A 115,343-nucleotide genomic window follows, 5' to 3' on the forward strand; every position below is an offset into this window, starting at 1 on the left:
GCTCTCGTCGGTGCTCTCGTCCGGGGCGTCGTGGGTGACGACCAGCCGCCCGTCGGCCAGCCGTCGTACGTCGAACTCGACGTAGTCCACGCCCAGCTCCAGCGAGTGCTCCAGGGCGTGCAGGCCGTTCTCGCCGGATGGATCATCGCCCGCGCCGCAACGGTGCGCGCTGATCAGGACCACAGCACGACGGTAGTGGCTGGGCGGTCGACGTCGTGCGCGACCGTTCTGCCGTGCCTCGGTCGCCGTACTACTCGCTCAAGTGGAATAGCCTGGACCACGGCTTGGTTCAGGGTGATAGTTCACGTTTAAACTAAATGTGAAACCTGAGAAACGGAGACAGCGATGGGCATGCAGTTCGGCATCTTCACCGTCGGGGACGTCACCACCGATCCGACCACCGGCGCGACGCCGACGGAGCACGAGCGGATCAAGGCGACCGTCGAGATCGCGAAGAAGGCCGAGGAGGTCGGCCTGGACGTCTTCGCGACCGGAGAGCACCACAACCCGCCCTTCATCGCCTCGAACCCCACCGCGACGCTCGCCTACATCGGTGCCCAGACCGAGAACATCATCCTGAGCACCTCGACCACCTTGATCACCACCACCGACCCGGTGCTGATCGCGGAGGACTACGCCAAGCTGCAGCACCTCACCGACGGCCGCGTCGACCTCATGATGGGCCGCGGCAACACCGGCCCGGTCTACCCGTGGTTCGGCAAGGACATCCGTCAGGGCATCAATCTCGCGATCGAGAACTACGCGCTGCTGCGCCAGCTGTGGACCGAGACCAACGTGGACTGGAAGGGACGCTTCCGCACGCCGCTGCAGGGCTACACCTCGACCCCCCGTCCGCTGGACGGTGTCGCACCGTTCGTCTGGCACGGCTCGATCCGCAGCCCCGAGATCGCCGAGCAGGCGGCCTTCTACGGCGACGGCTTCTTCCACAACCACATCTTCTGGCCCGCTTCACACAGCGAGCAGATGGTGCGGCTCTACCGTCAGCGCTTCGCCCACTACGGGCACGGCACCGAGGAGCAGGCGATCGTCGGGCTCGGCGGCCAATTCTTCATGCGCAAGAACAGCCAGGACGCGGTCAACGAGTTCCGCCCCTACTTCGACAACGCGCCGGTCTACGGGCACGGACCGTCGCTTGAGGACTTCACCGAGGCCACACCGCTGACCGTCGGCTCTCCCCAGCAGGTCATCGAGCGGACGCTCTCCTTCCGGGAGTACGTCGGCGACTACCAGCGCCAGCTGTTCCTCCTCGACCACGCCGGCCTGCCGCTGAAGACCGTCCTGGAGCAGCTCGACCTGTACGGCGAGATCCTGCCGACGCTGCGGTCCGAGTTCGAGAAGCTGCGGGCGCCGGGGGTCCCGGACGCGCCGACGCACGCCTCCCTGATGCAGAAGGCGGGCGGTCCGAAGGACACCGCCGTCTACGGCGCCGACGACGCCACCGGCACGACGGATCGCCGACTGGACGACCCGGACGTCACCAAGGCGCTGGAGGGCGAGCTGTGATGGGTCTCAACACGCTCGACCACGCCAAGCGCATCGTGGTGGTCTCGGCGGGACTCAGCGTCCCGTCGAGCACCCGGCTGCTGGCCGACATGCTGGCCGAAGCCAGCGAGCGGGCCGTCGAGGCGCGCGGCGTCGAGGTCGAGGTGCAGCACGTCGAGCTGCGCGGCCTGGCACACGCGCTGACCGACAACCTGCTCACCGGCTTCCCGTCCCAGGAGCTGGCGGCGGCGATCGACGCCGTACGGCACGCAGACGGTGTGATCGCGGTGACGCCGGTGTTCTCGGCGTCGTACTCCGGGCTCTTCAAGACGTTCTTCGACGTCCTGGAGCTCGGCGTCCTCGACGCCAAGCCGGTGCTGCTGGGTGCCACCGCCGGCACCGCCCGGCACAGCCTGGTCATCGACCACGCCCTGCGGCCGCTGTTCGCCTACCTGCACGCGATCGTCGTCCCGACCGGCGTCTTCGCCGCCACCGAGGACTTCGCGGCGACCGGCGCGGGCGCCGGGGGAGACCTGCACAAGCGGGTCGAGCGCGCGGCCGGCGAGTTCGCCGGTCTGGTCGCGGGGGCCACGAGTGTGGCCACCGCGGCCGCCCCGCGGCGGCTCGTCGAGGACGAGTTCGAGCACCCGACCGACTTCGCCGACCTGCTCAAGCGCGCCAGCGACGGCCCGCCGGAGTACTGATCACACGGAGGCCCGACTCAACGCGTACGGAGGCCCGACTCAACGCGTACGGAGGCCCGACTCAACGCGTACGGAGGCCCGACTCAACGCGTCTAGTGACCCTCGCCGGTGGTCGAGTCATAGTCGCCGGTCAGCCCGTGCGGCGTCTTCTCCCAGGTGAACGGGTCGAAGATCAGCTGGTACGCCGCGCGCCAGGCCGCGACCGAGTGCATCAGCCAGTAGATCGGGTTGAACACCGCGTAGAGCGCGATCCGCCAGCCGTAGCGCCGCCACGCGGCGATGCCGGCGAAGACGATCATCGCGCCGTTGCCGAAGACCATCATCAGGATGCCGGCGCTGAGGATCCATTGCGGGAAGTCGAGCCCGGTGCGGATGCCGATGTAGGTGACGACGGTGAACAGCAGCGCGAGCGGGTAGGCGAGGAAGGCCAGCGGGGTGCCGAGCACCAGTCCGCCCATGCTGACCGCGCCGCCGACCCCGTTCAACCGCCACCAGCGGACCGGGTGCCGGGTGTTGACCGCCGCCGTGATCATGTAGCCCTTGATCCACCGGGTGCGCTGCCGGATCCAGGCGAACGACTCCGAGGTCGCCTCCTCCTCGGTGGCCGAGTCGATGATGCCGATCTTGTAGCCCTGGCTGGCGATCCGCAGCCCCAGGTCGGCGTCCTCGGTGACGTTGTAGGGGTCCCAGGCGCCCAGGTTGCGCAGCACCTCGGTCTCGAAGTGGTTGCTGGTGCCGCCCAGCGGCAGTGGCAGCCCGGCCTGGTCCATGCCCGGCAGCATCATGTCGAACCAGTGCGAGTACTCGATCGAGAACAGTCGGGTGAGCAGGTTGTAGTCGTAGTTGAAGTACGCCAGCGCGCCCTGCACGCAGACCAGCTTCGGCTCGTAGGGGTCGACGTGCTCGCGTAGCAGGCGGTTGAGCCGGAAGGCCGCCACCGCCTTGCGGAGCTGGTCGGGGTTGGGCCGGTCCTCCGCGTCGAAGATGACGACATACTCTCCGAGCGCGAACTCCAGACCGTAGTTGCAGGCCCGCGGCTTGGTCTGCGGATGCCCCTCCGGCACCACGACGATGCGGACGTACTCCGGTGGCCTGGAGGACTTGGCCGCCTCGATCGTCTTCTGGTCCTTCTCCTCCAGCAGGATCATCACGTCGAGCTTCGACTTGGGATAGTCCATCCGCTCCATGTTGTCGATGACCTTCTGCACCACCTCGACCTCGTCGTAGACGGGCACCAGCACGGTGTACATCGGCAGGTCCTCGTCGCGCATCCGCCCGGGCCACTCGGGCTCGTAGCCCCGGGTCGCCCGCTCCTGTCCGATGGCGGTGTCGAGCCGCGCCACCTGGCGGCGCCGCAGCGGCGAGCGCAGCCCGTAGAGCACCTTGAACGCGACATTGTTGACGAAGAGCAGGTTCGCGACGCAGTACGCCGCCAGGATCGCCCAGTGCGGCGCGAAGACCAGGCCGACCACCAGGGTCACCAGCAGCACGATCGGCACGACCTTCTGCCAGGTCACCACGCTGCCGCGCGCAGAGGCGTCCGGCATGTTGTCGGCCATGTAGTCGGTGATCCGGTACAGCAGCTGGGCGCGGCCGATGTCCTGACAGGTCCGGAAGATGTCGAAGTCGGTCGTCGTCCGGGCGAGCACGTGCTGGTGCCCGGTCGTCTCCCGCACCTCGGCCAGCAGCCGTTCGTTGGGGGCCACCGAGGTGGCGAAGACCAGCGCTTCCTCGCCGTCGTGGGTCAGCATCCGCCACGGCAGCCAGTGGTGGTGGGCGAACCAGCGCACGCCGTCGTGGTGGCGGTGCACCATCGTCACCGCGGTCGCGTCGGGCGGCTCCGCCAGCATGTCGAGGTACGGCGCCTGCCACTCCTCGGCGAGGTGGCGATAGATGGTGCGGCGCGGCACCCAGGCGTCGATCATGAGGTGGCGACTCAGCGCGCCGCCGAGTCGCCGCTGCGCCGACAGCGCCTCGTCGAGCTGCTGCCGGGTGATGATGCCGTCGCGCACCAGCACGAGCGCGACGTCGAGCTCCGCCTGGTGCTCGAGGTCCAGGGGAGCGCCAGGTCTGGTCAGGTCGGCGGTCACGTCACCACGCCCTCTCGTAGACCGCGTGATCGCCGTCGACGAAGACGCGGGTGTAGGCGGTGAACAGCTCCGGGTGCTCGATCATGTCGGCGTAGACCGCATCCATCCCGTCGAGGTTCATGCCCCCGGTGCTGGAGGTGTTCACGAACAGCCAGCGCGCGTGGCTCGCGGGGGAGGCCAGTGCGGTGGCGAAGAGGTCGCCGGTGGAACGGTTCCAGTACTCGCTGATCCGCACCCCGACGAGCGGGATGATGCCGTTGCTGGCGCCCGACTCGTCCATCAGGATGCCTCCGCCGCGGTAGTGCTGGCGAAGGTACTCGGCGGCTGCGTCGGGCCGGGTCGCGTTGTTGTAGGCACCTTCGCCGATGAGGGAGTTGTGGGCCACCGGGTCCTCCAGCCACCACCCTGCCTGCGCGGCGAGGGCGAAGACCGCGACGTACGGGATGATGATCGCAGGCAGGAAGCGGCGGGTCCAGCGCCGCAGCAGCTCGACCGCGAAGCCGGTCCCCAGGGCGCAGAACAGGATCGGTTGGATGCCGTACCTGACGTTGAACAGGCCCTTGGGCAGGGAATGCGAGTTGTTCATGACCGACATCCCCAGGTAGAGCGCGGCCACCTCGAAGACGTAGGTGGCGAAGAGCACGCCCAGGACCAGGGTGGCGGTGTCCAGGCCTCGGGTGGCGACCACCAGCAGGAACCCGAGGGTGCCGATGACGATGGCGACCACGCCGAGCGTCTGCACCATCGACCAGTTGTAGACGAACAGGCTGACGCCGAGGTTGCCCTTGGTGGTGAGCGTGCCGTAGGTGCTGATCGACTTCTGCTGGGCGTAGGCGGAGTACTGCCCGAACATGAACTCCAGCGGGTCGCGGTAGATCGCGTAGTTGTAGGCCAGCCACCACCCGATCGCGATGATCGGAGGCAGCACGGCCGGCAGCAACCGGCGCAGCACGATGAAGCGCAGCAGCCGATAGGTGCTGGGGTACTGGCTCCGGCTGCGTCGCCACTCCACGATCACGATGAAGAGCGACATGCTCATCACCAGCACCCAGCCCTCGTAGCGGGAGAGCACCGCACCGGCCCCGGGTACGCCGGCGTACACGGCGAGCTCGCCGCCGCTGAGGGGCCGCCGTGCCGTGGCCCAGTGAGTCATTCCGGCCACGCAGCCCGACATGGTCAAGAAGAGCACCGGCTCGGTCAGTGCGGTGGTGTGCGCGTAGAGGAACGAGACGTTGGTCCACAGCACCAGCAGCGTCAGCAGACGCCCCGTACGCCGCAGGCCGAGGCGCGCCGCGGTGCGGTACATCGCAGCGCTGGTCCCGGCCAGGCAGAAGATGCCCAGCAGGGCCGCGGACCATCCCGTCCGCCACATCGTCAGGTCGGCGACGAACGGCACCAGCATCAGGTGCGGCACCGGCAGCCACACGGTGCCGAGCTGTTGGAAGCCGGGCGCCTTGTTGTCGAAGATGCGTCGCGCGATCGTCAGGTGCGAGAGGGCGTCGGAATACCACATCGCCGCGCCGTGCTGCACGGTGTAGATCGAGACGCCGGTCATCAGCAGCGCTGAGACCACGATGACGAATCCCGTCCCGGGCACCCGCCGCCCCAGCACGGGGGTGTCCAGGCTCGCCCAGATCTTCAGCGCCCGGCCGAGCATCCCTCGAGGGGTCTCGGCCGGGGCGCTGATCAGCCCGCGGTCAGTCGTCGCTGCCGTCACCGGGCTTGTCCTGCTCGGGTGCACGGTGCGGGTGCCGCGGGTCGCTGACGTGGCCGGGGTCGGTGGTGTGGCCCGGCACAGCCCGGTCCGCCTCGGCCTGTGCCTCGGCGGCCGCCTGCACCTCGGCCTGCGCGTCCGCCTCCTGCTGGGCATCGACCAGCAGCCGGGCGCGCTTGCGCAGCCGGCGTCCGGAGATCCACTGCGCGAGCAACAGCAGCAGGAGGAGACCGACGAAGGCGATGATCCACCACACATAGGTGGCCAGGTGGTGGACCTTGGCGGCCTGCGGGACGACCGAGTTGCTGTCCAGCGAGACGTTCTCACCGTCGGTGCTCTGCCGCACGATCAGGTCTCCGGAGAGGCCGTACCAGTTGCCCTTGGCGGTGACCAGGTCGTCGACCAGGGCCGACTGAAGCTGGCGACCGGAGGCCTGATCGGCCTCGCTGGGGCTCCACGAGGAGAGCATCAGCAGGTCGCGGCCGTTCTGGTGGAAGGCCTGGAACGCCGCGAACGGATCGGTCACGCCGACGCCGAAGTGGACGTCCTGCTGGTCGATCGAGCGGAACTCGTCCATCCGCAGCGGTGCCTGCAGGTCATCGACCTGCTTGCTGGTCGCGCCGACGAGCAGGCCCGAGGCCGAGGTGTCGATCAGCTGGGAGGCGCTGACCAGGTTGATGCTGAGCTGGTCGGAGTTGAGCTGCTGCAGCGCCTGCAGTACGCCGCCGGCGTTGGTCAGGTCGTCCGGTGTGGCCTGCGCGCCGAAGGCGGTGGTGAGGACGTTGCCGAGCGTCTGCGGGAATCGGGCGAACCCCGGGTCGGTGCTCTGCCCGCGCTCCGCGCTGACGGTGGAGGCCTTGCCGTCGAACGTCACCTTGATCGGCAGGTAGTCCAGCGGTCCGCCACAGCCGAAGGCCGAGCCTCCGGTGCCGCCGCTGGGAACGGCGTTGAGCTGGACCTGGAGGTTGTTGGAGAAGGCCAGCTGAGTGGCCGGCACGGTGAATGTCTTGTCGATCGCGGTGCTGTCGTTGGTCAGCACCTGCGAACCGATCAGCTGTCCGTTCCAGCTGTAGCTGAGCACCGCCTGCAGCGAGCTGGGCAGCTCGGCATACCGGCCGACCAGGTGCACCTTCATCTCCCGCACCGAGGCGCCGAAGTCGGACTGCTTGACGGTGACGGCGAAGTCGGACTCGCCGAGCCCCTGCAGCGCAGGAGCGGGCTGGCCGAGGTCGGAGAGGGTCTCGGACGTCCGCCCGCTCGGGACGCCGCTCTGAGCGAGCTGGGTGGCGGTGGCGGTGTCGCCCAGGACCAGGCTGTCGGATCCCAGCGCCGCCCCTGCGTCGGCCAGCCGGTCCGGATCGCCGGTCAGCGTCAGGGTCGGTACGCCGCCGGTCTCCTCGATGCTGGTCCGCACCTGGCCGCTGCCGCTCACCAGCTTCACGATCCGGCCCTCGGCGGGCGTCACGGCGGCCGCGCGGCTGGCGTCGTCCGGCGTGGTCACGGTGACGTCGGCACTGTTGTAGCGGTGCACCATCGCCGCCTCGGTCGAGAGCCCCGCGGCCTGGAGGGCGGCCGAGTCCGCCGAGGGCACCACGATGGAGACGGCCGTGATGCCGGCTCCGAAGAACGAGGCCAGCGTGGTGGGCGCCTGCGCCGTACCGCTGGCGTTGACCTTCACGTCGGTCAGCTGCACGTTGCCGTTGTTGGACTGCACGCAGGAGAGCTTCGGATCGGTCAGCGACCCGGCGAGGTAGCGGATCTGGATGGCGATGGCACCGTCGCTGACATCACGCTCGCTCACCGGGATGGTGACCGGCGCAGATGTCACCGAGGCGTCCTTCTTCACCGTCGCCACCACCTCGTGGTGGGCGAGGATCTGCACGCTGCCGCTCGCGTCGTTGTCGAAGACCAGCGTGCCGGTGACCTGGTGCGGCGTGAGGCCCTCGGGGATCGGGATGGTGATCGACTGAGCCTGGGTGTCGGTGCTCGTCGAGTAGGTGGTGCCGGGAGTGAGCACCACCGCGGTTGGAGGCGGTGCCGCGGCGGCGAGGCCGGGCGTGAGGAGGACACCGAGGGTGGCGGCCAGGGAGAGGCTCAGTGCGAGCGCGATTCCGGGGCGGGGGGCCAGGGTGCGACGCATTCAGGAAGCTCCACTCAGGTAGCGGGCGGGCGGATGGGAGTGGTCGGTGGGGCCTGCTGAGCTGCACGTGGCCGAGCATCGCTGTCGGCGGCACCGCGGATGCTGGCGTGACGGCCGGTGCTGTGCCTCTTCGGCCTCGAGTCGCTCATCGTGGCTCGACTCTAGTGCGACGCGACGTCGCGGGGAGCCGGGTCGGGAGAGGTCCGCGGCCAGACGTAGCGGTCGTAGACCAGGAAGTTGATCGTCAGGCTCACCACCGTGGCGCCGAGCTTGGCGGCCAGCGCGTCGAGGTAGTCGTGGTCGTAGACCTGGTGCGCGACGTGGTTGAGCGCCACGATCACCACTGGCTGGATCACCCACATGTTGATCGCCGTCGGCACGAAGAAGGTCAGCGCGGCGCGCCAGGTCAGGCTGGTGGCGCCGAAGGCGAACAGCGCATTCGCGACGAAGCTGAACACCATCGCCACACCGGTCGAGACGATCGTGGCGGGGACCAGGCCCAGGTGCGGCTCCAGCACGGCGAACAGCGCGAGGTCGAGCAGGGTGTTGAGGACGCCGATCCCGACGAAGCGGCCGATCCGGCGTACGAGGACGGCGGTGGCGCCCTCCGACGCGGTCGGGTAGCCCGAGGATGGCAGCCGCGGTGGCAGCGGCGGCAGCGTCATCGCGCCTGCCGCCGCTCCTGGGGCCGGCTGCGGACGCCGATGTTCGCCGCTTCGCCGCCGGCGTGGAACAGCGAGACGAAGTAGAGCGGGCGCTGCTTGGACTCCAGGAACGTGCGCCCGACGTACTCGCCGACCACGCCGAGGGAGAGCAGCTGGACGCCGCCGAGAAAGAGGATCACCGCCATCAGCGACGGATAGCCGCTGAGGTGGGAGACGCCGAAGACGGTGCGCACCAAGATGATCAGCAGGTAGATGAAGGCGAGCATCGAGACGACGATCCCGCAGTACGTCGAGATCCGCAGCGGAGCCGTGGTGAAGGAGGTGATGCCCTCGATCGCGAGGTCCAGCAGGTTGCTGACCCGCCACTTGGTGGTGCCGGCCGTCCGCGGGTCACGGTCGAAGAGGATCTCCTTCTTGCGGAACCCCACCAGGCTGAACATGCCCTTGGTGTAGCGCTCGGACTCGCGGAAGCGACGCATCGCCTCCAGCGCCCGGCGGGAGAGCAGCCGGAAGTCGCCGGTGTCGCGCTGGATCGGCACCCGGGTGGTGCGCTGGAGCATCCGGTAGAAGATCCGGGACGTGCTCTTCTTGAACCAGGTCTCTCCGCGTCGAGCGGCGCGCCGGGCGTAGACGTCGTCGTACCCCTCGTGCCAGGCCTCGAGCATCTGGCCGATCAGCTCGGGCGGGTCCTGGAGGTCCGCATCGATGATCACCATCGCGTCCGCGTCGACATGGTCGATGCCGGCCGCCATCGCGATCTCCTTGCCGAAGTTGCGCGACAGGCTCAGGTAGGCGGCCCGAGGCTCGTTGTCGGCGAAGCTCGCGATCTCCTCGAGGGTGTTGTCGCTGCTGCCGTCGTCGACGAAGAAGAACGTGAAGTCGTACTCGGTCAGCGAATCGGCCAATGAGGTCAACCGCGGCATCAGGACCGGCAACGACTCTTCCTCGTTGTAGGCAGGGATCATGATGCACACGGTCGGACGCGCGCCGAGCTCGGTCATGCTAGGTGTCCTCCTCGAGATGCCCGCGTGATGACAACGGGTGTGTCGGGTCGAGGTCATGCCGCGGGGCTTCACCGGATCCGCGTGCCGCGAGCGCCACCGAGTAGAGGGGGCGGTCGAGCACCTCGACGTAGGTGCGGCCGACGTAGCTGCCGATCACCCCCAGCACGATCAGCTGGACGCCGCCGAGGAAGAACATCGCCACAGCGAGGAAGGCCCACCCGGGGACGGAGTCGTCCGGGTCCAGCAGCCGTACGCCGAGGACGTAGAAGATGCCCACCAGCGAGAGGCCCGAGATCAGCAGGCCGAGATGGGAGATGAGTCGCAGCGGCTGGGTCGAGAAGCCCATGATGCCGTCCGCGGCGAGTCGCAGCATCTTGCTGAGGGGGTACTTGGACTCGCCGGCAAGTCGCTCGTCGCGGTCGAAGAGCAGCGCCTCCTGGCGGAAGCCGACCTGGGCGACGATGCCACGCATGAAGCGGTTGTGCTCGCGATACTTCGCGACCTCGTTGACCACCCGGCGGTCCATCAGCCGGAAGTCGCCGACGTTGCGAGGGATCGGGGTATCGGCGATGCGGTCGAGCACCCAGTAGAAGGCCGTCGCCGTACCGCGCTTGAAGGGAGTGTCCTGTCGTGAGCGGCGCTGCGCATAGACGACGTCGGCGCCGGCCTCCCAGCGTTGGAGGAGTTCCATGCTCACCGCGGGTGGGTCCTGCAGGTCGGTATCCATCACGATCACCGCGTCGGCCTCGGCCGCGTGGGCGGCGTCGATGCCGGCGGTGACGGCGAGCTGATGGCCGAAGTTGCGGGCCAGGCTGAGCACCGTGACCCGCTCGTCCTTCTCCCGGAGTGCGAGCAGCCGATCCAGCGAGCCGTCCTGCGAGCCGTCGTCGACGTAGACGAACTCGTAGGCGAGGTCGGGTCGGGTCCCGGTGGCAGCCACCAGCGCGTCGTGGAACACGGCGATGATGTCCGCCTCGTTGAAGACAGGCAGCACGTAGGCGACGCGACGGGGGCGATCGGTCATGGTGTCGGTGACTCTATCGGCGAGGCGCAACCGGACGGTGAGCGACAGGCCTGCTCGACCGTGTCGGTACCGGCCGTGGGTCAGTGCCGGTAGGTGCCGTGCAGGATGGCGCGGCCCGCGGTCTTGAACGCGAGGTTGAAGCTGACGACCGCAGGGGTGGCGTCGCTGTCGACCCCGAGCGTCTCCTCGGTCACCGCGTGCACCACGAAGAAGTAGCGGTGCACCTGGTCCCCGGCGGGCGGGGCCGCACCGACGAAGGCCTTCTCGCCCATGTCGTTGCGGCACATGAACGCATCGCCGGGCAGGTCGGCATCGGCGGCACCGATGCCGGTCGGCAGGCTGGTCACGTCGGCCGGAACGTCGACCAGGACCCAGTGCCAGAAGCCGCTCGGCGTAGGCGCGTCGGGGTCGAAGCAGGTCACGGTGTAGCTCTTGGTGCCCTCGGGCGCGTCGCTCCACGTCAACTGCGGCGAGGTGTTGCCGAACTCGGCCACCTGGTCGTCCTTGAGCGGCTCACCGGCGGCGACGTCGCTGCTGGTGAGGTTGAAGCTCGGGGCTGCCGGCAGCAACGGGTAGGGGTCCGGGGTCACCGGGCGGTCGAGCGACATGCGTCCTCCTGCTGGTCTGGATGCTGATCTGTGCGTGTGTGCGCCGGTCTGGATCGGGACGGCTCCTACCGGCTCGCCGTGTCGATCACGAACGTAGTCCGTTCTACGGGCCCGCGTCAGGCCGGGTACGTCGCGGCACGCGAGAATGTACCCGTGGATGAGAACACCCCGGCGCCGGCTCCCTCATATCCGGCCCATCCGGCAGGTTCGGCTGACGCCGACCTGCTCACGCCGTACCCGGTCGGGCTGCTGCTACGCGGACGGCGCGTCGTCGTCGTGGGCGGCGGACACGTCGCCCAGCGGCGGGTCCCGACGCTGATCGCCGCTGGCGCCGAGGTTGTGGTCGTCTCCCCGGAGGTGACGCCGGCGATCGAGGGGCTCGGCGAGGAGATCACCTGGCTCCGGCGACCGTTCGAGGAGCCCGATCTCGACGGCGCCTGGTACGCCATCGCGGCCACGGACTCGGCCGTGGTGAACGAGGCCGTCACCCGGGCGGCCGAGGAGCGCCGGATCTTCTGCGTCCGCTCGGACGATGCCAGCCACGGCACCGCGTGGACACCGGCCGTAGGCCGGCACGACGGCGTCACCGTCGCGGTGCTGAGCAACCGAGAACCGCGCCGGTCGGCGGCGCTGCGCGACGCGGTGGTCGAAGGGATGCGCGAGGGGCGTATCGCCGCCCGTACCTCTGCCACCCACACGCCGGGCGTCACGCTGGTGGGCGGCGGCCCCGGTGACCCGGAGCTGATCACGGTCGCGGGTCGCAAGGCGCTGATGGAGGCCGATGTCGTCGTTGCCGACCGGCTCGCCCCGCGCGAGCTGCTCGCCGAGCTGCCGGCCGACGTGGAGCTCATCGACGTGGCCAAGCTCCCGCGTGGCCGCTCGGCGGCCCAGGAGGAGATCAACCGGGTGATCGTCGAGCAGGCGCTCGCCGGCAAGCGGGTGGCCCGGTTCAAGGGCGGCGACAACTTCGTCTTCGGCCGCGGCTACGAGGAGATCATCGCCTGCCGCGAGGCGGGGGTTCCGGTGACGGTGATCCCCGGGCTCACCTCGCCGGTCTCGGTCCCGGGGCTGGCCGGCGTGCCGGTGACCCACCGTGGTGTCACCCACGAGTTCACCGTCATCTCCGGGCACCTGCCGCCGGGGCATCCCGAGTCGCTGACCAACTGGACCGCCGTCGCGCAGTTGCGCGGGACACTCGTGCTGATGATGGCGGTGGAGAACGCCCCCGCCATCGCCAGTGCGCTGCTCGTCGCCGGGCGGGACCCCGGCGTGCCGGTGGCAGTGATCTGCGACGGCTCGATGCCGACGGAGCGCACCGTGCTGGCCACGCTCGGGACGCTCGCCGATGTGCTGGACCGGGAGGCGGTGCGCCCGCCGGCGATCATCGTGGTCGGCGAGGTCGTCCGGGTGGCGCATCCCGACGCGTTCTAACGCTGCTGACTGTGCGGGCTGGGTAGGGCGGGGGCGTCGGGTTCGGCCCCGGGGCCCCTCGGGACAAGCCTCGCTCCGCACCTCGCTCGTCCCTCACGACGCGCTCCGGCTGCGGCAGCGTCCCTTCGCAGCCCCGTGTCCGGACCCGACGCCCCGACCCGACGGTCCGCACGGCACTCGTCAGCGGCGAGCTGTGACGTAGCAGGCCACAGCCGTGGCGGCGGCGACGTTGAGCGAGTCGACGCCCGCATGCATCGGGATGATGGCGCGCCGCGCTGCGGTGTGCTCCCACCGCTCGGTCAGGCCGTGGCCCTCCGAGCCGAGCACCAGCGCCACCTTGTCGACCCCGGCCACCGCATCCTCGATCGCGACCGAGTCCTCGGCCAAGGTCAGGGCGACGGTGGTGAAACCGGCTCGCTCGAGCATCGGCAGGGCGTCGTACCAGTGGTCCAGTCGCGTCCACGGCACCGAGAAGACGGTGCCCATGGCGACCTTGATCGAGCGCCGGTAGAGCGGGTCGGCGCACCGCGGCGCAAGCAGGACGGCGTCGAAGCCGAGCGCTGCGCCGCAACGGAAGATCGCCCCCACGTTGGTGTGGTCGACGATGTCCTCGAGCACGAGCACCGAGCGTGCACCGGCCAGCACCGAATCCACCGACGGCAGCGGGCGTCGCTGCATCGAGGCGAGCGCGCCCCGGTGGACGTGGAAGCCGGTGACCTCTTCGGCCAGCTTCTCCGAGACCACGTAGCAGGGCGCCTCGGAGGAGTCGAGCACCTCGGCCAGTCCGTCGAGCCACCGCGGCGCCATCAGGAAGGAGCGCGCGTCGAAGCCGGCAGCAGCCGCCCGGCGTACGACCTTCTCGCCCTCGGCCAGGAAGAGGCCCTGGTCGGCCTCGATCGACTTGCGCAGCTCGACATCGCGCAGGTCGCGGTAGTCGGCTAGCCGGGGGTCGTCGGCGGAGGTGATGTCGATCAGCTGTGCCATGCGGCCGAGCCGATCAGGCGGGCCAGCCGGGCGGGAAGTCCTTGGCTGCCTTGTCGTGCTGCTTCTGCAGCCTCTTGCGCGCCTTGGTCGCGATCCGGTCGCCGAAGACGGTGCCGGCGGTGTGGTCGGTCTCGTGCTGCAGGCAGCGCGCGAGCAGACCGTCACCCTCGAAGTGCACCGGCTCGCCGTCGAGCCCGACGCCGTCCACGGCCGCGAAGTCGGGCCGAGCGCAGTCGACGAAGGCGCCGGGGAAGGACAGGCAGCCCTCCTGGTCCTCGTCGAGGACGCGGTCGCGGCCCTCGGGCAGCGTCAGGACGGGGTTGCACACGACGCCCACGGTGCGCTCGCCGGAGGCATCGGGGCAGTCGAAGACGAAGATCGCCAGGTCCTCGCCGACCTGGCAGCCGGCCAGGCCGACGCCGTCGGCGGCATACATCGTGGCGACCATGTCGGCGGCGACGGCACGCAGGGCGTCGTCGAAGACCGTGACCTGCTGCTGGGCTCGGTGCATGACCGGCGTGCCCCAGCGGGTCATCGGGCGGACAGTCCCACCGTCGGGGAGCGGACCGTGCGGAGCGTTCACCCGCTCGTCAGCGGCTGCGGTGGAGTCGTTCACGGGGGAAGCCTAACCGTCGCACCGGTGTGAGCCGACCCACGGGTGAGGTCATGGACCAAGGTGTAACTGCGAGTTACAGTGCCACCATGTCCCTCCTCCAGATCCTCAAGGGCGGCGGTCGTCACGGTGTGCCGTCCACCGAGAACCGTGACCCGATCGGCTTCGCCGTCGCCGGCCTGAACCGGCTGGCGCAGAGCGACCTCCTCGACAAGTGGGGTGTTCGTCGCCAGACCGAGAAAGGCGTCTTCACCGTTACCCGCAGCGGCTTCAAGATGGCCACCAACGCGGGGCGGAGCTTCAAGCGGGCCGGCAACCGCAGCAAGGCGGGCGTGCGGGTGCCGAGCGCCACGCCGAAGGGCATCTTCGACCTGACGCCGAGCGAGGACGAGCAGATGCTCGTGGACGTCGTGAGTGAGTACGCCGCCGAGGTGCTGCGTCCGGCCGCCCACGACGCGGACGAGGCCTGCACGGCTCCCGAGGAGGTGCTCAAGGCCAGCCTCGAGATCGGTCTGCCCATCCTCGGTGTGCCGGAGGCGCTCGGCGGGATCTCAGAGACCCGGTCCGCTACGGCCGGCACGCTGGTCGCCGAGGCGCTGGCGAAGGGCGACCTGGGCCTGGCGGTCTCGGTGCTCGCTCCTGGTGCCGTCGCGACCGCGCTCGGCCTGTGGGGCACCGACGAGCAGCAGCAGACCTACCTGCCGCCCTTCGTCGACGGCACGGCCACCGGGCCCGGTGGTGAGCGCAGCGTCCCGGCGGCCAGCCTGGCGCTGAACGAGCCGACAGTGCTCTTCGACGTACTCGCCCCGGCGACGACCGCCACCCGCGCCGGTGACGGCTTCGTGCTCAACGGCGTCAAGTCGCTGGTCGCTCGCGGCAGCGAGGCCGAGCTGTTCGTGGTCGGCGCGTCCCTGGATGGCAGCCCGACGCTCTTCCTGGTCGAGTCCTCCGCGGCGGGTCTCTCGCTCGAGGGTGACCCGGGCATGGGCGTGCGCGCGGCCGGGATGACTCGCCTCGTGCTCGCCGACGTGAGGGTCTCGGCGGATGCGGTGCTCGGCGCCACCGATGGCACCACCTACACCGAGTGCGTCCGACTTGCCAGGCTCGGCTGGTGCGCGCTGGCCCTGGGCACCGCGCAGGCGGTGCTCGACTACGTCACGCCGTACGTCAAGGAGCGACAGGCGTTCGGCGAGCCGATCGCGCACCGCCAGGCGGTCGCGTTCGCGGTCGCCAACATGGCGATCGAGCTGCAGGCGATGCGGCTGGTGACCTACAAGGCCGCGTCGCGGGTCGCGCAGGGCATCGACGCCTCTCGTGAGATCGGGCTGGCCCGCAAGCTCTGCGCCGACAAGGCGATGCAGATCGGCCTGGACGGTGTGCAGCTGCTGGGTGGCCACGGCTTCACCAAGGAACACCCCGTCGAGCGGTGGTACCGCGACCTGCGCGCCATCGGGATCATGGAAGGGACGGTGCTCGTCTGATGGCGATCAACCTCGAGGACCCGAAGAAGTTCCGACCGCTGCGTGACCAGGTGCACCAGGTCGCGATGAACATGCTGCGGCCGATCAGCCGCAAGTACGACAAGGCCGAGCACGCCTATCCCAAGGAGCTCGACATGCTGGCGGCGATGGCCGACGGCCTGGCTGAGTCCGGTGCCGGCGAGGGCGCGGGTGCCGCCGGCGTACGTCGCGAGGAGTCGGCCGACGACGGCAACGTCAAGAACGGCTCGAACCTGGCGTCGGTGATGACCATCGCGGAGATGTGCTGGGGTGATGTCGGGCTGCTGCTCTCGATGCCGCGACAGGGCCTGGGCAACTCCGCCATCGCCTCGGTGGCCAACGAGGAGCAGGCCGAGCGGTTCAAGGGCGTGTGGGCGTCGATGGCGATCACGGAGCCGTCCTTCGGCTCGGACTCCGCCCAGGTCGGGACGACAGCGGTCAAGGACGGCGACCACTACGTCCTCAACGGCGAGAAGATCTTCGTCACCTCCGGTGAGCGCTCGGACGCCGTGGTGGTGTGGGCGACGTTGGACAAGTCGCTGGGGCGGGCCGCGATCAAGTCGTTCGTGGTCCCGAAGGGCACGCCGGGCATGAAGGTCGAGCGGCTCGAGCACAAGCTCGGCATCAAGGCCTCGGACACCGCCACCATCACCTTCACCGATTGTCGGGTGCCGGCCGAGAACCTGCTGGGCAACCCTGAGGTGAACACCAACGAGGGCTTCGCCGGCGCGATGGCGACCTTCGACAACACTCGTCCGCTGGTCGCGGCGATGGCGGTCGGCTGTGCCCGAGCCTCGTTGGACCTCACCCGGGAGCTGCTGGCCAAGGCCGGCGTCGAGGTCGACTACGACCGGCCGGCGCAGCTTCAGAGCGCGGCGGCGGCGAAGTTCCTGCAGATGGAGGCCGACTGGGAGGGCGCCTACCTGCTCACCCTGCAGGCGGCGTGGATGGCCGACAACCGCAAGCCCAACTCGCTGGAGGCTTCGATGGCCAAGGCGAAGGCCGGCAGGGTCGGCTCGGACATCACGCTCTCGTGCGTCGAGCTGTGCTCGTCGGTGGGATACGTCGAGACCGAGCTGCTGGAGAAGTGGTCGCGCGACTCCAAGATCCTCGACATCTTCGAGGGCACCCAGCAGATCCAGCAGCTGATCGTGGCGCGGCGCGTGCTCGGCCTGAGCAGCGCCGAGCTGAAGTGAGCGCCTCCCGCCGCCGCGCGGCTCACGTACGCCGAGCCCGTCGAGGTGTCTGCTGAGCGTGGCATCCGTACCGTGTGCGCCATGAAGACGCTCGTGGTCTCCGCGACCCAGGCCGAGGCGGCCTACGTCCCATCCCACCTCCCGGTCGTCGTCACCGGAGTCGGGAAGGTGGCAGCCGCCTCGGCTGTCGCGTCTGCGCTGGCACGTGCCGAGGCGGCAGGTACGCCGTACGAGCTGGTGGTCAACATCGGCTCGGCGGGCGCGTTGCACGATCACCTGGAGGGCCTGCACGAGATCGGCTCGGTGCTCAACCACGACCTGTCCGCCGACGTGCTGCGCGGGTTCGGCTACGACCCGAAGGAGTGGCTCGTGGTCGGAGCTGTCGACGGCCTGCGGCTGGCGACCGGCGACGTCTTCGTCAGCGACCCGGCGGTGCGGGTCGCGCTGGCCGCGCGGGCCGACCTGGTCGACATGGAGGGCTATGCCGTCGCGTGGGCCTGCCGTCAGGCGGGCGTGCCGGTGCGGCTGGTCAAGCACATCTCCGACAAGGCCGACGAGGGCGCCATGGACTGGCTCACCCTCGTCGACCTCAGCGCGCGTGCGCTGGGGGAGTGGCTGACGATCAGCCTTCCTCGCCCGTGACCTCGTCGGCGGACTCGTCTCCGAGCCCGTCCGTGATGCCGTCCGTGATGCCGGGCAGGTCCTCGCCGTAGTCACGCTCGACCTCGCCGGCGATGCGCGGCGGGATGTGCGGCGCGGGGCCCCGCGCCTCCACCGGCCGCTCGTCGGTGCGCTCGGTGGTCGGCTCCTCGGCCGGCGGTGGCACGGGCTTCGCCACCGTGTCCGGCCCTGGCGGGGTCTTGGGCGTGGCGCCCGCTGAGGACGGTCGGGCGGCGGGCGGTGCGCTCGGGGCCGGATCGGCGGATGCCGCGGGCTCGGCGGCATCGGTCGGCGCGCCCGGAATCGGGTCTGCGGGCGGGTTCACCAGGCCGCGGACCACTGTCGCACCCTCGCGCACGGTTCGGAACGGGTGGAAGCTCGCTCCGATGACGACGGCAGCGGCGTTCGCGCCGCGTCGGGCGAGCACTCGCGCGTGGGCGGTGGCCTCGGCGATGACAGGCATGGAAGCTCCCTTCGTTCGGTGACCTCCGTCCCGTACCCAGGTGCGTGGCTGCCACGCCCCGGCGGCGGGCTACGAACGCGAGCTGCGCTCGCTGCGACCCCGCACGATCCCGATGAACGTCTGCACCCGCGGGTCCTCGTCGTCGACTCGCCAGGCGAGCCCGACCTTGGTCGGCTCCAGGTCTGCGACCGGTCGCGCCACCGTGTCCTTGCGATGGAGCAGCCGGGCCACCGAAGCGGGCACGATCACGACCCCGCCGCCGGAGGCAGCGACCTCGATCGCTTCCTTCTCGGACATGGGCGGCCAGTTCAGCTGGGCGGCGGTCGGGGTCCAGCCCGAGCGGTGCGGCATCACGAGCTGCTCCTCGGCGAGCTCGGCCAGCGTCACCTCCTCGGCGAGGGAGAGGTAGTGCTCCTTGCCGACCACCACGACCTGCTGCTCCTCGTAGAGCGGGATGCAGTGCAGCCCATCGCGATCGATCGGCAGGCGCACCAGCGCCATCGACGCCTCACCCGACCGGATGGTGTCGAGCTGCTCGGTCTCGGCCACCGGGACGAGCTCGATGCGCTCCTGGGACCGGTCCCGCCACACGCGGGCCCACTTGTCCGGCGTCGCACCGGTGACGAAGGCGATGGTGAAGGTCACCGCACCAGTATCCCGGCTCCCGGGACGTGTGCCGACTAGACCGGCCGGACCAGCCGTAGCCCCGGGCAGGTAGTGACGTTAGTCGGGCAGCTCCGCTCGACCGGCGCGACTGCACGACCCGACCCGGCGGCCTGCTGAGGTCTCCGCAACGGACGGATCGACGAGACCGCGTGGCCCGTTCGGGCCATCTCGACGATCGTTGGGGGAGAATCACCTGACGATCAGGCTCTTCTTGGGGTTCGTGGGGCATAGTCGTTCAAACGGTCCCCGACCCCCGGAGCACGTCATGGCCACTTCCCAGCCGCACGAGCACACGATCGAGATCGGACATCTTGGTGGCGTGGTCGCCCGCGCCCTGCTGATGCTCGCCGAGAGTGTCCTGGTCCCGACGGCCATCCTCTACGGCTGCATGCGCACCGTCGGCACCCCCGCGGGGCTGGTCGGGGTGCTGGCCTGGTGCGGGCTGACGATGCTGGTCCGGCTCGTGGTCGGCGGCCGCGTGCCGTCCACAATGTTGCTGGTCGTCGGCATCCTGGTCGTGCGTACGACGATCGCCCTGGCCTGCTCCAGCGTCTGGCTCTACCTGCTTCAGCCCGTGGCCGCCTCGATCCTGATGAGCCTGGTGTTCGTCGGGTCCGCGCTGATCGGCAGGCCGGTCACCCAGCGGCTGGCGCAGGACTTCGTCCGACTCCCGGAGCGACTCCTCGCCGACCACCGGATGCGGCGGGTCTTCGTCGAGGTGGCGCTGATCTGGGGCCTGTCCCGGGCCCTCGACGCCGCGATCGGCTTCAACTCGCTGCACTGGGGCGCCGGCGCCGGCGTACTGGCTCGCGGGGCACTCTCCAGCGGCCTGACAGCGGTCTCGATCGGCGCCTGCGTCTACTGGGGCTGGCGGCGTGTCCACGCCATCCCGGGCGTCCAATTCCGCTTCGGTACGCCGCTGGCGGCCTGAGCCGACACTCCGGCATCCGGATGTCGCCCTGGATTCGTTTACCGGGCGCCCCACTGCTAACGTTCTTCTCGCAACGCGCGGGTGGCGGAATAGGCAGACGCGCTAGCTTGAGGTGCTAGTCCTCGTATAGAGGGTGGGGGTTCAAGTCCCCCCTCGCGCACGCGTTGTGAAGAGGCCCTGACCAGGGGAAACCCGGTCAGGGCCTCTTCTCGTTCCTGGCCAGATGTGCACCGGGCCGCGGCGTCCTCGTCGAGCACGGGAGGCCCCGTTCGGCTGAAGGCGCCCACCCTTCGGCTCTCGCTGCGACCGCAGGCGCAGAGCCGGGCGCCGACGGCTACAGCGGTCGGCTCACAGCAGCACACGGCCCTGCTGCGGTGCTGCGGTTCGCCTTTCCCGGGGCGGCCGGCTGCGCGGTACGGGCGGGAAGGTGCCGTGCGAGAACGGGCGTGAGCGCCAACGCGGCGAGGCAGCAGATCACCTGGAAGGCGATGAAGGCAGCCGGCACATGCAGAGCGAGCAGCGCGCCGGAGACGGCCGGGCCCGCCAGGGTGCCGACCGTCTGGGCGGTGGTCACCGATGCCACCGTCATCGCGGTGCCGCCCTCGGGTGCCAGCGAGGCCGCGAGCGGCGTCAGCACCGGGGCCATCACCGTCTCGCCCAGTGCCATCACCACCAGCCCGACCAGGAGGCAGGTGCTGGCTCCTCCGATCCCCGCCAGCGGCAAGCCGAGGATCAGCCAGACGGCGACCCAGGTCGTGGCGCACGCCGCGAGAAGTGCCGCGGGGTTGATGCGCCGAACCAGAAGCGTGATGGGTGTGGTGAGGAGGGCCACGGCGGTGGCGTTGATGGCCAGGCTGGTGCCAAGGTCCCGGGTGGACACGTCCAGTGCGGTGAGGGCGTAGGTCGGAAGCCCCGACTCGTACTGTGCGTAGCAGCCGAGCGTGAGTAGCGCGGTGACGGCGAGCAGCAGCGCGACGGGACGCTCCCGCAACAGATCGCGCATCCGCACCGAGGAGGGCTTGGGACGGCTCGTGAGGCCGGTCGCGGATGCGTGCCGGTCACGGGTCGCGACCCAGGTGATCGCCGCGGCTGCTGCCTCCGCCGACACGGCCAGCGCGAAGAGCGGCAGCATCCCGCGGCTGGAGGACAGGTCGGCGAGCTGTCCGCCGAGGAACCCGCCGGCGGCGATGCCGAGGTTGACCGCGGTGAAGCGCCAGGCGAACACCTCGTGGCGACGCTTCGATGTCCAGCCGAGCAGCACCACCGCGCTGGTCGGCTGGGCGATCGCGTCGGCACCACCGCACAGCAGCGCCGCGGCCCAGATCCAGCCGGCGTGGCCGGCGAGGCCAAGGCCGGCGATCGCGGCCGCGGCCGCGATCCGTGCCGCCGCCGAGACGGTTCCGGGGTGGTAGCGATCCGCCAGGCGGGCGCCCATCGGGGCGGCGATCAGAGCACCCAGGGAGAACAGGACGTACACCACCGCTGCCACGCCCGAGCCGAAGTGCCGGGTGTGCGCGATGTCGGCGAACAGGTACGGGACGACGGCGCCGTACCCCACCATGCCGACGAACGTGGCGAGGAGCAGAGCTGCGAGACGCATCCGACCCACCAGCATCGCCGCGACCTACCCTTTGTTCGATTTCGAAATTCGATTTCGAACAAAGGGTAGGCTTGCGGCCGTGACCTCGTCCAATGCCCGCGGTACGGCGCCGACCGCAGACCCTGGTGGAAGCCAGCAGTCAGCGGCCTCGCTGCGCGAATACGAGCGCGCGGTGGCGCTCTACATCTCCGCCGGCGGCGAGGAGACCGTGCAGCGGGTCGTGACAGCGATCAGCCGGATCACGCGCGGCTTCGACGTCCACTACCGTCGCCAGTTCGCCGAGCAGGGACTCACTCACGGCGAGTGGACGGTCCTGGCCGCGCTCGCCCAGGAAGGGCCGGACGCGTCACTGACGCCGGGACGGCTCGCCGAGATCGGTGCGGTCAGCCCCTCGACGATGACCCATCGTCTCGGCCGGATGAGCGAGCGCGGCCTCCTGGTGCGCAGCGAGGACGCCGGCAACCGCACGCGGGTGCAGGTCGCGCTCACCCGGACGGGCTGGGAGCTGTTCCGAGACGGGGTCATCGAGGCCGACGCCATCGAGGCGCGCGCGCTGAGCGTCCTGACGGCGCAGGAGCGCACCCAGTTGGCGGCGATGCTGGAGCGAGTGATGGCCCAGGTGCCCTGAATCCTCACGTGTCGCGGTGGGTGACGAGGCCGCCGCTGACGGTCAGCCTGATCGGCGCCGTCGCCACCTCGTCCGCGGGCGCTCGCACCGGGTCGACGGCGAACACCGTGACGTCGGCGCGGCAGCCGACGGCGATGCGGCCCGACTCCTGGGCGGTGCCGTCGGCCGCAGCGGCATGCGTGGTCATCCCTTCCAGCGCCATCAGGCCGGTGAGAGCCTGCTCGGGTCCGACCGGTGGCAGCGCGGAGTCCGGGGCCCGGCGCAACCGTGCCTGGGCCAGCACCTGGCGAGCGTCGTAGGTGGCGACCGGCCAGTCCGTCCCCAGCACCAGCGTGCCGCCGGCGTCGCGGATCTCCCGGCAGACCCACGCCCGCTCGGCGCGTTCGCTGCCGAGTCGCTTGGACCACTCGTCACTGTGGTCGGGCTTGGTGAAGGTGGCGTGGACCGGTTGCATCGAGGCCACGAGGCCTGCGCCGACGAGCCGATGGACCAGCTGGCGTGGCAGTGTCTCGAGGTGCTCGATGCGGTGCCTCACTCCGTGCGTGTCGACGTTCTCGAGGCTCTCGATGACGTGGCGTACGGCGGCGTCGCCGATCGCGTGCGTGACGGTCTGCACGCCGGCAGCAGCGAAGGTCTCCACCGCCTTGGTATAGGCGGCCGTGTCCCGCCATGACGCGTCGTGGCTCTGACCGTGGCAGTCGGGATGCTCCAGCCACGCTGTTCCGCCTTCGACGGTGCCGTCCATGAAGAACTTGACGGCCTCGACGGCCCACCGCCGTCCGCGGCGACGCTGGAGCTGAAGCAACGGCTCGGTGTCCATGCCCGGCATGCACCACGGCGCGATCCGCAGGCGAAGCGGGAGGTCGCCGGCCTCCTCGAAGGCGGTATAGACCGCGAGGGCATCGTCCTCCGCGTCCATCACGTGACCGCCGGTGACACCGGTCGCGGCCATGTCGTCGAGGACCGTGCGCAGGCGGTCGTGCAGGACGGACACAGGGAGCGTGGGAAGGATCGCATGGACGAGCTCCATGGCCGCGAACTCGAGCAGGTAGCCCGTCGGTCGCCCGTCGCCGTCGCAGACGACCTCTGCGCGCTGCTCGAACTCGCGGCGCCCCTCGACACCGGCCCGGCGAAGGGCCTCGGGACTGACGAGGGCCGAGTGGGCGTCGTAGAGGCGCAGGAAGACGGGCCGTCCCGGAAGGATCTCCTCGAGAACCGTGTTCGTGGGCTCGAGGCCGCCGAAGACGTTGTGGTCCAGGCCCCAGCCGATGATCCAGCCATCCACCTCCGCCGTCGCGGTTCGCAGGGCTCGGCGCAGGTCATCGAGGGTGCGGCAGCCACCGAGGTCGGCACCGCGGAAGGTCGCTGCGCCGAGGAGTGGGTGCATGTGGCCGTCGACGAGGCCGGGCGTGGTGACTGCTCCGTGCAGGTCGATCACCTCGGTCGCGGGGCCGCGGAGGGCGAGCGCGTCGTCATCGAGGCCGATGATCCGGTCGCCACCGATCGCGAGCGCGCCGGCGCGAGGACGGCTCTCGTCGAGCGTACGGATGTTCGTGCCGACGAGAAGGAGATCTGCGGTCCTCATGTGGCGGGCACCGCCTCGGTCCGGGCCCCCGGATCGTTCCCGGGCTCGGAGGTGGCCCCGCACGCGGAGGCGAGGCCGTTGAACACCTCGGGGCGGTTGCGTCGCAGCCAGAAGGCCCAGATGGCGCCGACGAGACAGGTCGCCGGGATCGTCCAGAGCACGACGTCGTTGACCAGGCCGGTGGTGCCGGTCAGGAACGAGATGTTCTTGGCGGCGAGCACCATCGCGAACACCATCAGCGCTGCGGAGAGCGCCGGGGCGACGACCGTGCGCCAGGCTCCCTCGTGCGTGCGGTTGCGGCGGAAGAACACGACCACCGAGGCCGCTGCGGCGACCTGCAGGAGCAGGATGCCGAAGATGCCCGGTGTGTTCACCCAGATCAGGAGCTGGGTGTAGGGGTCGGCGTGTCCGATCGCGAAGCCGGCCACGGTCGCCAGCGCCAGCGCGGTCTGTGCGAGGCCGGCGACGTACGGGGTGCGGGTGCGGGGGTGGATGCGCGCCAGGCCGGCGGGGAGCAGCCCCTCGTTCGCGATGGCCAGGGTGTAGCGGGTGACAGCGTTGTGGAAGGCCACCAGGCTGGCGATGACGCTGGTGACCATCAGCAGGTGCATGACGGTGCTGAACCAGGTGCCGACGTAGCGGTCGGAGGCGGTGAAGAACATGCCGACGGGGTCGGCGCTCGCCGCGCCGACGGCGTGAGCGGAGCCGAAGGCCTGGATGATCGCCCACACGATGAAGGTGTAGGTGAGCGCGAGGATCGCCACGGCGGCGTACGTCGCCCGCGGGATCGTCGTGCGCGGCTCGCGCGTCTCGGAGCGGTAGATCACGGTCGCCTCGAAGCCCATGAACGCTGCGAACGCGGTCGGCAGGATGACCGTCATCGGACGGATGAGCAGGTGGTGCGGAGCAAACGAGGTGAGGCTGATGCCGGCACCCCCTTGGACCAGGATGGCGACCGCGAGGATCAGTAGGAGGCCGGTCTCGGCGGTGAGCAGGACGGCGAGGAACTTGGCCCCGAAGTCGACGCTGCGGAAGCCGACGAACCAGACGATCGCGACGCCGGCCAAGGCGTAGGCCCACCAGGGCAGGTCGATGCCGAAGAGATCGGAGAAGGTGCTCTCGGCCGTCACCCCGAGCAGGCCGTAGACGCCGATCTGGAGGGCGTTGTAGCACACCAGCGCGACCAGGGCGGCGATCACGCCGGCGGTGCGGCCCAGGCCCACGGCGATGTAGGAGTAGAACGCGCCGACGTTGTCGATGTGGCGCGACATCGTGGTGAAGCCGACCGCGAAGATGGCCAGCGCGATGCCCGCGAAGACGTAGGCCGCGGGTGCCCCGATGCCGCCGATCATGATGGCGAGCGGAGCAACGCCGACCATCACCATGAGCGGTGCTGCGGCCGAGACGACGATGAAGACGAGATCGCGGGCGCCCAGGGCGTTGTGCTTGAGCCCGGGAGCGGCGACGACGGCGGGTTCCGAGGAGGAGAGCGACATGAGGCAGTCCTAAAATCGAAAACGATTAGATTTAGATAGTGGTGTAGCGTACGTCTCACTCGGCTCGATGGGAAGAGGTCTTCGTGGCTCAGATCACCAGGCGCAGTGCTGGCCGCCCCCGCAAGGCGGTCCTCGACCGCGCCCGCATCGGGACGGCGGCCCTCGAGCTGGTCGACGACGCCGGCGACTTCACCCTCCCGGAGCTGGCGCGCCGGCTCGGCGTGCAGACGGCGTCGCTCTACCACCACGTCGACGGTCGGGCCGGCGTCATCGAGCTGCTGCGGGAGCAGGTGAGCGACGCGATGGACCCCACCGCGCTCGACGACGAGCCGTGGGATGTCGCGCTGGCCGGCTTCTTCCGCTCCTACCGCCAGGTCTTCGCCGCCCACCCGAGGGTCGTTCCGCTCCTGACCACCGCCACGGTCCGCTCCGAGGCGGTGATCCGCGCCTACGACCGCATGGTCGCCCGCCTCGCGGAGGCCGGCATCCCGTCCGAGAAGGCCATGCGCATCCTCACCGCGCTCGACAACTTCGTGATCGGCTCCGCACTGGACCTGGCCGCCCCCGACGTCATGTGGGAGGTCCCCGAAGGCGTCGAGGTGCCCTCGCTCAGCGCGGCGCTCGCGGCTCAGCCGGTCAATCGCAAGCGTGCCGACGAGGCCTTCGAGGAGGGCCTGGGCCGGCTGCTCGGCTCGGTCGCGGCGGAGTTCGGCGTGACCGTGACCGCCGCCCCCGTCCTGCCAGGAGCGGCATCGTGATCAACGACCGTCCGACCATCACCATGACCAACTGGCGCGAGCCAGACATGGTCCGCCATGCCTTCCAGCGGATTGAGGAGTTCCAGCCGACGGCGCTGATCTCGCGCGGTGCAGGACCTGTCGCCGACCTACCGACCGCGCTGGACGCGTTCGATCTGGGCGATCTGGGCGACCTGCGGGTCTCGGCCGAGCTCGGCACGGTCCGGGAGGTGCTGGATGCGACGGAGACCGACAGCTGGCTCGTGCTGCACCGCGGCCGGCTGCTCGTCGAGGAGTACGCCGCTCCCATGACCGCCGCGACCCGTCACCTGCTGATGTCGGTGAGCAAGTCGATCGTCGGCGCGGTCGTGGGAGCGCTGGTCGACCGTGGGGTGCTCGATCCCTCGCGACCGGTCGCCGATGTCGTCCCCGAGCTGGCCGGCAGCGGGTACGACGGCGCCCGGCTGCGCGACGTCCTGGACATGCGCAGCGGCGTCCGCTTCAACGAGGACTACCTCGATCCCGAGGCCGAGGTCTGCCTGCTGGACGAGTCGGTGGGCTGGGCACCCCGCTCCCATGGCGGCCCGGCCACGCTCAAGGACTTCCTCCGTCGAACGGTGGCGGATCGTCCGCATGGTGGCCCCTTCCACTATCGCAGCTGTGAGACCGACGTCCTCGGTTGGATCTGCGAGGCGGCGACCGGCCGGCCCTTCGCCGAGCTCGCCTCCGAGCTGCTGTGGTCCCGCTTGGGCGCGGAGGCCGATGCCGCGATCTGCGTCGACGGCGAGGGCACCGGGGTCTTCGACGGCGGCATCTGCGCCACCGCGCGCGACCTGGCGCGCTTCGGCCTGATGCTGCTGCACAGCGGTGTCTCGGCCACGGGGGAGCGGGTGCTGAGCAGCACCTGGATCGACGACATCGTCGCCGGCGAGGACGACATCACCGCCGCGTTCGCCGCGGCACCGGAGGCGAGCATGCTCCCGGGTGGCTCCTACCGCAGCCAGTGCTGGGTGCCAGCGGGGCGCGAGACGGTCATGTGCGTAGGCATCCACGGCCAGTTCGTCTACGTCGACAGGGCGGCCTCGGCGGTCATCGTGAAGCTCTCGAGCTGGCCCATGCCGTGGGAGGGATCGCGGATGGCCGCCGCCCTGCAGCTCTTCGCGGCGGTCGGCGACCGGCTCCGGCGCGCCTGACCGGTGCCGTACGCCTGCCACTGACCGGGGGCCCGGTCTTCGGAAAGGTCACGCAGACGTGCGCCGCTGCTGGTGAGCCACTTGCCGTCTACGGCGGGCGCTTCAGCGACCTGAGCCTTCGTGACAACGAGCCGCAGCACTGGCTTTTTCTGACCTCCACGAAACCGTACCGGTCATCCAGTGCGCTGCAGATCCGCTGCCCCCCGGGTGCGCAAAGAGGGCCTGACCAAGGCGTCCTGCTGGTGGCGATGGCGATACCGCTGCCGCTAACACGGCCTTCACCGCGCTGACCTCGGCGTGGACCGCACGGGTGGACCAGGCCGCCCGCAGCTGACTGGCCGACGTCCCTGGAGCCGAGGTGACGACTGTCGACCGCGACGGCACCACGTTCTATGTCCATGTCCGTACGCCGGATGGGATTCGCCGACAGCCGCGCTGGTGCATCGTCTGTCCCCACTCGTGCCTCCGGGATCGGCGTGATGATCGAGACGACCATGGGCAGGGTGGGCGATGCCGGCGATGTCCGCTGACAGCGGAGGTCGCTGGCAACCATGCGGCCGAGCGGGCGTTAGCCGAGCAGACGACGCTTGGCGTCGGCAAACTCGCCGTCGGTGAGCAGGCCCTGCTCATGCAGGGTGGCGATCTTCCGGAGCTGGTCACCGAGTTGGTCGGTGGAAGCCGCACCCGACCGACGGTGCGGCGGCCTTTTAGGCCGCGGACGGTGGCGTGGCTCGTAGGCGGCTGCCTCGGCTCGTTGTTGGGCGTGGGCTGTCTGTCGTCGGCCGACGGAGTTGGCCGTGGGCTGTCTGTCGTCGGCCGACGGAGTTGGCCGTGGCCGTGGCCGTGCCGGCGATGACAGCGGTGCGTGGAGCAGACTCTCTTGACCGGGCGACCACCTACAAGGTTGACGCAGCGTTTCGTGCCTCCTGGCCGACCCTTGCAGCTGTCAGTGGGAGGAGGGCGAGCGCACCCGCCAGCGTCATCGCGGCGGCCCCCCAGAAGAGAACGACCAACCCCGCGGTATGGGCAACGACCCCACCGGTGAGGGCCCCGATGGCGAGGCTGCCCCAGGCGATGAGCCGGTGCGTGCTGATCACGCGACCGAGGAGGTGCAGCGGGACGATGCGCTGCCGCATCGTCACTGTGCCGACGTTCCACAGAGCGACACCCAGTCCACCGAGCGCGTACGCCGCACCAATCGCCACGACGTTGTGGGTCAATACGGGCGCGATGATCTGTCCAGCCTGGGTCACCGTGTTGATCGCGAGGAGGGCCCGCAGGTCCAGCGCCCTGGTCGCTGCTCGGATCAACAGCGACCCGAGCACGCTCCCGACGGCCGAGGCGGCCAGCAACAGCCCGAACCCGCGCGGGCTCAGCCCGAGCGGTGAGCCGGGACCGACGGCATAGAGCACGAAGACTCCGGCGGCAGCGGCACCCGCGAAGTTGGTCACGGCTACGCAGGCGCACACAGAACGCAGCGCCGTACTTCGGGCCAGGAACCGCACGCCGATGGCGATGTCGGACCGTAGCGAAGTGACCTCCGTCGGTTCGTCGCGACGTGCCCTGAAGGTGCCGGTGAGCGCGATCAGCATCCCCGCGGCAACAGCCCACACCATGGCCGGCCCGCCGAGTGCCAGGCCGACGCCGACCCCAGCGAGTACGCCGCCGAGTGCCGGGCCTGCGAACTGGTTCGTGGCTTGGTCGGCGATCTGTTGGAGAGCGTTGGCACGGTCAAGCTGGGTGCGGTCGACGAGCTGAGGCACGATGGCCGAGGCCGCCGTCGCGTAGAACGTCTCCGCCACCCCCGCACTGAATGCCACGAGGTAGATCGCAGCGATCGAGCTGATCCCGACGACAGCGAGGAATGCCGACAGCGCGAGGATCATCGCGCGGACCAGATTCGCGCAAAGCAAGATGATCCTGCGGTCCGAGCGGTCCACGATCGCGCCTACCGGAAGCGACAGGAGCCAGGGGAGCATCGCCGCGGTGCCGACGCCGGCGATCGCGAGCGGGGCATCGGTGTAGGTGCGGGCAAGCAGCGGCAGGGTGACCTTGAGCGCGCCGTCGGCCAGACTCGACAACGAGGCGGCACTGAGGAGCCGCCAGTAGCTCGCTCCGAGCCCGGCGCTGGTCGAAGCGCTGGTCGAAGCGCTGGTCGAAGCGCTGGCCGGACCGCTGGCCGGACCGCTGGGGATGGTGGTTGTCACGTCCGAGACGGTATAGATTGGATACCGGTATCTACAACGCTACTGGGGGATCCGATGAGCAAGGCCTACAACGTCATGGCCGCGACCTGTCCCAGCCGCACCGTGCTGCACCGGATAGGCGCCCGATGGACCGTGTTCGTCGTCAACGCCCTGGCTGCTGGGCCGATGCGGTTCACCGAGCTCAAGGCGCACATCCGTGGCATCACGTCGAAGGCCTTGACCGAGACACTCCGTGCGATGGAGTACGACGGACTGATCTTGCGCACGGACTACGGCGGCAACCCGCCGCACGTGGAGTATGCGCTGACACCGCTCGGTCACTCTCTCCTCGGCCCACTGCGTGCGGTGCGTGAGTGGGCCGAGACCCATGTCCCGGACATCGAGTCGGCCCGTGCTGCAAGATCAACGACAGGCTCGTGAGGAGACAGGGGCTGACGTAGGCAGCGAGCAGCTAGTCGAGGGGATCAAGTCCGGTGACGTGGTGTCCGACGGATCCCTCGACGTTGTAGCTCAGACGGCGATGGCCCGGATCGCGCACTGACGCTGACCGCGCGCGAGACGGTGGCTACTTGACCGCAAGCACGTCGATCGGTCGGATGTCGGCGGCCTCCGCCAGCAGGTCCGAGCTCACCTCCTGGAGCGCGGCCGGGATCTGGCCGCTCACGTGTGCCTGGCGCGCCTCCTCGCTCTCGAAGGTGTCGAAGATCCCGTAGGTCACCTCGTCGAGTCGGAACGCGTACCAGGTCACGGTGCCCTCCTCTTGGGCCGCCAGCTCGCGGCCCTGTTTGAGAAACGCACCGAGATCGTCGCCCTTGCCGGGCTTGGCCTTCAAGATGGCGAGCAGTCCTCGGTCGATGGCCATCAGATGGGTCCTTTCGTCGGGATGTCTTCGACGTTACGACCGCGGTGGTGGCGCCCCGGGAGGTCGCTGTCCCGAGCGTCGCTGATGCTCACCGCGAGCGCGTGCCGCGCGCTTGCTCCCACCCGGAGGTCAGTGCCCGCAGGCGGTCGGCCAAGCCCTCCATGGCCCACGCCGGCGCGTCGGCGAGGAGGGCATCTTCGAGGGTGAGCTGGGCAGGAATCACCTCGTCCACGAGGGTGGCACCTGCGTCGGTGAGGGCGAGCAGGGACGAGCGGCCGTCGGCCGGATTGGCCGACCGGCTCAGCAGTCCCCGCGCCTGGAGGGCGTTGAGTCGCATGGTGATCGCGGAGCGCGGGGCCAGCAGTGTCTGGGCCAACGACGTCGGGCTCAGAGGCTCGTCGGTGCGGCGCAGCGCGGACAGCACGTCAAGCTCGCCGCGGGTGAGCCCGTAGTCGGCGAGAAAGGCGTCGCTGGCTTCGAGGATGAGCCGCGAAGCGCGCAGCACGCGGTGGATCACCCCGAGGCTGGTGAAGCTCAGGTCCGGGCGCAGCTGCGCCCACTCACGCTGCATCTGGTCCACGGCGTCATCGTCGGGCCGGTCGTCTGCTTCCTGATCCATCCGGCTCCTCCGGTCCCGTGGACGTCGCGTCGTCAACGACAAGAGTAGTTCATTCCTGTAGTAACCTTGAGCTACTTCATTCCTGTAGCATCTCGGAGCGTCAATGATTCAGGCCACCCCGCCGCGGTCCTGGTGGGCGGCAGTCTTCGACCTGGGCCCGCACGCCGGCGCCCACTGGACCGCCCTGCGTGCAAGCGTGGCGATCCTCGTTCCGCTGGTGGTTTGCTGGGCGTCCGGTCGCGGCGACCTGCTGCTGTATGCGGCGATCGGTGCCTTCACCGCCCTGTACGGCCGGCACGAGCCGGCTCGGGTGCGCCTGACGATGCAGGGGCAGGCGGCCGCGCTGCTGGTGGCCGGCGTCGTCGTCGGCGCCCTCGTGGCGACCGTCCCGTTCCGGCTGTGGTTGCTCGTCCCGGTCGCGGCCCTCTGGGCCGGCGTCGCGGTGGTGCTGGCTGAGCTGGGCCGATGGCATCCGGCCGGAGCCCTCAACCCGGTCTTCGCCCTCACCGCCTCGGCAACGGTCCCGATCGCGCTGGGCACGGTGCCCGCAGCCGCCCTCGCTGCGGCCGGCGCGGCGGTCTTCGCGCTGCTGCTCGCGCTCCCGGGCCGCACCGCCCCCGGCGGCGGCGAGCCGGTGCGGTCTCGGCTGTCGTGGCGCGACCTACGACCCTCCGAACCGGTGGGCCGCCACGCCGCCCGCTATCTGCTCGGCATCGCCGCCGCCGGTCTCGCCGTCGCCACCAGCGGCATCGGCCACCCCTACTGGACCTTCGTCACGGCATCCGTCCCCATGTCGGCACCGGACCTGCACGCCCGCCTCACCCGCGCTGCGCAACGCGTGATCGGCACCGCCGCCGGTCTCGGCGTCGCAGCCGTCGTCCTGGCCGCCCACCCCAGCAGCTACGCCGCGATCATCGTGATCGCCGCGCTCCAGGCGTGCACCGAGCTGACGACCGGGCGCAACTACAGCCTCGGCCTGGTCTTCTTCACCCCGATGGCCCTTCTGCTCGGCGACCTCATGCTGCCCGCCTCGATCGGCACCCTCCTGGCCCAGCGCGCCCTCGAGACCGTCATCGGCCTCACCATCGCCCTGGCCGCGACTGTCATCACCCACGAAAGGCGCACGCCTACCAGCCGGACACCACCGCGCGATCACGTGCTCGATCACGTGTAGGGCGTGCACGTGGCGGCGGACCTGCCCCGGGGACCACGGGCTGCTACCAGCCGCGCGGTCCGACGGCGTAACGGATCTCCTCTCGCCGGCGTCGACTGGAGCTGGAGGTCAGGCCGGCATGTAGATGGAGGTCGTGGTGAGGTAGGCGTCCAGGCCCTCCGGTCCGAGCTCCACGCCGAGGCCACTGGCCTTGTGGCCCCCGAATGGTGCCGTCATGTCCATCGAGTACGAGTTCACGCCGAACGTGCCGGACTCGATGCGCCGGGCCAGGCGTAGGCCGCGGTCGGGATCAGCGGTCCATACCGTGCCGGCCAGCCCGTAATCGGAGTCGTTGGCGGCCGCTGCCGCGGCGTCGTCGCCGCCGTCGTAGGGCAGCACCGACAGCACGGGCCCGAAGATCTCCTCGCGGGCGATGCGCATGTCCGGCTCGACGTCGCCGAAGACGGTGGGCTCGACGTACCAGCCGCGGGGGTGCGACTCGGGGCGACCTCCGCCTGTCGTCGTGCGGGCACCTTGCTGGCGTCCGGAGGCGATGTAGCCCTCGATCCGGTCGCGTGCAACGGCGGACACGACCGGGCCGATGTTGGTCGCAGGGTCGGTCGGGTCGCCGACCGACATGGCTGCGACCGTGGCGGTGACGGCGTCGAGGACCGCGTCGTAGCGATGGCGAGGCACGAGGATGCGGGTGTTGTTCACGCACGTCTGGCCGTTGTTGGCCAAGGCGACGAACGGGATGCTGCGCAGGAAGTCCTCCACGGGCGCATCGTCGAGCAGGACCGCGGCTGACTTGCCGCCGAGTTCAAGAGTGACCGGACGCAGCAGCTCACCGCACAACGACCCGATGCGCCGACCGGCGGCAGTCGAGCCGGTGAAGGAGATCTTGTCGACATCGGGGTGGGTGACCAGATACTCGCTCACGTCGCGGTCAGCGGCGACGATGTTCACCACACCCGGCGGCAGCCCGGCCTCCGCGACCGCGTCGGCGAAGAGGTAGGAGCTCAGCGCCGTCTCAGGAGAGGGCTTGACGACGACGGTGCAACCGGCCGCCAGGGCGGGAGCCAGCTTGAAGTGGATCAGGCCGATCGGATAGTTCCACGGGATGATCGCGCCGACGACGCCCACCGACTCGCGATGCAGCACGGTGGAGCCGCGCTGTCCTTGACGCACCTCGTCCGGTTCGAGGCTCCGGGCCAGACCGGCGTAGTAGCGCAGGTGCGCCGCGGGACCGGCGCTGTTGGCAGCACCTGCGAACCGGATGGGCGTGCCGACCTCGTGCGCGACGAGCTGGGCGATCTCAGCGGTGCGCTTCTCGAGGCTGTCGGCCAACGCCTCGAGATGGGCGGCACGCTCGTGGCCCGGCAGCGCGCGCCAGGCGGGGAGTGCCCTGCGGGCCGCGATGACGGCTCGATCGATGTCGGCGCGCGTCCCGACGGGAGACGTCCCGAGCACCTCCTCAGTCACCGAGGACACCGAGGAGAACGAGTCCGTGCCTGCCGGTGCGGTCCAGTCGCCGTCGATGAAGAATGCGTTGCGGTCCATGAGGTCGCTCCTGTTCGGTTCGATGCCTTCAGTCGAAGGCGATGACGCCACGGATGTTCGTACCGGCTCGGAGATCGGCGAAGGCCTGGCCGATGTCCTCGAGACGGTACGTCGTCGTCACGAGCTCATCGAGCATGAGCTCGCCGTCGGCGTACAGCTGAAGCAGCCGCGGCATCGCTTCCCGGGGATTGAGATTGCCGTAGAGGCAGCCTTTGATCTCCTTGCAGTAGCCGACCAGCTCGGCCAGGGAGAACGGGACCGAGGTCTCGGTCAGCGGCGTGATCGCGACGGGCACACATGTCCCACCCTTACCGGTGAGAGCGAGCGCGCCGGTCATGATCTCGGCGTGCAGCACGCCCGGCGTCACGATGACCCGCTCGGCCATGGCACCACGGGTCAGCCCCTGCACCAGCCGGATCGCCTCGGCAGACGAGGCGACGGCATGGGTCGCGCCGAAGCGCAGGGCGCTCTCACGCTTGAACTCGAGGGGGTCGACCGCGACGACGTGGCGTGCCCCTGCCATCTTGGCGCCCTGGACCGCGTTGATGCCGACGCCGCCGACGCCGATGACCACGACGGTCTCGCCCGGGCGGGTTCCTGCTCGGTTGACCGCCGCGCCCCAGCCCGTCGTGACGCCGCACGAGACGAGAGATCCCGCGCTGAAGGGCAGCTCGGGTTCGATCCGGATGAGCGAGTCGGTGGCCGCCACGATGTGCTCGCTGAAGGTTCCGACCTGCATCATCGCGCGCACGGGCTCGCCGTCGAGGAAGCGGCGCGGTTGACCGTCGGTCACCATGCCGATGCTGAACAGCTCGGCGCCGCGGTCACAGATATAGCTCTGTCCGGTCGCACACCAGCGGCACCGACCGCACGCGGGGATGAAGGAGACGGCGACGTGGTCGCCGACGGCGAGATCGCTCACCCCGGGACCGACCTCGACAACGACGCCCGCGCCTTCATGTCCGCCGATGAGGGGAAACATCTCCGGCACCGCCTGTCCGGCAGCCTTGAGCTGCTGGACGACTTTTTCTGGGAGGACGGAGTCACCGGTGTCGTAGTGATCGTCGGAGTGGCAGACCCCGGCGGTGACCATCTTGACGACGGCCTCGCCGGCCCGCGGAGCGGCCAGCTCGACCGTGGTGACTTCCCAGCCTGTGCCGGGACCCCGGCTCACGGCGGCACGTGTCTGCACGTCCACTCCCTTTAATCGTTGGCAAATCAGATGAATGATATAACCAGATTATGGACGCGGGTCAAGGCATCTTGGCGCGGGTCGGTTTCGAGCGGAGTGACCGCGGCAACCGCAGCTGCCTGGGGACCTATCGGCGATGGTCTCCCGGCGGCATCACGCTGAGATCGGCCTCGCCAAGGCCGTGCAGGTGCCAGCCGTCGGCCGTGACATCGATCGTGAGGCTGAGCCCGTCGACCCGGAGGCCGTGAACTCCCAGCGGTAGGTATCGCCCGGGGACGGAGGGAGCGCACATCATCCGCTGCTGTGGGAAGTCGGGATCCAGACGCAGCAGGGTGCGGAGAAAGGAGAGCGGAGCGGCCGCAGCCCAGGCCTGGGGCGAGCATGAGGTCGGGTAGGGGACCGGGGAACGGAACTCGTCCCGGTCGAAGCCGCTGAACAGCTCGGGCAGCCGGTGGGCGAAGTGGCCGGCGGCATCCAGGAGGCCGGTGATGACGCGTTGGGCCTCGTTCACGAAGCCGTAGCGCATCAGGCCCGCTGCGCACAGGGCGTTGTCGTGCGGCCACACCGAGCCGTTGTGGTACCCCATCGGGTTGAAGCGGCCCATGCTCGTCGCCAGCGTGCGGATGCCCCAGCCGGTGAACATCTCAGGGGACAGCAGGTGAGCGGCGACGGATGCGGCCTTGTCATCGTCGACGATCCCGGTCCACAGGCAGTGCCCGATGTTGGACGTCAGGCTGTCGATCTGTTGCTTGTCACCGTCCAGTCCGACGGCGTACCACCCACGATCGGGGATCCAGAAGGCCTCGTTGAAGCGCTGTTTGAGATCGGCCGCCTTGGTGCTCCAGGTGCGATGACCGACATCGTCGCCCGCAGCGTGGGCCAGGTCGGCGCGGGCCAGGAATGCGGCGTAGGTGTAGGCCTGCACCTCGGCCAGGGCGATCGGGCCGGCAGGCAGGCGACCGTCGGCGAAGCTGATGCCGTCCCACGAGTCCTTCCAGCCCTGGTTGAAGAGGCCCTGGTCGGTACCGCGCTGGTACTCGACGAAGCCGTCGCCGTCGCGGTCGCCGGTGTTCTCGATCCAGTCCAAGGCCCGGTCCGCGTGCGGGAGGAGCTCCTTGATGGTCGTGGGGTCACCGCCCCAGCGGGCCAGCTCCCCGAGCAGCATGACGAACAGCGAGGTCGCGTCCGCAGTGCCGTAGTAGACACGGGCTCCACCCAGCGTGAGATCGACGGCGGTGAGACCGAACCGAATCTCGTGGAGGATCCGCCCGGGCTGCTCCTCGGTCACGGCGTCGGTCAGGGCGCCCTGGTGATCTGCGAGGGTCTGGAGGGTGCCGACGGTCATGCTGCTGTCCAGCGGCAGCAGCATCCACGAGGTCAGGATTGAATCGCGCCCGAAGAGTGCCATGAACCACGGTGCGCCGGCCGCGACGACGGCCCGATCGGGGTGCTGGTCGTCGAAGATCCGAAGCGCGCCGAGATCCTCGATGCTGCGTTCCAGGACCGCGGCCAGCCCGGGATCTCCGGTGGTCAGGTCGGGGATGCCGTGGCGCCATTCGTAGAACAGGCGGGCCGGCTTCACGTATCCGACGGTGTCGCTGGGCTCGTGGTGGCCGGTGAGCCGAACGCCGTCGAGGACGGGTGCCACGTGCACGGTGACCGTGCGTTCGCTTCGAGCCGGGACGATCAGGTCCCAGCTCAACGCCTGAGGTGCGAGATCAGGCTCGCCATCGGCTCGTACGTGCACACCGGGATGGTGGCTGCCCCGGGTCCGCGAGATGCCGATGCCATCGGCATCCACGGCCCGCGTGATGTGGTCGAGCGGCTGGGTGCGGCCGTCCTTGACCTCGAACAGGTCGGCGAAGTCTGCGTCTACGCACAGCCTGAGCACGCCCGCGGCCTCGGTGGCGGCCAGGTTGCGCAGCGTGATCCGCTCCCTCATGCCGTCACCGATGTGACGGTTTCGGATCACCAGCACCGTGCTGTCACCGAGACCGGCGACCGGCGGGATCCGGCCGAGGTACGTCGCGTGGTAGGGCTCGACCTGTTGCACGTCGAGCAGGGTGGGCGCGATCCCATCGAAGGTCAGCGTCCACCGTGACAGGACGCGTGTGTCCCTGGCGAAGAGGCCCTGGCTGCCTGAGGCCTGGATGTCCCCTCCGCGCTCGCTGATGCAGAACGTGGTGCCCTCGATCAGGGTCACCGTGTTCGCCACGCCTGAGTCGCTGGCCGGCGCGGAGTCGGACGTCCAGGGTGTCGTCACCGGGATCGCTCGGTCATGCGACCACCTCGACCGGGAGATCGGCCTCGAGGTGCAGCTCGTGGATCGAGGACGGGTTCGTCAGGACGCGCTCGTAGAGCTCCACGTGGTCGCGAACCATCCGGGGCAGTGAGAAGCGCTGCTCCGCAGCGGCACGGCAAGCTCCCCGATCGAGGACAGGGATGCGCCCGATGGCATCGCTGAGCTCACCCTCGTCGCGACACAGGAATCCCGTGACGCCGTGATCGATGATCTCCGGCGCGGCGCCGGTCCCGAAGCCGACGACCGGCGTACCGCTGGCCAGCGCCTCGGCCATCGCCAGCCCGAAGGGCTCGGGCCAGGCGATGGGGTTGAGCAGCGCCTCGGCGCGCTGCAGAAGATCCAGTCGGACCTCGATCGAGGGCTCGACGAGCAGTACGTCGTCAGCGGTGAGCAACGGTTCGACGACCGTCTTGAAGTAGTCGATCTCCGATGCTTCTCGCATCTTCGTCGCCACCACCAGACGATGACCTCCGCGGTGTGCCGCACGGAGAGCCGTGGCCACGCCCTTCTCGTGCGACATCCGGCCCAGGAACAGGAGGTAGCCGCCGGCCCCCGGACCTGGCAGGTAGGTCGCCAGGTCGATGCCGTGGTGGATGACCGCGGCGATCGGAATCTCGGGCGCCCTGGACGCCTGGTCGTGCGAGATGGCGATGACGGCCGCACGCCGCGCGATCTCTCGGAAGATTCGGCGGTTCTCGTCGGTGAAGGCGCCGTGGTGGGTGCTCAGCACGGGCGGGATCCCACGCCGCGGCCGTGCTGCCAGCAGGGGGCCGACCACGGTGTGGTCGTGGATCACGTCGACATCGGCCATCGCCTCGTACGCCGCCAAGACGTGCGCGGCCTCCTCGACCGTCGTACCGATGGGGCGCGGGGCGGTCTCGTAGAGGTGTGACGACGGCACCGGGCAAGCAGAGTCGCCGACCGTGAAGAGCCGGACGTCGTGGCCCAGCTCTTGGAGCCCGCGGGCGAGGTTGTCCACGACGACCTCGGTCCCTCCGTAACCGACCGGCGGCACCGGGGCCCACGGAGGAGCGATCAGGCCGATTCTCATCCGGAGCACCGTGCCCGGTTCAGGTCGAGCGTGTGTGGCACGGCGTGCGGGGAAGTCTTCATCAGGAGTGGCCTTCTGCTTGGTGATGCTCGGTGGCGGGGGCAACGCGTGTCAGGTCCAGGCACTTCTGCGAACGGAGTCAAGGTGACCCGGCACCCGCTTCAGGTCGCTCTGCCTCCCCAGGTCGTTGTGTCGCGACAGGCGGCAGACGCTCGATCTGCTTCTTGGTGAGGTTGAGCTGGATGCCCTCAGCGAGCCCGGTGACGGCCTCGATCGGAATGGCCACGTCCTTCCGACCGAAGAGGTGTCCCTCTTGCAGCAGCACGTGGGTGATGCGGTGCCCCGGCTGGGCGATGACCGCTCCTTCGACGCGTCCGATCTCGCCGTCGGTCGCATGCACCCGCTCACCACGACGGATGGCGATTTCTCCCGCGGGCAGGACGTCGTCGGTGATGGGCTGGTTGCGGGGGCTGGTGCTGAGCGTCGTGTCCATGCTCGACGTGTCCAGGCTCGATCCGCCGATTCCGGTGCCCGGAGTGCTCCCACCGCCGCCGGAGCCGTAGTACGGCCAGTACAGCGCCTGTCCCTCGGCGTAGTCGGCGTAGGCATTGCCACCGGGCAGGAAGTGCGTCTCCTCGGCGGCGTCCAGCTCGTCGAACTGGGCCACGGTGCAGCGCAGTCGAATCTCGCTGCTGGACGTGTCGAGCAGGTCGAGCGGCACGAGTCGACCTAGGCCGGATCGATGCTTCGGTTCGACCACCAGGTGCGTGACGGTACGGAGGATCGGGTCGATGACGACGCGGGTCACCCTTCCGCATGCTCCGTCGCTGCCATGAGCTTCGGCTCCGATGGTGAACCGCGTGGTCGGTGTGGGTGTAGTCGGCTCGGATGCCATGGCGGAGGGTTCCTCTTCACTCGTGGTTCGGGACGGAAGCTCGGCTCATGCGCGGGGGATGGCGCTCTGAGGGCGTGGACCCTTCCTGAGCTCGGCGCCGTTGCCGACCGAGACAGGGTGGATGGCCGGTGCAGGCGCAGCACTGGCCGCGGCCGCATCGCTCTCGTGGGCGAGGAAGGAGCCGAGCTCGGCGATCGTGCTCATGAGCGGCGCGGGGAACACGACGGTGGTGTTCTTGTCCACACCGAGCTCGACCAGGCTCTGCAGGTTGCGCAGCTGGAGTGCGACGGGGTGGGCCATCATGATGTCGGAGGCGTCACCCAACGCGGCTGCGGCGAGGGACTCGCCTTCGGCGTTGATGATCTTGGCGCGCTTCTCGCGCTCCGCTTCGGCCTGCCGGGCCATCGCGCGCTTCATGCTCTCGGGCAGCTGGATGTCCTTGAGCTCGACCAAGGTCACCTGCACGCCCCACTCGACGGTGGCGACATCGAGAATGGCGCGGATGTCGAGGTTGATCTTGTCCGTCTCGGAGAGCGTCTGGTCCAGGGTGTGCTGCCCGACGACCTTCCGCAGGGTGGTCTGGGCGATCTGGTCGATGGCGGAGTAGACGTTCTCGATGGCGACCACGGATCTCACCGCATCCACGACCTTGAAGTAGGCGACCGCCGACACGTCGACGCTGACGTTGTCCCTGGTGATGATTCCCTGCGACTGGATCGGCATGGTCACGATCCGCAGCGAGACACGATGCAGGACATCGGCGAACGGAATGATGAAACGGAGCCCGGGCGCGCGCTCGCCGATGACGCGTCCGAAGCGGAAGAGCACGCCCTCCTCGTACTGCTTCACGATCCGGACGGCCATGGCCAGCGCGACCAGGAGGAGCGCGATGATGACGAAGGCGATGATGACGATGAGGGCGTTCATGGTGATCCTGACAGACAGGCGATCACCGGAGTGCCCGGCGCGGAGCTGATGCTCTGGGTTCAGCGGCGGACGGCTGAACTGGTACCGGACTGGCTGAGGATCTCAGCAATTTCGACACTACACCGGCGATCCGCACGGCACCGGTCAGGCGGCCCCAGACTTGTCGGGCAGCCCCCCTTGCACCCTGAGGCTGAGGTAGGTGAGCCCTGAGATGGGAATGGGCAGCCAGAACTCGAACAGCCGCCAGGTCAGCACACCTAGTGTCGCGGGCGCGACCGACACGTCACCGAGAGCGACGACCGCCGGGATCAAGACGCCCTCGACGATGGCCAGCCCCCCAGGCGTCACGGGCAGCAGCCCGAGCAGGTTGGCTGCGCCGTAGGCCATCAACAGTGCTCCCGGATGCAGGTCGATCCCGTAGGCACGCAGGCAGACCCAGAGGCTGGCGGCGTCGAAGAGCCAGTTGCCCAGCGCCCAGCCGAACAACGGGATCCGGTGATCCGGCTCCCGGATCAGGACGACGGCTCGGCCCGCAGTCGCCCGGGCGGTCTCGGCGACAGTGCTGGCCAGGTGCGCGATCACCTGCCAAGCGCGCTCCGACCCGGTTCCGACCCGTGAAGGCGCTCGCAGGCGCTGCGGGGAGCGCCGATGCAGCTTGTTCGGGCGGGTCGCGACCGACCACATACCCAGCCCCACCAAGATCAGGACGAGCGCTGCGGCCGTTCCAGCGGCTGCGTACCCCGGGTGGTTGACGATGCCCGTACCCGCCAGCGCGACTCCGCCTGCGAAGGTGGCGACGAGGCCGATCAAGACCAACGCCGTCTCCACCGCGGCTGTCGAGGCGGCCTCCTGCGCGGGGACCCCCCACCGGGTCATCAGGCGAAACCGGAGTGCCGCGGCAGACGCGCCGCCGCCGGGTAGGACATGGCTGGCGCCGAGCCCGGTGAGGTCGATGCGGAACTGGTCCAGGAAGCCCGGGCGTACGCCCGCTGGCAGGACGACACGGGTCAGTGCGGTGTACGAGGCCAGGGAGCAGAGCTCAAGAGCGAGGGCGACCACGAGCAGCCACGGTTCTGCATCGGTCAACAGGGTGAGGTCGTGACTGGCCCTCAGAATCTGCGGCACGGCCAGGTACTCGATGAGCGCCAAGGCGACGAGCATCAGCCCGATCCTGCGCAGCCACGCCCACCACCGACGCGAGCTGACGCCTTCAGGCACTGGTCGCCGGGCAATCGCGGGGCCGGTCGGTTGCAGGGCCGCGAGAACGAGGGTTGCCACCGCTGGCAGATCGATGCCGGCCTCTGCGGCTCGCGCGGCGAGGTCGCGCTCGGCCTGGTCTGGTGTCGCGCCTTGTCCGATCAGCACGCCGAGTGCCTGGTTGATGGTCGCCATCGCCCTCAGGTGCTTCGAGGGCGTGTGACTCGGCGGGAGCGTGCGGTGCTCGTCCAGGCGGACGTCGGACAGGGCCAGCCCAGTGAGCCACGCCAGGTCGGCGGCAAGGTCGATGAAGGCGCCCGGGGTGGCGGCATAGAAGATGAGCGTGAGCGACGCCGGTGACGTCGTTGCATCCACGGCGCCGTTCTCGTCCGGGGCCACCGTGAGCGGCACCAGCAGTGAGCTTCGGATGTGGTCGGCTCGGACGCCGTCGTCGAGCACGGTGAAGGCGAACGCCGTCCGGTCGGCGGTGATCGCCACGGACAGGCCGAGGTAGGAGCCGGCTGCGGTCCGGGAGTCGGCGGCTAGGCGGGTGAGAGTCTCGGCGACGTCAACACCAGGAAGGTCGAGGGCCTGGGTCAACAGCGCCAACTCGGCGCTCAGGGCTGGAGAGATGATCACGGGCGGTCTGCTCCCCGTGGCGCTCCTGGGCACCTGGTCGCGAGCACGAGCCGAGCGCTGCATGGCGCGGCGCGGGGGGAGAGAAGGGTGGAAGCGGGGGCAGGTCCCTCGTCCGGGTGTCTCCTGATCCCGAGCCTACGCGGTTGCTCCGGAGCGCGGCGGCCGCGCGTGTTCGGTCTGCGTCGAGGTGGGCCGGCTATGTCCTGGGGTCGGCGTGCTGGGCACGAGCGCGACGGACTGCTTCGTCGACGATCTGCTTGGCGACGTCGGCGAGCTTGGTGTGCCCGGACTGGCTCAGTTTGCGCAGCGTGGCGAAGGCCTCGTCCTCAGTGCCGCCGGTGCGGCCCCGCAGCAACCCGATGGCCTGGTCGATGACCGGTCGCGTCGTCAGGGCGGTCTGCAACTGGTTGGTCAGCTCAAGGGCCTGGGACAGCACCTGCGCATTGTGGACAGCGACCGCGGCCGGTGCGGCGAACAGCTCACCCAGCTCGGCGGCATGATCGTCGAAGACATCCTTGCCGTGGGCGTAGACATTGATCGCGCCGACGACCTGCCCGGGCAGCAGCAGCGGCAGCGACAGCGCACTGTGGATGCCCAACCGCCCCACCCTGGGGCCGAACCTGGGCCACATCTTCTCCCCGCCCAGCGACCCGGAGCGCACGGTCCGGGCCTCCAGGGCTGCGGTGATGCACGGGCCCTCGTTGAGGGTCACGTACTGGATCTCGTCGATCTCGGAGACGAAGGGGTGACTCGCGGCGAGCGCCGCGACCCGGTTGTCCGGTCGATCCAGCCGCAGCAGCGTCACTCCGGCCCCGTCCGCGCCGGGGATCGCCTGGGAAGCAAAGGTGGCCACTCGCTCGAGCAACTCGGGCAGCCCCAACGTCCCGGCGACGAGGCCGGCCAAGCGACCGAGACTGGTCTGGAGGTCGGCCACGTCCATCGCCTCCTGCTCGGAGGACAAGGGCGGGTAAGCGGCCTCCCACTCCACACGGCCGTTCGACTCGCCCATTCCCAACCTCGCTCTGCTGCCAGGCCCACGCAGCGCACCGGTCTGGAGATCTTCCCGCGGCGGGCTCGTCACGAGGTTCAGCTGAACTCACTCTAGCCGTCCCGCACGGGCCGTCGAGGAGCCTGCTGCTTCCGTCGGGCGGGCCGGTCACCCCGACCGCAGCGGCCCGATCGGAACCGCGAGGACACGCTCTCGCGCCCTCCGGCGGCAACGAGGCGCGGTGTAGCGTCGAACGTGCTGAGAACTCCAGCCAGTCCGGAAGAGTGCAGCCGCCCCCGCCGCTGACCTCGCCGAGCCCACCGCTCGTCGCCGTACGCCTTCATCGAATCGGACACCGCGGTCGAGGATCCCTCGACGAAGAAGGATGCGCCGATATGTGCCGTCGGCAGTCAGCGCCCCTAGGCGGCCACGCGCAGGCCGCGGTCGTCGGCACGACGACCCGTGTGGCGCGTCGGCCGAGCACCGAGGCTCCGGCATGACGATCGCCGCACCGGCCCAGGCCGGCACATCATCGGCGCCCCGGGACGTCGGTGCTGCTTCACGCCTTCCGGCGACTGAGGTGCTGCACCGTCTCGGGAGCAGTGATGCGCGCGGGCTGTCGAGCACCGACGTGAGCGAGCGACGGGCCCGATGGGGACCGAATGCAGTCTCCTCGCACCGCGCCCGGTTCTGGCCTGTGCTGTGGCACCAGCTCCGGTCCCCGTTGCTCGCGCTGCTCCTGACCGCAGCGCTCGCGTCGTACTTCGTCGGGGAGAAGAGCGACGCCGTCATCATCGCCGTGATCGTCGCACTGTCGGTCGGACTCGGCTTCGTCAACGAGTATCGCGCCGAGAAGGCGGCCGAGGCGCTCCACGATCAGATCCATCACGAGACCGTTGTCACGCGGGACGGCAGCCGCAGCACGGTGGATGTCACCGAGCTCGTCCCCGGCGATCTCGTGGATCTTCGGCTGGGCGACATCGTGCCGGCTGACCTCCGGCTGATCGGCGCGACCGGTCTCGCCTGCGACGAGTCGGTGCTGACCGGCGAGTCGCTGCCTGTGGACAAGAACACCGACCCTGTGGCCGGCGCGACGCCGTTGGCGGAGATGACCGACTGCGCCCTGATGGGGACCGTCGTGAACGCGGGTAGCGGACGCGGCGTCGTCGTCTCGACGGGGACCAGCACCGAGTTCGGCAAGATCGCCGTCGGCCTGTCCACCCACCAGCTCGACACCGAGTTCCAGGTCGGACTGCGGAAGTTCTCGATGCTGCTGGTCTACGTGGCCGGGGCACTGACGACGTCGATCTTCGTGCTCAACGTGGCGTTCAGCAAACCGATCATGGACGCGCTGCTGTTCTCCTTGGCGATCGCCGTCGGGATCACCCCGCAGCTGCTGCCGGCGGTGGTCTCCAGCAGCCTCGCCGCCGGATCGCGGCGGATGAGCCGACTCAAGGTCCTGGTCAAGCGCCTGGTCTGCATCGAGGACCTCGGTAACGTCGACGTGCTATTCACCGACAAGACCGGCACCCTCACCGCCGGCCGCATCGACTACACCCGCGCTGTTGCAGCCGACGGTGCACCGGCCGCCTGCCAGACCCAGGCTGTGCTCCGGTGGGGGCTGGTCGCGACCGAGAACATCGCCGCCGACGGTACGGCGGTGGGTGGAAACGCGTTGGACCAGGCCTTGTGGGCGGCACCCGACGTGGCCGCCCAACTCGCCGACGTCACCGCTTACCACCGGCTGGGCGTTCTACCGTTCGACCACGAGCGCAACATGGTCTCCGTCCTCGTCCAAGGAAGCGACCAGCGTCGGACGCTGGTGACGAAGGGCGCGCCGGAGGCTGTGCTCGAGCGCTGCCTCCATGTCTCCCCATCAGCCCGCACCGCGCTGGCAACCGAGTTCGCCGCCGGGAACCGGGTGATCGCCGTCGCCACCCGCACCGTCCCCATCGACCACCCGCTGACGACTGCTGACGAGCACGACCTGGACCTGATCGGGTTCCTGGTGTTCCTGGACCCACCCAAGCCGGACGCGGGCAAGGCACTCCAGAGGCTGGCCAGGCTGGGCATCGCGGTCAAGGTCGTCACCGGGGACAACCCCGCCGTGGCGGTGAAGGTCTGTCGTGATCTCGGCCTGAGCGACGGCGTTGCGCTGACCGGCGCCGACGTCGCAGCCCTCGACGACGTCGCCCTGGCCCGAGCCATCGAAGGCACGACCGTGTTCGCGCGGGTCAGCCCCGAGGACAAGGCTCGCATCGTCCGTACCCAGCGCAAGACCGGTGGTGCGGTCGCGTTCCTCGGCGACGGAGTCAACGACGCGCTAGCCCTCCACGCGGCCGACGTCGGCATCTCCGTGGACTCGGCCACCGACGTCGCCAAGGACGCTGCCGACGTCATCCTCCTGGAGAAGGACCTCGACGTACTCGCTGATGGTGTCGCCGAGGGACGAAGGATCTTCGCCAACACCATCAAGTACGTGTTGATGGGAACCTCGAGCAACTTCGGCAACATGTTCTCGGCGGCCGGCGCGTCCCTCTTCTTGTCGTTCCTGCCGATGCTGCCCAGCCAGATCCTGCTCAACAACCTGCTCTACGACTCCAGTCAGCTCGCGATCTCCACCGACCGCGTCGACGAGGAACAGCTGCGGAGCCCCGCTCACTGGGACCTGGCGTTCATCCGCCGCTTCATGGTCTTCTTCGGCCCGCTCAGCTCCGTCTTCGACTTCGTCACCTTCGGAGTGATGCTGTGGATCTTCCATGCCGGGGCCGAGGAGTTCCGCTCGGGCTGGTTCGTCGAGTCGCTGGCGACCCAGACACTGGTGGTCTTCGCGATCCGCACCCGCCGTGTCCCGTTCTTCCGCAGCCATCCCAGCCTGCCGCTCGCGTTGGCCGCGGTCAGCGTCGTCGTCATCGGTGCCGTGCTGCCGCTGACGCCGCTCGCTCACACCCTCGGATTCAGCCCGCTGCCCGCAGCGTTCTTCGCCGCGTTGGCCGCGATGGTCATCGGCTACCTCATCCTCATCGAGGCCGGCAAGCTCATCTTCTACCGGATGGCGGCCAGCCACCCCCGACCGCGGCGTCGCTACACCAAGGCCCGCGCGCTGCGCCGCCGCGCCGCCCGCTTCAGCGTCGGCCGACTCCGTCGGCCCGCTCGAACCGTCACCTCGGCGCGACGTTCGGGCTGACGCCGGCGGCGTTGAGTCAGGGGGTGGCTTCGGCCGCTGCCCGTGCGATGGCGCCCTCGATGCGATCGAGGATGGCGTCCATCATGGTCTCGAAGATCCGATCCTCGCTTACGCTCGCCAACTCGGCACCGTGCGCGCGCGCCGCCGGATACTCCTCCTGCGGCAGCACGGCGTAGATCCGCGACCATGCGGTCGCGTCCTTCTCGCGGAGCTCGGGCTCGAGGGCGAGCACGCTGGTCATCGAGGCGCACCCGCCGAGCAGCGCATCGGCGAAGACGCGGTAGTAGAGCACCGTCTCCTGTTCGTCGAGCCCGGCCCCCGAGAGCGTCGCGAGGAGTGATTCGACCAGCTCCCGCTCGTGTCGACCGCCGGTGACGCGAGCGAAGCACTGGCTGTAGAGGACGGGATGGCGCTGGGCGTGCGTCCAGGCGGTCATCGCGATGTTCTTGAGCTTCTCGCGCCAGCTGAGGCCCGTCGCCTGCCTTCGCAGAAGGTCGATCTGCTCGCCCATGACGCGGTCCCAGACGGCCAGGATCAGGTCGTCCTTGTCGCGGAAGTGCCGGTAGAAGGCGGTCGGGTCGACCCCCATCTCCTCGCCGAGGCGGCGCATCGAGATGTCGGTCGACTTGGAGCTCTCGAACAACTCCAGGGCCTTGTCGACGATCGAGTCGGTGCTCAGGGCCGATGCACGGGCGCTGCGCGTGCGGCGGGCGGTGGTGGTGCGGTCGCTGGCCATTGCTTCTCCTCCGGGATCTCCCTGGCGTCACAGGATCGTAACGCATTGCTGTTGTCCACGCCGTTGACAACAGCAATGGGCACGGCTTTGATTGCCTGCATGCCCGATGTGAGCCAGACCACCGTGATCCGGAACGCCGCTGTCTTCACCGCCGATGCGGCCCGGTCCTGGGCGAGCGCGCTCGCCTTCCGTGACGGCCGTCTGGTGGCCGTGGGCGGCGACGCGGAGGTCGCTGATCTGGTCGCAACGGCCGACGAGGTCGTCGATGCCGATGGGGCACTGGTGACGCCCGGGTTCATCGACGCACACATGCATCCGATCCAGGGCGGCATCGAGCGCACCCGCTGCGACCTGAGCGGCGCGACGACGACGCAGGAGTACGCCGAGCTCCTGCGCGCCTACCTCGCCACCCCGGCGGGACGCGAGGGTCTCTGGGTGCTCGGAGCCGGCTGGTCGATGGAGGCCTTCCCCAACGGTCTGCCGACCAAGGATCTGCTCGACGCGATCGTCCCGGACCGCCCGGCGTACCTGCCCAACCGCGACCACCACTCCGGCTGGGCGAACAGCCGTGCCCTCGAACTCGCCGGCATCGACCAGTACACCCCCGACCCTCCGGGTGGTGTGATCACGCGTGACGGTGATGGCCACCCGACCGGCGCGCTGCACGAGGCGGCGATGACCTTGGTGGAGCGTGTGCTTCCGCCCGTCACCGCCGAGATCCTGGCTGCCGGCCTCCAGGCTGCCCAGGAGTATGCGCACGGGCTCGGTATCACCGGCTGGCAGGACGCGATGGTCTCCGTCGGTCCGGCGTCGTTGCACGAGGCCTACCTCGCCGCTCAGGCCGACGGCCGGCTCAGCGCACGCGTCGCGGGTGCGCTCTGGTTCGAGCGGGACGAGCCGGACATCGAGGCGCAGGTCGCACGGCACATCGCCAGCCGGGAGCAGGCGCTCGCCGCCGTCCTACCCGCCACGGCAGCAGGGGCGGTGGACGAGACGGCCGCGCGCTACTCGGCGCCGACGATCAAGCTGATGCTCGACGGCGTCGCCGAGACGTTCACTGCGGCCATGCTCGACCCGTACTGCGTGCACGACGGACACGGCGGCGGCATCGGCCTGACCTTCTTCGAGCCGGAGTTCGTCATCGAGGCCGTGACGGCACTGGACGCGGCCGGTTTCGGCATTCACTTCCACGCGCTGGGGGACCGGGCCGTCCGACTCGCGCTCGACGCCATCGCGGCCGCGACCGCCACCAACGGATCGGCCGACCGCCGCCACCAGCTCGCGCACCTCCAGGTGGTGCACCCTGACGACCGCCCGCGGTTCCCGCTGCTGGGGGCGGCGGTGAACATGCAGCCGCTGTGGGGCTGCCACGAACCGCAGATGGACGAGCTGACGCTGCCTTTCATGGGACCGGAGCGCGGCCAGGAGCAATATCCGTTCGGCGACCTCTTCCGCTACGGCGCCACGCTCGTCGCCGGCAGCGACTGGCCGGTCAGCTCGCCCGATCCCTGGGCCGGGATCCACGTCGCGGTCAATCGGATCGGGCCAGGCGCTCCCCTCGGCGCGGAGCCGCTCGGCGTGCACCACGCGCTCCCGCTCGGGGTCGCTCTCGCCGCCTACACCGCCGGCTCCGCCTGGACGACACGACTCGACGACGTCGCCGGGAGCCTCGTGGTCGGCAAGGCCGCCGACGTCGTCCTGCATGACCGAAACCCGTTCGACCTGCCGACCCACGAGATCTGCGAGACGCGGGTGCAGCGCACCTATGTCGGCGGCCGTCTCGTCTTCCAGCGCTGAACCGCAGCCCGCCTAGGAGTAGCCATGTCCCTTCACCCCATCACCGCAACCTCCGCGCGACGCAGCCTGACAGCTGCGGGCGCCGTGCTCCTCGCCGGCACTCTCACCGCCGGCCTCACCGGCTGCTCCGGCGGCGGGAACGACTCGTCGGGCCCATCGGGCAAGGCCGTCTCCAGCATCGGCGCCGACCAGGTCACCACCGGGACGGCCAGCAAGCCGGTCGCCGCGGTGACCTGGGACGGCGGCTACCGCGCGCCGGTGACCCTCGACCCGATCGGGCTGGCGGACTATCCCGAGGAGACGACGATCCCCAACATGTGCGAGCCGCTGATCAGGGTCGAGCCCGACTACTCGCTCAAGCCGGGGTTGGCGACGTCGTGGAAGTACGCCGACGCGCACCATCTCGTCGTCAACCTGCGCAGCGGCGTGAAGTTCTGGGATGGCAAGCCGATGACCGCCGCCGACGTCGCCTACAGCATCGGCCGCAACCTTGACCCGAAGTACGCCTCCAACTACTACGGCAGCTTCGCGATGATCACCGACGTCAAGGCGACCGGTCCGTCGCAGGTGACCCTGACCATGAAGAACCACTCGATCTCCGCGGTCGACGGGCTCGCCACCCTCGGCGCCGCCGTGGTGGAGAAGGCGTTCGCACAGAACGCCGGCCGATCGTTCGGGTCACCGAAGGTGGGGGTGATGTGTACCGGGCCGTTCGCGTTCGAGTCCTACGACGGCACCAGCAAGCTGGTGATGAAGAAGAACCCGACCTACTGGGACTCGGCCCATGCCGCGTTGGCCGCGACCTTCACGCTGGTCTACCCGACCGATCCGCAGGCGATCGTCAACGGCCTCACCAGCGGCAGCATCCAGGGAGCCTTCACCCTGCCGAGCAACCTGATCGCGGCCCTGCAGAACGCGGGCTCGGGCAAGATCTACATCGGTCAGAAGGGATCGACGCCGATCAACGACGACCTCCTCTTCACCAAGGAGACCGGGCCGACGGCCGATCCGCGACTGCGGCAGGCGCTTTCCGAGGCGATCGACCGATCCGGCATCGCCACCTCGGTCTTCCACGGCGCCGCCGACCCGCTCTACAAGGTCTCGGGGCCAGGCGTCTTCGGCTACGAGAAGGAGACCTACCAAGCGGCGTACGACAAGGCCACGATCAGCACGGATGTCGCCGACGCCGCGGCGAAGGTGAAGGCGTCGGGCGTCGGCAAGGCCCCGATCGTGTTCGGCTACCCGTCGGGAGACAGCGAGAGCCAGCAGATCGCCACCGTCGTGCAGCAGGAGGCGCAGCAGATCGGCCTCAACCTCAAGATCACTGCCATCCCGATCCAGCAGTACGGCTCGCTGTTCTCCTCGGCCAAGGCACGCGCGCCCTACGACCTCATCCTGACCAAGAACTACATCGAGCTGCCCGAGCCGGCGATCCTCGACCAGCTCGTCGCCTCGAAGTACGGGACGATGAATTTCAGCGGGTACGACGACCCGACCGCCTCCGCGGCGCTCGCGCAGGCGGACGCCACTGACGATCCGACGGCCCGGGCGCAGCTGGTGCTCAAGGCGGAGGACCAGATGGCGACAGGCCTTCCCGCGATCCCGATCGTGCAGCCGCGAGCCGTCGTCTTTGAGAACGACGCTCTCACCGGCGCGACCCTGACCTTCTCCTACATGACCTCGCCCTGGGCGGCCGCCATCGGCGGCAAGTGAGCGGGCGCTGAACCCACCATGTCGCGCTATCTCCTCCGACGCCTGGTCGGCGTCGCCGTCACCCTCCTGGTGGCGAGCATGGTCGTCTACCTCAGCGTCTTCCTCGCGCCCGGCAGCCCGGAGCAGGTGCTCTTCGGCAGCCGGCCACCATCCCCTGAGGTTCAGGCCCAGGTCCGTCATGCGATGGGGCTGGATCAGAACGTCTTCGTCCGCTACTTCGATTGGCTCGGGAACGTGCTCACCGGGAATCTCGGCACCTCACTCATCAACCAGCAGCCGGTGACCTCCCTGCTGGGACATCCGGCGACCGTCACCCTGTCCCTGGTCGCCTATGCGGCGCTGCTCATCCTCGTGGTGGGCTTCGGCAGCGGCCTGCTGGCCGCACTGCGTCCGGGCTGGGTCGACACCACCGTCACCGCCGTGACCTCGGTGGCCACCGCAGTCCCTGCGTTCGTCGCGTCGGGTCTACTCATCAGCCTGTTCGCGGTCAGGCTCGGCTGGTTCCCGGCCTACGGGCTCGCCGACGGATTCGGCGGGTGGGTGCGCGGCCTGACCCTCCCCGCGGTCGCGCTGGCGGTCATCTCCAGCGGCATGCTTTCCCGCGTGATGCGGGCCAGCGCGCGTCAGGAGCTCGCGTCCGAGCACGTCGTCACGGCTCGGATGCGCGGTATCGGATCGGCCCGGATGGTGCGCAGCCACGTGGTGCGCAACGCCGCCGGCCCGGTCGTGACCGTCGCGGGACTGCAGGTCGCCGGGCTCGTCGCAGGCGCGGTGGTCGTCGAGCAGGCCTTCGGGCTCAGCGGGCTGGGGCAGCTGCTGATCACGTCGGTGGAGCAGAAGGACTTCCCAGTGGTGCAGGCGGTGGCGCTGATCGTCGTGGCGGCCTTCGTGCTGTTGAACCTGGCGGCGGACCTGATCGTCGCGGCCCTCGACCCGCGGGTGCGCGCGGCGGTGAGCGGATGAGCAGGACCAGGCTCGGCCTGTCCGGCTGGATAGCGGTGACGGTGCTGACGCTGCTCGTCGCGATGGCGATCTTCGCGCCGCTCATCACGCAGCACGACCCGAACACCGGTGACCTCCTGGCCACGCACGCCGGACCCAGCGCCGCGCACTGGCTCGGCACCGACGGCACCGGCCGCGACAACTTCTCGCGGCTGGTCTACGGAGCTCGTACCAGCCTGCTCGGCCCGACCTTGATCATCGCTCTGTCGCTGCTCGTCGGCGTACCGCTCTCGCTGCTGAGCGCCTGGCGTGGCGGCTCGGTGGCATTTGTGATCAACCGCGTCTTCGACGTCCTCTTCTCGATCCCGGGGCTGCTGCTCGGCATCTTGATGGTGGCGACCTTCGGCGCAGGGCTGCGCTCGGCGGTCGTCGCCCTGGCGATCGCCTACCTGCCCTACGTGGGCCGGCTCAGCTCCGCTGCGGCCGAGCGCGAGCGGCGGCTGCCGTACGTGCAGGCGCTGTCGGTGCAGGGCCACGGCGCGACGCGGATCAACATCAGGCACATGCTGCCGAACCTCGCGCCGCTGCTGGCCGGGCAGGCCACGGTGGCCTTCGCCTATGCGCTTCTCGATCTCGCGGCGCTGTCCTTCCTCGGGCTCGCCGTCCAGCCGCCGCAGGCCGACTGGGGAGTGCTGGTCAACGATCACGACGCGATCTACCAGGGGCATCCGATCGGCGTGGTCTCGGCCGCCGTGATGATCGTCGCGACGGTGCTCTCGCTCTTCGTCCTCGGGTCGAAGATCTCCGGGGAGGAGCGCTGATGGGCCCGCTGGTCGAGTACCGGGACCTGGCCCTGACGATCGGGGACGTACCGATCCTGCGCGGTGTGTCGTTCGACGTCGCTGCCGGCGAGGCCGTCGGCCTGGTGGGGGAGTCGGGCTCGGGGAAGTCGATGACGTTGCGTGCCCTCGCCCGGCTGTTGCCCGACAACGCCAGCACCACCGGGGAGGCACTGTTCGACGGCACCGATGCGCTCGCACTCTCGCGCGGTCGGCTGCGATCCCATCGCCGTGGCCTGGGCATGGTTTTCCAAGATCCCCGTGCGGCGATCAACCCGATGCACCCGGTGGAGAGCTTCCTCGTGGAGCGCGCCCGCGACACCGGCAGCGACCTTGGCGCGGCCAGGACGAGCGCAGTGACGATGCTGCGGCGGATGGGCATCCACGATCCCGAGCGACGGATGGCGCAATACCCGTTCGAGCTGTCCGGAGGGCTCCTGCAACGCGTCATGATCGCGTCGGTGCTGATGGAGCGCCCGCGTCTGCTCCTGGCCGATGAACCGACCACGGCGCTGGACGTGACGACCCAGTCCGACGTCCTCGCCTTGGCAGGCGATCTGCGTCGCGAGGCAGGCACCGCCATGCTGCTGGTCACCCATGACCTCGACCTGGCCGGCGCCGTCTGCGACCGGATCGTGGTCATGTACGGCGGACAGGTGCTCGAGACCGCCTCCGCCACGGACATCGCCTCCCGGCCGGTGCATCCCTACACCCGCGGTCTGCTCGCTTCGCGGCCACCGTTGACCCGGCGGCTCGACACGATCCCCGTCGTACCAGGGACGCCGGTGTCGGCGTCGGCGACCGGTCCCGGATGTCCGTTCGCCTCGCGTTGTCCGGTTGCCGTCGAACGGTGTGCGACCGAGCTGCCCGAGGAGCGCCTGATCGCCGGCAGCCGGGTGCGATGCCATCGCGCCGAGGAGGTCGTCGCGGGCGTCCTCGATGCCGAGCTGCCGCTACGCGAAGAGGAAGTGCGATGAGCGAGCCCTGCACGCCGACCGACGACGTGGTGGTCGAGGTCGAGCATCTGGTCAAGTGCTACGGCACCGGGCCCGTGGTGGTGGACGACGTCTCGTTCCAGGTCAGGCGCGGCCGTACGACGGCGCTGGTGGGGGAGTCGGGGGCCGGGAAGTCGACCATCGGCGCGATCCTCAGCGGCCTCGCCTCGGCGACGTCGGGACGTGCGGTCGTGTGCGGCGAGGACCGCAGTGTCGCGGCCCGGTCGGCGCGCGACCGGAGTCGTCGCGGACGACAGCTGCAGCTGGTGCCCCAGGATCCCTACACCACGCTGGACCCGACGCAACGGGTCGGCGCGGCACTGCTGGAGGCGGCCGCCCTTCGAGGGGTCCCGCGTGACCAGCGGCCGGCACGCGTGGCCGAGCTGCTCGATCTGGTGGGGCTCGGCGAGGCTCATGCAGATCTCGTGCCGCGGTCCCTGTCGGGAGGTCAGCGGCAGCGGGTCGCGATCGCACGGGCACTCGCCACCCGGCCGGAAGTGCTGGTGCTGGACGAGGCGGTCTCAGCGCTCGACGTCTCGGTCCAGGCGCAGGTGCTCAACGTGCTCAATCGACTGCAGCGTGACCTTGGCACGGCGTACCTCTTCGTCACCCACGACCTCGGCGTCGTGCGTCAGATCGCCCACGACGTGGTCGTCCTGCGTGCCGGCCAGGTCGTGGAGGCGGGAACGGTCGACGCCGTTCTCGGCGATCCACAGCATGAGTACACACAATTGCTGCTCGCTTCGACCCCCCGCCCCGGCTGGGTGCCCGTCGCACGGTGATTCGATCGGCCGCTCCGGCTACCTGCGGGCATGGAGGGATGTCTGGATCTTGCGGCGGTAGCGGTAGTCGCCGCTGGGGAGCCGGATCGTTTCGTACGTCGGGTCGTGTGCTTTGCGGTGGTGGTGGCCGCAGAGGAGGGCGGCGTTGGTGAGGTCGGTGGGGCCGCCTCGGCTCCAGGGATTTTCGTGGTGGGCGTCGCACCAGGTTGCGGGGACGGTGCAGCCTTCGGCGCGGCAGTGCCGGTCGCGGATCTTGAGTGCTTTGTGTTGGGCTGGGGAGAAGAGTCGTCTGGCTCGGCCGAGGTCGAGTGGTTCGGATTGGCCGCCGAGGACGTAGGGGATGATCGCGGCGGTGCAGGCCAGTCGCCGTGCTTCTCCGGCGGGGACGTTGGTGTCGCCGAGTTGGGCGATGCCGAGCTCGCTGTGCAGGTACTCGATGGGGATGGTCACGATCACGGCGGTGGTGTCCCCGCCGTGGGCGGGGACCCCGTCGCCGGGCACGCATTCGAGGAGTTGGGCGAAGGCGTCGGCGAAGAGCCGGTTGCGGGGGCGCACTTTGCCGTCGGTTTCTAGGGCGGCGACGCGGGGTTGGGCGAAGGCTTCGAGCAGGGTGTGGAGGCGTTCGCCGACGGCTTCGGGGATGAGCGCGTGGATGCGGGTCATGCCGTTGCCGTGGTCGCTGATCGTCAACGTGGCCTTCGCGTGCGCGGCCTCTTCGAGGCGGCGGATGGCTTCAGCTTCGGCTGCCTCGGCGATCTCGGGTGCCACGATCTCCAGCAGGTGGTTCGCCAGGCGGCGGAGATCTGTGGGTCGGTGTTGGGTGGCGAGGTCGCACAGGTGCGCCTCGGCGCGATCGAGCACCTCGGCAGGCAGGTCCTCGGGCAGTGCGGCGAGTCCGTCCAGGATGACGCGGGCGTGCTCCACACTGATCCGACCCGCGGCCAACCCGGCCCGCACCACCGGCCGTCCTTCCAGGCCGCGCGCGAGGGCGAGCGCAACGTGTGCCGGTCGGCTGTCGGCCACCTCCTGGGCGACGAGCCAGGACGCCACGTCGCGGGCGCCGATCTCCTCGGCCACGTCCTGGGCGCTGGCGAGGACGCGTAGTTCGAGCTCTTCGAGACGGGCCCGGAGCCGCCGCAGGTCGAGGATGGTGGCGGCTTTGTCGGTGGTGGAGAGGAAGATCGGATTCGCATCGACCGCCTGACTCAGGGCGGCATCGATCGCGACCACGGTGGTCTGGATCTGATGCATGGTCACCACCCGAGAGAATCGCTTCGAACACGTATTCGAACGATATCAACTCAAATCAGCCAGCACAACCCTCTTCCGCGGACATGCCGCGCTAAATCCTCGCCGTACCCGATCACAAGCGTGGTGGCCCGACGCAACCGACGCGAAGGCACCCAACCCAGCCAAGACACGCAACCACGCTGGGACTGGCCCACACTTCTCGTCTGTCTCCAGCAACCCGCGAACCGCAGCGCCTCGACAAGCTCGACGGGCGTTAGCGCCTCGACAAGCTCGGCGGGCGTGACCGCTCAACCCGCCGAAACTGACCCCTCAACCCGCAAAAGGTGACCTGTCGACGTCAGGCACCCTCGCGGCGGTTGGCTCGGCGGGCGGTGCTCGGCGGGCGGTGGGCACTGGAAAAACTCGACCTATCCGCCACCACGAGGACATGGCTAGGGTGACATCCGTGACGGCGACCACGGTCGAGGAGATGGCTTCGGAGGACTCCGGGGCCAACCTGCAGGGCACGGCACGGATCCTCGCGTTCTCGCTGATCGCGGGTGGGATGCTGCTGGCGGCACTGGACAGCACGATCGTCTCGACGGCGTTGCCGACGATCGTCGGCGACCTCGGCGGTGCGAGTCACCTGTCGTGGGTCGTCACGGCGTACATGCTGACGGAGACGGTCGCGACCGCTCTCGGGGGCAAGCTCGGCGACCTGTACGGCCGCAAGACCCTCTTCATGGTCTCGATCATCATCTTCGTCGGGGCCTCGGCGCTGGCCGGTGCCAGCGGATCGATGGCTTGGCTGATCGTGGCCCGCGCGATCCAGGGCCTCGGCGGTGGCGGCCTGACCGTCACAGCCACAGCGATGATCGCCGACATCATCCCGCTGCGTGATCGTGGGAAGTATCAAGGGGCTCTCGGCGCCGTCTTCGGTGTGACCACCGTGATCGGGCCGTTCCTCGGTGGGGTGTTCACCGATCACTTGTCGTGGCGGTGGGTCTTCTACATCAATGTCCCGATCGCGATCATCATCCTCGTCGCAGCGGTGAAGCTGCTCCCGTCGGTGCGCAGCGAGGGCCGCCCGGTCATCGACTACTGGGGCATCACCTGGATCACGCTGGCCTCGACGATGCTGGTGCTGGGCACGACCTGGGGCGGCACCCAGTACGCCTGGGGATCGGTGCAGATCATCGGTATGTTCGTCGGTGCCGTGGTCGCCCTCGGCCTGTTCGTCTGGGCCGAGTCGCGTGCGGCCAGCCCGATCCTGCCGCTGCGGCTCTTCCGCCAGAACGTGTTCACCGTCAGCTGCGTGCTGAGCTTCATCGTCGGCTTCGCCCTGATGGGCACCATGACCTATCTGCCGACCTTCATGCAGTACTGCCTGGGGATCTCGGCCACCGCCTCGGGCGTTCGTACCTTCCCGATGGTGGCCGGGCTGCTGATCGCCTCGATCCTGGCCGGCAACACCGTCTCGACCACCGGCCGCTACAAGATCTTCCCGATCGTCGGCGGCGTCGTGATGGCGGTCGGTGCGTTCATGCTCTCCCGGCTCGACCAGCACTCAGGTGTCTGGTCGACCTCGTCAGCGATGTTCGTGCTCGGCGTCGGCATCGGCCTGTCGATGCAGGTGCTGGTGCTGATCGTGCAGAACACGGTCCCGTACGCGGACCTGGGTGTGGCGACGTCCGCGGTGAGCTTCTTCCGCACCATGGGCAGCACGTTCGGCGCCGCCGTGCTCGGCTCGGTGTACACGAACGCCCTCGGTGACAGGCTGCCGGGCGCGCTGGCTCAAGCCGGGGTGGCTCCCAGCGCGATCTCGACGCCCGATGCACTCAACACTCTCCCCGCCGATGCCGCCGACATCATCCGGACGGCGTACGCCGACTCCTTCCAGGTCGTCTTCACCGCGGCGATACCGCTCGCCGTGCTGGCGGTGGTGCTGGCCCTCTTCCTCAAGCAGGTCCCGCTGCGTGGTCTGGTCGTGCCTACCGCGAGCGAGGTCGGGCGCGGGTTCGGCATGCCCGACGACCGCAGCAGCAGCGAGCAGCTGGAGGCCCAGGTCGTCAGCGTTGTGCGCAGCCGCCGTGCGGTCTCGATCCGCGACCGGATCCTCTCCCGCCACGACATCCCGGACGACGCCATGGTCTGGGCCGTCATGGAGACCGCCGTGCACACCTACCGGCACCACGAGGCCCCGACCATCGAGGAGATGGCATATCGCCACCTGCTCCCGCCGTCGGTGCTGCGGCCGAGCCTGGACATCGCCATCTCCGAGGGCCTGCTGACCGAAGGCGACGACGGCTTCGCGCTGACGGACGAGGGTACGGCGACGGTGCGCCGGATCCTGACCGCCGTACATGCCGGTCTGGTGCGCGAGGTCGAGCGCCAGTACGGCCGTGCGCTCGACGAGACCGAGCGTCACGACGTGGGGCGGGTGGCATGGCGGCTGGCGACCGAGCGGCTGGCGCTGCAGTACGAGGGGCGCCACCGGCGAGAGTTCGCGTGACACGGCCACCCCGCCACGCCTGATCCTGTGACGGGGCGGCCGATCGCCAGGACTACTCGCGAGACAGGATGGCCGCTGCCTCGAGCTCGAGGTCGAGGTACTGCTCGCCGCTCACGTCGACGGCGACGCCGAGCAGCTGCCCACCGGTGAACGGGAACGGGTTGGTGTACTTCCGACTGACCGTGTCGGCGCTGTCCCACCCGACGCAGAGCCCGTCGCCGCAGAGCGTGAACTTGCCGATCTGGGCCCTCATCGGGCCGGTCGTGACGGCCACGTCGTCCACGTAGAGGGTCGCCATGCCTACCGACTCCTTGTACTTCCCGGCGCCCTCGCGGATGAACTCCACGCCGAGCGTGTGCGGGCCAGGCGTGAGCTCGTCCGAGACGAACGACTGCTCGGGCGGGATGCCGAGGAAGTTGTAGACGTAGTGGAGCCTGTTGTCCTTGATGAACAGCGTGTGGCCTCCGAAGCGGGAGCCGTGCGCGAACAGCACGCCCTGAGCGCCCGGATCGAGGACCGCGTCGGCGATGATCTTGTACGACCGTCCCCGGACGCTGACCGCGACGCCCTCGGGAACGGCTGCGGTGCCGGGGTAGTAGACGTAGCGTTCCCGGACCGGCTCGGCCTGAGGGCGCTCGATGTTCACCAGCTCCACCGGGGTGCGGTCGTCGAGCGGTAGCACAAAGTTCTTCTCCGCCTCAGCGTCGAACGCGGCGATGAGCTCCTGGAGCTTCTCCGGCATCTCGGCCGCAAGGTCTGTCGACTCCGAGCGGTCCTCGGCGACGTGGTAGAGCTCCCAGGCGTCCTGGTCGAAGTGCCCCTTGCCGCTGATCGGTGCGTGGATCGCGGAGGCCTTCCAGCCGTCCTTCCAGATCCCCCTGGTGCCGAGCATCGCGTAGTACTGCGCCGACTTCTGCGTCGGCCCGTCAGGGGCGGCCGCGAAGGTGTACGTCATCGGGACGCCGCTGAGGGGGAACTGGTCGACGCCACGGTAGACGTCGGGCATCTCCAGCCCGGTCACGTCGAGGATGGTGGCGACCACGTCCGTGGAGTGGTGGTACTGGTGCCGGATCTCGCCCTTGGCAGCGATGCCCCGGGGCCAATGGATGACCATCGGGTCACACGTCCCACCGGAGAACTGCGAGTACCGCTTGAACATCTGGAACGGCGTCGAGAAGGCGGCGGCCCAACCGGTGGGGTAGTGGTTGTAGGTGTCGGCGCTGCCCAGCTTGTCCAGCATCGCCAGGTTCTCGGCCAGGTCGTCGGGGTAGTTGTTGAAGAACTTGTTCTCGTTGACCGAGCCGTTCGGGCTGCCCTCGCCGGACGCGCCGTTGTCGGCGCAGTAGAAGATGATCGTGTTCTCCAGCTGACCGGTCTCCTCGAGGTGGTCAACGATGCGTCCCACCTGGGCGTCGGTGTACTCCGAGAAGCCGGCGAACACCTCGGCGAAGCGTGAGAACAGGCGCTTCTCGTCGTCTTTGAGCGCCTCCCACCGACGCACCTCGTCGGTGTCGAGAGCGACGTCGTCGGGCAGCGGGTTGAGCGGCGTCAGCTCCGTGCCCTCGGGCATGATGCCCCGCTCGATCATCCGGCCGAGCACCCACTCGCGGTAGGCCTCGTAGCCGTCGTCGAAGGCACCCTCGTACTTGGCGATGTACTCCTCCGGCGCGTGGTGCGGGGCGTGGTTGGCGCCCGGGCAGAACCACATGTACCAGGGCTTCGACGGGTTGGAGGCCTGCTGGTTGCGCAGCATGTGCAGCGCCTGGTCCGCCAGATCCTTGGAGAGGTGGTAGCCCTCCTCGGGGGAGTAGGGCTGCTCGATGAAGTGGTTGTCCTCGACCAGGTCGGGATACCAGTTGTTGGTCTCGCCGCCGAGGAAGCCGTAGAAGCGGTCGAAGCCGAGCTGGAGCGGCCACATCGAGCGACTGCCGCCGGGCGCGTTGTCCTCCTCAGGCACGTTGTGGTCCTTGCCGACCCAGAAGGTGGAGTAGCCGTTCTCCTGCAGGATGTGGCCGATCGTGGCGCACTCCTGCGGGATCCGGCCCGCGGCGCCCGGGAAGCCGTCGGTGGCCTCCATGATCGTGGCGCACCGGTTGACGTGGTGGTTGCGGCCGGTGAGGAAGGTCGAGCGGGTCGGCGAGCAGAGTGCCGTGGTGTGCCACTGCGTGTAGGTCAGGCCGTTCTCGGCGAGCCGCTCCATCGTCGGCATGTTGATCCGGCCGCCATACGGCGACCAGGCGGCGAGGCCGGTGTCGTCGTACAGGATGACCAGCACGTTCGGGGCGCCCTCAGGTGCGCGCTTGAGCTCGTAGGGCGTCCAGTCCGCAACTGAATCGCGGACGTCGAGCCGGATGACGCCGTTGAAGTCCTCGTTCACCGTGCACTCCTCAGATCGATGTCGTCGTACGGCAACGGTGCCTCCGGGACGGTGCTGCTTCCTCCCCCGAGGTGGGTGAGTCCGAGCCGCATGGATGCGGCACGCCCGGCGCGGGTACGTGGCCCGCGTGCTGCGCTTCTTCGTGCTCCTCGCCCTGGTCGTCCTCGGTGCCCTGACAGTCCTCGCTGCGGCGATCGGCGGGTGGGGCTGGTGGATCCTGGCGGCGGTGGTCGGCGGCCTGCTGATCGTCGCTGCCTACGACCTGATCCAGCGACGGCACTCCGTGTTGCGCAACTATCCGGTGCTCGGGCACATGCGCTTCCTCCTGGAGAGCATCCGGCCCGAGCTCCAGCAGTACTTCATCGAGCGCAACTTCGACGGCCGTCCCTACGACCGCGACACCCGCTCCGCGATCTACCAGCGCGCCAAGGGGATCAAGGAGGAGCAGCCGTACGGCACCGAGCGCGATCTGGACGCCGTCGGCTACGAGTACCTCGTGCACTCGACCGCACCCGTCGCGCCGCTCGCCCACGCACCTCGGGTGCGGATCGGCGGTCCCGACTGCACCAAGCCCTATGACATGGCCCTGCTCAACGTCTCGGCGATGAGCTTCGGGTCGCTGTCGGGCAACGCGATCGAGGCGCTCAACCGCGGCGCGGCCCTCGGTGGATTCGCCCAGGACACCGGCGAAGGCGCGATCAGCCCCTATCACCGCAACGGCGGCGACATCGTCTGGGAGCTCGGCTCGGGCTACTTCGGCGCACGCACTGAGGACGGGCACTTCGACGAGAAGCAGTTCGCCGAGAAGGCCGCCGACGAGCAGGTGAAGATGGTCAGCCTCAAGCTCAGCCAGGGCGCCAAGCCCGGCATCGGCGGGGTGCTGCCGGCCGCGAAGGTCTCCGCCGAGATCGCCCGCACGCGCGGCATCCCGCAGGGGGAGAAGTGCATCTCACCCGCCTTCCACGAGGTGTTCTCGACCCCGCGCGAGCTGATCCGGTTCATCGCCCGCTTCCGGGAGCTCGCCGGCGGGAAGCCCGCCGGCTTCAAGCTGTGCGTGGGCTCGCGGGTGGACGTGCTCGCGATCTGCAAGGCGATGGTCGAGGAGGGGATCACCCCCGACTTCATCGTCGTCGACGGTGCGGAGGGTGGCACGGGTGCGGCGCCGCTGGAGTACGAGGACCACGTCGGGATGCCGCTCACCGAGGGCCTGATGACGGTGCACAACGCCTTGGTCGGCGTCGGCCTGCGCGACCGCGTCCGGATCGGTGCGAGCGGCAAGGTGAGCAGCGGCATCGACATCGTCAAGCGGATGATCCAGGGCGCCGACTACACCAATGCCGCCCGAGCGATGATGCAGGCGGTGGGCTGCATCCAGTCGCAGCGCTGCCACACCAACCGGTGTCCGGTCGGAGTGGCGACGCAGGACCCGAAGCGGATGCGCGCCCTGCACGTACCGACCAAGACCGAGCGTGTGGTCAGCTATCAGGCCGCCGTGGTCGAGCAGGCGACGCAGGTGATCGCCTCGATGGGACTCTCGTCCTTCGAGGATCTGCGGCCGCACATGCTGCGACGCCGGATCCACGACGGCGAGATCGCGTCGTACGCCGAGCTCTTCGAGCACCTCCGCCCGGGAGAGCTGCTCGAGCGGGCGCCGCAGTCGTGGGGCCGGGATTGGGAGCTGGCCGACCCCGACAGCTTCCGGCCCTGACGGGACGCTGCCCACGATCACCCACCTCGGGGGAGTGCCGCGCGCGTGCGGGCGGCCAGCGTGATGCCTGACGAAGGAGGCAGGCATGCTGACCAGGCTTCGCGAGACGCTGCTGCCCGCCAGCCAGCGCCGTACCGTCGAGGAGCTCGCCCTCGAGCTCGACCCCGAGACCGGCGACGTCGTGGCGAAGCGGTCGGCGTTCTGGGCGATGCTCGTACTGTCGGCCGTGATCGCGTCGGCGGGGGTCTTGACGGACTCGACGGCCACCGTCATCGGGGCGATGATCATCGCCCCGCTCTCGACGCCGATCATGGGGACCGCGCTCTCGATCGTGACGCAGCGGCCTTCGAAGGCCATCCTGCGGGTGGTAGGCGGCGCAGGGGCGGTCGTGCTCATCGGCCTGCTCTTCGCGGCGCTGTTGCCCGGTGTCTACGACCTGCACGCGAACAGCCAGATCACCGGGCGCACCTCGCCGGGCTTGTTCGACCTGCTCGCCGCGCTCGCCACAGGTCTGGCCGGAGCGGTCGCGCTGGCACGACGCGACGTCGGCGCCGTCCTGCCGGGCGTGGCGATCGCGATCTCGCTGGTGCCGCCGCTGGCCGTGGTCGGGGTCTGTCTCGGTCAGGGCGCCTACGCGATGGCAGCAGGTGCTGCGGTCCTCTTCGCCTCCAACTTCCTCTCGTTGGTGATCGCGGGGACCTTCGTCTTCGCCGTGCTGGGCTACACCGCGGCCGCCCGGGACTCGCACCGCCGGAAGCGGCGGACCCATCTCCTGCTCGGGTCGCTGCTCGCGGCGATGGCGGTGCCGCTGGCTGCCAACACCGTGTTCACCGCCCTGACCTCGGTGTGGACGGCACGCGTCACCGACGCTGCGCGGGACTGGATCGCCGTCGTGCCGGGTGCCGAGGTCACCGGTGTCGATCGCCAGGCGACGACGATCTACATACACGTCCGTACGCCGTCCGACGTGCCACCCACCGCCGACCTGATGGCCCGACTCTCCTCGGAGGTTCCTGCCGGGCTGCAGATCATCGTGGAGACCACCGCCGGCGAACGCATCCACGCCGGCGACGTCGGCTGAGCCGACGGCGGCTGGGAGATAGCCGGCCGCGCCGCCGGCCACTCACCCCCAGAGCGTCGCCCAGTCCTTCGCCATGCTGACCACTGTCCAGCCCAGGCGGGCTGCGACATCGGTGATGGGCTCCGGCTCGGCGAAGGTCTGGGCCGTGCCGACGTAGGCGAACTCCCGATCGGCGTCGTCATGGTCGACGAGCAGCGCGAGCGTCGGCCCCTCGCCCGCGTCGGCCCAGCTGAGCATCTCGCGGTCGCCACCGGAGTTGCCGGCGGCCAGGATCGGTCGGCGGCCCAGCTGGGTCTGGATGTTGCCGACCTTGGCGGCACCCTCGTTGACGACGCCGATGAGCCGGTTCGCCCGGGTGAGCCTCGCCCCTACCTCGGCGGTGGCCGGCACGAGGTCGTAGTCGATCAGGCTGCCGACCACCGCCTCGGGCGGTACGCCGTACAGCTCCTGGCTGATCGCACGCACGAACTCCGTGCCGCCGCCGGTGACCACGGACACGGTGAAGTCGATGCGGCGCAGCTCGGCGATGAGCTCGCGCATGGGCAGGTAGGTGAGCTTGCGGAGCGGCCGGCCGAGGGTGGCGTGGTCGGCCCGTGCCATGAAGGCCCGCACCTGGCCGGTGAACTCGTCCGGCGTGCGGCCCTCGAAGAGGCCGGTCAGCGCCATCGCGATCCGCTCCAGGCCGATCTCGCCGACCTCGGCCTGCGAGCCGGAGAGCAACGCCGCGAACTCCGCCCGCTGCGCGAGGGTCGGATCGCGACGCACCGCCGAGGTCAGCGCGTCGACGAAGAAGTCGAACTGCACGTACGTCGGACGCTCGCACCACAGCGTGCCGTCGTTGTCGAAACAGGCGACGCGCTTCTCCTGCGGGACGTCGGCGGCCGCATCCAGGAATGCCACGACGGCGTCACGGGTGGCGCCGGGACGCCAGGACGGGAGTCGGTCATCAGACATCGGGTGTCCTCTCGGGTGGGGGTCGTCGTACGCACCGGAAGCCGACGTGGCTCATTCCCGTGTCGATCATCTGCGGCCGCCGGGCCGCCGGTCGGTAGCGCAGGCAGTAGGAGTCCGCGCACAGATGAGAGCCGCCCTTGACGACCTTCCGGCCGACGCGGAACTGCGGTTGTGCGGCGTCGTAGCTGGCCGCCACGTCGCCCCCGCGGGGGTCCTCGGGCACGCAGCACGGTGAGCTCACCTCGTCGGGGTGTCGCTCGGTCCACCAGTCGTCCGTCCACTCCCAGACGTTGCCGGCCATGTCGAACAGGCCGTAGCCGTTGGCGGGAAAGCTACCCACCGGAGCGGTCCGCAGGAATCCGCTCTCGCCCGTGCTGCGCCACGGGAAGTCCGGGCCGTCCCAGGTGTTCGCCATGATGCGGCCGCCCGGACGCGGCTGGTCACCCCACGTGAAGGGCGCGCCTTCGAGACCGCCACGGGCGGCATACTCCCACTCGGCCTCGGTCGGCAGCGCCGCGCCGATCCACGCCGCATAGGCCGCGGCGTCCTCGTGCGCGATGTGGACGACGGGGTGTTCGAGCCGCTTGTCGACCGAGCTCTTCGCGCCGAGCGGATGCTGCCAGGATGCGCCGGGCTTCCAGCGCCACCACTGGCTGAGGTGGCGCAGGTCGACGGGGCCGCGGGTCGGGGTGAAGACCATCGACCCCGGTTGCAGGTTCTCCGGCGGCGCGTCGGGGAAGTCGGCGGGGTCGAGGGCGCGTTCGGCGACGGTGACGTAGCCGGTCGCCTGGACGAAGTCGGCGAACTGCGTGTTGGTCACCGTCGTGGCCTGGATCGAGAAGGCGCCGACCCGCACCCGGTGGGTGGGCGCCTCCTCGGGGTAGTGCGCGTCGGAGCCCATCGTGAATGTGCCACCAGGCAGATCGACCCACATCTCAGCTGCTCGCGAGGCCGGCCTTGAGCTTCTCCATCACCTGGTCGACGCTGAACGTCGCCGGAGTCTGTCGCGCCGGGAACTCGATCAGCGACTCGAGCATCCTGGCGACGTAGGTCTGGGCAGGGATGAGGAGCCAGATGTGGTCGAGCATCCAGTCGTAGTAGGTGTTCGAGGTGCCCTCGGCCTTCTCGAAGGGGTCGATGCGCAGGTTGTAGATCTTCGGTGCGCGCAGCTCGACGTAGGGGTCCAGCCAGATGGCGAGCGTCCCGGTCTGGCGCTGCTCGAGGAAGATGAACTTCCAGTTGTCGAAGCGCAGCCCGGCCAGGTCGCCGTCGTCGGTGACGTAGAAGAAGTGCTTGCGGGGACTCTCATCGGTGGCACCGGTGACGTAGTCGAGCTGGTTGTGGCCGTCGAGGTGCACCTTGTACGACGTCCCGGCCAGTTCCGTGCCGACCTTGAGCCGGTCGGCGATGTCGGTGTCACCGGCCGCGGCGAGCAGCGTCACGAACCAGTCGTTGTGACTCACGATGCCGTTGCGCACCGTGCCGGCCGGGATGTGTCCCGGCCATCGCACCATCGCGGGCACCCGGTAGGCGCCCTCCCAGTTGGAGTTCTTCTCGTTGCGGAACGGGGTCATTCCGGCGTCGGGCCAGCTGTTCATGTGTGGGCCGTTGTCGGTGGAGTACATCACGATGGTGTTCTCCGCGAGCCCCAGCTCGTCGAGGAAGTCGAGCACCGATCCGACCAGCTCGTCGTGGTCGACCATCGTGTCGTGATACTCCGACTGCCAGCGCCCCGCCTTGCCGCGACTGCCGTCCTTGACGTGCGTGCGGAAGTGCATGTGGGTGGTGTTGAGCCAGAGGAAGAAAGGCGTATCGGCCGCTTGGGCATCCGACATGAAGCGGAGGGCCTCCGGCACGATCTCCTCGTCGATGGTCTTCATCCGCTCCTTGGTGAGCGGTCCGGTGTCCTCGATCCGCTGGGTGCCGTCGCCGTTGGCCCAGGAGTGGATCACGCCGCGGGGGCCGAAGTTCTTCTTGAAGTTCGGGAACTCCTCCTCGGTCGGGTAGTCGTACAGCTCGGGCTCCTCCTCCGCGTTGAGGTGGTAGAGGTTGCCGAAGAACTCGTCGAACCCGTGCATGGTGGGCAGGAACTCGTCGCGGTCGCCGAAGTGGTTCTTGCCGAACTGCCCGGTCGCATAGCCCAAGGACTTCAGCGCGGTGGCGATGGTGGGGTCCTCGGCCCGCAGGCCCAGGTCGGCGCCCGGCATGCCGACCTTGGTCAGGCCGGTGCGGTAGGGGTTCTGGCCGGTGATGAACGCCGCCCGACCCGCCGTGCAGCTCTGCTCGCCGTAGTAGTCGGTGAACAGAGCACCCTCGTCGGCGACGCGGTCGATGTTGGGTGTGCGATAGCCCATCAGGCCATTGCTGTAGCAACTCAGGTTGCTGATCCCGATGTCGTCACCCCAGATGATCAGGATGTTCGGTCGCTCGGACACGCCAGCCTCCTCGGTGGGTACGCGGAACGCGTCCAGGCTGTGCGGCCGGAGGCCCCGATGCCTCCCCCGACTCGGGTGATCAACGGCTCGGGTGGTTCTCGGACCCGCTCAGAAGCCGATCTGGGATCCCATCACCACGACCCGTTCGTCGGGGAGGTTGAAGTACTCCGCCGGATTGGCAGCGTTGCGGGCCATCATCACGAACAGTGCCTTGCGCCATCGCGGCAGCTCTCCGTGGGCCTGACGGGTCAGGTTGGCGCGGGAGAGGAAGTAGGTCACGTGGCTCAGGTCGGGGACGAACTCCCACCCGGAGTCGTGCATGTGGGCGCGCAGCGCGGCCGGGATGTCGGGACGGTCGAAGAAGCCGTAGCGCATCGTGACGTGCATGATGCCGTCCCCCTTGTAACCGAGACTGTCGAAGGTGAAGGCCTTCGATGCTGGCACGTGCGGGACGGTCTGCGGCACGGCGGTGAAGATGACGACCCGCTCGTGCAGGACACCGACGTGCTCGACGTTCGCACGCATCGCGAGCGGCGTCGTCTCCTTGGTCGGATGCGGGAAGACGGCCATGCCCGGCACGCGGTGCACGGGGTTCTCGTGCAGGCGCTCGACGAAGTCGCTCAGACGCCCCTCCTTGTGCACCCGGTTGTCCGTGACGATCTCGCGGCCGCGGTACCAGGTGCTCATCAGCGTGAACATCACGATCGCGATGAGCAGCGGCAGCCACCCGCCGTGGGGGATCTTGTTCAGGTTGCCGATCAGGAAGCTCAGCTCCAGGCCGCCGAAGACGACGGCGAACAGCACCAGGCGGCCCGTTCGCCACTTCCACTGCAGCCGAGCCACGACCAGCATGAGGATGGTGTCGATCAGCAGGGCGCCGGTCACCGAGACGCCGTACGCCGTGGCGAGCCTCGCCGAGCTCCGGAACACCAGCATCAGTGCCAGCACGCCGACGAAGAGCACCCCGTTGATCACCGGGAGATAGACCTGCCCGGCCGATCCCTCCGAGGTCTGGCGGACCGTCAGGGAGGGCAGCAGCCCGAGCTGCGTCGCCTGCCGCGAGACCGAGAACGCGCCCGAGATCACCGCCTGCGACGCGATCACCGTCGCGATGGTGGCCATCACGACCATCGGCACCTGAGCCCAGTCCGGCACCAACAGGAAGAAGGGGTTCGAGATCGCCGAGGGGTCGCTCAGGATCAGCTCGCCCTGGCCCATGTAGGTGAGCACCAGCGCCGGAAAGACGAAGACGAACCAGGCGACTGCGATCGGGCGACGGCCGAAGTGGCCCATGTCCGCATAGAGCGCCTCCGCTCCGGTGATGCACAGCACGACCGCGCCCATCGCGATGAACGTGACGAGCGGATGCTCGATCATGAACGCCAGCGCATAGGTCGGCGACAGGGACCGCAGGATCGCGGGGTGCGGCACCACGACGCGCAGCCCGGCCAGGGCCAGCACGGTGAACCACACCAGCATGGCCGGGCCGAAGAAGGCACCGACCCGGTGCGTGCCGTAGCGCTGGGAGGCGAACAGCACCACCAGGATCGTCACCGAGATCGGCAGGATCAGATGCGTCAGGCTCGGCGCCGCCACGCCGACCCCCTCGACGGCGGAGAGGACCGAGATCGCGGGCGTGATCACGGAGTCGCCGAAGAACAGACTGGCGCCGATGATCGCCAGGACGATCACCACGTTGACCCGGCGGCTCTTCGCGCCGATCGCACGCCGGGCGATGCCGGCCAGCGCCATCACGCCGCCCTCACCTCCGTTGTCCGCACGCATGATGAGGCCGACGTACTTGATCGAGACGATCAGCGTCACCGACCAGACCACCATGCTGATCACGCCGTACACGTCGCCGGGGGTCGGCTTGATGGCGTGGTCGTCGATCGCGAACAGCGTCTTCAGGGAGTACAGCGGACTGGTGCCGATGTCACCGAAGACGACACCCAGCGCTCCGAGCGTGACCAGGGCAAGGCCGCGCCGGCTGCCGTCGGGAGCGTGACCGGACTCCTCGTCTGGGCCGGTATCTGTCGGTGCCTGCGCTTGATCCACCGGCACATCCTGCACCCGAGGTCGACGCCACGCGGTGTCGGCCTCCATGTGGCGGCGGCCGTGCATGTTGTGGTCAGGTCAGCGGGGTACTGCCGGTGCCTCCTGCGCGCACTCGCGAACACCTACTGTGGTGGCATGGACCAGGTCGACCAGCGTGCCGAGGTGCGCGAGTTCCTCGGCAGCCGGCGTGCCCGCATCACCCCCCAGCAGGCCGGGCTGCCGGCCTACGGCGGCAACCGGCGTGTGAAGGGCCTGCGCCGCGAGGAGGTGGCGATGCTGGCCGGCGTCTCGGTCGACTACTACGTCCGGATGGAGCGCGGCGACCTCGGTGGCGCGTCCCAGAGTGTCCTCGACGCCTTGGCGCTGGCCCTGCAGCTCGACGAGGCCGAGCGGGATCACCTCTTCGACCTGGCTCGCGAGGCGGGACCGGCCCGCAACCGTCGGCGTACGACGTCGAAGACCGTGCGACCGGTGATCCAGCAGGTGCTCGATGCCTTCACCGAGGCGCCGGCATGGGTGCGGAACGAGCGCCACGACATGCTGGCGGCGAATCCGCTGGCCCGTGCGCTCTACTCGCCGGTGATCGACTCGTCGCTCGCCGGCGCGACCGAGCGCCGTCCGGCGAACACCACCCGCTTCATCTACCTGGACCCGCAGGCACGCGACTTCTTCGTGGACTACGACGTCATCGCCAACGACGCGGCCGCGATGCTCCGGCTGGAGGCAGGCCGCAACCCGCACGACAAGGACCTGATCGCCCTGGTCGGGGAGCTCTCCACCCAGAGCGACCTCTTCCGGCGGCGCTGGGCCTCCCAGGACGTGAAGCTCCACCGCTCGGGGCGCAAGCGGCTGCGGCACCCGGTCGTCGGTCAGCTGGACCTCAACTTCGAGGCGTTGGAGCTGCCCTCCGAGCCGGGCCTGCGAATCAACGTCTACACCGCGGATCCGAACACGCCCACCTTCGATGGTCTGCGGTTGCTGGCCTCCTGGGCGGCCACCCAGGAGGCCAGCCAGGAGACTGCCCAGGAGACCGCCCAGGAGACCGCCCACGAGGCCAGCGACGCAGCCGCGATCGAGAGCTGATCCCTCAGGCGCCGCGGCGGCGTGCGACCGGCGCGAGCTCGGCCTCGCCGTAGCTGTTGTCGTCCGGGTTGATGGTCACGCCCGGAGCGACGATCTGGTCGATCCGGTCGAGCACGTCGTCGGCGAGCGTGACGTCGGCCGAGCTCAGCTGCGACTCCAGCTGCTCCATGGTGCGCGGACCGATGATCGCCGAGGTCACGGCCGGATGGTTGACGACGAACGCGATCGCGAGGTCGATGAGCGTGATGCCGGCCTCCTCGGCGACCAGGGCCAGCTGCTCGACGGCGACCAGCTTCTGCTGGTTCGCCGGGCTGTTCATGTCGAACCGGGCCGGCGGACGGGCCGAGGACGTGGGGGAGGAGGCGGAGTCCTTGCGCCAGCGGCCCGACAGCCAACCTCCCGCGAGCGGGCTGTAGGACAAGATGCCCATCCCGTGCCGCTGTGCGGCGGGAAGGACGTCCTGCTCGATGCCGCGGACCAGGATCGAGTACGGCGGCTGCTCGGTCACGAACCGCTGCAGGTGCCGCTCGCGCGCGACCCACTGCGCCTCGACGATCTGGCTGGCGGCGTACGACGACGAGCCGATGTAACGGACCTTGCCCTGGTGGACCAGGTCGGTGAGGGCGGACAGGGTCTCCTCGACGTCGGTGTCCTGGCTGGGCCGATGCACCTGGTAGAGATCGAGGTGGTCGGTGTCGAGCCGACGCAGCGAGTCCTCGACCTCGCGGATGATCCACCTGCGCGAGCCGCCGCGGTGGTTGGGCTCATCGCCCATCGGCATGAAGAACTTGGTGGCGAGGACGACGTCGTCGCGGCGGCCCTTGAGCGCCTTGCCCAGGATGCGCTCGGACTCGCCGGCGGAGTAGACGTCCGCGGTGTCGACGAAGTTGATCCCGGCGTCGAGGGCACGGTGGATGACCCGGATGGAGTCGGCCTCGTCGGCGTTGCCCCACGGGCCGAACATCATCGTGCCGAGGCAGAGCGGGCTGACCCTGACGCCGGTGCGGCCGAGTGGTCGGTAGTGCACGGTGGTTCCTCTCGTCGGGCGGATCAGGCTTCCGGGATCGGCATGTCGAAGCGCTCGGGACGCGCCACATCGGGATCCGGGCCGTTGCGGACCCCCAGGTCGAGCGCATCGATCCGGACCAGCTCCTCGCTGCTGAGGGAGAAGTCGAAGACGTCGAAGTTCTCCCGGATGCGACTCGGGTTGGTCGACTTCGGGATCGCCGAGCGACCCTGCTGAAGGTGCCAGCGCAGCATCACCTGTGCCGCTGACTTGCCGTGCTGGCTCGCGATGGCCAGCAGCGTCGGGTCCTCCATCACGCTGCGACGGTCCTCGCCCCAGCCCGGGTAGAACGTGATGCCGCCGATCGGCGACCACGCCTGGTCGAGGATGCCGTGCTCCGCGTCTGCCCGGCGCACTTCGGGCTGGGTGAAGTAGGGGTGCAGCTCGATCTGGTTGACGGCAGGGACGACCTCGGTCTCCTTCAGGAGGCGCTCGAGGTGGTGGGGCATGAAATTGCTGACGCCGATCGCGCGGACCTTGCCGTCGGCGAGCAGCTTCTCCAGCGCCTGGTAGGCCGCGATCGTCCTCTCGAAGCGGTCCGGTGCGGGCTGGTGCAGGATCAGCAGGTCGAGGCTGTCGACGCCGAGCTTGCCGGCCGCCTTGTCCCAGGCGTGCAGCGTCTGGTCGTAGCCGAAGTCGCTGACCCACACCTTGGTCTCGAGGAAGACCTCGGACCGGTCCACGCCCGAGCGGCGCAGGCCCTCGCCCACCTCGCGCTCATTGCCGTACGCCGCGGCGGTGTCGATGTGCCGGTAGCCGGTGCGCAGCGCCGCCTCGACGGCTGCCGCGGTCTCCTCGGGCGGGCTCTGGAAGACGCCGAGGCCGAGGGCGGGCATCGTCACGCCGTTGTTCAACGTCAGGGTCGGTTGGTTCTCGATTCGTTCCACGCCCACCACGCTGGCACGGCTTTGCGTCGTACGGGAGGCACTGGCAGTACCCCCGAACGGGGGGCATCACTCACTGCCCCCGACGCGCTCCTGACGGTCCTGAGAGGCGGGCGGCCCGGCGATGCGCAAGAGACCCGACGATTTTGCTCCTCCGCGGGGTGGCGCCTGCCGATGGAGGCGGCTAGGAACGCTCACTCCCACGGACGGGAACCCACGTGCAGAACCGACGCCCTGTCATCGTCTGCGGAATCGGCATCGCGGCAGCAGCCGCGACAGTCGTCTTCGCCACCATCTCGCTGGCGCAGCCCCAGCACTCGGGGCCGCCGGCATCGGGTGCCGACGCGACGTCCCGCTCCTCCGTCGAGCGCGGTCACGCCGGCAGCGGTGGCGCCTCCGGCTCGACGAGCGGGAACGGCGAGCCGGCCTCGGTCGCCGATGCGTTCCGCAACGCGCCCACCGCGCAGCCGTCGCAGCAGCACGAGCACCCCGTGACGAGCGCACCAGTACGGCTGGACCCGGCGCATCCCATCGCCATGAACGACCCTGCCCCGGCGGTCGGCGGCGCGGTGGCCACCGGCACCAACGCCACCCTGGCGACCACGGGCACCAACCTGAGCGCCACCGGCCCGGCCGGCGTACCGCTGGCGGACACGTTCACCCTGGCCAGCAGGCCGGACTCGAGCCACGTGCTCTACCTCGACCCGCGCGGCGCCGTCCTCACGGGCCGGGCCTGGACCGCCTATGCCGGCTCTCCCTATCGCGGCAAGCCGCTGGCGCTGGCGGCGTACACCTTCGGCGACACCGACCCCGCTTTCGACGCCGACGACCTCACCCAGCTGCAGATCGCCTGGCAGGAGGTCGCGGCCGACTATGCCGCCTTCGACATCAACGTGACCCTGGCGCCGCAGGACGCCGCTGCGATCGGCCGCGACAGCACCGGTGACACGACCTTCGGGACCCAGGTGATGCTCACCTCCACGCCCGACCCGGCCAAGAAGGCCGGCGGCATCGCCTGGCTCGGCGCCTCCACCGGGTACGACGGCACCCACGACCCGATGTACTGGCAGCCGGCACTGGACTTCTCCTCCTCGGGCACGACCGGCCACAACATCGGCCAGACCGCTGCCCACGAGGCCGGCCACACCTGGGGCCTGGTGCACGAGAGCGACTCCCGGCCGTACTACCCCGGCTCGACGACGTGGGGCCCGATCATGGGCACGTCCTACTACTCCGCGATGGGGCAGTGGTCGATGGGCGAGTTCAAGGGCGCACGGCTCAACATGAGTCGGACCGTGACCAACCCGACCACCAAGAAGACCACCGTGGTCTACTCCCACCAGGACGAGGTGGGCACGATCAGGTCCGTCCTCGGCGGCGCTGAGTCCGACAACGGCCCGGACGCGAGTCCCACCGCCATCGCCGCCGGGCAGACCGTGGACGGCCTGATCACCAGCAACGCCGACACCGACTCGTTCACCTACACCGGAACCGGTGGCGTCCTGCTCCACGTCGCGCCGACCGCATCGATCAGCGACCTCGACCTGGCGCTCGACGTCATCGACACCACCTCGACCGACGACCCGGTGCTCGCCTCCGGGTTGAACCCGCCGCTGCGGGTGCTCGCCTCTGGCGGGTATGGGTCGGTGGCCGGTGGCGAGGACTCGTCCTTCCTCATCCCGACCACCGACTCGGACCACACCTACCGGATCACGGTGGCCGGCGGCGGCAACGGCGCCTCGCCGTACGCCGACGCGACCGCCTACAGCTCCTACGGGTCCCTCGGTTCCTATTCCCTCAGCGTCACCGCCCAGCCGGACGGTTCGACCGGCGGCTCGGCCGACGCCGGCGGTGCCGGTACCTCGAGTGGCAAGGGATTCACGTTCGACGCTGTCTCGGTGCTCACACGCACACCCGGCGTGGCGATGAAGTTCAAGGTGGACTACGACCAGGGCGAGCTCGACCCGGCCGACGTGCTGTGGGCCTGGAAGTCGTCGAGGCCGAGCTGCGTGTTCAGCGGCGCGACGTCCGCCGAACCCCGACTCACCTGCCTCGCCACCGACACCGGCAGCGTCACCGTGACCGGCACCGCCACCCCGGCCGGATCCGCGCCGCAGAGCCGGTCGGTCACCTTCGCGCTGGCCGGCACCAAGCAGGCCGCACCGCAGCTCGGTCTGTCGGTGGCGGGCCAGTCGACGGATGCCGTATCGGTGTGCAGCGGCAACACCGGCGTGATCCGCGGCACGATCCTCGACCAGTACGGGCGCCCGATCTACGGCGCCAACGTGCGGCTCTTCAGCGGGAGCGCCGTCACCATCCTCAAGAGCGACATCCACGGCTGGGTGACCGCGTCGATGTCCACCAAGCCGGCCGTCTCCTACAGCATCGACGGGCTGGCCACCGGCGTCTTCCCAGCACAGGCCACCCGCGTGGTGCGGACGGTCAGCACCACGCCGCCGCCATGCTTCGGCTCGGGCACCACCGTCACCCTCGGGCACGCCGACGTCACGGCGGTCCCCGGCGTGGCGACGCCGCTGACCGCGACGGTCGCGGCCGGTAGCCTGCCTGTCACCGGCGTGCCCGTGTCGTTCACCGAGACGTACGCCGACGCCAACGGCAAGCAGGTGAGCAAGGCGCTGGGTGCGGCGACGACCAACGAGAAGGGCGTCGCGACGTACTCGCTCAAGGCGCTGACCACGACCCCCAACGGCACGCTGACCGCGACCGTCGCGAAGTCGACGATCGTGCCGGTGGCGCTCGTCTCCGCAGCCGGGACGCTGAGCGTGGCGACCTCGCCGACGATGGACTTCGACCCGTCGTCGTTCGCCATCAACGGCGACACCGAGTTCACCGCGACCGGCCATCACGAGGACCACCTCATCAGCGGCGTCGCCGCCACCGTCGCGGGTCGGCTGACGGCCGGCTGGGGCGCGACCGCGATCACCCCGGCCGGCATCCCGGTGACGGTGGCGGTGACCTACCCGAACCCCAAGGGCGGTGCCGACCTGCGGCGCACGTACGCCGGCACCACCGCCGCGAACGGCTGGTTCCGGATCGGCGTGCTCAACCCGCCGGCCGGCAAGGTCACCGTCCTGGCGGCCCGCTCGACCTACCTCCCGGCGGTGGCGGAGGTGCCGTTCGACGACGCCGATGGCGGCCAGGCCTCCTTCACCGTCTCGAAGTGGAACGGCCTGATGACGCCGGCCGCCGCCACGATCGCGCCAGGTCAGACGGTCTACCTGACCGCGACACTGGTCTCACCGATCCTCGACGGCTCTCCGCGCAAGGCCCCCGCCACGAACCTCACCTTCACCGCGCGGTGGGTCTCCGCGGACGGCAAGCGCTACGCGGTCTGGCCGAAGCTGACCTCCAGGAGCTCCGTCGCGGCGCTCGGCACCCCCGGCCTCGGGGCCGGGACCATCACCATCACGCCGGTGGCCAGCACTGCTTACACCGCCGTCGCGAGCACCGTCACGATCCAGTAGCCACCGGTGCAGCCGCCCCGGTGGGCCAGGCTCGTCGAAGGGTCACTTTCCGCCGGTCGAGTGTCCCGGCAACGTCGTCCGCATGGCATGCTCACGCCGTGGCGAAGGCATCGAGCGGCACCCCGGCGACCGTCGCGCTGACCCGGGCGGGCGTGGCCTTCACCCTGCACGCCTACCAGCACGACGAGTCATCCAGGTCGTACGGCGAGGAGGCCGCCGAGCTGCTCGGCGTGGACCGGGCCCGGATATTCAAGACACTGGTGGCCGATGTGGGCGGCCGGCTGACGGTCGCCGTCGTACCGGTCGCGCACCAGCTCGACCTCAAGGCACTGGCCCGTGCGTGCGGGGCGAAGAAGGCCGAGATTGCGGATCCGGCCGCAGCCACCCGCAGCAGTGGCTACGTGCTGGGCGGCATCTCGCCGATCGGCCAGCGCACGCCGCTGCCGACCGTCGTGGATGCAAGCGTCACCGAGTTCGCGTCGGTCTTCGTCAGCGCCGGGCGCCGCGGACTGCAGCTGGAGCTGGCACCGGCCGACCTGGTCAGTCTCACGCGAGCCGTCACCGCGGCGATCGCCACCTTGTAGTCGGTCGCCACGAGCGCCCGGATCCGGGGACCCGGCCGCTCGGCCACCGGTAGCGTGACCTGTGTGCCGATGCCGATCCTCGGTTGGACCCGCGGCTACCGCCGCGCGTGGCTGCGTGGCGACCTCCTCGCCGGGATCACCGTCACCGCCTACCTGATCCCGCAGGTGATGGCGAACGCGGAGCTCGCCGGTCTGCCCGCGGTCGTCGGCCTCTGGGCCGCCCTGGGCGCGTTGCTGGGCTACGTCCTGGTTGGCACGTCGCGGTTGCTCTCGATGGGTCCGGAGTCGACGGCCGCGCTGATGACCGCGACCACGATCGCCGGTGTCTCCGCCGCCGACCGGCCCGAGACGGCGATGGCGCTCGCGCTGCTGGCCGCAGTCTTCTGCGTGATCGGCTGGGCCGCCCGGCTCGCGGCGCTGGCGGAGCTGCTCTCCAAGCCGATCCTGGTGGGGTACATGGCCGGCATCGCGGTGGTGATGATCACCTCGCAGCTCGACGAGCTGCTCGGCTTCACGATCCACGGCGACGGCTTCCTCCCCGAGGTCAGGTACGCCGTGACGCACCTCGGGCAGACCCACGCGCCGACGCTGATCCTCGGCGGCTCCGTACTGGCCGGGCTGCTGATCGCCAGCAGGCTCTGGCCCAAGGCCCCGGTCGCGCTCTTCGGGATGCTCGCCGCGACCGCCGTCTCCAGCGCGCTCGACCTCTCCGACCACGGGGTTGCGACGGTGGGCCACATCGCCGCCGGGCTTCCCGACGTACGGCGTCCCGACCTGGCGCCGCACCAGTGGCTCGACCTGGTCGGGCCGGCGCTGGGGATCGCGTTCGTCACCTTCACCGACACGATCCTGACCGGGCGCGCTTTCGTCGTCGAGGGCGAGGGTCGGCCCGACGCGAAGCGGGAGCTGCTCGGGCTGGGCGCCGCGAATCTCGGGGCCGGGCTGCTGCAGGGTCTTCCGGTCAGCAGCAGCGGTTCGCGGACGGCGATCGCGCAGGCCGTCGGCGGGAAGTCGCAGCTCACCGGTGGGATCACGCTGGTGGCGACGGCTGTCGCCGTGCTGACGATCCGGCCGGTGCTGGAGGCGTTCCCGACGGCCGCGCTGGGTGCCGTCGTGGTCTATGCCGCGGTGCGGCTGGTCGACCTCCCGGAGATGATCCGATTCTGGCGCTTCCGGCACAGCGAGCTGGTGCTCGCGCTGGCGACAGCTGTCGCGGTGCTCGGCGTCGGCGTGCTCTACGGGATCGTGGTGGCGATCGGTCTCTCGGTGCTCGACCTGCTGCGCCGGGTCGCCCGGCCGCATGACGCGGTCCTCGGCAACGTCCCGGGCCTGGCCGGGATGCACGACGTGGCCGACTACCCGGCCGCGCAGCCGGTGCCGGGGCTGGTCATCTACCGCTACGACTCACCGCTCTTCTTCGCCAACGCCGAGGACTTCCGCTCCCGAGCGCTCGGCGCGCTTGCTGACTATCCGGACACGCGCTGGTTCGTGCTCAACACCGAGGCGATCAGCGGCATCGACGTCACCGCGGCCGATCTGCTGGAGGAGGTGCGTGCCGAGATGGCCGCGCGTGGTGTCGTGTTCGCTCTGGCGCGGCTGAAGCAGGACCTGCGCGACGCGCTGGCACCGACCGGGATCCTGGACCGCATCGGGCACGATCGGATCTTCCTGACGCTGCCGACGGCCGTGCTGGCGTTCGAGAGCTGGCACGCATCGCAACCCTGACCGAGGCATCGTGCGACCGCGACGACGGCAGCGCCTCAGCCTCGACGCAGTCGCCCTGCGATGCGCTCCTTCAGTGATCGTCGCGCCGGCGCGCGCCGCGGCACCGGGACCCCGGCGCGCACGGCCGGATCGAAGTCCACCGCGGCGATGGCGTCGTCGAAGGCGGAGCCGTCCTCGCCCGGCTTGAAGATGTGGTCCAGTCCGTGCCGGTCGAGATAGCCGGCGTAGCGCTCGAACCGCTCCGCATGACCTGAGACGGTCGGGCCGTAGTCGGCGCCGGCGGCGAGCACGGCGGCATCCGCCAGCTTCGGATCGCCGAGCGAGCGCACCACCAGGTGCGGGATCTCGTGATAGCGGGCCAGCTCCAGGGTGCGGGAGTCGTGCGCGAGCACGTAGGCCGGCGTACCGGCGAGGAGAGCGGCGATGTTGCCGTGGATCCGGGTGCCGAAGCTGAAGTCGTAGCGGGAGAGCTCCCGGAGCCAGGTGGTCGAGTTGAGCGCCATCCAGGCCCGGCCGCCCGCGATCAGCGGATGCCCCGGTCGGGTCGGGAGCAGCGGGTCGCTCGCGCCCTTGCCGGCGTACTCCTCACCGAGCAGCAACCCCAGCGACTGCAGGTCCTGGGCGACGTAGTCCAGTCGGTCGTAGCGGGCGACGTTGTGCTCGATGATCGGACCCATCTCGCTCACGTACGGCGAGAGGTTCAGCGCGATGGGGGAGTCGGTCGTCAGCTCCGGCAGCGGCCGCAGCGCGAGATCGTCACCCCGCAGGAACATCGACGGGCAGCCGATGATGTCGACGGTGTCACTGGGGAAGCCGAGGCCGAGCAGGTAGTCGCGGGTGAACTCCCCGCGCACACCGATGGAGGGGCCACGCTCCAGCAGCGCGCCGACGAACCGCTTCACCGAGACGTCGATCTGGGAGGCGTGGTTGGCGTTCCACTCACCGTCGGCGCTGGCCTGCGCGCCGACCCCGATCACGGTGACGGGGATCTTCAGCCGCTCGATCAGGTCGCTGAGCGAGTCGAGCCGCTCCCGGAAGGTCCAGCGGAACGCGTTGGCCAGCGGGATGACGAGGTGGTCGACGTGCTCGTGGTGCCAACCCGGATCCAGCCGGGGGCCGCGGGTGGGACCGGGCCGTACGTGGTTGCCACGCGAGGCTAGCTGCCGCTCCACGGCGTAGGTGTAGAGCAGGTTGCCCAGGTTGTCGCCGAAGAGATTCTGCTCCCACTGCTCGTACGCGTGGGGGTTGGCGGTCGCCGGCTGGTAGGACCGGACGTAGACGTTAGTCATAGTATCCAAACTGTATTACATAACTTTGATGACGCGACGACCCGATAGCGTAAGCACATGCCCACCCCTCCTGTCCCGTCGGCTGCCGATGAGGTCGTCGAGATCGCCCGCGACCTGATCCGGATCGACACCTCCAACTTCGGGGACGACTCCGGGCCGGGGGAGCGGAAGGCGGCCGAGTACGTCGCCGGGCTCCTCGACGAGGTCGGCATCTCCTCGCGGCTGCACGAGCCCGCGACCGGCCGCACGTCGCTGGTCGCGCACTGGGGCGAGGACGCCCCCGACGGCCGCCCCGCGCTGCTGATCCACGGTCACCTCGACGTGGTGCCCGCAGAGGCCTCCGACTGGCAGGTCGACCCGTTCTCCGGGGAGATCCGGGACGACTACGTATGGGGTCGCGGCGCGGTCGACATGAAGGACTTCGACGCGATGGTGCTCAGCGTCGTGCGGGCCCGGCAGCGAGCCGGCCGTCCGCCGTCGCGCCGCGTCGTCCTCGCCTTCACGGCCGACGAGGAGGCCGGCGGCCATCTCGGCGCGCAGAAGCTGGTGGAGGACCTGCCCGAGGAGTTCGACGGCGTCACCGAGGGGATCGGCGAGGTCGGCGGCTTCAGCACCACCATCCGGGGCCGCCGGCTCTACCTGATCGAGGCCGCCGAGAAGGGGATGGCCTGGATGCGGCTGACCGCCCGCGGTACGGCCGGACACGGTTCGATGATCAACCGCGACAACGCGGTGGCCCGGCTGGCCGCCGCGGTCGCCCGGATCGGCGCGCACGAGTGGCCGGTGCAGCTGACCCCGACCATTCAGACCCTGCTGGCGGCGGTGGCCGAACTGGTCGGCACCGAGGCCACCCCGGAGAACGCGGCCAGCCTGATCGAGGAGTTCGGCCCTGCTGCCCGCATGATCGGCGCGACGCTGAGCCATGTCACCAACCCGACCATGCTGGGCGCCGGGTACAAGGTCAACGTGATTCCGACCGAGGCGACCGCCCATGTCGACGGGCGCTTCCTGCCCGGTTACGAGGACGAGTTCTTCGCCGAGCTCGCGCGGCTGTGCGGCGAGGGCGTGGAGGTCGACTTCGTCTCCAACCAGCCCCCGTGGGAGACGCCTTACGAGGGCCAGGTGGTCGATGCCATGACGCGTTCGCTGCTCGCCGAGGACCCTGGCGCCGCGGTGGCGCCGTACCTGATGTCGGCGGGGACCGATGCCAAGCACTTCACCAAGCTCGGCATCAAGACCTTCGGCTTCGCCCCGCTCCGGCTGCCCGAGGACCTGGACTTCACCGGCCTGTTCCACGGGATCGACGAGCGCGTCCCCACCGACGGGTTGGAGTTCGGCGCCCGGGTGATGGACAGGTTCCTCGACCAGGCCTGACGCCGGTCAGGCTGCGACCACGCGGTCGCGGCCGGCCGTCTTGGCCCGGTAGAGCGCCTCGTCGGTGCGGTGCATGAGGTCGGTGAGGGTCTCGCCCGCACGGTGCACGACCAGGCCGATCGAGCAGGTCTGCCCCAGCGGTACGCCGCGCCTGATCCGCTCGGCGATCTGCGGAGCGGCGTCGATGTCGTAGAGGGCGAGGGCGAACTCCTCGCCGCCCCAGCGGGCACACACGTCGCCGGCCGGGACGACCTGCTCGATCACCCTGGCGAACGCGATCAGCATCTCGTCGCCGGCGAGGTGTCCGTGCGCGTCGTTGAACCGCTTGAAGTGGTCCAGATCCACCAGCAGTACGGCGACGGGCACGTGGTCCGCCAGCATGCGGCCCAGCTGTGCGTCCCAGTACCGCCTGTTCGCCAACCCGGTGAGCGGGTCCGTGGCGGCGAGCCGCTCGAGGTCGGCGCGGGCCGAGCGGAGCTTGTCGTTCAACCAGGCAGGCAGCTCCGCGACGGCGCTCCACACGATCAGCGCGATGCCGAGCCGGACGATGAGCTGCTCGGCCGGCACGGTGTGGTTGACCCGGATGAAGGTGGGCACGGTCGGGAGCAGCAGGATCAACGAGACTCCGCGGTCCTGGGTAAGCCCGGCGAACAGGAAGCCGAGCACCACCGCGCCCATGCAGAGCGTCGCCGCCACCGGTGCCGCGAACGACGCGCCGAGCATGCCCAGCAGGAGCATCACCGGCCAGGCCAACAGCGGCCACCGGGGTCGAAGCTGGTGGACGAGGACCCAGAGCACTCCGGTGAGCGCGGTGGCGATCACGTAGTAGACGAACGACGCGCGGTCGAGCTCGTCGGTGGAGATGGACGCGAGCAGCCCGATGGTCGCGATCCCGAGCGAGCCGAACAGTCCGATCCGGTGCCACGCGGACACGTCGACGACCGATGCAGGAGATCGGTGCCGACCGTTGGGGTTGCGCTGCAGGCGGGGCATCAAACGCCAGCGTAGGGAACAACACCCCGGGATGGGGACTCATGTCCGTCAACCGATCGGTCCGACCCGCGGACCGACCTGGGCCTGACGCCGCCGAACGCCACCTCAGGCCGTGCGAACGGCGCGGATGATCTTGCGACGAAGCACCACGCGACGGATGCCGTCGGAGCTGATCCGCACCCTGTCCAGCTCCCAACCGCCGTGCTCAGCTCGCTCGACGAGGAGCTTGGTGACGACGTTGCGGGAGAAGTCGCGGCTGAAGCTGATCTTGTCGAACTCCCACTCCACACCGGGGCGGGATGAACGTTGTTCGCGCTTGCTCATCGGATGCGGTTCCTCCTGTGGGCCAGGACGGCGCTCGGGCAGCGCCAGGGATCGGGTCGGATCAGTCTGCCGAAACGTCGTCGAGTGCGCCGGCGATCTCGATCGGAAGGGTGAGATCGACCACGCCGAGGGCGGCGTGCAGTTGGGCAGCAGTGCGGGCGCCGACGATCGGCGCCGTCACGGCAGGGCGGTCCCGCACCCAGGCGAGTGCCACCTGCTGAGCGGTCCAGCCGAGGCCGTCGGCAGCACGGGCCACCGCCTCCACGATGCTGCGGCCGCGTTCGTCGAGGTAGGCGTCGACGCGCCCGGAGAAGTCCGAGAGCGCCCCACGGGAGTCCGACGGCGTGCCCGTGCGGTACTTGCCGGTGAGCACTCCGCCGGCCAGCGGGGACCACGGGAAGATGCCGAGTCCGAGCGCCTGGGCAGCGGGGACGACGTCGTACTCGATCTCGCGGGCGAGCAACGAGTACTGCACCTGCGTGCTGACCAGCGCGGCCCGACCGGGGGCCGCGCGCTGCCAGGTGGCGGCCTGGGCGGTCTGCCAGCCAGCGTAGTTGGAGATCCCGACGTAGCGTGCACGGCCGGTGGCGATGGCGTGGTCGAGCGTGGCGAGGGTCTCCTCGATCGGCGTCTCGTCGGACCAGACGTGCACCTGCCACAGGTCGACGTGATCGGTGCCGAGGCGCCGCAGAGAGGCATCGAGGCCGTCCAGCAGGCCGCGCCGACTGGTGTCGACCTGTCGCGAGCCGCCGCGACGCGAGATGCCGGCCTTGGTGGCGAGCACGACCTCATCGCGCGCCATCACATCGCCGATCAGGCCGCCCAGGAGCTGCTCGGAGGCGCCGTCGGCATATCCGGCGGCGGTGTCGACGAGGGTGCCGCCGGCCTCGGCGAACGCGATCAGCTGGTCGCGGGCCTCGTGCTCGTCGGTGTCACGGCCCCATGTCATCGTGCCCAGTCCCAGGGAGGACACCTTCAGGCCGGAATCGCCCACGGCGCGCTGTTGCATGCGGAAGAAGATAGTCGGCGCGCTGGCGAGGTTGCTTCCAGGCTCGCCGGATGGCGACACCGTACGCTTCATCCCGACCTTCCGCGGACACGAAAGTGATCGATGAACTATCTGGAATCCGTGGTGCTGGGCGTCGTCGAGGGACTCACCGAGTTCCTCCCCGTCTCCAGCACCGGCCACCTGACCATCGCCGAGAAGATCCTGGGCCTGCAGATCGACGACGACTCGGTGACCGCCTACACGGCCGTGATCCAGATGGGCCCGATCGTCGCTGTCATCCTGTACTTCCTGCGTGACATCGTGGCGATCGTGCGCGGCTGGTGCGTCGGTCTGCTCAAGGCAGAGGAGCGGGGCACCCAGGAGTACCGGATGGGCTGGTATGCGATCGTCGGGACCATCCCGATCGGCATCGTCGGTCTCCTCGCCAAGGATCTGGTCTCCGGTCCGCTGCGCTCGCTGTGGTGGGTCGGCGGCGCGCTCATCGGCTGGAGCTTCGTGATGGTGTGGGCAGAGCGCGTCGGGCGGCAGGACCGCGGCGAGCGCCAGCTCAGCATGAAGGACGCGATCTTCGTCGGGCTGATGCAGTGCATCGCCCTGATCCCGGGCGTCTCCCGCTCCGGTGCCACCATCTCCGCGGGCTTGTTCCGCGGTCTCGACCGGGTCACCGCCACCCGACTGAGCTTCTTCCTCTCGATCCCAGCGCTGCTGGCTGCCGGCCTCTACGAGCTCAAGGACGTGCAGGGGATCCCTGTCGGACCGACCCTCGTCGGCGCCGTCGTGGCCTTCGTGGTGGCCTATGCGACGGTGGCCTGGCTGCTGCGGTTCGTCAGCCACCATCCGATCACGTGGTTCGTGCCCTACCGGGTGGCGCTGGGCGTGATCGTGCTGACGCTCGTCGCGACCGGGGTGGTCAGCGCCACCTGATCGGACGCGTCACCGGCTCGCCGCTCTCAGCTGGCGAGCTGGTAGTCGTAGTAGCCGTGGAGGTGGTGCACCTGGATCGTCACCGGAACGCCCTGCGCCGTCGGTGCGAAGATGATGCCGCCACCGAAGTTCCTGCCGTTCTTGTGGTAGCCGTGGTCCTTGTGGGGCTGGTGACCGGTGCGGTCGTAGAAGTGCCCGTCGTAACGCAGCAGCGACGGCTCGGCGGACGGTCGCATCTGCCACTCGTCGGTCTGACGGTGCACCATGTCCAACCGGACAGCCACCGCGCACGCGCACGCCGCCAGGAATCCGACGAGCCACAGGGTGTTCTTGAGCCAGGCGTTCACAGCCGCTCAGGTTAGGCGCACGAATCTCGAAACAACCTGAACGCCTCAGCAGGCCTGTCGGAGAACCGGGTGCGCTCATCGGCACCTAGCTCATCGGCAGCAAACTCGCCGAGACCGCTCGTCTACAGCCAGCCCGAGCGCCTGAACCACCACCACAGCGCCGTCACCGAGCTCGCCATCACGATCAGCGCATACGCATAGCCGAAGCGCCAGTGCAGCTCGGGCATGTGGTCGAAGTTCATCCCGTAGACGCCCGCCACCAGCGTCGGTACGACGATGATCGCGGCACCGGCCGAGATCTTGCGCATGTCGTCGTTCTGCTGCACCTGGATCCGGGCCAGGTGGGCATCGAAGGCGGAGGAGAGCAGCAGCTCCAGGGAGTCGACGGCCTCGGCTCCCTGGTTGAGGTGGTCGAGGACGTCGCGGAAGAACGGCCGGATGTCGTCGTCGATGTCGCGCTCGCCGTACTCGGCGGTGGCGAAGCGCCGGATCGGGTCGCGCAGCGGCAGCACCGCGCGCCGGACCTCCACCAGCTCTCGCTTGAGCGCGTAGATCCGCTCCGAGTCGCTGGTGCGCGCGGGGGAGAAGACCGAGGTCTCGACCTCGTCGACGTCCTTGACCAGCTCACTGATGACCGACAGGTAACCGTCCACGACGTAGTCAGCGACCGCATAGATCGCCGACGACGGGCCCTGGGTCAGCAGCCGCCGCTCGTCGCTCTCCAGCAGGTGGCGGGCCGGGGCAAGCTGTGAGCCCCGGCCGTGTCGCACGGTGATGACGAAGTCGCTCCCCATGAACACGTTGATCTCGCCGGTCTCCACCGCGTCGTCAGCATCGACGTACCAGAGGGTCTTGAGCACGAGGAACATCATTTCGCCGTAGCGCTCCAGCTTCGGTCGCTGATGTGCCTTGAGCGCATCCTCGACCGCGAGCGGGTGCAGCCCGAACGCCTCGGCGACCTCGGCGAGCTCGCGCTCGCTGGGCCGGTAGAGGCCCAGCCAGACGAAATCGCCCGGGTTGCGCACGCCCTCCCGCATGACGTGGTACTCGTGCGGGTGGCTGGCGAGATCGACGCGCTCACCGTTGCGGTAGAGGGCGGAGTCGACGATCACAAGTGCAACCGTAGGCGACGCGCGTCAGACCGCCGAGCTTGCTGGTGCGTGTTGCTGGTGCGTGTCGAGCCAGCAGCCCGGCGCGAGGCCGCAGCCCACCTGGCTACGCTCGGGGCCATGGCGACCCTCATCCTGGTCCGACACGGCCGCACCACCGCGAATGCGTCGGGCGTGCTCGCCGGTCGCACGGCCGGAGTCAAGCTCGACGAGCTGGGACAGCGCCAGGCGACCAAGGCGGGTGAGCGGCTCGCGTCGGTCCACCTCGCCAGCGTGGTGACCAGCCCGCTCGAGCGGTGTCGCCAGACCGCCAAGGCACTGCTCGCTGCCCGGCCGGAGGATGCGGCGGCTGTGCCTATGGTCGTGGAGCGGGCGATCACCGAGTGCGACTACGGGGCCTGGCAGGGCCGCGCTCTCAAGGAGCTCGTCAAGGAGCCGCTGTGGCGCACGGTGCAGACCCAGCCGTCGGCGGCGGCGTTCCCCGACGGCGAGTCGATGCAGACGATGCAGACCCGCGCGGTCGCCGCCGTACGTCGCCTCGACGCCGCGCTCAGCGCCGAGCACGGATCGGACGCGGTCTGGGTGGCAGTCAGCCACGGCGACATCATCAAGTCCATCCTCGCGGACGCGCTCGGCATGCACCTGGACCTCTTCCAGCGCCTGCACGTGGATCCCGCTTCGATCTCGGTGATCCGCTACACCGACACCCGCCCGTTCGTGCTCGCCACGAACACCCATGACGGTGATCTGGGCTGGCTCAACCCGCCGGAGAAGAAGCGGCGTACCCGGAAGGGATCCGTTGCGGCCGCCACGGACGACGCTGTTGTCGGCGGGGGCGCCGGGCCGGGTGAGCCTGATCCGCACCAGCCCGTGCCGGCCGGGTCCGCCTAGCCGCCCTCTAGGCTTGAGTCATGGCCGTCGTCCACGCATTCGACCCTCCCGAGCGCTTCGTCGTCGGGACGGTCGGTGAGCCCGGTGCCCGTACTTTCTTCCTGCAGGCCCGCCTCGGCGCGCTGCTGGTCAGCGTGGCGCTGGAGAAGCAGCAGGTGGCCGTCCTGGCGGAGCGGGTCGACGAGCTGCTCGACGAGGTGATGCGCGAGGCCAGCTCGGTGGTGCCGGCGGTCGCGCCGTACGGGCTCGACGACAACGGCCCGCTCGAGCAGCCGATCGCTGAGGAGTTCCGCGTGGGCACGATGACGCTCTCGTGGGACCCGGACGACGAGCGGGTGGTGATCGAGGTCTTCCCGGTCGACGACACGGTGACGGAGGACGACGCCGAGGACACGGAGCCGGAGGAGATGGTGCTGGTCCGGTTGGAACCGGCGCATGCGCGGGCGTTCGTGAAGCGGGCGACGCTGGTGGTCGAGGCCGGCCGTCCGTCCTGCCCGTTCTGCGGCGGCCCGATCGACCCCAACGGCCATCTCTGTGTGCGCGCGAACGGTTTCAAGCGACGCCTCACCGACGACGAGTGAGCCGCTGGACGTGGCTGCGATGAGTGAACCCGCCTCTGAGCTCGAGGACGACGAGCTGGTCCTGCACGGCCGCATCACCAGCGCGTCGAACGCGACGTTCCTCGGCTCGATCGGTGATACGGCGGTGGTCTACAAGCCGATCCGCGGCGAGCGGCCGCTGTGGGACTTCCCGGACGGAAATCTGGCGAACCGCGAGGTGGCGGCGTACGTGCTCTCGGAGCTGACGGGCTGGGACATCGTGCCCGAGACCTGGCTGCGCACCGGCCCGCACGGCACCGGGATGGTGCAGCGCTGGTGCGAGATCGATCCGGACCAGGCGGCCGTCACCCTCGTCCCTGCCGGCGAGGTCCCGCCGGGCTACCGGCACGTCTTCGACGGCGTCGGCGCCCGCGATCAGCCGGTCTCGTTGATCCACGAGGACACCGTCGAGCTGCGTCGGATGGCCGTCTTCGACGTGCTTGCCAACAACGCCGACCGCAAGGGCGGACACGTGCTGGAGATGGCCGGCGGGCACCGCTACGGCTGCGACCACGGCCTGACCTTCCACCGCGAGCCCAAGCTGCGCACCGTGCTGTGGGGCTGGATGGGGGAGCCCTTGACGGACGAGGAGGTCGAGGTCGTACGTCGCGTCCGCGCCGCCCTCGATGGTGCCGGGGGCGACCTGCTGGGCGAGCATCTCGCCTACTGGGACCTCGAGGCGCTCGCGCTGCGCTGCGACCGGCTGCTCGCCACAGGTGTCCTGCCCGAGCCCGGGGACGACTGGCACGTGATCCCCTGGCCACCCTTCTGAGTGGACTGTCCTAGGCTTCGACCATGCGCGCCTGGTCTGCACCCGAGGTCCCCGCCCTGCCGGTCACCGGCCCGGCGGTGCGACTCTTCGACACCTCCCGCAACGACGTCGTCGAGGTCGGCGCTGCCGCAGCCGGCGTGCCGGCCTCGCTCTACGTGTGTGGCATCACGCCGTACGACGCCACCCACATGGGCCACGCCAACACCTATGTCGCCTTCGACCTGCTCAACCGCGCCTGGCGCAACGCCGGGCTGATCGTCAACTACGCGCAGAACGTCACCGACGTCGACGACCCGCTGCTCGAGCGCGCCGACAAGGTCAAGATCGACTGGCGGGCGCTGGCCGAGCGCGAGACCGAGCTGTTCCGCCAGGACATGGAGGCGCTCCGCGTCCTGCCGCCGGACAACTACACCGGCGCGGTGGAGTCGATCCCGCTGGTGATCGCACTGATCCAGCGCCTCGACGACGCCGGCGCCATCTACCGCGTCGATGAGGACCTCTACTTCTCCGTCGCCGCCGACGAGGCGTTCGGCGAGGAGTCCCACTTCAGCCGCGAGCAGATGCTCGAGATCTTCCCCCAGCGCGGCGGTGACCCGGACCGTGCCGGCAAGAAGGATCCGCTCGACGCTCTGGTCTGGCGCGGCGAGCGCCCGGGCGAGCCCTCCTGGGACTCGCCGTGGGGCAAGGGCCGGCCCGGTTGGCACATCGAGTGTGCCGCCATCGCCCGCGAGCACCTCGGCGCGGGCTTCACCGTGCAGGGCGGCGGATCCGACCTGATCTTCCCGCACCACGAGATGTGTGCCGCGCACGCCCAGGTCGTCGACCCCGGCGTACCCTTCGCGCAGTCCTACGTGCACTGCGGCATGGTCGGCTACCTCGGCGAGAAGATGTCGAAGTCCAAGGGCAACCTGGTCTTCGTCTCCGCGCTGCGCAACGCCGAGATCGACCCGATGGCGATCCGCCTCGTGCTGCTGCGCCACCACTACCGCAGCGACTGGGAGTGGACCGACGACCTTCTCTTCGACGCCGTCGACACCGTCACGCAGTGGCGCAAGGCACTCGTCCTCGGCCGTGGTGCGCCCGCCGCCCCGGTGGTCGAGGAGGTGCTCAGCGCCCTCGCCGAGGACCTCGACGCACCCCGCGCTGTCGCCGCCGTGCAGTCGTGGGTCGATGCCACCCTCGGGGTGGTCGGTCACATGGCCGAGACCAGCGACGAGCGGGCGGCCGAGCAGATCGCCGCGCTCATCGACGCCGCGTTGGGCCTCAAGCTCTGAGTCACCGTTCGCCGGGCCTGTCGAGTCATCTCGACAGGCCCGGCGAACGTCGTCCTCAGCTGTCTTCGCCGCGCCGCTTCAGGTAGCGCTCGAACTCGCGCGCGATCGCCTCGCCGGAGGCCTCCGGCAGGTCGGTGGTGTCGCGGGTCTCCTCCAGCGAGCGGACGTAGTCGGCGATGTCCTCGTCCTCCTCGGCCAGCTCGTCCACGCCACGCTCCCAGGCGCGGGCGTCCTCGGGCAGGTCGCCGAGGGGGATCGAGCAGTCGAGCAGCTCCTCGAGCTGGCCCACCAGCGCCAGGGTCGCCTTCGGGCAGGGCGGCTGAGCGACGTAGTGCGGCACCGCCGCCCAGTAGGAGACGGCCGGCATGTCCAGCTTCGAGCAGGCGTCCTGCAGGACGCCCACGATCCCGCTCGGGCCCTCGTAGGTGGGCGGCTCGACCTGCAGACGGTCGACCAGCTCGGGCTCGGTGGCTGTGCCGTTGACCGGGATCGGGCGGGTGTGCGGTGTGTCTGCCAGCAGCGCGCCGAGGGTCACGATGAGCTGCCCGCCGAGGTCATCGACGGCCGCCAGCAGCTCGGAGGTGAACTGCCGCCAGCGCATCGACGGCTCGATGCCGCGGATCAGGATGACGTCGCGCTTGAGGTCCGGAGGGGAGGCGATGGCGATCCGCGTCGTGGGCCACGTGACGTTGCGGTGGCCGTTCTCGTCGGTGCCGACCCGGGGGCGGTTGACCTGGAAGTCGTAGAAGTCCTCAGGGTCGAGCGCGCCGACCACCTGCGCGTTCCAGACGTCGATGAGGTGGTCGACCACCCCTGTGGCCGCGTCTGCCGCGTCGTTCCATCCCTCGAACGCCGCGATGACGACAGGGTCGACGAGGGCGCGGGTCTCCTCCAGCTCGATCACACCTCCCACCCTAGGCGAGAGCACCGACGAAACACGCCCACGGTCTCGCAAGGGTCGCGGCGCGGACAGGATTCGGGCTGGCAAACGCCGCGATGGGAGAATCGGCCCATGAGTCTGCGCCCCGATGCCACCGAGGTCCTCACCGCTGCGCTTCGTCAGCGGATCATGGTCATCGACGGCGCGATGGGCACCGCGATCCAGCGCGACCGTCCGGACGAGGCCGGTTACCGCGGCGAGCGGTTCAAGGACTGGCCGAGCGACGTGATCGGCAACAACGACCTGCTCACGCTGACCCAGCCCGAGATCATCGCGGGCATCCATCGCGAGTACCTCGAGGCCGGCGCGGACATCATCGAGACCAACACGTTCAACGCCAACGCCATCTCGATGTCCGACTACGGCATGGAGGAGCTCGCCTACGAGCTCAACTACGAGTCAGCCCGGCTCGCGCGGACGTGCGCCGACGACTTCAGCACCCCGGACAGGCCGCGGTACGTCGCCGGCGCGCTGGGCCCGACCAGCCGCACGGCGAGCATCAGCCCCGACGTGAACGACCCGGGTGCGCGCAACATCAGCTACGACGAGCTGGTGGCGGCGTACGCGACGGCGACGCGGGGCCTGCTCGACGGCGGTTCCGACATCGTCATCATCGAGACGATCTTCGACACGCTCAATGCCAAGGCGGCGATCTACGCGGTCGAGCAGGTCTTCGCCGAGCACGGCCGGCGCTGGCCGGTGATCATCTCCGGCACCATCACCGATGCCTCCGGGCGCACCTTGAGCGGCCAGGTCACCGAGGCCTTCTGGGACTCGGTGCGGCACGCTCGGCCCATCGCGGTCGGCCTCAACTGTGCCCTCGGCGCGCAGGAGATGCGCCCCTACATCGCCGAGCTCGCGCGGGTCGCCGACACCTTCGTCTCCTGCTACCCCAACGCCGGCCTGCCCAATGCCTTCGGCGAGTACGACGAGGGTCCCGCGGAGACTGCGGGTTACGTCGCCGAGTTCGCCGCGGCGGGCTTCGTCAACATCGTCGGCGGCTGCTGCGGCACCACGCCCGCCCACATCAAGGCGATCGCCGACGCGGTCGCGCCGGTGGCTGAGCGTGCCCCCTCCTCGCCGGAGCCGGCGTTGCGGCTCGCCGGCCTGGAGCCGTTCGCGGTCAAGGACGACAGCCTGTTCGTCAATGTCGGCGAGCGGACCAACATCACCGGCTCGGCGCGTTTCCGCAACCTGATCAAGGCCGGCGACTACGACACCGCCCTCACCGTGGCCGCGCAGCAGGTCGAGAGCGGTGCCCAGGTCATCGACGTCAACATGGACGAAGGCATGATCGACGGGGTCGCGGCGATGGAGCGCTTCCTCAAGCTGATCGCCTCCGAGCCCGACATCAGCCGGGTGCCGGTGATGATCGACTCCTCCAAGTGGGAGGTCATCGAGGCCGGCCTGAAGTGTGTCCAGGGCAAGCCGATCGTGAACTCCATCTCGCTCAAGGAGGGTGAGGAGCCGTTCATCAAGCACGCCATCGCCTGCAAGCAGTACGGCGCGGCGGCCGTGGTGATGGCGTTCGACGAGGACGGCCAGGCCGACTCCTACGAGCGCCGGATCGCGATCTGCGAGCGCGCCTACCGGATCCTGGTGGATCGGGTCGGGTTCGACCCTGAGGACATCATCTTCGACCCGAACGTCTTCGCGGTCGCGACCGGCATCGAGGAGCACGCCACCTACGGCGTCGACTTCATCGAGGCCACCCGCTGGATCCGGCAGAACCTGCCGGGCGCGAAGGTCTCCGGCGGCATCTCCAACGTGTCGTTCTCCTTCCGTGGCAACAACTTCGTCCGCGAGGCGATCCACGCGGTCTTCCTCTACCACGCCATCCAGGCGGGCCTGTCGATGGGCATCGTCAACGCCGGCGCGCTGGTCACCTACGACGAGATCGACCCCGCGCTGCGCGAAGCCATCGAGGACGTGGTGCTCAACCGCACCGGAGACTCTGTTGCCGCCACCGAGCGCCTGCTCGAGCTGGCCGAGCGACACCGTGGCAGCGGCGAGGAGGCCGAGGCGAAGGTCGATGAGTGGCGCTCGCTCCCGGTCGGCGAGCGGATCACGCACGCCCTGGTCAAGGGCCTGGACGCCTTCGTCGAGCAGGACACCGAGGAGCTGCGCGCCTCGCTGGCTGCCGAGGGGCGTCGTCCGATCGAGGTGATCGAGGGGCCGTTGATGGACGGCATGAACGTCGTCGGCGACCTGTTCGGCGCGGGCAAGATGTTCCTTCCGCAGGTGGTGAAGTCCGCTCGCGTGATGAAGAAGGCCGTCGCCTACCTCATCCCGTTCATCGAGGAGGAGAAGGCCGCCGATCCGTCCCTGGCCGGCGCCGACACCAACGGCAGGATCGTGATGGCCACGGTGAAGGGCGACGTCCACGACATCGGCAAGAACATCGTGGGTGTGGTGCTGCAGTGCAACAACTACGAGGTCATCGACCTCGGCGTGATGGTGCCGGCCCAGAAGATCCTCGACACCGCAGCCGAGGTCGGTGCGGACATCATCGGCCTCTCCGGCCTGATCACACCGAGCTTGGATGAGATGGTCAACTTCGCCGCCGAGATGCAGCGTCAGGGACTCGACATCCCACTGCTGATCGGTGGCGCCACCACGTCCCGTGCCCACACGGCGGTGAAGGTCGACCCCAAGTACGACGGCCCCGTCGTCTGGGTCAAGGACGCCTCCCGCTCGGTGCCGGTCGCTGCGCAGCTGCTCGGCGAGCGACGCGGCGCGTTGATGGCGTCGGTCAAGGAGGACTACAACGCCCTCCGCGCCCGGCACGCGGAGAAGCACGACCGCCCGATGCTCACCTACGCGCAGGCGCGGAACAACGCCACGTCGATGGACTGGGCGTCGTACACGCCTCCGCGGCCGGCGCAGCTCGGGGTGCACGTGCTCGCCGACTACCCGGTCAGCGAGCTGCGCGAATACATCGACTGGCAGCCGTTCTTCAACGCCTGGGAGATGAAGGGCAAGTTTCCCGACATCCTCAACAGCCCTGTCACGGGGGAGGCGGCGAGCAAGCTGTACGCCGACGCGCAGGCGATGCTCGACCAGATCGAGACCGAGGGCTGGCTCAAGCCGCGTGGTGTCTACGGGCTCTTCCCGGCGAGCTCGACCGGGGAGGACGTGACCGTCTGGACCGACGAGGCCCGGACCGACGCACGGACGACGCTGCACCAGCTGCGCCAGCAGGGTCAGCACCGCGACGGCGTACCGAACCGCTCCCTGGCCGACTACATCGCGCCGGCCGACTCGGGGGTGCCGGACTGGGTCGGCGCCTTCGCCGTCACGGCCGGCACCGATCTGCCCGAGCGCGTGAAGGCCTACAAGGACGCGCTCGACGACTACAACGCGATCCTGCTGGAGGCACTCGCCGACCGCCTGGCCGAGGCCTTCGCGGAGCGGCTGCACCAGCGGGTCCGCACCGAGTTCTGGGGCTACGCTGCCGAGGACGGGGTGTCCAACGAGGACCTCATCGCTGAGAAGTACGCCGGGATCCGTCCCGCGCCGGGCTATCCGGCCTGTCCCGAGCACACCGAGAAGCAGACCATCTGGGACCTGCTCGACGTCGAGGCGAACACCGGCATCCAGCTGACCGAGTCGATGGCGATGTGGCCCGGGGCGTCGGTCTCCGGCATCTACTACAGCCACCCGCAGTCGCAGTACTTCGTGGTCGGCCGACTCGGCCAGGACCAGGTCGCCGACTACGCCAAGCGCAAGGGCTGGCCGCTGACCGAGGCCGAGCGGTGGCTCGGGCCCAACCTCGGCTACGAGCCGGAGGACTGAGATGACCGATCCCGACCTTCGTGATCGCTACGGTCGCGAGAGCCTCGGGGTGAAGATCCTGTTCTCACTCGTGGCGGCGGCGATGATCGCGCTGGGGGCCATCTGGACCTTCACCGGCACGGGTGCCGCCCAGACCTTCGGTCCGATCCTCGCCGGGCTCGGCGTGGCGCTCGGCTACGTCATGCTGGCGCAGAAGCGGCATTGACCGCCGTCGAAGGGCGATGCGGCCGATCCGAGGGCGTCCTGACATGATCGCGACGTGACTTCGAAGCCGGCCGCCGTGCTCTGGGACATGGACGGCACCCTGGTCGACACCGAGCCGTACTGGATCGATACCGAGTACGAGATGGCCCGCACCTACGGGGGCGAGTGGACGAAGGACGACGCCCTCACCCTGGTCGGGAACGATCTGCTGCAGTCGGGCCGCTACATCAAGCAGCGGATGGGGCTGCCGCACACGCCCGAGGAGGTCGTCGAGCTCCTGCTCGATGGCGTCTGCGCCCGGATCGACGCCGACGTACCGTGGCGACCGGGCGCCCGAGAGCTGCTCGAGGACCTTCGTGCGCACCAGGTGCCCTGCGCGTTGGTGACCATGTCCTACCAGCGGTTCGTGGCCCCGATCCTGGCCCACCTGCGGGCCGAGACCTTCACCGTGATCGTGACCGGCGACCAGGTGCGCAACGGCAAGCCGCACCCCGAGCCCTACCAGACCGCCGCCGCCGCCCTCGGGCTTGAACCGAGCCGGTGCCTGGCGATCGAGGACTCGAACACCGGGGCCAAGTCGGCCGAGTCGGCCGGCTGCACCGTCCTGGTGGTGGAGAACCACGTGCCGGTGCTGCCCGGCGAACGCCGCGTCTTCCGCCCGACGCTGGCGGGTCTCGGGGCGACCGATCTGCCCGAGCTGCTGCCGCCCCGTTAGCTCCTAGTGAGCGAGTCCGTCACCACGCGTCGCGAGATCGCGACGCGCGAGCCGCGTCATGGCGTCGACGGGATCTGTGCTCACCTTCGATGAGAAGGTGGACGCATGACCGAGGTACGCCAGCTGCGCCCGACGCCGGATCAGTTCGCCTACGCCTTCGGCGGCCGCGAGCCGCTGCTCGTCGTACGGCCAGGCACGATCGTCGAGCTCTTCACCGAGGACTGTTACGCCGGCAAGGTGACCAGCGTCGACGACCTGCCGAGCGAGGTCTGCCAGTTCCCGTTCCTCAATCCCGTCACGGGCCCGATTGCGGTGGAGGGCGCCGAGGTCGGCGACACGCTCGCGGTGCACTTCGTCGAGATCACGCCGGCGCGCGATCTCGCGTTCTCCAGCACGTTCCCGCACTTCGGCGCACTCACGGGCACGCACCAGACGGCGATGCTGCACCCGGCGCTGGAGGAGCGGGTCTGGCGCTACGACATCGACGTGGCAGCTGGCACCTGCACGTTCCGAGCCCGCAGGTCCGACCTGGTGATCGACCTGCCACTCGACCCGTTCCACGGGACGGTAGGTGTCGCCCCTGCGGCGGGCGAGACGATCATGTCCATCACGCCGGCTGCCCATGGCGGCAACATGGACACGCCCGAGATGCGCGCGGGGGTGACGGCGTACTTCCCCGTCAACGTACCCGGCGGACTGCTTGCGATCGGCGACGGTCATGCCCGCCAGGGCGAGGGCGAGGTGTGCGGGACTGCGATCGAGTCGGCGATGAACACCGTGGTGCTGGTCGACCTGATCAAGGGGCGCGCTCCTGTTTCGCCGCGGATGGAGAGCGATAGCTTCTTGATGACGACCGGCAACACCCGCCCGCTCGAGGACGCCTTCCGGATGAGCCAGAGTGACCTGGTCGGCTGGACCGCCGAACTCTTTGACCTGGAGCTGCTCGACGCGTACCAGCTGGTCAGCCAGGTGGGCCTTGCGCCGACCGGAAACGTAGTCGACACCAACTACACGATGGTGGCCAAGTTCCCTAAGTCGCTGCTGGGTATCGACGCCTACGAGGGCATCCATCAGCGGCTCCGTGCGGCGGGACGCGACTACCTCCGTCACCGCTGAGCCTGCGAGGCGAGGCCCGTCCCCGCCGATGCCCGGCCGCGACGTCCACAGGAGTAGCGGTTACTATGGTTCTGTCCGGCCCGGGGCGGCGTCATCGACGCGCTCTTCTCTGGGGCCGATGTGAACGATTCGCCACGCAACCGCGTGGCAGAACAGGACGTGGTGTGGCGGCAGAGGGTCGGCGCGCTTCCGGGCGGGGGAGGACCTCGCAGCGGCAGCGATCGCGGCAGCGGGACGAGGGCGGGCTGATTCCGGTCCTCGCCAAGGCCGTGCGTGAGGTCGAGATCGGCGTCCAGCGGGGACGGCCTGAGCCGACCCGCTTCCAGGTCGTCGCCCTGCTGGTGCGCGACGAGCGCCAGCGGCTCAAGTCCGATCCCGAGCTGACCGAGCCGGCCCGTGCCGCCGAGCTGAAGCGGCTCGACGGCATCGCCACCATCCTTGCCCAGACCGCGGCGCGCGAGCCGTCCCTGTTCGGGCTGCTCGGCGAGGACGCGGTCGAGTCCGATGCGACCCGCGGCCTACGGCGCCAGCTGCTCACCGCCGCGGGCCAGGACCCCGGCCCGGAGGCCGAGGAGCCGGTTCGCCGCGACACGACCGTCGTGCGGACCGAGCGGCAGGTGGTCCCGGCATCGGTGGCGCGAGCACAGCTGATGACGCCTTTCATGGTGCCTGACTTCTCCGCTGCGCCAGCTCGGGTGGAGACGCGCCGCCTGGTCGGGTGGGACCTGATCGGTCCGCTGCTCAACTCGTTCGAGCACCCAGCCCCAGGCGTCTCGTCCTGCATGGAGCTGCCGGGCGCCCGTCCTCCCGCCGTACTTCCGGCGGGGCTGTCGCTGATGGACCACCAGGCCCGTCTGGTGGCGTCGGTGGCGGACGGACACCGCACGTTCCTGCTCGCCGACGAGCCAGGTCTCGGCAAGACGGCTCAGTCGCTGCTCGCGGCCCAGGCGGCCGAGGCGTATCCGCTACTGGTGGTGGTGCCCAACGTGGTCAAGACCAACTGGGCGCGCGAGGCGGCTCGCTGGACGCCGGGCCGCAGCGTCAGCGTGGTGCACGGCGACGGCAACGACGTGGACGGTTTCGCCGACATCATCGTGCTCAACTACGAGATCCTCGATCGTCATGTCGGCTGGATCGGGGAGCACGGCTTCCGCGGGATGATCGTGGACGAGGCGCACTTCATCAAGAACAAGAAGTCGCAGCGTTCCCAACACGTGCTGGAGATCGCCGACCGGGTGCGCCAGCGGGTCGCGAACCCGTTGATGATGGCGCTCACCGGTACGCCGCTGATCAACGACGTTGAGGACTTCCTCACGATCTGGCAGTTCCTCGGCTGGATCACCGAGCGCTCCCCGCGGCCGGGCCTGATGGCCAGGCTCGAGGAGAGCGGCATGACGCCGGCCGACTTCGGGTTCTATCCGGCAGCACGCCAGGCGGTCGTCGACATGGGGATCGTGCGGCGCCGCAAGGTCGATGTCGCCGCCGACATCCCGGCCCGCCGGATCGCCGACCTGCCGGTCGAGCTCGACGATGCCGAGAGCCGCTCGATCCACGCCGCGGAGCGCGAGCTCGCGTTGCGGCTGGTCAAGCGCTACGACTCGGCCCTTGCTGCTCGGCGCGAGCATCGCGGGGTCGAGGTCGAGGGCATCGACCACGAGCTCGTACGCCGCGTCGCCGGCTGGGAGCTCGCCGACGGCGACGACTCCAGCACCGGCGACAACGTGTTCGCGATGGTGCGTCGGATCGGCCGCGCCAAGGCGGGCCTGGCGGCCGACTACGCCGCTCAGCTGGCCCGCAGCGCGGGCAAGGTGGTCTTCTTCGCCAAGCATCTCGACGTCCTGGACGCCGCGGGCGAGGTGTTCGACAAGCGCGGCATCACCTACACCGAGATCCGCGGCGACCAGTCCGCGACGGCCCGCACGAAGGCGATCGACTCCTTCGTGAACGACCCGGACGTCGCGATCATCGTCTGCTCGTTGACGGCGGCCGGTGTGGGCGTCAACCTCCAGGTCGCCTCGAACGTGGTGCTGGCCGAGCTCTCCTGGACAGATGCCGAGCAGACCCAGGCCATCGACCGGGTGCACCGGATCGGGCAGACCGAGCCGGTCACCGCTTGGCGCGTGATCGCGGCCCAGACCCTCGATGCGCGGATCGCGGAGCTGATCGACCAGAAGGCCGGACTGGCCGCTCAGGCGCTGGACGGCATCGCCACCGAGGACGCGCTCTCGAGCGTCGACATCCGGCTCGAGGCACTGGTGCGACTGCTGGCCGATGCGCTGGCCGAGCGCGACGCGCCCAGCGACGACGCCGAGGACGTCGAGGTCGACCTGCACTGATCGGACCGATCGGTGCTCAGTCCGCTGCGGCGGGCCCCGGCAGTGGCGGCGGCGTGCCGCCGAAGGCGGGGCACAGCTCCTGGTGGGCGCACCAGGAGCAGAGCTTGCTGGGGCTGGGTCGCCAGTCGCCGGACTGCTCGGCCGCCCTGATGGCATGCCAGATCGCGACCACCTTGCGCTCGGTGGCCCGCAGGTCGGCCTCGTCTGGCTGGTAGCGCAGCACCTCGCCGCTGCCCAGGTAGAGCAACTGCAGCATGGCCGGGACCTCGCCGCGGACACGCCACATCACCAAGGCGTAGAACTTCATCTGGAACAGCGCCTTGGCTTCGAAGCCAGGCCGAGGAGCTCGCCCGGTCTTATAGTCCACGACGCGGACCTCGCCGGTCGAGGCGACGTCGAGCCGATCCACGAAGCCGCGCAGCAGCAGCTTGGACTCCAGCAGCGTCTCGACGTAGAGCTCGCGCTCGGCCGGCTCCAGCCGGCTCGGGTCCTCCACGGTGAAATAGCGCTCGAGCACCGTGCGGCAGGAGGTCATCCAGCGCTCGCGCTCCGCCTCGGGCAGCATCTCGGCGAGCTCGGGCTCCGCCTCCTGCAGCTCGGTCCAGGCCGGAGCGAGCATGTCCAGCGCGGTGACTGGCGTCCGATCGCGGGCCGGGAGGTCGAAGAGCTGCTCGAGGACCTTGTGCACGACCGTGCCGCGGACCGCGTCGGGCGAGGGCGGCTCAGGGAGCTTGTCCACCGACCGGAACCGGTAGAGCAGCGGACAGGTCATGAAGTCGGACGCCCGGCTAGGAGAGAGCGCGCCCAGGACGTGCAGGCCGTCGACGGGGGTCGACAGCAGCTCGGCAGGGGAGACAGCGCTCATGACACGAGACCTTAGGCGAGACCACCGACAGTCGCGGTAGCGACGCCGGACGCGACCGCCGTACGCGTTCGGCTAGGCTCGGAGCGTGGCCGATCATCGACCGCGACCGCCGCAGCGTCAGCTCCCTCCCGGCGTCGTCAGGCTGGGGAGCATTGCCGGCAGCGACGTCCTGGTGACGCCGTCCTGGTTCCTGATCGCCGCATTGATCGTGGTCATCATGAGTCCGGTCATCGAGAGCGTGCAGCCGGGCCTGGGCGCGCTGAAGTACGTCGCAGGCTTCGTCTTCGCCGTGATGCTCTACGGCGCGGTGCTCATCCACGAGGCGGCCCATGCCGTCGTCGCGACCCGGCTGGGCTACCCGGTCGGACCGATCACCATCCACTTCCTCGGCGGCGCCACCCAGGTCGAGGAGGAGTCACGGCGGCCCCGCGACGAGTTCCTGATCGCCGTGGTCGGCCCGCTGACCTCGTTGCTGATCGCGGGCGTGGGAGCGCTGCTGTGGTGGGCCGGTCCGGACGGCCTGCTCCTCTTCGCCGTGCAGTTCCTCGCGGGGGCGAACCTCTTCGTCGGCGTGCTCAATCTCGTGCCGGGGCTGCCCCTGGACGGTGGCCGCGTGATGCGGGCAGCGGTGTGGGGCGCGACCAAGAGCATGCACCGAGGCACGCTGGTGGCCGGCTGGATCGGCCGCGGCGCAGCCGTGTGCGTGATGGCCTGGCCGTTTGTTGCCCAAGCCATCACCGGCCGGACGGCGTCGCTCTACAACGTGATGTGGGGGTTCCTCCTCGGCATGTTCCTGTGGTCGGGCGCGACCGCCTCCATGAGCCATTCCCGGATTCAGCAGCGACTGCCGCAGCTGGTCGCGCGCAACCTCGCCCGCCGTACGCTGACCGTGCCCGCCGACCTCCCTCTCGCCGAGGCCGTACGCCGCGCGCAGGAGGACCACGCCGGGGCGATCGTCACGGTGACCTCCTCCGGCACACCCATCGGGCTGGTCAACGAGGCGGCACTGCTGGCCACCCCGCCCGAGCGACGGCCGTGGATGCCGACCTCCGCGGTGGCTCGCACGCTGACCGACGGACTCTCGCTGCCCGCCACCATCCACGGTGAGGACCTCATCCGGGCGATCGGCGCGATGCCCTCGCCGGAGTACCTGCTGCTGGAGGAGGACGGCTCCATCTTCGGCGTGCTCGCGACCGCCGACGTGGATGCGGCCTTCCAGCAGGGCGGCCGATAGCCTTCCGGGCATGTCCGACGCGCTCGACCCCAACACCGACGTCCCTGCCGAGGCCTGGTCGGGGGTGCACAGGGGTGTGCTGCGCGAGGGCGAGTGGGTGCGGCTGACCGACGCCAAGGGCCGTCGGCACAACTTCGAGCTCGTCGCGGGCAAGCGCTTCTTCTCCAACAAGGGCCACCTCGAGCACGACGACCTGATCGGTCGCGAGGAGGGCTTCACCATCACCTCCTCGGTCGGCGGCGAATACCTCGTCTTCCGGCCGCTGCTGTCGGAGTTCGTGGTCTCGATGCCGCGCGGCGCCGCCGTGGTCTATCCCAAGGATGCCGCCCAGATCGTCGCGATGGCCGACATCTTCCCGGGCGCCCACGTCGTCGAGGCCGGCGTCGGCTCCGGCGCGCTCACGTGCTCGCTGCTGCGTGCTGTCGGCCCGCACGGCCGGGTGACCTCGTTCGAGCGGCGCGAGGAGTTCGCCGACGTGGCCCGCAAGAACGTCGGCCAGTTCTTCGGCGCGGAGCCGCCGACCTGGTCGCTCAACCTCGGCGACCTGCAGGAGGAGCTGCCGCGCTCCGGCGCCAAGGCCGACCGGATCATCCTGGACATGCTCGCCCCGTGGGAGTGCGTCGACGCTGCAGGCGAGGCGCTGCGTCCCGGCGGCATCCTGTGCGGGTACGTCGCGACCACCACCCAGATGTCGCTCTTCGTGGAGACGCTGCGCGCCCACGGCGGGTTCACCGAGCCGCAGGCGTGGGAGTCGCTGGTCCGCGACTGGCACGTCGAGGGCCTGGCCGTCCGGCCCGGGCACAAGATGATCGGCCACACCGCCTTCCTGGTGACCGCACGCCGGCTCGCGCCGGGGGCCAAGCCGCCGCGCAAGACCCGTCGACCGGCGCCCGGCGCCTATGGCTCGGACTACCGCGGCCCGAGGCCTGCGGACATGCCGGAGCCCGCCGCCGACCCGGCGGCCCAGCCGGTGACGGAGCCGCTGGACGCACCCGCCGCCGCGGTCGAGGAGTCCGTCGAGGACTGATCCACCGCACCGGCATCAGCCGGTGAACGGCCCGCAACCGATTCGTGACCAACACGTTCGGGCAACCGCGCGGATCTGCTCTTCCATTGTCGTACTCCGCGGGTAGGGTCCTAGACCTAGGAGGTGTGACAGATGTCGACATCCGACGGTTTCACCGGTTCCGGGCACAGCCCTGAGGAGCCCACGCAGCACGCCCGAGGCTTCGACGCGTACGGCGACCAGCCCTTCGGCGCGCGCGGCCCCGACGCCCGACTCGCCGACACGCAGCGCTCGCTCGCAGCGGTCACCGCACAGAACGAGCGCCTCGCCTCCACGTTGCGCGACGCGCGCGACCAGATCCTCAAGCTCAAGGAGGAGGTCGACCGGTTGGCCCAGCCGCCCGCCGGCTTCGGCACGTTCCTCAGCGCCAACGAGGACGACACGATCGATGTCTTCACCGGGGGCCGCAAGCTGCGGGTGACGGTCTCACCCAACGTCGACGTCCCGTCCTTGCAGCGTGGCCAGGAGGTGATGCTCAACGAGGCACTCAACGTCGTGGACGCGCTCGCCTTCGAGAAGATCGGCGAGGTGGTGATGTTCAAGGAGCTCCTCGCCGACGGCGAGCGGGCGCTCGTCATCGCCAACGCGGACGAGGAGCGGGTGGTCCGGATCGCGGCGCCGCTGCTCGGCGAGCACATCCGGGCCGGCGACGCCCTGCTGCTGGAGTCCCGTTCCGGCTACGTCTACGAGAAGGTGCCGAAGTCCGAGGTCGAGGAGCTCGTCCTGGAGGAGGTCCCTGACATCTCCTACGACTCGATCGGTGGCCTGGGCGACCAGATCGAGATGATCACCGACGCGGTCGAGCTGCCCTACCTCTACCCGGACCTGTTCCTCGAGCACGAGCTGCGTCCGCCGAAGGGCATCCTGCTCTACGGCCCGCCGGGCTGCGGCAAGACGCTGATCGCCAAGGCGGTCGCCAACTCGCTCGCGAAGAAGGTCGCCACCAAGACCGGATCCGAGGGGAAGTCCTACTTCCTCAACATCAAGGGTCCCGAGCTGCTGAACAAGTATGTCGGCGAGACCGAACGGCACATCCGGTTGGTCTTCCAGCGCGCCCGGGAGAAGGCCTCAGCGGGCACTCCGGTGATCGTGTTCTTCGACGAGATGGACTCGTTGTTCCGCACCCGCGGCACCGGTGTCTCCTCGGACGTGGAGAACACCATCGTTCCGCAGCTGCTCAGCGAGATCGACGGCGTCGAGGCGTTGGAGAACGTGCTGGTCATCGGCGCCTCCAACCGCGAGGACATGATCGACCCGGCGATCCTTCGACCGGGCCGGCTCGACGTGAAGATCAAGATCGAGCGCCCCGACGCCCAGGCCGCCCGCGACATCTTCACCAAGTACCTCACGGCGAACCTGCCGCTGCACGGCGACGACCTGGCCGAGTTCGGCGGTGATCGCGTCGCGACAGCGGCGGCGATGATCGACGCGACCGTCACCCGGATGTACACCGAGTCCGAGGAGAACCGCTTCCTGGAGGTCACCTACGCCAACGGTGACAAGGAGGTCCTCTACTTCAAGGACTTCAACTCCGGCGCGATGATCCAGAACATCGTCGACCGCGCCAAGAAGATGGCGATCAAGCAGTTCATCGAGTCCGGTGCCGACCTGGGCCAGAAGGGCCTGCGGGTCGCGCACCTGCTGCAGGCGTGCGTGGACGAGTTCAAGGAGAACGAGGACCTGCCCAACACCACCAACCCGGACGACTGGGCCCGCATCTCCGGCAAGAAGGGCGAGCGGATCGTCTTCATCCGCACGCTCATCACCGGCAAGCAGGGCTCCGAGCCGGGGCGCTCCATCGAGCAGGTCGCCGCCACGGGTCAGTACCTCTGAGTGCGTAGGCTCGAACCATGAGTGTTCGACGCGTGATGGGGACCGAGATCGAGTATGGCATCTCGGTCGCGGGCCAGCCGTTGGCGAATCCGATGGTCGCGTCCTCGCAGATCGTCAACGCCTACGCGTCGTCCACGCTGAAGGCGCGTCGCGCACGCTGGGACTTCGAAGAGGAGTCCCCGCTGCGCGACGCGCGCGGGTTCGACATGAGCCGCCAGGTCGCCGATCCCAGCCAGCTGACGGACGAGGACCTCGGCCTGGCCAACGTCATCCTCACCAACGGCGCGCGGCTCTACGTCGACCACGCCCACCCGGAGTTCTCCACGCCGGAGGTGACCACGCCGCTGGACGCGGTGCGTTGGGACAAGGCGGGGGAGCAGATCATGCTCGACGCCACCCGCGCGGCCCAACGCCTGCCCGGTAACCCGCAGATCTCGCTCTACAAGAACAACACCGACAACAAGGGCGCCTCCTACGGCGCCCACGAGAACTACCTGATGCGCCGCTCCACGCCGTTCGGTGACATCGTCAAGCACCTGACGCCGTTCTTCGTCAGCCGGCAGGTCTTCGCCGGCGCGGGCCGGGTGGGGCTCGGCCAGGACGGTCGCGGTCACGACGGCCGCAAGCACGGCTTCCAGCTCAGCCAGCGGGCGGACTTCTTCGAGGTCGAGGTCGGCCTCGAGACGACGCTCAAGCGGCCCATCATCAACACCCGTGACGAGCCGCACGCGGATCCGGAGAAGTACCGCCGGCTGCACGTCATCATCGGGGACGCCAATCTCGCCGAGATCTCGACGTACCTCAAGATCGGCACGACCTCGTTGGTGCTGGCGATGATCGAGGAGAAGTTCATCGGTCGCGACCTCACGCTCGATGGCCCGGTCGCGGCGCTCCGTGCGGTCAGTCACGACCCCACCCTCAAGCACACCGTGACCCTCAAGGACGGTCGCAGCCTGACCGGGATCCAGCTGCAGCTCGAATACCTCGACCTCGCCAAGAAGTACGTCGAGGATCGCTACGGCGCCGATGCCGATCCACAGACCAAGGACGTCCTGGAGCGCTGGGAGTCTGTCCTGGATCGGCTCGAGCGCGACCCGATGCTCTGTGCCGCCGAGTTGGACTGGGTCGCCAAGCTCAAGCTGCTGCAGTCCTACCGGGACCGCGACGGGTTGGAGTGGAACGACGCCAAGCTGCACCTGATCGACCTGCAGTATGCCGACATCCGTCCCGAGAAGGGGCTCTACCACAGACTGGTGCGGGCCGGCCGGATCGAGCGGCTGCTCGACGACGCCACCATCGAGTCCGCGATGCACGAGCCGCCGAGCGACACGCGCGCTTACTTCCGGGGCCGCTGCCTGGAGAAGTACTCCGAGAACGTCGCCGCCGCGAGCTGGGACTCGGTCATCTTCGACCTGCCCGGCCGCGAGTCGCTGCAGCGCGTGCCGACCATCGACCCGATGCGCGGCACCCGGAGCAGTGTCGGCGCACTGATCGACTCCTGTGAGACCGCTTCACAGCTGTTCGATGCGCTGACCCGCTAAGTTGGGAGACATGGCACAGGAACAGAAGCAGCCGCGGAAGTCCGAGGCCGACGAGGACGTTGTCGACGCCGCCGAGACGAGCGATGTCGCCGAGCGCAAGGAAGCTCTCGATAACGACATCGACGACATCCTCGACGAGATCGATGACGTGCTCGAGACCAACGCCGAGGACTTCGTCAAGTCGTTCATCCAGAAGGGCGGCCAGTGAGCACCCCTCATCGTCACTCGCTCCGCTCACACCACGTCGGGGAGTCCGCATGACCGACAGCTCTCGGATCCCGATGTCCTTCATGACGCCCGGGACGTCCTCGTTCGCCGACTTCGTGGCGACCAACGCCCCCGACCTGCTGCCCGCGCGACGGACCATGCCGGCGGGCAACGCCGCCGAGCTGGCGCCGCACGGCACCACCATCGTGGCGGTGACCTACCCGGGTGGCGTGGTGATGGCGGGCGATCGTCGCGCCACGATGGGCAACGTCATCGCCCAGCGGGACATCCAGAAGGTCTTCCCGGCCGATGAGTTCTCCTGCGTCGGCATCGCCGGGACGGCGGGCCTTGCGGTCGAGATGGTGCGCCTGTTCCAGACCGAGCTCGAGCACTACGAGAAGATCGAGGGCATCACGCTCTCGATGGACGGCAAGGCCAACCGGCTCGCCGCGCTTATCCGGCAGAACCTCGGCATGGCCATGCAGGGACTCGCCGTCGTACCGCTGTTCGCGGGCTTCGACCACGAGGCCGGGATCGGCCGGATCTTCTCCTACGACGTGACCGGCGGCCGCTACGAGGAGACCGCGTTCCACTCGGTTGGCTCCGGTTCGATGTTCGCGCGCGGGGCGCTGAAGAAGCTCTACCGCGACGACCTCGACGAGACCGGTGCCGTCACCGCGATCGTGCAGGCCCTGTACGACGCAGCAGACGACGACTCGGCGACCGGTGGCCCCGACCTGACCCGGCGGATCTTCCCGGTCGTGCACGTGATCACCGCCGCGGGCGGTCACCGCCTCCCCGACGACGAGGTGGCGGCCGTGGCCGATCGCGTGGTCGGGGGCCGGATGCTGCGCCCCGACGGGCCGGTCGCCGCGCTCGAGGGAGGTCGCTGAGATGTCGATGGGATTCGGGGGCTACGTCAGCCCGGAGCAACTGATGAAGGACCGGGCGGACTTCGCTCGGAAGGGCATCTCCCGAGGCCGCTCAGTGGTCGGTCTTCAGTATGCGGACGGCCTCCTCTTCGTCTCGGAGAACCCCTCGGCGGCGCTGCACAAGGTCAGCGAGATCTACGACCGGATCGCCTTCGCCGCCGTCGGGCGCTACAACGAGTTCGAGAATCTCCGCATCGCGGGTGTCCGGCTCGCCGACATGCGCGGCTACTCCTACGACCGTCGTGACGTCACCGGCCGCGGTCTGGCGAACGCCTACGCCCAGACGCTCGGCTCGATCTTCTCCAGCGGCGGCGAGAAGCCCTACGAGGTGGAGCTCTTCGTCGGCGAGATCGGTGACTCCGCGGCGGCCGACCAGCTCTACCGCCTCACCTACGACGGTCAGGTCGCCGACGAGCACGGCTATGCCGTCATGGGCGGTGCGGCCGAGGTGGTCGCGGGCTATCTCAAGGAGCGCTACGAGGAGGGCGCCTCGCTCGGCTCGGCGCTGCGGCTGGCGGCTGACGCGCTGGGGCACTCCCCGGGCGCCAACGGCTCCGACGGTGCCGATCGGGTGATCCCGGTCGACGACCTGGAGGTCGCGGTGCTGGATCGCACCCGGGCCCAGGCGCGGAAGTTCTCCCGGATCAGCCCCACCCGGCTGGCCGGGTTGCTGGGGGAGCGGGTGAGCGCAGCGGCAGCGGCTCCTGCCGCCACCGACCCGGCAGTGGCTCCGGGCGAGGTGCCGAGCTCCGGCGAGCCACCGATCGCTCCGCCGCTCTGAACGCACGTCACGTTGACCGTGGAGTGTTGTGCGCACCTCGTGCCCGCAACACTCCACGGTCTTCGCGTTACGTCCGCCCCTAGCGCGTCGAAGCACCCCGGGCGCTTTCGCACGGGTCTAGTGTTTCAACATGGACCGGCGGATCTTCGGCATCGAGAACGAGTACGGCGTGACGTGCACGTTCCGTGGCCAGCGGCGGCTGAGCCCGGACGAGGTCGCGCGCTACCTGTTCCGCAAGGTGGTGAGCTGGGGACGCAGCAGCAACGTCTTCCTCCGCAACGGCGCGCGGCTCTATCTGGACGTCGGCAGCCACCCGGAGTACGCCACCCCCGAGTGTGACGACGTCATCGAGGTCGTCACCCACGACAAGGCGGGGGAGCGCACCCTGGAGGGGCTGCTTCTGGACGCCGAGCAGCGGCTGCACGATGAGGGCATCGCCGGCGAGATCTACCTGTTCAAGAACAACACCGACTCGGCGGGCAACTCCTACGGCTGCCACGAGAACTACCTCGTCAGCAGAGCCGGGGAGTTCAGCCGGCTGGCCGACGTACTGATCCCGTTCCTGGTCACCCGCCAACTGATCGTCGGAGCGGGCAAGGTCACCCAGACACCGCGCGGCGCCACCTACAGCATCAGCCAGCGCGCTGAGCACATCTGGGAGGGCGTCTCCAGCGCCACCACCCGGAGCCGGCCGATCATCAACACCCGCGACGAGCCGCACGCGGACGCGGAGAAGTACCGCCGGCTCCACGTCATCGTGGGCGACTCGAACATGTCCGAGACCACCACGATGCTCAAGATCGCCTCCTGCGACCTTGTGCTCCGAATGATCGAGGAGGGCGTGGTGATGCGCGACATGACCATGGAGAACCCGATCCGGGCCATCCGCGAGGTCGCGCACGACATGACCGGACGGCGCAAGGTGCGGCTCGCCAACGGCCGCGAGGCCAGCGCCTGGGAGATCCAGATGGAGTACCTCACCAAGGCGCGCGACTTCGTCGACCGACGGCAGATCTCCACCCCCACGATCGAGCGCGCCCTCGACCTGTGGGAGCGCGGGCTCAAGGCGGTCGAGTCCGAGGACCTCAGCCTGGTCGACCGCGAGATCGACTGGGTGATCAAGTGGAAGCTGCTCGAGCGCTACCGCGCCAAGCACGGCCTCCCGATGGGACACCCGCGGATCGCCCAGCTGGATCTCGCCTACCACGACATCCACCGCAACCGCGGCCTCTACTACCTGCTGGAGAAGAAGGGCGCCGTCGCCCGCGTCACCACCGACCTGAAGATCTTCGAGGCCAAGTCGGTGCCACCGCAGAACACCCGTGCCCGGCTGCGCGGGGAGTTCATCAAGAAGGCGCAGGAGCGCCGGCGCGACTTCACCGTCGACTGGGTGCATCTCAAGCTCAACGACCAGGCCCAGCGCACGGTGTTGTGCAAGGACCCGTTCCGGGCCTACGACGATCGCGTGCAACGACTCATCGACGGCATGTGAAGCAGTCGTCGCGGGGAAACCGCGGCACCGTGCGAGAACCTTCGGCGTCTCGGACGTCGTCGGCTAGGGTGTGCTCGCCCTGATCGCCGATCCCGAAGGTTCCACCGTGCGTCTGCGTCGCTCCGCGTCCCTCGTCGTACCCGCCATGCTCCTGCCTGCGCTCGTCGCCTGCGGGAGCACCCAGATCGGGTACGGCGACGCCACCACCCAGGGCTTCGCGGGTGTCACCATCTCCGGTGTCCAGGGCAAGGCCCCGACGGTGAAGTGGACCAAGGAGATCGCCTACCCGAGCTCCACCACGGTCAAGACCCTCGTCAAGGGCTCCGGTGCCGCCGTCGCCAAGGGCGACAGCATCAGCGCCAACATCTGGATCGGCGACGGCACCACCAAGCTCCAGTCCTACAGCGACTACGCCAGCGGCGCCCCGGAGACTCTGACCTTCGACAGCAAGCTCGGCGACGAGTGGACCAAGATCCTCGCCGGTGCTCACTACGGCGACCGGATCGCGGCGGTCGTGCCCTCCGACAAGCTGCTCGGCGCGGCGGGCAACCCCGAGCTCGGCATCGGCACCCAGGACAGCCTGCTCGTCATCGTCGACCTGATGGAGAAGACCACTCCCGCGCCGAGCGCGAGTGCGTCGCCGAGCGCTTCGGCGAGCTCGACCGCGGCCGCCACCCCAGCCCTGAAGGGCCCCAAGGGCAAGGTCCAGGCGGCGCCGAGCTGGATGCCGAAGCTCGAGGTCAAGGGCGGCGCCACCAGCGCCCCGACCGGCATGAACTTCAAGGGCATCGCCAAGCCCAAGGCCACCGGCAAGCTCAAGCAGGCGATCCTGATCAAGGGCACCGGCAAGAAGGTCAAGGCCGGCGACACGATCACCGCCAACTACTACGGCATGGTGTACGGCGCGAAGACCCCGTTCGACGAGAGCTACTCCAAGACGCCGTTCACCAGCGCGCTGTCCGGCCTTGTCCAGGGCTGGCAGCAGGGTCTGGTCGGGGTACCGGTCGGCAGCCGCGTCTTCCTGCAGATCCCGCCGTCGCTGGGCTACGGCGCAACCGCGCAGAGCGGCATCCCGGCCAACTCCACGCTCTACTTCGTGCTGGATGTCCTGGCCGCCAACTGACGGCAGCCCGAACACCCGGCTGAGGGCTCCTCCTCAGCGCCGCCGTCGCCCCTTGCGGGACGATCGCGGCGCTCAGGCACGATTCAGGGTCGGTTCAGGGTCCCCGGTTACGGTGGGCCACGTCAGTCCCTCCACCAGAAGGTCTTCCCTGTGCTTCGTCGTTTTCACCGCCCCGCGGCCCTCGCGCTGCTCCCCGTCCTGATGGTCCCGGCCCTTGCCGCATGCGGCGGTGGGAGCAACAAGGACGATGCGAAGGCCAGTGCGAGCGCGAGCGCCGCCACGGGCCTGTCGGCGGTCGCCGTCACCGGTGACGTCGGCAAGAGCGTCACCGCGAAGTGGAAGTCGACCATCGCCAAGCCGACGACGACGACTGTCTCGACCCTGGTCAAGGGCACCGGTGACGCGATCGCGGCCAACGACTCGGTCAGCACCTATCTCTGGATCGGTGACGGCACCACCAAGAAGGTCGCCTACAGCGACTACCAGCAGGGCGCCGCGGAGTCGCTGCCCAACAACGGTCAGCTCGGCACCGTCTTCGACAAGCTCTTCACCGGCGCGACCTACGGCTCCCGGGTCGAGGCTCTGACCACCGCCGCTGACCTGCTCGGCTCCGACTCTGCCGCCACCCAGCTCGGCGTCGGCAAGGACGACAGCCTGGTGGTCGTGGCCGACCTGGTGAAGAAGGCGCCGACGTCCCCGACGCCGAGCGACGACAAGGCGCACACCGCAGCCCCCGGCACCCAGCCGAAGGTCGTGCTGAAGAAGGGTGTCGTCTCCGGTCTGGACTGGAAGGGCGTCAAGAAGCCCGCGCTGACCACGCCCGTCCAGCGGGTGATCCTGAAGCAGGGCAAGGGCGCGAAGGTGAAGACGAGCGACACCGTCACGGTGAACTACCTCGGCGAGACCTACAAGGCCACCAAGCCCTTCGACGAGAGCTATTCCTCCAAGAAGGCCTTCTCCTCCCAGCTGAGCCAGTTGATCAAGGGCTGGTCGATCGGTCTGGAGGGCGTGAAGGTCGGTAGCCGGGTGCTGCTCCAGGTTCCGCCGGCATATGCCTACGGTGCGAGCGCACAGACCGGCATCCCGGCGAACTCCACGCTGTGGTTCGTGATCGACGTCGTCAAGGCGAAGTAGCCACATCACCTCGGTGGGTTCTGCGGCGATGCCCTAGGCTCGTCTCGCCGAATGAGTCCAGCGAAGGGAGCCCCGTGGCCGCGGCCAAGACCGAGCGCTTGATGAACCTGCTCATCATGCTTCTCGTGCAACGCGGCTACGTGAGCAGGGAGCGCATCCGCGAGCTGCTCTACAAGGACTCCTCGGACGATGCCTTCGAGCGGATGTTCGAGCGGGACAAGGAGGAGCTGCGCAGCCTCGGCGTACCGATCGAGACCGGCGGTCACGACCCGCTCTTCGAGGACGAGGCCGGCTATCGGGTCAGCCCCGATCAGTTCGCGCTGCCCCCGATCGAGCTCACCGCCGACGAGGCCGCGGTCATCGGCCTGGCGACCAAGGTCTGGGAGCACGCCCGGCTCGCCGAGGCGACCACCGAGGCGGTCCGCAAGCTCACCGCGGCGGGCGTGGACGTGGACGTGGCAGCGCTCGACCTGGTCGAGCCGCGCCTGGCCGCCGAGGAGCCGTCGTTCGACGTCTTCCTCGAGGCGGTCCAGGAGCGGACAGCGGTGCGCTTCGACTACCGCACCTCCGGCGGTCCGGACGTGAGCTCGCGGCACGTCCAGCCATGGGGGGTGGTCCGCTTCTCCGGTCGTTGGTACGTCGTCGGCTACGACGTCGATCGCGCCGACCAGCGCGTCTTCCGCCTCTCGCGCGTGGTGGACGATGCTCGCAAGGTCGGTGAGCCCGGCAGCTACCAGGTGCCCGAGGGCATCGACGTGCGCGCGATCGCCAAGGCCACGTTGCGCCCCGAGCGCGCCCAGGAGCCTGCGGTGCTGCTGGTTCGCGGCGGCGCGGGGCACACCCTGCGGCGTCGGGCCGAGCGGGTGGAGCCACTGGCCGAGGGTGAGCGACGCCCGGACGGCGGCCACTGGGAGCGGTTGCACCTGCTCTCGCCGCCGTCCGACCTGGCCGACGAGATCCTCTCCCACGGCACCGACGTCTACGTGGAGGAGCCGGCCGCCCTGCGGCGTACGGTCATCGAGCGGCTGCAGGGGGTCTCGTGAGCACCCCGACGAGCTCGGCCCGCCCCGGGCCGGCGACGGCGACCGGCGCGAAGGAGCAGGTCGCCCGGTTGCTGACGCTCGTGCCCTACCTGCACGCCCGCGGTGGCGTGCGGCTCGACGAAGCGGCCCGCGACCTGGGCGTCTCCGAGCGGCAGCTGGTCAAGGACCTGCGGGTGCTGTTCCTGTGCGGTCTGCCCGGCGGCTATCCCGACGACCTCATCGACGTCGACCTGGACGCGCTGGTCGACCCGGAGGGGGACCGGGTCATCCGGGTCGCCAACGCCGACTACCTCGCGCGACCGCTGCGGCTCTCCCAGACCGAGGCGACAGCGATCATCGTGGCGCTGCGTGCGCTGCGCGGCGGTGCCCTGACCGAGCAGGCGGCCGAGGTGGTCGACCGGGCGCTGGGCAAGCTCGAGCACGCGGCTGCCGACGCGGCCGCGCCCATCGAGGTCCCGCTGGAGCCCGACGAGCGCGAGTACGCCGCCCGCAAGGCCCTCCTGCAGCGCGGCGTCACGGAGCAGCGCCAGCTCCGGCTCTCCTACTTCGTCCCGACCCGCGACGAGGAGTCGGAGCGGATCGTGGATCCGCGCGGCGTGGTGTCCTACCGCGGCGTCGAGTATCTCGACGCCTATTGCCACAGCGCCGAGGCGCCGCGACTCTTCCGCCTGGATCGGATCCGTGCCGCGACGCTGCTCGAGACACCCGTGGTGTCGGCACCTGAGGCACCGCGAAGCCTGGCCGAGGGCCTCTTCGCGCCCGGCGAGCACCTGCTCACGGTGACGCTGCGGCTGGAGCCGACAGCTCGCTGGGTGACCGAGTACTACCCGACCCAAGATGCACATCAGATGGCCGACGGGAGTCTGCAGGTCGACCTCCAGGTGGCCGACCTGCGCTGGCTGAGGCGCCTGCTGCTGCGGCTCGCGCCGTACGCCTCGGTGATCGCTCCGGCCGAGGTCGCCGACGATCTCCGCGATGCGGCGAGCGCCGCATTGCGGCTCTACGATCAAGACGCATGAAGGGGGCGCGTACCATGGATCACGTCCCCACCCGACAGATCACGAGGTGACCTGAGATGTTCCCCCTGCTCGACATGCCCGGTGGATGGGAATGGCTCATCATCCTGGTGATCGTCATCCTGGTCTTCGGCGCTGCGAAGCTTCCCGAGCTCGCGCGCGGCACCGGTCAGGCGCTGCGGATCTTCAAGGCAGAGACCAAGGGCCTGCGCGACGATGACAAGGACACCAAGCCTGCGCTGACCGCCGAGCAGATCGATCCCAGCGTCGCGGCCCGTCAGGCCGAGCTGGACCGCCGCCAGGCCGAGCTCGACGCCGAGCGCGCTCGCCTGCAGCAGCCTGACGCCTGACCCGGGCCACGGCGTTGTCCCTGTCGGGCGTCGTCGGCATGCTCAGCGGCCGACCCGTTCACCCCGTCGGAGCCGACGGCAAGATGGCGCTCTCGGACCACCTCCGGGAGCTGCGCGCGCGGATCATCAAGGTCGCGTTGATCCTGGCGGTCGGGTTCTGCGTTGCGCTCGTCTTCTACGACCGGCTCTTCGATCTGGTGTACAACCCCTATCTCGACGCGCAGCGCGCGCTCGGTAGCCACCGGACGCAAGGCGTCACGGAGGGCGTCGGCGCCGGGTTCCTGCTCTACTTCAAGCTCTCCGGCCTGGCTGCGGTCGTCGCCACCTCGCCGTTGTGGCTCTACCAGATCTGGGCGTTCATCCTGCCTGCGCTTCTTCCGAGGGAGAAGCGCTGGACGGCAATGTTCGTGGCCATTGCCGGGCCGCTGTTCATCCTCGGAGTTGTGATCGGGTACGTCACGCTACCCAAGGGCGTCCAGATCCTGATCAGCTTCAACCATTCCGGCGTGCTCAACCTGGTGGAGTTCAACGACTACCTGTCGTTCTTCATCCACACACTCCTGATGTTCGGCGTGGCCTTCGAGATCCCGGTCTTCGTGGTCATGCTCAACAAGGCAGGCGTTCTTCCCGCGCGGGTGCTGAAGTCCGCTCGCCCCTGGATCGTCCTCGGCATCTTCGTCTTCGCGGCCGCCGCGACGCCGTCGACCGACCCGTTCACCATGTGCATGATGGCGATCCCGATGTGCATCCTCTACGGCATCGCCGAGGTGATCGCCCGGGTCAGCGACCGGCGCAAGGAGGCCCGCAAGCCGTACGCCGACCTCGACCCGGATCAGCCCTCGCCGCTGCCGTGACACGGTAGCCTCCGCCCGTGACCCGCCGGATCGCCTTCCTCTCCAACCCGCTCTCGGGTCTCGGTCACGGCCATCAGGGCCGCGATGCCCTCATCCGCCACCTCCGGGCCGCCGGAGCCGAGGTGAGTGACCTGGTCGGGCATGACGCCTCGGAGTCGCGCCTCCTGGTGGCGAAGGCCGTCGCCGACGGTGTGGACAGCGTCGTGGTGAGCGGTGGCGACGGGCTGATCCATCTCGCCGTACAGGCGCTGGCGGGGTCGGCGACGGCGCTGGGCATCCTGCCCGCAGGCACCGGGAACGACGCCGCTCGTGCGTTCAAGATCCCGTTGGCGGACCCGCTGGCTGCCGCCGAGGTGGTCCTCCGCAACCGTCGCCGCCGCGTCGACCTCGCCCGCTCCGGCGACAACTGGTACCTCACCGTCCTGGCCACCGGTTTCGACGCCTTGGTGGCCAAGCGCGGTGGGGAGATGCGCTGGCCGCGCAACAACCTGCGCTACACCGCCGCGGTAGCCGTCGAGCTGCCGCGGTTCCGGCCGCTGCGCTACACGCTCTCCCTCGACGGGCAGGAGCGCACCTTGGAGGCGATGTTCGTCTCGGTGGCCAACACCGACTACTTCGGCGGCGGCATGCAGATCGGGGCTGGCGCCAGCTTCGACGACGGCCTGCTCGACGTGATCATCATCAAGCCGCTCTCCCGGATGGCGCTCGTCCGGTTCTTCCCCACCGTCAACAGCGGTCAGCACGTGCACAACCCCGCCTACGAGCGGGTCCGCGCACGGTCGGTGACGATCGCGATCAACCCACCCGTCACGGCGTACGCCGACGGCGAGCGCTTCGGCGAGGTGCCGCTCACCGTGGAGTGCGTGCCCGGCGCCCTCCAGGTGCTCACCTAGTCTCAAGGCTCGCCGCGCTCGCACCTCGACCAACGGCGCGGCGTCGCTGAGTAGGGTTTCAACCATGGGCCCCGCCGAGAAGTACGCCGCGTTCAAGCGCTCCCAGCAGCACCCCGTGTTCAAGGACTTCGCGGACCTCTACGACTTCCCGCTCGACGACTTCCAGCAGCAGGCCTGCCACGAGATCGAAGAGGGCCGCGGCGTACTCGTGGCGGCCCCGACCGGGTCCGGCAAGACCATCATCGGCGAGTTCGCCATCCACCTGGCGTTGGCGACCGGCCGCAAGGCGTTCTACACCACCCCGATCAAGGCGCTGTCGAACCAGAAGTATCACGACCTGGTCCGTCGCTACGGTCCCGAGCAGGTCGGTCTGCTGACCGGCGACAACGTGGTCAACGGCGAGGCACCGGTGGTGGTGATGACCACCGAGGTGCTGCGCAACATGCTCTACGCCGGCTCCTCGACGCTGACAGGGCTCGGCTTCGTCGTCATGGACGAGGTGCACTACCTCGCCGACCGTTCCCGTGGTGCCGTCTGGGAGGAGGTCATCATCCACCTGCCGGAGTCCGTCACGGTGGTGTCGCTGAGCGCAACCGTCTCCAACGCCGAGGAGTTCGGCGAGTGGCTGACCACGGTGCGTGGCGAGACCACCACGATCATCGAGGAGAAGCGGCCGGTGCCGCTCTACCAGCACGTCATGGTCGGCCGGCGGATCCTCGACCTGTTCGCCTCCTCCGACGTGGACGCGGCGGCAGGCTTCGTGAAGGAGGGTGCTCCGGTCAACGGCGAGCTGATGAAGATCGCCCGTGACGACTGGGCCTCCTCACGGCTCAAGGACCGTCGCGCGGTCAAGGGCCGCGGCAAGCCCGGCCAGGGCGCCCGACGCGATGTCGGCAACGGTCGCCGGGTCTGGATCGCCTCGCGTGCCGAGGTGGTGACCGCACTGGAGCGGGCCCGGATGCTGCCGGCGATCGTCTTCGTCTTCAGCCGGGTCGGCTGTGACGCCGCTGTCACCCAGTGCCTGAGCGCGAACCTGCGCCTGACCACCCCCGAGGAGCGCGACGCGATCTTCGAGTACGTCGAGGAGGCATGCTCGGACCTGCCCGACGAGGACCGTCACGTGCTGGGCTATCACGACTGGGTCGACGGCCTCACCCGCGGCGTCGCGGCGCACCACGCCGGCATGCTGCCGGCGTTCAAGCAGGTCGTCGAGGAGCTGTTCCTGCGCGGCCTGGTGAAGGTGGTCTTCGCCACCGAGACGCTCGCCCTGGGCATCAACATGCCCGCGCGCACGGTGGTCATCGAGAAGCTGTCGAAGTGGAACGGCGAGACCCACGCGGACCTGTCGCCGGGGGAGTACACCCAGCTCGTCGGCCGTGCCGGTCGACGCGGTCTCGACGTCGAGGGTCACGGTCTCGTGCTCTGGCAGCCGGGGATGAACCCGCGTGAGCTCGCCGGCCTGGCCTCGACCCGTACCTACCCGTTGCGCTCCAGCTTCCGGCCGTCCTACAACATGGCGGTCAACCTGGTGCACCAGTTCGGCCGTGCGCGCTCGCGCGAGCTGCTGGAGCAGTCCTTCGCGCAGTTCCAGGCGGACAAGGCCGTCGTCGGACTGGCCCGGCAGCTGCACAAAGCGGAGGAGGCGCTGGCCGGCTATCGCGAGGCGGCCTCCTGCGACCGCGGCGACTTCATGGAGTACGCCACGCTGCGACACCGGATCGGCCAGGTGGAGAAGAATGCCAACCGCGAGCGGCGCGCCGACCGCCGTGAGGAGATCGTGGAGTCCCTGGGGAAGCTGAAGCCGGGCGACGTCATCGACGTACCGACCGGGAAGTTCTCCGGTTACGCCGTCGTGATCGACCCAGGCTTCGACGCAGACAACCCCCGGCCCTACGTCGTCACCCTGGACCGCCAGGCGCGCAGGCTGGCGATGATCGACTTCAACACACCCATCGTGGCGCAGACCCGGATGCGGATCCCCAAGACGTTCAACGGCCGCAACCCCCAGATGCGCCGTGACCTCTCCAGCGCGCTGCGCGAGAAGACCCGTGACCTCAAGCCGGTCGAGG

General features: G+C 69.4%; 96 protein-coding genes and 1 tRNA gene (2 of these 97 cut by a window edge). 54 read left to right on the forward strand and 43 right to left on the reverse strand.

Features of this window, described 5'->3' with window-relative positions:
* Positions 1–183, reverse strand: the start of a protein-coding gene (locus H036_RS0113340) for a glycerophosphodiester phosphodiesterase (protein ID WP_017935295.1). It extends 537 nt beyond the left edge of the window; the window shows 183 of its 720 coding nt (coding positions 1–183); the start codon lies at positions 181–183; its stop codon lies beyond the left edge, outside the window.
* A 168-nt stretch (positions 184–351) separates the two neighbouring features.
* Here H036_RS0113340 and H036_RS0113345 point away from each other — a divergent pair, with 168 nt between their 5' ends.
* Together H036_RS0113345 and H036_RS0113350 are read left to right on the forward strand one after the other, a co-directional pair.
* Positions 352–1,524, forward strand: coding sequence for an LLM class flavin-dependent oxidoreductase (locus H036_RS0113345; RefSeq protein WP_036488425.1), 1,173 nt, complete (start codon positions 352–354; stop codon positions 1,522–1,524).
* Positions 1,524–2,207 carry an FMN reductase gene (locus H036_RS0113350; RefSeq protein WP_017935297.1) on the forward strand — a complete coding sequence of 228 codons (684 nt, stop codon included), beginning with the start codon at positions 1,524–1,526 and terminating at the stop codon, positions 2,205–2,207. Before H036_RS0113345 ends, H036_RS0113350 begins: the two co-directional genes overlap by 1 nt.
* 92 nt (positions 2,208–2,299) lie before the next feature.
* On the opposite strand, the gene H036_RS0113355 is transcribed toward H036_RS0113350, so the two are convergent.
* The 7 genes from H036_RS0113355 to H036_RS0113385 form a co-directional block, all read right to left on the reverse strand.
* Positions 2,300–4,297, reverse strand: a complete 1,998-nt coding sequence (locus H036_RS0113355; protein WP_017935298.1) for a glycosyltransferase — start codon at positions 4,295–4,297, stop codon at positions 2,300–2,302.
* A gap of 1 nt (position 4,298) precedes the next feature.
* A complete protein-coding gene (locus H036_RS22825; protein WP_017935299.1) occupies positions 4,299–6,014 on the reverse strand; it encodes a hypothetical protein in 1,716 nt (571 codons plus the stop codon).
* Entirely contained in the window at positions 5,995–8,151 is a 2,157-nt protein-coding gene (locus H036_RS0113365; RefSeq protein ID WP_017935300.1) for a hypothetical protein, read from the reverse strand. Before H036_RS0113365 ends, H036_RS22825 begins: the two co-directional genes overlap by 20 nt.
* 161 nt (positions 8,152–8,312) lie before the next feature.
* Positions 8,313–8,816 carry a GtrA family protein gene (locus tag H036_RS0113370; protein ID WP_017935301.1) on the reverse strand — a complete coding sequence of 168 codons (504 nt, stop codon included), beginning with the start codon at positions 8,814–8,816 and terminating at the stop codon, positions 8,313–8,315.
* A complete protein-coding gene (locus tag H036_RS0113375) occupies positions 8,813–9,817 on the reverse strand; it encodes a glycosyltransferase family 2 protein (protein ID WP_017935302.1) in 1,005 nt (334 codons plus the stop codon). The genes H036_RS0113370 and H036_RS0113375 overlap by 4 nt, the downstream gene beginning before the upstream one ends.
* 1 nt (position 9,818) lies before the next feature.
* Positions 9,819–10,844 (reverse strand): glycosyltransferase family 2 protein, encoded by a 1,026-nt coding sequence (locus H036_RS0113380; protein WP_017935303.1) that lies wholly within the window; start codon positions 10,842–10,844, stop codon positions 9,819–9,821.
* A gap of 80 nt (positions 10,845–10,924) precedes the next feature.
* Positions 10,925–11,452, reverse strand: coding sequence for a YbhB/YbcL family Raf kinase inhibitor-like protein (locus tag H036_RS0113385; protein ID WP_017935304.1), 528 nt, complete (start codon positions 11,450–11,452; stop codon positions 10,925–10,927).
* Between the two features lie 153 nt (positions 11,453–11,605).
* Between H036_RS0113385 and cobA the strand changes: the two genes are divergently transcribed.
* Positions 11,606–12,883, forward strand: a complete 1,278-nt coding sequence (cobA, locus tag H036_RS0113390) for a uroporphyrinogen-III C-methyltransferase (protein WP_017935305.1) — start codon at positions 11,606–11,608, stop codon at positions 12,881–12,883.
* Positions 12,884–13,063: 180 nt separating this feature from the next.
* Here the strand turns inward: cobA and H036_RS0113395 are convergent, their stop codons facing one another.
* On the reverse strand, positions 13,064–13,867 hold the full coding sequence (locus H036_RS0113395) for a TrmH family RNA methyltransferase (RefSeq protein ID WP_017935306.1): 804 nt from the start codon (positions 13,865–13,867) through the stop codon (positions 13,064–13,066).
* A gap of 13 nt (positions 13,868–13,880) precedes the next feature.
* Complete coding sequence (gene def, locus H036_RS0113400; RefSeq protein ID WP_017935307.1) at positions 13,881–14,483, reverse strand: peptide deformylase; 603 nt, start codon at positions 14,481–14,483, stop codon at positions 13,881–13,883.
* Between the two features lie 86 nt (positions 14,484–14,569).
* Between def and H036_RS0113405 the strand changes: the two genes are divergently transcribed.
* The 3 genes from H036_RS0113405 to H036_RS0113415 all read left to right on the forward strand — a co-directional run bounded on the left by H036_RS0113405 (position 14,570) and on the right by H036_RS0113415 (position 17,817).
* On the forward strand, positions 14,570–15,961 hold the full coding sequence (locus H036_RS0113405; RefSeq protein ID WP_017935308.1) for an acyl-CoA dehydrogenase family protein: 1,392 nt from the start codon (positions 14,570–14,572) through the stop codon (positions 15,959–15,961).
* Positions 15,961–17,175 carry an acyl-CoA dehydrogenase family protein gene (locus tag H036_RS0113410; RefSeq protein ID WP_017935309.1) on the forward strand — a complete coding sequence of 405 codons (1,215 nt, stop codon included), beginning with the start codon at positions 15,961–15,963 and terminating at the stop codon, positions 17,173–17,175. The genes H036_RS0113405 and H036_RS0113410 overlap by 1 nt, the downstream gene beginning before the upstream one ends.
* 81 nt (positions 17,176–17,256) lie before the next feature.
* Complete coding sequence (locus H036_RS0113415; protein WP_017935310.1) at positions 17,257–17,817, forward strand: nucleosidase; 561 nt, start codon at positions 17,257–17,259, stop codon at positions 17,815–17,817.
* Here H036_RS0113415 and H036_RS0113420 read toward each other — a convergent pair.
* Both H036_RS0113420 and H036_RS0113425 read right to left on the reverse strand, forming a co-directional pair.
* Positions 17,798–18,298, reverse strand: a complete 501-nt coding sequence (locus H036_RS0113420; RefSeq protein WP_026146039.1) for a hypothetical protein — start codon at positions 18,296–18,298, stop codon at positions 17,798–17,800. The genes H036_RS0113415 and H036_RS0113420 overlap by 20 nt on opposite strands.
* Before the next feature lie 69 nt (positions 18,299–18,367).
* A complete protein-coding gene (locus H036_RS0113425; protein ID WP_017935311.1) occupies positions 18,368–18,943 on the reverse strand; it encodes a LysR family substrate-binding domain-containing protein in 576 nt (191 codons plus the stop codon).
* A gap of 286 nt (positions 18,944–19,229) precedes the next feature.
* On the opposite strand from H036_RS0113425, the gene H036_RS0113430 reads away from it, so the two are divergent.
* Together H036_RS0113430 and H036_RS0113435 are read left to right on the forward strand one after the other, a co-directional pair.
* Positions 19,230–19,895 (forward strand): VC0807 family protein, encoded by a 666-nt coding sequence (locus H036_RS0113430; protein ID WP_017935312.1) that lies wholly within the window; start codon positions 19,230–19,232, stop codon positions 19,893–19,895.
* 75 nt (positions 19,896–19,970) lie between these two features.
* Positions 19,971–20,055, forward strand: a tRNA-Leu gene (locus H036_RS0113435).
* A 174-nt stretch (positions 20,056–20,229) separates the two neighbouring features.
* Here H036_RS0113435 and H036_RS0113440 read toward each other — a convergent pair.
* Entirely contained in the window at positions 20,230–21,495 is a 1,266-nt protein-coding gene (locus H036_RS0113440) for an MFS transporter (RefSeq protein ID WP_157417351.1), read from the reverse strand.
* A gap of 79 nt (positions 21,496–21,574) precedes the next feature.
* Here H036_RS0113440 and H036_RS0113445 point away from each other — a divergent pair, with 79 nt between their 5' ends.
* The gene (locus H036_RS0113445; protein WP_198289975.1) at positions 21,575–22,123 is read left to right on the forward strand and encodes a MarR family winged helix-turn-helix transcriptional regulator; all 549 of its coding nucleotides are present in this window, start codon (positions 21,575–21,577) and stop codon (positions 22,121–22,123) included.
* A gap of 4 nt (positions 22,124–22,127) precedes the next feature.
* Here the strand turns inward: H036_RS0113445 and H036_RS0113450 are convergent, their stop codons facing one another.
* A complete protein-coding gene (locus H036_RS0113450; protein ID WP_017935315.1) occupies positions 22,128–23,708 on the reverse strand; it encodes an amidohydrolase in 1,581 nt (526 codons plus the stop codon).
* Complete coding sequence (locus H036_RS0113455; protein ID WP_017935316.1) at positions 23,705–25,204, reverse strand: APC family permease; 1,500 nt, start codon at positions 25,202–25,204, stop codon at positions 23,705–23,707. Before H036_RS0113455 ends, H036_RS0113450 begins: the two co-directional genes overlap by 4 nt.
* Before the next feature lie 83 nt (positions 25,205–25,287).
* Between H036_RS0113455 and H036_RS0113460 the strand changes: the two genes are divergently transcribed.
* Positions 25,288–25,962 (forward strand): TetR/AcrR family transcriptional regulator, encoded by a 675-nt coding sequence (locus H036_RS0113460; RefSeq protein WP_017935317.1) that lies wholly within the window; start codon positions 25,288–25,290, stop codon positions 25,960–25,962.
* Positions 25,959–27,134 (forward strand): serine hydrolase domain-containing protein, encoded by a 1,176-nt coding sequence (locus H036_RS0113465; RefSeq protein WP_017935318.1) that lies wholly within the window; start codon positions 25,959–25,961, stop codon positions 27,132–27,134. Before H036_RS0113460 ends, H036_RS0113465 begins: the two co-directional genes overlap by 4 nt.
* Before the next feature lie 896 nt (positions 27,135–28,030).
* Here H036_RS0113465 and H036_RS22830 read toward each other — a convergent pair.
* Positions 28,031–29,341, reverse strand: a complete 1,311-nt coding sequence (locus tag H036_RS22830) for an MFS transporter (protein WP_017935319.1) — start codon at positions 29,339–29,341, stop codon at positions 28,031–28,033.
* Between the two features lie 54 nt (positions 29,342–29,395).
* On the opposite strand from H036_RS22830, the gene H036_RS0113475 reads away from it, so the two are divergent.
* A complete protein-coding gene (locus H036_RS0113475) occupies positions 29,396–29,761 on the forward strand; it encodes a winged helix-turn-helix transcriptional regulator (RefSeq protein WP_017935320.1) in 366 nt (121 codons plus the stop codon).
* A 145-nt stretch (positions 29,762–29,906) separates the two neighbouring features.
* On the opposite strand, the gene H036_RS0113480 is transcribed toward H036_RS0113475, so the two are convergent.
* A complete protein-coding gene (locus H036_RS0113480; RefSeq protein ID WP_017935321.1) occupies positions 29,907–30,203 on the reverse strand; it encodes a putative quinol monooxygenase in 297 nt (98 codons plus the stop codon).
* A gap of 88 nt (positions 30,204–30,291) precedes the next feature.
* The gene (locus H036_RS0113485; RefSeq protein ID WP_017935322.1) at positions 30,292–30,822 is read right to left on the reverse strand and encodes a MarR family winged helix-turn-helix transcriptional regulator; all 531 of its coding nucleotides are present in this window, start codon (positions 30,820–30,822) and stop codon (positions 30,292–30,294) included.
* 103 nt (positions 30,823–30,925) lie between these two features.
* Between H036_RS0113485 and H036_RS22835 the strand changes: the two genes are divergently transcribed.
* Positions 30,926–31,996: an FUSC family protein gene (locus H036_RS22835; RefSeq protein ID WP_017935323.1), complete on the forward strand. Its 1,071-nt coding sequence runs from the start codon at positions 30,926–30,928 to the stop codon at positions 31,994–31,996.
* 108 nt (positions 31,997–32,104) lie between these two features.
* Here the strand turns inward: H036_RS22835 and H036_RS0113495 are convergent, their stop codons facing one another.
* The 8 genes from H036_RS0113495 to H036_RS0113530 form a co-directional block, all read right to left on the reverse strand.
* A complete protein-coding gene (locus H036_RS0113495) occupies positions 32,105–33,535 on the reverse strand; it encodes an aldehyde dehydrogenase (protein ID WP_017935324.1) in 1,431 nt (476 codons plus the stop codon).
* A gap of 28 nt (positions 33,536–33,563) precedes the next feature.
* Positions 33,564–34,727, reverse strand: coding sequence for an NDMA-dependent alcohol dehydrogenase (locus H036_RS0113500; protein ID WP_026146042.1), 1,164 nt, complete (start codon positions 34,725–34,727; stop codon positions 33,564–33,566).
* A 127-nt stretch (positions 34,728–34,854) separates the two neighbouring features.
* The gene (locus H036_RS0113505) at positions 34,855–36,990 is read right to left on the reverse strand and encodes an amylo-alpha-1,6-glucosidase (RefSeq protein ID WP_017935326.1); all 2,136 of its coding nucleotides are present in this window, start codon (positions 36,988–36,990) and stop codon (positions 34,855–34,857) included.
* A 13-nt stretch (positions 36,991–37,003) separates the two neighbouring features.
* On the reverse strand, positions 37,004–38,080 hold the full coding sequence (locus H036_RS0113510; RefSeq protein WP_036488309.1) for a glycosyltransferase family 4 protein: 1,077 nt from the start codon (positions 38,078–38,080) through the stop codon (positions 37,004–37,006).
* Between the two features lie 139 nt (positions 38,081–38,219).
* Positions 38,220–38,888: a PRC-barrel domain-containing protein gene (locus tag H036_RS24475; RefSeq protein ID WP_017935328.1), complete on the reverse strand. Its 669-nt coding sequence runs from the start codon at positions 38,886–38,888 to the stop codon at positions 38,220–38,222.
* A 132-nt stretch (positions 38,889–39,020) separates the two neighbouring features.
* On the reverse strand, positions 39,021–39,902 hold the full coding sequence (locus H036_RS0113520; protein WP_017935329.1) for a slipin family protein: 882 nt from the start codon (positions 39,900–39,902) through the stop codon (positions 39,021–39,023).
* Positions 39,903–40,046: 144 nt separating this feature from the next.
* The gene (locus H036_RS0113525; RefSeq protein WP_017935330.1) at positions 40,047–41,738 is read right to left on the reverse strand and encodes a lysylphosphatidylglycerol synthase transmembrane domain-containing protein; all 1,692 of its coding nucleotides are present in this window, start codon (positions 41,736–41,738) and stop codon (positions 40,047–40,049) included.
* 196 nt (positions 41,739–41,934) lie between these two features.
* Positions 41,935–42,747 carry a GAF and ANTAR domain-containing protein gene (locus H036_RS0113530; protein ID WP_017935331.1) on the reverse strand — a complete coding sequence of 271 codons (813 nt, stop codon included), beginning with the start codon at positions 42,745–42,747 and terminating at the stop codon, positions 41,935–41,937.
* 475 nt (positions 42,748–43,222) lie between these two features.
* On the opposite strand from H036_RS0113530, the gene mgtA reads away from it, so the two are divergent.
* Positions 43,223–45,913, forward strand: a complete 2,691-nt coding sequence (gene mgtA, locus H036_RS0113535; protein ID WP_017935332.1) for a magnesium-translocating P-type ATPase — start codon at positions 43,223–43,225, stop codon at positions 45,911–45,913.
* A gap of 16 nt (positions 45,914–45,929) precedes the next feature.
* Here mgtA and H036_RS22845 read toward each other — a convergent pair whose 3' ends face one another.
* On the reverse strand, positions 45,930–46,649 hold the full coding sequence (locus tag H036_RS22845; RefSeq protein ID WP_017935333.1) for a TetR/AcrR family transcriptional regulator: 720 nt from the start codon (positions 46,647–46,649) through the stop codon (positions 45,930–45,932).
* Positions 46,650–46,748: 99 nt separating this feature from the next.
* On the opposite strand from H036_RS22845, the gene H036_RS0113545 reads away from it, so the two are divergent.
* The 6 genes from H036_RS0113545 to H036_RS0113570 are packed head-to-tail and all read left to right on the forward strand — an operon-like array spanning position 46,749 to position 53,717.
* The gene (locus H036_RS0113545; RefSeq protein WP_017935334.1) at positions 46,749–48,446 is read left to right on the forward strand and encodes an amidohydrolase; all 1,698 of its coding nucleotides are present in this window, start codon (positions 46,749–46,751) and stop codon (positions 48,444–48,446) included.
* A gap of 24 nt (positions 48,447–48,470) precedes the next feature.
* Positions 48,471–50,159, forward strand: a complete 1,689-nt coding sequence (locus H036_RS0113550; protein WP_017935335.1) for an ABC transporter substrate-binding protein — start codon at positions 48,471–48,473, stop codon at positions 50,157–50,159.
* An 18-nt stretch (positions 50,160–50,177) separates the two neighbouring features.
* The gene (locus tag H036_RS0113555; protein WP_017935336.1) at positions 50,178–51,122 is read left to right on the forward strand and encodes an ABC transporter permease; all 945 of its coding nucleotides are present in this window, start codon (positions 50,178–50,180) and stop codon (positions 51,120–51,122) included.
* Positions 51,119–51,922, forward strand: a complete 804-nt coding sequence (locus H036_RS22850; RefSeq protein WP_157417355.1) for an ABC transporter permease — start codon at positions 51,119–51,121, stop codon at positions 51,920–51,922. Before H036_RS0113555 ends, H036_RS22850 begins: the two co-directional genes overlap by 4 nt.
* On the forward strand, positions 51,922–52,917 hold the full coding sequence (locus H036_RS22855; protein ID WP_017935338.1) for an ABC transporter ATP-binding protein: 996 nt from the start codon (positions 51,922–51,924) through the stop codon (positions 52,915–52,917). The genes H036_RS22850 and H036_RS22855 overlap by 1 nt, the downstream gene beginning before the upstream one ends.
* Positions 52,914–53,717: an ABC transporter ATP-binding protein gene (locus tag H036_RS0113570; RefSeq protein ID WP_017935339.1), complete on the forward strand. Its 804-nt coding sequence runs from the start codon at positions 52,914–52,916 to the stop codon at positions 53,715–53,717. Before H036_RS22855 ends, H036_RS0113570 begins: the two co-directional genes overlap by 4 nt.
* Positions 53,718–53,735: 18 nt before the next feature.
* On the opposite strand, the gene H036_RS24480 is transcribed toward H036_RS0113570, so the two are convergent.
* Positions 53,736–54,968 (reverse strand): HNH endonuclease signature motif containing protein, encoded by a 1,233-nt coding sequence (locus H036_RS24480; protein WP_232421865.1) that lies wholly within the window; start codon positions 54,966–54,968, stop codon positions 53,736–53,738.
* 445 nt (positions 54,969–55,413) lie between these two features.
* On the opposite strand from H036_RS24480, the gene H036_RS0113580 reads away from it, so the two are divergent.
* Positions 55,414–57,459, forward strand: coding sequence for an MDR family MFS transporter (locus tag H036_RS0113580; RefSeq protein ID WP_017935341.1), 2,046 nt, complete (start codon positions 55,414–55,416; stop codon positions 57,457–57,459).
* Positions 57,460–57,511: 52 nt separating this feature from the next.
* Here H036_RS0113580 and H036_RS0113585 read toward each other — a convergent pair whose 3' ends face one another.
* Positions 57,512–59,836 carry an arylsulfatase gene (locus H036_RS0113585; protein ID WP_017935342.1) on the reverse strand — a complete coding sequence of 775 codons (2,325 nt, stop codon included), beginning with the start codon at positions 59,834–59,836 and terminating at the stop codon, positions 57,512–57,514.
* Positions 59,837–59,963: 127 nt separating this feature from the next.
* Between H036_RS0113585 and H036_RS0113590 the strand changes: the two genes are divergently transcribed.
* Both H036_RS0113590 and H036_RS0113595 read left to right on the forward strand, forming a co-directional pair.
* Positions 59,964–61,544, forward strand: a complete 1,581-nt coding sequence (locus tag H036_RS0113590; protein ID WP_017935343.1) for an FMN-binding glutamate synthase family protein — start codon at positions 59,964–59,966, stop codon at positions 61,542–61,544.
* Positions 61,545–61,629: 85 nt separating this feature from the next.
* Positions 61,630–62,625 (forward strand): DUF389 domain-containing protein, encoded by a 996-nt coding sequence (locus tag H036_RS0113595; RefSeq protein ID WP_017935344.1) that lies wholly within the window; start codon positions 61,630–61,632, stop codon positions 62,623–62,625.
* Between the two features lie 42 nt (positions 62,626–62,667).
* Here H036_RS0113595 and H036_RS0113600 read toward each other — a convergent pair whose 3' ends face one another.
* The 4 genes from H036_RS0113600 to H036_RS0113615 form a co-directional block, all read right to left on the reverse strand.
* The gene (locus H036_RS0113600; RefSeq protein WP_017935345.1) at positions 62,668–63,579 is read right to left on the reverse strand and encodes an HAD family hydrolase; all 912 of its coding nucleotides are present in this window, start codon (positions 63,577–63,579) and stop codon (positions 62,668–62,670) included.
* On the reverse strand, positions 63,572–64,513 hold the full coding sequence (locus tag H036_RS0113605) for a formylglycine-generating enzyme family protein (protein WP_017935346.1): 942 nt from the start codon (positions 64,511–64,513) through the stop codon (positions 63,572–63,574). The genes H036_RS0113600 and H036_RS0113605 overlap by 8 nt, the downstream gene beginning before the upstream one ends.
* Before the next feature lies 1 nt (position 64,514).
* Positions 64,515–66,014, reverse strand: a complete 1,500-nt coding sequence (locus H036_RS0113610) for an arylsulfatase (protein WP_017935347.1) — start codon at positions 66,012–66,014, stop codon at positions 64,515–64,517.
* 108 nt (positions 66,015–66,122) lie between these two features.
* Positions 66,123–68,072 carry a potassium transporter Kup gene (locus H036_RS0113615; protein WP_232421866.1) on the reverse strand — a complete coding sequence of 650 codons (1,950 nt, stop codon included), beginning with the start codon at positions 68,070–68,072 and terminating at the stop codon, positions 66,123–66,125.
* A gap of 135 nt (positions 68,073–68,207) precedes the next feature.
* On the opposite strand from H036_RS0113615, the gene H036_RS0113620 reads away from it, so the two are divergent.
* Positions 68,208–69,155, forward strand: a complete 948-nt coding sequence (locus tag H036_RS0113620) for an MmyB family transcriptional regulator (RefSeq protein ID WP_017935349.1) — start codon at positions 68,208–68,210, stop codon at positions 69,153–69,155.
* A gap of 4 nt (positions 69,156–69,159) precedes the next feature.
* On the opposite strand, the gene H036_RS0113625 is transcribed toward H036_RS0113620, so the two are convergent.
* On the reverse strand, positions 69,160–70,182 hold the full coding sequence (locus H036_RS0113625; RefSeq protein WP_017935350.1) for an aldo/keto reductase: 1,023 nt from the start codon (positions 70,180–70,182) through the stop codon (positions 69,160–69,162).
* A gap of 23 nt (positions 70,183–70,205) precedes the next feature.
* Positions 70,206–71,108, reverse strand: coding sequence for an aldo/keto reductase (locus tag H036_RS0113630; RefSeq protein WP_332308797.1), 903 nt, complete (start codon positions 71,106–71,108; stop codon positions 70,206–70,208).
* Positions 71,109–71,323: 215 nt separating this feature from the next.
* Here H036_RS0113630 and H036_RS0113635 point away from each other — a divergent pair, with 215 nt between their 5' ends.
* From H036_RS0113635 to H036_RS0113645, 3 genes are all read left to right on the forward strand, one after another.
* Entirely contained in the window at positions 71,324–74,590 is a 3,267-nt protein-coding gene (locus tag H036_RS0113635) for a hypothetical protein (protein WP_017935352.1), read from the forward strand.
* Positions 74,591–74,688: 98 nt separating this feature from the next.
* On the forward strand, positions 74,689–75,174 hold the full coding sequence (gene ybaK / locus H036_RS0113640) for a Cys-tRNA(Pro) deacylase (RefSeq protein ID WP_017935353.1): 486 nt from the start codon (positions 74,689–74,691) through the stop codon (positions 75,172–75,174).
* 69 nt (positions 75,175–75,243) lie between these two features.
* A complete protein-coding gene (locus H036_RS0113645) occupies positions 75,244–76,899 on the forward strand; it encodes a SulP family inorganic anion transporter (protein WP_026146045.1) in 1,656 nt (551 codons plus the stop codon).
* A 35-nt stretch (positions 76,900–76,934) separates the two neighbouring features.
* On the opposite strand, the gene H036_RS22865 is transcribed toward H036_RS0113645, so the two are convergent.
* The gene (locus H036_RS22865; RefSeq protein WP_017935355.1) at positions 76,935–78,188 is read right to left on the reverse strand and encodes a polysaccharide pyruvyl transferase family protein; all 1,254 of its coding nucleotides are present in this window, start codon (positions 78,186–78,188) and stop codon (positions 76,935–76,937) included.
* A 57-nt stretch (positions 78,189–78,245) separates the two neighbouring features.
* Between H036_RS22865 and H036_RS0113655 the strand changes: the two genes are divergently transcribed.
* On the forward strand, positions 78,246–79,562 hold the full coding sequence (locus H036_RS0113655; RefSeq protein ID WP_017935356.1) for a M20/M25/M40 family metallo-hydrolase: 1,317 nt from the start codon (positions 78,246–78,248) through the stop codon (positions 79,560–79,562).
* Between the two features lie 6 nt (positions 79,563–79,568).
* Here the strand turns inward: H036_RS0113655 and H036_RS0113660 are convergent, their stop codons facing one another.
* From H036_RS0113660 to H036_RS0113670, 3 genes are all read right to left on the reverse strand, one after another.
* A complete protein-coding gene (locus H036_RS0113660) occupies positions 79,569–80,555 on the reverse strand; it encodes a GGDEF domain-containing protein (RefSeq protein ID WP_026146046.1) in 987 nt (328 codons plus the stop codon).
* Between the two features lie 105 nt (positions 80,556–80,660).
* Positions 80,661–80,879: a DUF5703 family protein gene (locus H036_RS0113665; RefSeq protein ID WP_051068680.1), complete on the reverse strand. Its 219-nt coding sequence runs from the start codon at positions 80,877–80,879 to the stop codon at positions 80,661–80,663.
* Positions 80,880–80,940: 61 nt separating this feature from the next.
* Positions 80,941–81,888 (reverse strand): aldo/keto reductase, encoded by a 948-nt coding sequence (locus tag H036_RS0113670; RefSeq protein WP_026146047.1) that lies wholly within the window; start codon positions 81,886–81,888, stop codon positions 80,941–80,943.
* Between the two features lie 102 nt (positions 81,889–81,990).
* On the opposite strand from H036_RS0113670, the gene H036_RS0113675 reads away from it, so the two are divergent.
* Positions 81,991–82,812: an undecaprenyl-diphosphate phosphatase gene (locus H036_RS0113675; protein ID WP_017935359.1), complete on the forward strand. Its 822-nt coding sequence runs from the start codon at positions 81,991–81,993 to the stop codon at positions 82,810–82,812.
* Positions 82,813–82,838: 26 nt separating this feature from the next.
* On the opposite strand, the gene H036_RS0113680 is transcribed toward H036_RS0113675, so the two are convergent.
* Both H036_RS0113680 and corA read right to left on the reverse strand, forming a co-directional pair.
* Positions 82,839–83,159 (reverse strand): hypothetical protein, encoded by a 321-nt coding sequence (locus H036_RS0113680; RefSeq protein ID WP_017935360.1) that lies wholly within the window; start codon positions 83,157–83,159, stop codon positions 82,839–82,841.
* Positions 83,160–83,281: 122 nt separating this feature from the next.
* The gene (gene corA, locus H036_RS0113685) at positions 83,282–84,271 is read right to left on the reverse strand and encodes a magnesium/cobalt transporter CorA (RefSeq protein ID WP_017935361.1); all 990 of its coding nucleotides are present in this window, start codon (positions 84,269–84,271) and stop codon (positions 83,282–83,284) included.
* A gap of 117 nt (positions 84,272–84,388) precedes the next feature.
* On the opposite strand from corA, the gene H036_RS0113690 reads away from it, so the two are divergent.
* From H036_RS0113690 to mshC, 4 genes are read left to right on the forward strand one after another with little or no spacing between them, the layout of a single operon-like run.
* Positions 84,389–85,159: a histidine phosphatase family protein gene (locus tag H036_RS0113690; protein WP_017935362.1), complete on the forward strand. Its 771-nt coding sequence runs from the start codon at positions 84,389–84,391 to the stop codon at positions 85,157–85,159.
* A 20-nt stretch (positions 85,160–85,179) separates the two neighbouring features.
* On the forward strand, positions 85,180–85,740 hold the full coding sequence (locus H036_RS0113695; RefSeq protein ID WP_017935363.1) for a DUF3090 domain-containing protein: 561 nt from the start codon (positions 85,180–85,182) through the stop codon (positions 85,738–85,740).
* 19 nt (positions 85,741–85,759) lie between these two features.
* Complete coding sequence (locus tag H036_RS0113700; protein WP_017935364.1) at positions 85,760–86,530, forward strand: SCO1664 family protein; 771 nt, start codon at positions 85,760–85,762, stop codon at positions 86,528–86,530.
* A gap of 23 nt (positions 86,531–86,553) precedes the next feature.
* Positions 86,554–87,804, forward strand: coding sequence for a cysteine--1-D-myo-inosityl 2-amino-2-deoxy-alpha-D-glucopyranoside ligase (gene mshC, locus H036_RS0113705; protein WP_017935365.1), 1,251 nt, complete (start codon positions 86,554–86,556; stop codon positions 87,802–87,804).
* 55 nt (positions 87,805–87,859) lie between these two features.
* Here the strand turns inward: mshC and H036_RS0113710 are convergent, their stop codons facing one another.
* The gene (locus H036_RS0113710; RefSeq protein ID WP_017935366.1) at positions 87,860–88,708 is read right to left on the reverse strand and encodes a PAC2 family protein; all 849 of its coding nucleotides are present in this window, start codon (positions 88,706–88,708) and stop codon (positions 87,860–87,862) included.
* Between the two features lie 108 nt (positions 88,709–88,816).
* On the opposite strand from H036_RS0113710, the gene metH reads away from it, so the two are divergent.
* The 5 genes from metH (at position 88,817) to H036_RS22870 (ending at position 96,910) form a co-directional block, all read left to right on the forward strand.
* Positions 88,817–92,539: a methionine synthase gene (gene metH / locus H036_RS0113715; protein ID WP_017935367.1), complete on the forward strand. Its 3,723-nt coding sequence runs from the start codon at positions 88,817–88,819 to the stop codon at positions 92,537–92,539.
* Position 92,540: 1 nt separating this feature from the next.
* Entirely contained in the window at positions 92,541–92,744 is a 204-nt protein-coding gene (locus H036_RS0113720; protein ID WP_017935368.1) for a hypothetical protein, read from the forward strand.
* A gap of 54 nt (positions 92,745–92,798) precedes the next feature.
* The gene (locus tag H036_RS0113725) at positions 92,799–93,458 is read left to right on the forward strand and encodes an HAD family hydrolase (RefSeq protein WP_017935369.1); all 660 of its coding nucleotides are present in this window, start codon (positions 92,799–92,801) and stop codon (positions 93,456–93,458) included.
* Positions 93,459–93,563: 105 nt separating this feature from the next.
* Entirely contained in the window at positions 93,564–94,574 is a 1,011-nt protein-coding gene (locus H036_RS0113730; RefSeq protein WP_017935370.1) for an acetamidase/formamidase family protein, read from the forward strand.
* A 269-nt stretch (positions 94,575–94,843) separates the two neighbouring features.
* Positions 94,844–96,910 carry a DEAD/DEAH box helicase gene (locus tag H036_RS22870; RefSeq protein WP_017935371.1) on the forward strand — a complete coding sequence of 689 codons (2,067 nt, stop codon included), beginning with the start codon at positions 94,844–94,846 and terminating at the stop codon, positions 96,908–96,910.
* A 16-nt stretch (positions 96,911–96,926) separates the two neighbouring features.
* On the opposite strand, the gene H036_RS0113740 is transcribed toward H036_RS22870, so the two are convergent.
* Positions 96,927–97,775 carry a RecB family exonuclease gene (locus tag H036_RS0113740; RefSeq protein ID WP_017935372.1) on the reverse strand — a complete coding sequence of 283 codons (849 nt, stop codon included), beginning with the start codon at positions 97,773–97,775 and terminating at the stop codon, positions 96,927–96,929.
* An 85-nt stretch (positions 97,776–97,860) separates the two neighbouring features.
* Between H036_RS0113740 and H036_RS0113745 the strand changes: the two genes are divergently transcribed.
* The 16 genes from H036_RS0113745 to H036_RS0113820 form a co-directional block, all read left to right on the forward strand.
* On the forward strand, positions 97,861–99,009 hold the full coding sequence (locus tag H036_RS0113745) for a site-2 protease family protein (protein ID WP_017935373.1): 1,149 nt from the start codon (positions 97,861–97,863) through the stop codon (positions 99,007–99,009).
* A gap of 10 nt (positions 99,010–99,019) precedes the next feature.
* Positions 99,020–100,036, forward strand: coding sequence for a tRNA (adenine-N1)-methyltransferase (locus H036_RS0113750; protein WP_017935374.1), 1,017 nt, complete (start codon positions 99,020–99,022; stop codon positions 100,034–100,036).
* 132 nt (positions 100,037–100,168) lie between these two features.
* Complete coding sequence (gene arc / locus H036_RS0113755; RefSeq protein WP_017935375.1) at positions 100,169–101,908, forward strand: proteasome ATPase; 1,740 nt, start codon at positions 100,169–100,171, stop codon at positions 101,906–101,908.
* Between the two features lie 17 nt (positions 101,909–101,925).
* Positions 101,926–103,449 (forward strand): depupylase/deamidase Dop, encoded by a 1,524-nt coding sequence (gene dop / locus H036_RS0113760; RefSeq protein ID WP_026146048.1) that lies wholly within the window; start codon positions 101,926–101,928, stop codon positions 103,447–103,449.
* A gap of 10 nt (positions 103,450–103,459) precedes the next feature.
* Positions 103,460–103,657, forward strand: a complete 198-nt coding sequence (locus H036_RS0113765; RefSeq protein WP_017935377.1) for a ubiquitin-like protein Pup — start codon at positions 103,460–103,462, stop codon at positions 103,655–103,657.
* 49 nt (positions 103,658–103,706) lie between these two features.
* Positions 103,707–104,549, forward strand: coding sequence for a proteasome subunit beta (gene prcB / locus H036_RS0113770; RefSeq protein WP_026146049.1), 843 nt, complete (start codon positions 103,707–103,709; stop codon positions 104,547–104,549).
* 1 nt (position 104,550) lies between these two features.
* A complete protein-coding gene (gene prcA, locus H036_RS0113775; protein WP_017935379.1) occupies positions 104,551–105,369 on the forward strand; it encodes a proteasome subunit alpha in 819 nt (272 codons plus the stop codon).
* Positions 105,370–105,499: 130 nt separating this feature from the next.
* Positions 105,500–106,861, forward strand: a complete 1,362-nt coding sequence (gene pafA / locus H036_RS0113780) for a Pup--protein ligase (protein WP_017935380.1) — start codon at positions 105,500–105,502, stop codon at positions 106,859–106,861.
* Positions 106,862–106,967: 106 nt separating this feature from the next.
* Positions 106,968–107,984, forward strand: a complete 1,017-nt coding sequence (locus H036_RS24485; protein ID WP_157417357.1) for an FKBP-type peptidyl-prolyl cis-trans isomerase — start codon at positions 106,968–106,970, stop codon at positions 107,982–107,984.
* Between the two features lie 150 nt (positions 107,985–108,134).
* A complete protein-coding gene (locus H036_RS24490) occupies positions 108,135–109,118 on the forward strand; it encodes an FKBP-type peptidyl-prolyl cis-trans isomerase (protein WP_017935382.1) in 984 nt (327 codons plus the stop codon).
* Positions 109,119–109,192: 74 nt separating this feature from the next.
* Positions 109,193–110,161 (forward strand): helix-turn-helix transcriptional regulator, encoded by a 969-nt coding sequence (locus H036_RS0113795; RefSeq protein ID WP_017935383.1) that lies wholly within the window; start codon positions 109,193–109,195, stop codon positions 110,159–110,161.
* Entirely contained in the window at positions 110,158–111,180 is a 1,023-nt protein-coding gene (locus tag H036_RS0113800; protein WP_017935384.1) for a helix-turn-helix transcriptional regulator, read from the forward strand. The genes H036_RS0113795 and H036_RS0113800 overlap by 4 nt, the downstream gene beginning before the upstream one ends.
* A 56-nt stretch (positions 111,181–111,236) precedes the next feature.
* Entirely contained in the window at positions 111,237–111,527 is a 291-nt protein-coding gene (gene tatA / locus H036_RS0113805) for a Sec-independent protein translocase subunit TatA (protein WP_017935385.1), read from the forward strand.
* 83 nt (positions 111,528–111,610) lie between these two features.
* A complete protein-coding gene (gene tatC / locus H036_RS0113810) occupies positions 111,611–112,381 on the forward strand; it encodes a twin-arginine translocase subunit TatC (RefSeq protein ID WP_232421867.1) in 771 nt (256 codons plus the stop codon).
* A gap of 17 nt (positions 112,382–112,398) precedes the next feature.
* Complete coding sequence (locus H036_RS0113815) at positions 112,399–113,274, forward strand: YegS/Rv2252/BmrU family lipid kinase (RefSeq protein WP_017935387.1); 876 nt, start codon at positions 112,399–112,401, stop codon at positions 113,272–113,274.
* 64 nt (positions 113,275–113,338) lie between these two features.
* Positions 113,339–115,343: the 5' portion of a DEAD/DEAH box helicase gene (locus tag H036_RS0113820; protein WP_017935388.1), read on the forward strand. It continues 770 nt past the right edge of the window; the window shows 2,005 of its 2,775 coding nt (coding positions 1–2,005); the start codon lies at positions 113,339–113,341; its stop codon lies off the right edge, out of view.

The organism is Nocardioides sp. Iso805N (assembly GCF_000364605.1).
In the GTDB taxonomy this organism is placed as follows: Bacteria; Actinomycetota; Actinomycetes; order Propionibacteriales; family Nocardioidaceae; genus Nocardioides.

Coding starts and splice junctions, on each gene's coding strand:
- H036_RS0113345 (WP_036488425.1), top strand. CDS start 352: ATGCAGTTCGGCATCTTCACCGTCGGGGACGTCACCACCGATCCGACC.
- H036_RS0113350 (WP_017935297.1), top strand. CDS start 1,524: ATGGGTCTCAACACGCTCGACCACGCCAAGCGCATCGTGGTGGTCTCG.
- H036_RS0113365 (WP_017935300.1), bottom strand. CDS start 8,151: ATGCGTCGCACCCTGGCCCCCCGCCCCGGAATCGCGCTCGCACTGAGC.
- H036_RS0113370 (WP_017935301.1), bottom strand. CDS start 8,816: ATGACGCTGCCGCCGCTGCCACCGCGGCTGCCATCCTCGGGCTACCCG.
- H036_RS0113375 (WP_017935302.1), bottom strand. CDS start 9,817: ATGACCGAGCTCGGCGCGCGTCCGACCGTGTGCATCATGATCCCTGCC.
- H036_RS0113380 (WP_017935303.1), bottom strand. CDS start 10,844: ATGACCGATCGCCCCCGTCGCGTCGCCTACGTGCTGCCTGTCTTCAAC.
- H036_RS0113385 (WP_017935304.1), bottom strand. CDS start 11,452: ATGTCGCTCGACCGCCCGGTGACCCCGGACCCCTACCCGTTGCTGCCG.
- H036_RS0113395 (WP_017935306.1), bottom strand. CDS start 13,867: ATGGCACAGCTGATCGACATCACCTCCGCCGACGACCCCCGGCTAGCC.
- H036_RS0113405 (WP_017935308.1), top strand. CDS start 14,570: ATGTCCCTCCTCCAGATCCTCAAGGGCGGCGGTCGTCACGGTGTGCCG.
- H036_RS0113410 (WP_017935309.1), top strand. CDS start 15,961: ATGGCGATCAACCTCGAGGACCCGAAGAAGTTCCGACCGCTGCGTGAC.
- H036_RS0113415 (WP_017935310.1), top strand. CDS start 17,257: ATGAAGACGCTCGTGGTCTCCGCGACCCAGGCCGAGGCGGCCTACGTC.
- H036_RS0113420 (WP_026146039.1), bottom strand. CDS start 18,298: ATGCCTGTCATCGCCGAGGCCACCGCCCACGCGCGAGTGCTCGCCCGA.
- H036_RS0113430 (WP_017935312.1), top strand. CDS start 19,230: ATGGCCACTTCCCAGCCGCACGAGCACACGATCGAGATCGGACATCTT.
- H036_RS0113440 (WP_157417351.1), bottom strand. CDS start 21,495: ATGCGTCTCGCAGCTCTGCTCCTCGCCACGTTCGTCGGCATGGTGGGG.
- H036_RS0113450 (WP_017935315.1), bottom strand. CDS start 23,708: ATGAGGACCGCAGATCTCCTTCTCGTCGGCACGAACATCCGTACGCTC.
- H036_RS0113455 (WP_017935316.1), bottom strand. CDS start 25,204: ATGTCGCTCTCCTCCTCGGAACCCGCCGTCGTCGCCGCTCCCGGGCTC.
- H036_RS0113475 (WP_017935320.1), top strand. CDS start 29,396: ATGAGCAAGGCCTACAACGTCATGGCCGCGACCTGTCCCAGCCGCACC.
- H036_RS0113480 (WP_017935321.1), bottom strand. CDS start 30,203: ATGGCCATCGACCGAGGACTGCTCGCCATCTTGAAGGCCAAGCCCGGC.
- H036_RS0113485 (WP_017935322.1), bottom strand. CDS start 30,822: ATGGATCAGGAAGCAGACGACCGGCCCGACGATGACGCCGTGGACCAG.
- H036_RS22835 (WP_017935323.1), top strand. CDS start 30,926: ATGATTCAGGCCACCCCGCCGCGGTCCTGGTGGGCGGCAGTCTTCGAC.
- H036_RS0113495 (WP_017935324.1), bottom strand. CDS start 33,535: ATGGACCGCAACGCATTCTTCATCGACGGCGACTGGACCGCACCGGCA.
- H036_RS0113510 (WP_036488309.1), bottom strand. CDS start 38,080: ATGAGAATCGGCCTGATCGCTCCTCCGTGGGCCCCGGTGCCGCCGGTC.
- H036_RS0113520 (WP_017935329.1), bottom strand. CDS start 39,902: ATGAACGCCCTCATCGTCATCATCGCCTTCGTCATCATCGCGCTCCTC.
- H036_RS0113530 (WP_017935331.1), bottom strand. CDS start 42,747: ATGGGCGAGTCGAACGGCCGTGTGGAGTGGGAGGCCGCTTACCCGCCC.
- mgtA (WP_017935332.1), top strand. CDS start 43,223: ATGACGATCGCCGCACCGGCCCAGGCCGGCACATCATCGGCGCCCCGG.
- H036_RS22845 (WP_017935333.1), bottom strand. CDS start 46,649: ATGGCCAGCGACCGCACCACCACCGCCCGCCGCACGCGCAGCGCCCGT.
- H036_RS0113545 (WP_017935334.1), top strand. CDS start 46,749: ATGCCCGATGTGAGCCAGACCACCGTGATCCGGAACGCCGCTGTCTTC.
- H036_RS0113550 (WP_017935335.1), top strand. CDS start 48,471: ATGTCCCTTCACCCCATCACCGCAACCTCCGCGCGACGCAGCCTGACA.
- H036_RS0113555 (WP_017935336.1), top strand. CDS start 50,178: ATGTCGCGCTATCTCCTCCGACGCCTGGTCGGCGTCGCCGTCACCCTC.
- H036_RS22850 (WP_157417355.1), top strand. CDS start 51,119: ATGAGCAGGACCAGGCTCGGCCTGTCCGGCTGGATAGCGGTGACGGTG.
- H036_RS22855 (WP_017935338.1), top strand. CDS start 51,922: ATGGGCCCGCTGGTCGAGTACCGGGACCTGGCCCTGACGATCGGGGAC.
- H036_RS0113570 (WP_017935339.1), top strand. CDS start 52,914: ATGAGCGAGCCCTGCACGCCGACCGACGACGTGGTGGTCGAGGTCGAG.
- H036_RS24480 (WP_232421865.1), bottom strand. CDS start 54,968: ATGCATCAGATCCAGACCACCGTGGTCGCGATCGATGCCGCCCTGAGT.
- H036_RS0113595 (WP_017935344.1), top strand. CDS start 61,630: ATGCTGACCAGGCTTCGCGAGACGCTGCTGCCCGCCAGCCAGCGCCGT.
- H036_RS0113600 (WP_017935345.1), bottom strand. CDS start 63,579: ATGTCTGATGACCGACTCCCGTCCTGGCGTCCCGGCGCCACCCGTGAC.
- H036_RS0113605 (WP_017935346.1), bottom strand. CDS start 64,513: ATGTGGGTCGATCTGCCTGGTGGCACATTCACGATGGGCTCCGACGCG.
- H036_RS0113620 (WP_017935349.1), top strand. CDS start 68,208: ATGGACCAGGTCGACCAGCGTGCCGAGGTGCGCGAGTTCCTCGGCAGC.
- H036_RS0113645 (WP_026146045.1), top strand. CDS start 75,244: ATGCCGATCCTCGGTTGGACCCGCGGCTACCGCCGCGCGTGGCTGCGT.
- H036_RS22865 (WP_017935355.1), bottom strand. CDS start 78,188: ATGACTAACGTCTACGTCCGGTCCTACCAGCCGGCGACCGCCAACCCC.
- H036_RS0113655 (WP_017935356.1), top strand. CDS start 78,246: ATGCCCACCCCTCCTGTCCCGTCGGCTGCCGATGAGGTCGTCGAGATC.
- H036_RS0113660 (WP_026146046.1), bottom strand. CDS start 80,555: ATGCCCCGCCTGCAGCGCAACCCCAACGGTCGGCACCGATCTCCTGCA.
- H036_RS0113665 (WP_051068680.1), bottom strand. CDS start 80,879: ATGAGCAAGCGCGAACAACGTTCATCCCGCCCCGGTGTGGAGTGGGAG.
- H036_RS0113670 (WP_026146047.1), bottom strand. CDS start 81,888: ATGCAACAGCGCGCCGTGGGCGATTCCGGCCTGAAGGTGTCCTCCCTG.
- H036_RS0113675 (WP_017935359.1), top strand. CDS start 81,991: ATGAACTATCTGGAATCCGTGGTGCTGGGCGTCGTCGAGGGACTCACC.
- H036_RS0113690 (WP_017935362.1), top strand. CDS start 84,389: ATGGCGACCCTCATCCTGGTCCGACACGGCCGCACCACCGCGAATGCG.
- H036_RS0113695 (WP_017935363.1), top strand. CDS start 85,180: ATGGCCGTCGTCCACGCATTCGACCCTCCCGAGCGCTTCGTCGTCGGG.
- H036_RS0113700 (WP_017935364.1), top strand. CDS start 85,760: ATGAGTGAACCCGCCTCTGAGCTCGAGGACGACGAGCTGGTCCTGCAC.
- mshC (WP_017935365.1), top strand. CDS start 86,554: ATGCGCGCCTGGTCTGCACCCGAGGTCCCCGCCCTGCCGGTCACCGGC.
- metH (WP_017935367.1), top strand. CDS start 88,817: ATGAGTCTGCGCCCCGATGCCACCGAGGTCCTCACCGCTGCGCTTCGT.
- H036_RS0113720 (WP_017935368.1), top strand. CDS start 92,541: ATGACCGATCCCGACCTTCGTGATCGCTACGGTCGCGAGAGCCTCGGG.
- H036_RS0113730 (WP_017935370.1), top strand. CDS start 93,564: ATGACCGAGGTACGCCAGCTGCGCCCGACGCCGGATCAGTTCGCCTAC.
- H036_RS0113740 (WP_017935372.1), bottom strand. CDS start 97,775: ATGAGCGCTGTCTCCCCTGCCGAGCTGCTGTCGACCCCCGTCGACGGC.
- H036_RS0113750 (WP_017935374.1), top strand. CDS start 99,020: ATGTCCGACGCGCTCGACCCCAACACCGACGTCCCTGCCGAGGCCTGG.
- arc (WP_017935375.1), top strand. CDS start 100,169: ATGTCGACATCCGACGGTTTCACCGGTTCCGGGCACAGCCCTGAGGAG.
- dop (WP_026146048.1), top strand. CDS start 101,926: ATGAGTGTTCGACGCGTGATGGGGACCGAGATCGAGTATGGCATCTCG.
- H036_RS0113765 (WP_017935377.1), top strand. CDS start 103,460: ATGGCACAGGAACAGAAGCAGCCGCGGAAGTCCGAGGCCGACGAGGAC.
- prcB (WP_026146049.1), top strand. CDS start 103,707: ATGACCGACAGCTCTCGGATCCCGATGTCCTTCATGACGCCCGGGACG.
- prcA (WP_017935379.1), top strand. CDS start 104,551: ATGTCGATGGGATTCGGGGGCTACGTCAGCCCGGAGCAACTGATGAAG.
- pafA (WP_017935380.1), top strand. CDS start 105,500: ATGGACCGGCGGATCTTCGGCATCGAGAACGAGTACGGCGTGACGTGC.
- tatA (WP_017935385.1), top strand. CDS start 111,237: ATGTTCCCCCTGCTCGACATGCCCGGTGGATGGGAATGGCTCATCATC.
- tatC (WP_232421867.1), top strand. CDS start 111,611: ATGGCGCTCTCGGACCACCTCCGGGAGCTGCGCGCGCGGATCATCAAG.